This is a genomic window from Thermophagus xiamenensis (assembly GCF_900112795.1).
GTDB classification, from domain to species: Bacteria; Bacteroidota; Bacteroidia; order Bacteroidales; family Marinilabiliaceae; genus Thermophagus; species Thermophagus xiamenensis.
On the sequence record NZ_FONA01000011.1, the window covers coordinates 1 to 115,343 of the forward strand.

The 115,343-nt window shown below is 40.4% G+C and carries 91 protein-coding genes (1 of these 91 running past the window's edge); 46 read left to right on the top strand and 45 right to left on the bottom strand.

Annotation, left to right across the window (positions count from 1 at the left end; genetic code table 11):
* On the top strand, positions 1 to 213 hold a 213-nt coding region (locus BM130_RS15420; RefSeq protein ID WP_217645608.1), incomplete at its 5' end, for a hypothetical protein.
* A gap of 24 nt (positions 214 to 237) precedes the next feature.
* Here BM130_RS15420 and BM130_RS15280 read toward each other — a convergent pair.
* The 8 genes from BM130_RS15280 to BM130_RS07950 all read right to left on the bottom strand — a co-directional run bounded on the left by BM130_RS15280 (position 238) and on the right by BM130_RS07950 (position 10,955).
* Positions 238 to 435 (bottom strand): hypothetical protein, encoded by a 198-nt coding sequence (locus BM130_RS15280; protein ID WP_138956836.1) that lies wholly within the window; start codon positions 433 to 435, stop codon positions 238 to 240.
* Between the two features lie 554 nt (positions 436 to 989).
* Positions 990 to 1,391 (bottom strand): GFA family protein, encoded by a 402-nt coding sequence (locus tag BM130_RS07915; RefSeq protein WP_010526533.1) that lies wholly within the window; start codon positions 1,389 to 1,391, stop codon positions 990 to 992.
* A 222-nt stretch (positions 1,392 to 1,613) separates the two neighbouring features.
* Entirely contained in the window at positions 1,614 to 2,993 is a 1,380-nt protein-coding gene (locus tag BM130_RS07925) for an alpha-amylase family glycosyl hydrolase (protein ID WP_010526531.1), read from the bottom strand.
* A gap of 200 nt (positions 2,994 to 3,193) precedes the next feature.
* Positions 3,194 to 5,059, bottom strand: a complete 1,866-nt coding sequence (locus tag BM130_RS07930) for a glycoside hydrolase family 13 protein (RefSeq protein WP_010526530.1) — start codon at positions 5,057 to 5,059, stop codon at positions 3,194 to 3,196.
* Complete coding sequence (locus tag BM130_RS07935; protein WP_029626475.1) at positions 5,046 to 7,379, bottom strand: family 65 glycosyl hydrolase domain-containing protein; 2,334 nt, start codon at positions 7,377 to 7,379, stop codon at positions 5,046 to 5,048. The genes BM130_RS07930 and BM130_RS07935 overlap by 14 nt, the downstream gene beginning before the upstream one ends.
* A 58-nt stretch (positions 7,380 to 7,437) precedes the next feature.
* Positions 7,438 to 8,082, bottom strand: coding sequence for a beta-phosphoglucomutase (pgmB, locus tag BM130_RS07940; protein ID WP_010526528.1), 645 nt, complete (start codon positions 8,080 to 8,082; stop codon positions 7,438 to 7,440).
* Between the two features lie 3 nt (positions 8,083 to 8,085).
* Positions 8,086 to 9,423 (bottom strand): MFS transporter, encoded by a 1,338-nt coding sequence (locus BM130_RS07945; protein WP_010526527.1) that lies wholly within the window; start codon positions 9,421 to 9,423, stop codon positions 8,086 to 8,088.
* A gap of 515 nt (positions 9,424 to 9,938) precedes the next feature.
* Entirely contained in the window at positions 9,939 to 10,955 is a 1,017-nt protein-coding gene (locus BM130_RS07950) for a LacI family DNA-binding transcriptional regulator (RefSeq protein WP_010526526.1), read from the bottom strand.
* A gap of 769 nt (positions 10,956 to 11,724) precedes the next feature.
* On the opposite strand from BM130_RS07950, the gene BM130_RS07955 reads away from it, so the two are divergent.
* From BM130_RS07955 to gcvP, 7 genes are all read left to right on the top strand, one after another.
* Positions 11,725 to 14,724: a SusC/RagA family TonB-linked outer membrane protein gene (locus tag BM130_RS07955; protein WP_010526525.1), complete on the top strand. Its 3,000-nt coding sequence runs from the start codon at positions 11,725 to 11,727 to the stop codon at positions 14,722 to 14,724.
* Positions 14,725 to 14,736: 12 nt separating this feature from the next.
* The gene (locus BM130_RS07960) at positions 14,737 to 16,365 is read left to right on the top strand and encodes a RagB/SusD family nutrient uptake outer membrane protein (RefSeq protein ID WP_010526524.1); all 1,629 of its coding nucleotides are present in this window, start codon (positions 14,737 to 14,739) and stop codon (positions 16,363 to 16,365) included.
* 153 nt (positions 16,366 to 16,518) lie between these two features.
* The gene (locus BM130_RS07965; RefSeq protein WP_138956835.1) at positions 16,519 to 17,571 is read left to right on the top strand and encodes a SusF/SusE family carbohydrate-binding protein; all 1,053 of its coding nucleotides are present in this window, start codon (positions 16,519 to 16,521) and stop codon (positions 17,569 to 17,571) included.
* Between the two features lie 343 nt (positions 17,572 to 17,914).
* On the top strand, positions 17,915 to 20,710 hold the full coding sequence (locus BM130_RS07970) for an alpha-amylase family glycosyl hydrolase (RefSeq protein ID WP_010526522.1): 2,796 nt from the start codon (positions 17,915 to 17,917) through the stop codon (positions 20,708 to 20,710).
* 276 nt (positions 20,711 to 20,986) lie between these two features.
* Positions 20,987 to 21,637 (top strand): protein-L-isoaspartate(D-aspartate) O-methyltransferase, encoded by a 651-nt coding sequence (locus tag BM130_RS07975; RefSeq protein WP_010526521.1) that lies wholly within the window; start codon positions 20,987 to 20,989, stop codon positions 21,635 to 21,637.
* A 168-nt stretch (positions 21,638 to 21,805) separates the two neighbouring features.
* The gene (locus BM130_RS07980) at positions 21,806 to 22,447 is read left to right on the top strand and encodes an MBL fold metallo-hydrolase (RefSeq protein WP_010526520.1); all 642 of its coding nucleotides are present in this window, start codon (positions 21,806 to 21,808) and stop codon (positions 22,445 to 22,447) included.
* Between the two features lie 106 nt (positions 22,448 to 22,553).
* Entirely contained in the window at positions 22,554 to 25,412 is a 2,859-nt protein-coding gene (gcvP, locus tag BM130_RS07985) for an aminomethyl-transferring glycine dehydrogenase (RefSeq protein ID WP_029626474.1), read from the top strand.
* 123 nt (positions 25,413 to 25,535) lie between these two features.
* Here the strand turns inward: gcvP and BM130_RS07990 are convergent, their stop codons facing one another.
* Complete coding sequence (locus BM130_RS07990) at positions 25,536 to 26,138, bottom strand: ankyrin repeat domain-containing protein (protein ID WP_010526518.1); 603 nt, start codon at positions 26,136 to 26,138, stop codon at positions 25,536 to 25,538.
* A 376-nt stretch (positions 26,139 to 26,514) separates the two neighbouring features.
* On the bottom strand, positions 26,515 to 27,036 hold the full coding sequence (gene tpx / locus BM130_RS07995; RefSeq protein ID WP_010526517.1) for a thiol peroxidase: 522 nt from the start codon (positions 27,034 to 27,036) through the stop codon (positions 26,515 to 26,517).
* Positions 27,037 to 27,638: 602 nt separating this feature from the next.
* Between tpx and BM130_RS08000 the strand changes: the two genes are divergently transcribed.
* Entirely contained in the window at positions 27,639 to 28,247 is a 609-nt protein-coding gene (locus tag BM130_RS08000; RefSeq protein WP_010526516.1) for a T9SS type A sorting domain-containing protein, read from the top strand.
* Positions 28,248 to 28,398: 151 nt separating this feature from the next.
* Here BM130_RS08000 and BM130_RS08005 read toward each other — a convergent pair whose 3' ends face one another.
* The 7 genes from BM130_RS08005 to BM130_RS08040 all read right to left on the bottom strand — a co-directional run bounded on the left by BM130_RS08005 (position 28,399) and on the right by BM130_RS08040 (position 35,362).
* A complete protein-coding gene (locus BM130_RS08005; RefSeq protein ID WP_010526515.1) occupies positions 28,399 to 29,388 on the bottom strand; it encodes a D-alanine--D-alanine ligase in 990 nt (329 codons plus the stop codon).
* Positions 29,389 to 29,459: 71 nt separating this feature from the next.
* Positions 29,460 to 30,545, bottom strand: coding sequence for an RluA family pseudouridine synthase (locus BM130_RS08010; protein ID WP_010526514.1), 1,086 nt, complete (start codon positions 30,543 to 30,545; stop codon positions 29,460 to 29,462).
* Positions 30,546 to 30,717: 172 nt separating this feature from the next.
* On the bottom strand, positions 30,718 to 31,599 hold the full coding sequence (locus BM130_RS08015; RefSeq protein WP_010526513.1) for a PASTA domain-containing protein: 882 nt from the start codon (positions 31,597 to 31,599) through the stop codon (positions 30,718 to 30,720).
* 626 nt (positions 31,600 to 32,225) lie between these two features.
* Positions 32,226 to 32,384, bottom strand: coding sequence for a 50S ribosomal protein L34 (gene rpmH / locus BM130_RS08020; RefSeq protein WP_029626472.1), 159 nt, complete (start codon positions 32,382 to 32,384; stop codon positions 32,226 to 32,228).
* A 266-nt stretch (positions 32,385 to 32,650) separates the two neighbouring features.
* Positions 32,651 to 33,271, bottom strand: coding sequence for a 16S rRNA (guanine(527)-N(7))-methyltransferase RsmG (gene rsmG / locus BM130_RS08030; protein WP_010526510.1), 621 nt, complete (start codon positions 33,269 to 33,271; stop codon positions 32,651 to 32,653).
* A gap of 349 nt (positions 33,272 to 33,620) precedes the next feature.
* Positions 33,621 to 34,232 (bottom strand): RNA polymerase sigma factor, encoded by a 612-nt coding sequence (locus BM130_RS08035; protein WP_010526509.1) that lies wholly within the window; start codon positions 34,230 to 34,232, stop codon positions 33,621 to 33,623.
* Positions 34,223 to 35,362, bottom strand: coding sequence for a glycosyltransferase (locus BM130_RS08040; RefSeq protein WP_010526508.1), 1,140 nt, complete (start codon positions 35,360 to 35,362; stop codon positions 34,223 to 34,225). The genes BM130_RS08035 and BM130_RS08040 overlap by 10 nt, the downstream gene beginning before the upstream one ends.
* A 123-nt stretch (positions 35,363 to 35,485) precedes the next feature.
* Here BM130_RS08040 and tgt point away from each other — a divergent pair, with 123 nt between their 5' ends.
* The 5 genes from tgt to fdxA all read left to right on the top strand — a co-directional run bounded on the left by tgt (position 35,486) and on the right by fdxA (position 40,707).
* Positions 35,486 to 36,616, top strand: a complete 1,131-nt coding sequence (gene tgt, locus BM130_RS08045; protein ID WP_010526507.1) for a tRNA guanosine(34) transglycosylase Tgt — start codon at positions 35,486 to 35,488, stop codon at positions 36,614 to 36,616.
* Between the two features lie 120 nt (positions 36,617 to 36,736).
* Positions 36,737 to 37,822, top strand: coding sequence for an LptF/LptG family permease (locus BM130_RS08050; protein WP_010526506.1), 1,086 nt, complete (start codon positions 36,737 to 36,739; stop codon positions 37,820 to 37,822).
* 391 nt (positions 37,823 to 38,213) lie between these two features.
* On the top strand, positions 38,214 to 39,758 hold the full coding sequence (locus BM130_RS08055) for an acyl-CoA carboxylase subunit beta (protein WP_010526505.1): 1,545 nt from the start codon (positions 38,214 to 38,216) through the stop codon (positions 39,756 to 39,758).
* Positions 39,759 to 40,031: 273 nt separating this feature from the next.
* Positions 40,032 to 40,352 carry a biotin/lipoyl-containing protein gene (locus BM130_RS08060; protein ID WP_010526504.1) on the top strand — a complete coding sequence of 107 codons (321 nt, stop codon included), beginning with the start codon at positions 40,032 to 40,034 and terminating at the stop codon, positions 40,350 to 40,352.
* A 187-nt stretch (positions 40,353 to 40,539) separates the two neighbouring features.
* Positions 40,540 to 40,707 carry a 4Fe-4S ferredoxin gene (gene fdxA, locus BM130_RS08065; RefSeq protein WP_010526503.1) on the top strand — a complete coding sequence of 56 codons (168 nt, stop codon included), beginning with the start codon at positions 40,540 to 40,542 and terminating at the stop codon, positions 40,705 to 40,707.
* Between the two features lie 102 nt (positions 40,708 to 40,809).
* On the opposite strand, the gene BM130_RS08070 is transcribed toward fdxA, so the two are convergent.
* The 3 genes from BM130_RS08070 to BM130_RS08080 form a co-directional block, all read right to left on the bottom strand.
* On the bottom strand, positions 40,810 to 42,162 hold the full coding sequence (locus BM130_RS08070; protein WP_010526502.1) for a 5-formyltetrahydrofolate cyclo-ligase: 1,353 nt from the start codon (positions 42,160 to 42,162) through the stop codon (positions 40,810 to 40,812).
* Between the two features lie 106 nt (positions 42,163 to 42,268).
* On the bottom strand, positions 42,269 to 43,285 hold the full coding sequence (gldB, locus tag BM130_RS08075; protein ID WP_010526501.1) for a gliding motility lipoprotein GldB: 1,017 nt from the start codon (positions 43,283 to 43,285) through the stop codon (positions 42,269 to 42,271).
* A gap of 166 nt (positions 43,286 to 43,451) precedes the next feature.
* A complete protein-coding gene (locus tag BM130_RS08080; RefSeq protein WP_074964335.1) occupies positions 43,452 to 43,637 on the bottom strand; it encodes a hypothetical protein in 186 nt (61 codons plus the stop codon).
* A gap of 335 nt (positions 43,638 to 43,972) precedes the next feature.
* Here BM130_RS08080 and BM130_RS08085 point away from each other — a divergent pair, with 335 nt between their 5' ends.
* From BM130_RS08085 to BM130_RS15425, 4 genes are all read left to right on the top strand, one after another.
* Entirely contained in the window at positions 43,973 to 44,584 is a 612-nt protein-coding gene (locus BM130_RS08085; RefSeq protein WP_010526500.1) for a porin family protein, read from the top strand.
* A 63-nt stretch (positions 44,585 to 44,647) separates the two neighbouring features.
* Positions 44,648 to 46,306 (top strand): NAD+ synthase, encoded by a 1,659-nt coding sequence (locus BM130_RS08090; protein WP_010526499.1) that lies wholly within the window; start codon positions 44,648 to 44,650, stop codon positions 46,304 to 46,306.
* A gap of 33 nt (positions 46,307 to 46,339) precedes the next feature.
* A complete protein-coding gene (locus BM130_RS08095) occupies positions 46,340 to 46,732 on the top strand; it encodes a hypothetical protein (RefSeq protein ID WP_138956834.1) in 393 nt (130 codons plus the stop codon).
* Between the two features lie 339 nt (positions 46,733 to 47,071).
* Positions 47,072 to 47,224 (top strand): hypothetical protein, encoded by a 153-nt coding sequence (locus BM130_RS15425; RefSeq protein WP_175560423.1) that lies wholly within the window; start codon positions 47,072 to 47,074, stop codon positions 47,222 to 47,224.
* A gap of 43 nt (positions 47,225 to 47,267) precedes the next feature.
* Here BM130_RS15425 and lplA read toward each other — a convergent pair whose 3' ends face one another.
* The 3 genes from lplA to ispE form a co-directional block, all read right to left on the bottom strand.
* On the bottom strand, positions 47,268 to 48,248 hold the full coding sequence (gene lplA, locus BM130_RS08105) for a lipoate--protein ligase (RefSeq protein ID WP_010526496.1): 981 nt from the start codon (positions 48,246 to 48,248) through the stop codon (positions 47,268 to 47,270).
* 4 nt (positions 48,249 to 48,252) lie between these two features.
* Complete coding sequence (locus BM130_RS08110; RefSeq protein WP_010526495.1) at positions 48,253 to 48,582, bottom strand: cupin domain-containing protein; 330 nt, start codon at positions 48,580 to 48,582, stop codon at positions 48,253 to 48,255.
* A 150-nt stretch (positions 48,583 to 48,732) separates the two neighbouring features.
* The gene (gene ispE, locus BM130_RS08115; protein ID WP_010526494.1) at positions 48,733 to 49,548 is read right to left on the bottom strand and encodes a 4-(cytidine 5'-diphospho)-2-C-methyl-D-erythritol kinase; all 816 of its coding nucleotides are present in this window, start codon (positions 49,546 to 49,548) and stop codon (positions 48,733 to 48,735) included.
* A gap of 80 nt (positions 49,549 to 49,628) precedes the next feature.
* Between ispE and BM130_RS08120 the strand changes: the two genes are divergently transcribed.
* The 3 genes from BM130_RS08120 to BM130_RS08130 all read left to right on the top strand — a co-directional run bounded on the left by BM130_RS08120 (position 49,629) and on the right by BM130_RS08130 (position 53,447).
* A complete protein-coding gene (locus BM130_RS08120) occupies positions 49,629 to 51,239 on the top strand; it encodes a beta-N-acetylhexosaminidase (protein WP_010526493.1) in 1,611 nt (536 codons plus the stop codon).
* Positions 51,240 to 51,680: 441 nt separating this feature from the next.
* On the top strand, positions 51,681 to 52,202 hold the full coding sequence (locus tag BM130_RS08125) for a GNAT family N-acetyltransferase (protein ID WP_010526492.1): 522 nt from the start codon (positions 51,681 to 51,683) through the stop codon (positions 52,200 to 52,202).
* Between the two features lie 702 nt (positions 52,203 to 52,904).
* Positions 52,905 to 53,447 carry a hypothetical protein gene (locus BM130_RS08130; protein ID WP_010526491.1) on the top strand — a complete coding sequence of 181 codons (543 nt, stop codon included), beginning with the start codon at positions 52,905 to 52,907 and terminating at the stop codon, positions 53,445 to 53,447.
* Between the two features lie 68 nt (positions 53,448 to 53,515).
* On the opposite strand, the gene BM130_RS08135 is transcribed toward BM130_RS08130, so the two are convergent.
* On the bottom strand, positions 53,516 to 56,398 hold the full coding sequence (locus BM130_RS08135) for a triple tyrosine motif-containing protein (protein ID WP_010526490.1): 2,883 nt from the start codon (positions 56,396 to 56,398) through the stop codon (positions 53,516 to 53,518).
* 456 nt (positions 56,399 to 56,854) lie between these two features.
* On the opposite strand from BM130_RS08135, the gene BM130_RS08140 reads away from it, so the two are divergent.
* From BM130_RS08140 to BM130_RS08160, 5 genes are all read left to right on the top strand, one after another.
* The gene (locus BM130_RS08140; protein WP_010526489.1) at positions 56,855 to 59,890 is read left to right on the top strand and encodes a SusC/RagA family TonB-linked outer membrane protein; all 3,036 of its coding nucleotides are present in this window, start codon (positions 56,855 to 56,857) and stop codon (positions 59,888 to 59,890) included.
* 12 nt (positions 59,891 to 59,902) lie between these two features.
* The gene (locus BM130_RS08145; RefSeq protein WP_010526488.1) at positions 59,903 to 61,435 is read left to right on the top strand and encodes a RagB/SusD family nutrient uptake outer membrane protein; all 1,533 of its coding nucleotides are present in this window, start codon (positions 59,903 to 59,905) and stop codon (positions 61,433 to 61,435) included.
* An 11-nt stretch (positions 61,436 to 61,446) separates the two neighbouring features.
* Positions 61,447 to 63,201, top strand: a complete 1,755-nt coding sequence (locus tag BM130_RS08150) for a LamG domain-containing protein (protein WP_010526487.1) — start codon at positions 61,447 to 61,449, stop codon at positions 63,199 to 63,201.
* A gap of 270 nt (positions 63,202 to 63,471) precedes the next feature.
* A complete protein-coding gene (locus tag BM130_RS08155; RefSeq protein ID WP_010526486.1) occupies positions 63,472 to 65,442 on the top strand; it encodes a glucoamylase family protein in 1,971 nt (656 codons plus the stop codon).
* 9 nt (positions 65,443 to 65,451) lie between these two features.
* Entirely contained in the window at positions 65,452 to 66,885 is a 1,434-nt protein-coding gene (locus BM130_RS08160) for a glucoamylase family protein (RefSeq protein ID WP_010526485.1), read from the top strand.
* A gap of 12 nt (positions 66,886 to 66,897) precedes the next feature.
* Here the strand turns inward: BM130_RS08160 and BM130_RS15285 are convergent, their stop codons facing one another.
* The gene (locus BM130_RS15285) at positions 66,898 to 67,221 is read right to left on the bottom strand and encodes a hypothetical protein (protein WP_139217721.1); all 324 of its coding nucleotides are present in this window, start codon (positions 67,219 to 67,221) and stop codon (positions 66,898 to 66,900) included.
* A gap of 128 nt (positions 67,222 to 67,349) precedes the next feature.
* Between BM130_RS15285 and bglX the strand changes: the two genes are divergently transcribed.
* The 6 genes from bglX (at position 67,350) to dnaB (ending at position 77,149) form a co-directional block, all read left to right on the top strand.
* Entirely contained in the window at positions 67,350 to 69,674 is a 2,325-nt protein-coding gene (gene bglX / locus BM130_RS08170; protein ID WP_010526483.1) for a beta-glucosidase BglX, read from the top strand.
* A gap of 150 nt (positions 69,675 to 69,824) precedes the next feature.
* Positions 69,825 to 71,627, top strand: a complete 1,803-nt coding sequence (locus BM130_RS08175; protein ID WP_010526482.1) for a family 43 glycosylhydrolase — start codon at positions 69,825 to 69,827, stop codon at positions 71,625 to 71,627.
* A gap of 31 nt (positions 71,628 to 71,658) precedes the next feature.
* The gene (locus tag BM130_RS08180; RefSeq protein WP_010526481.1) at positions 71,659 to 73,302 is read left to right on the top strand and encodes a sulfatase family protein; all 1,644 of its coding nucleotides are present in this window, start codon (positions 71,659 to 71,661) and stop codon (positions 73,300 to 73,302) included.
* The gene (locus BM130_RS08185) at positions 73,299 to 74,069 is read left to right on the top strand and encodes a carboxylesterase family protein (protein ID WP_010526480.1); all 771 of its coding nucleotides are present in this window, start codon (positions 73,299 to 73,301) and stop codon (positions 74,067 to 74,069) included. The genes BM130_RS08180 and BM130_RS08185 overlap by 4 nt, the downstream gene beginning before the upstream one ends.
* A 283-nt stretch (positions 74,070 to 74,352) precedes the next feature.
* On the top strand, positions 74,353 to 75,354 hold the full coding sequence (locus tag BM130_RS08190; protein WP_010526479.1) for a glycoside hydrolase family 5 protein: 1,002 nt from the start codon (positions 74,353 to 74,355) through the stop codon (positions 75,352 to 75,354).
* A gap of 211 nt (positions 75,355 to 75,565) precedes the next feature.
* Positions 75,566 to 77,149, top strand: coding sequence for a replicative DNA helicase (gene dnaB, locus BM130_RS08195; RefSeq protein ID WP_010526478.1), 1,584 nt, complete (start codon positions 75,566 to 75,568; stop codon positions 77,147 to 77,149).
* 247 nt (positions 77,150 to 77,396) lie between these two features.
* Here dnaB and BM130_RS08200 read toward each other — a convergent pair whose 3' ends face one another.
* The 4 genes from BM130_RS08200 to BM130_RS08215 all read right to left on the bottom strand — a co-directional run bounded on the left by BM130_RS08200 (position 77,397) and on the right by BM130_RS08215 (position 81,986).
* The gene (locus tag BM130_RS08200; RefSeq protein ID WP_010526477.1) at positions 77,397 to 78,089 is read right to left on the bottom strand and encodes a YjjG family noncanonical pyrimidine nucleotidase; all 693 of its coding nucleotides are present in this window, start codon (positions 78,087 to 78,089) and stop codon (positions 77,397 to 77,399) included.
* A gap of 520 nt (positions 78,090 to 78,609) precedes the next feature.
* Complete coding sequence (locus BM130_RS08205) at positions 78,610 to 79,482, bottom strand: Cbp1 family collagen-binding glycoprotein adhesin (RefSeq protein WP_237706080.1); 873 nt, start codon at positions 79,480 to 79,482, stop codon at positions 78,610 to 78,612.
* Between the two features lie 623 nt (positions 79,483 to 80,105).
* Positions 80,106 to 80,831, bottom strand: a complete 726-nt coding sequence (gene rsmI / locus BM130_RS08210; RefSeq protein WP_010526475.1) for a 16S rRNA (cytidine(1402)-2'-O)-methyltransferase — start codon at positions 80,829 to 80,831, stop codon at positions 80,106 to 80,108.
* Positions 80,832 to 81,068: 237 nt separating this feature from the next.
* Entirely contained in the window at positions 81,069 to 81,986 is a 918-nt protein-coding gene (locus BM130_RS08215) for a DUF8457 domain-containing protein (protein ID WP_010526474.1), read from the bottom strand.
* Positions 81,987 to 82,060: 74 nt separating this feature from the next.
* On the opposite strand from BM130_RS08215, the gene BM130_RS08220 reads away from it, so the two are divergent.
* On the top strand, positions 82,061 to 82,642 hold the full coding sequence (locus tag BM130_RS08220) for a thymidine kinase (protein WP_010526473.1): 582 nt from the start codon (positions 82,061 to 82,063) through the stop codon (positions 82,640 to 82,642).
* Positions 82,639 to 85,104, top strand: a complete 2,466-nt coding sequence (locus BM130_RS08225; RefSeq protein WP_010526472.1) for a bifunctional UDP-N-acetylmuramoyl-tripeptide:D-alanyl-D-alanine ligase/alanine racemase — start codon at positions 82,639 to 82,641, stop codon at positions 85,102 to 85,104. Before BM130_RS08220 ends, BM130_RS08225 begins: the two co-directional genes overlap by 4 nt.
* Positions 85,105 to 85,151: 47 nt before the next feature.
* Here the strand turns inward: BM130_RS08225 and BM130_RS08230 are convergent, their stop codons facing one another.
* A complete protein-coding gene (locus tag BM130_RS08230; RefSeq protein ID WP_010526471.1) occupies positions 85,152 to 85,850 on the bottom strand; it encodes a Crp/Fnr family transcriptional regulator in 699 nt (232 codons plus the stop codon).
* Positions 85,851 to 86,019: 169 nt separating this feature from the next.
* Positions 86,020 to 87,234, bottom strand: coding sequence for a M20 metallopeptidase family protein (locus tag BM130_RS08235; protein WP_044138386.1), 1,215 nt, complete (start codon positions 87,232 to 87,234; stop codon positions 86,020 to 86,022).
* A 535-nt stretch (positions 87,235 to 87,769) separates the two neighbouring features.
* On the opposite strand from BM130_RS08235, the gene BM130_RS08240 reads away from it, so the two are divergent.
* From BM130_RS08240 to lpdA, 4 genes are all read left to right on the top strand, one after another.
* Positions 87,770 to 88,849 (top strand): DUF1573 domain-containing protein, encoded by a 1,080-nt coding sequence (locus BM130_RS08240; RefSeq protein WP_010526469.1) that lies wholly within the window; start codon positions 87,770 to 87,772, stop codon positions 88,847 to 88,849.
* A 130-nt stretch (positions 88,850 to 88,979) separates the two neighbouring features.
* Positions 88,980 to 90,092, top strand: coding sequence for a methylmalonyl Co-A mutase-associated GTPase MeaB (gene meaB / locus BM130_RS08245; RefSeq protein WP_010526468.1), 1,113 nt, complete (start codon positions 88,980 to 88,982; stop codon positions 90,090 to 90,092).
* Between the two features lie 12 nt (positions 90,093 to 90,104).
* Positions 90,105 to 91,202 carry a TlpA disulfide reductase family protein gene (locus tag BM130_RS08250; protein ID WP_010526467.1) on the top strand — a complete coding sequence of 366 codons (1,098 nt, stop codon included), beginning with the start codon at positions 90,105 to 90,107 and terminating at the stop codon, positions 91,200 to 91,202.
* 1,028 nt (positions 91,203 to 92,230) lie between these two features.
* A complete protein-coding gene (gene lpdA / locus BM130_RS08255; RefSeq protein ID WP_010526466.1) occupies positions 92,231 to 93,622 on the top strand; it encodes a dihydrolipoyl dehydrogenase in 1,392 nt (463 codons plus the stop codon).
* A 104-nt stretch (positions 93,623 to 93,726) separates the two neighbouring features.
* Here lpdA and BM130_RS08260 read toward each other — a convergent pair whose 3' ends face one another.
* Positions 93,727 to 94,071, bottom strand: a complete 345-nt coding sequence (locus tag BM130_RS08260) for a TM2 domain-containing protein (protein ID WP_010526465.1) — start codon at positions 94,069 to 94,071, stop codon at positions 93,727 to 93,729.
* A gap of 7 nt (positions 94,072 to 94,078) precedes the next feature.
* Positions 94,079 to 94,372, bottom strand: coding sequence for a DUF2752 domain-containing protein (locus tag BM130_RS08265; RefSeq protein ID WP_010526464.1), 294 nt, complete (start codon positions 94,370 to 94,372; stop codon positions 94,079 to 94,081).
* A gap of 323 nt (positions 94,373 to 94,695) precedes the next feature.
* Here BM130_RS08265 and BM130_RS08270 point away from each other — a divergent pair, with 323 nt between their 5' ends.
* Positions 94,696 to 95,262: a DUF7010 family protein gene (locus BM130_RS08270; protein WP_010526463.1), complete on the top strand. Its 567-nt coding sequence runs from the start codon at positions 94,696 to 94,698 to the stop codon at positions 95,260 to 95,262.
* Between the two features lie 582 nt (positions 95,263 to 95,844).
* Here BM130_RS08270 and BM130_RS08275 read toward each other — a convergent pair.
* Entirely contained in the window at positions 95,845 to 96,633 is a 789-nt protein-coding gene (locus BM130_RS08275) for a hypothetical protein (RefSeq protein WP_010526462.1), read from the bottom strand.
* Between the two features lie 24 nt (positions 96,634 to 96,657).
* Here BM130_RS08275 and BM130_RS08280 point away from each other — a divergent pair, with 24 nt between their 5' ends.
* The 5 genes from BM130_RS08280 to BM130_RS08300 all read left to right on the top strand — a co-directional run bounded on the left by BM130_RS08280 (position 96,658) and on the right by BM130_RS08300 (position 100,881).
* On the top strand, positions 96,658 to 98,403 hold the full coding sequence (locus BM130_RS08280) for a tetratricopeptide repeat protein (RefSeq protein ID WP_010526461.1): 1,746 nt from the start codon (positions 96,658 to 96,660) through the stop codon (positions 98,401 to 98,403).
* Positions 98,404 to 98,768: 365 nt separating this feature from the next.
* Positions 98,769 to 99,005, top strand: a complete 237-nt coding sequence (locus BM130_RS08285) for an SdiA-regulated/phytase-like domain-containing protein (protein WP_010526460.1) — start codon at positions 98,769 to 98,771, stop codon at positions 99,003 to 99,005.
* 334 nt (positions 99,006 to 99,339) lie between these two features.
* Positions 99,340 to 99,684, top strand: a complete 345-nt coding sequence (locus BM130_RS08290) for a hypothetical protein (RefSeq protein ID WP_217645609.1) — start codon at positions 99,340 to 99,342, stop codon at positions 99,682 to 99,684.
* On the top strand, positions 99,671 to 100,177 hold the full coding sequence (locus tag BM130_RS08295; RefSeq protein WP_010526458.1) for a hypothetical protein: 507 nt from the start codon (positions 99,671 to 99,673) through the stop codon (positions 100,175 to 100,177). Before BM130_RS08290 ends, BM130_RS08295 begins: the two co-directional genes overlap by 14 nt.
* A 92-nt stretch (positions 100,178 to 100,269) precedes the next feature.
* A complete protein-coding gene (locus tag BM130_RS08300) occupies positions 100,270 to 100,881 on the top strand; it encodes a hypothetical protein (RefSeq protein WP_010526457.1) in 612 nt (203 codons plus the stop codon).
* Positions 100,882 to 101,052: 171 nt separating this feature from the next.
* Here the strand turns inward: BM130_RS08300 and BM130_RS08305 are convergent, their stop codons facing one another.
* Positions 101,053 to 101,262 carry a hypothetical protein gene (locus BM130_RS08305; RefSeq protein ID WP_010526456.1) on the bottom strand — a complete coding sequence of 70 codons (210 nt, stop codon included), beginning with the start codon at positions 101,260 to 101,262 and terminating at the stop codon, positions 101,053 to 101,055.
* A gap of 443 nt (positions 101,263 to 101,705) precedes the next feature.
* Here BM130_RS08305 and BM130_RS08310 point away from each other — a divergent pair, with 443 nt between their 5' ends.
* Positions 101,706 to 102,200: an RNA polymerase sigma factor gene (locus tag BM130_RS08310; protein WP_010526455.1), complete on the top strand. Its 495-nt coding sequence runs from the start codon at positions 101,706 to 101,708 to the stop codon at positions 102,198 to 102,200.
* Positions 102,197 to 103,099 (top strand): zf-HC2 domain-containing protein, encoded by a 903-nt coding sequence (locus BM130_RS08315; RefSeq protein WP_010526454.1) that lies wholly within the window; start codon positions 102,197 to 102,199, stop codon positions 103,097 to 103,099. The genes BM130_RS08310 and BM130_RS08315 overlap by 4 nt, the downstream gene beginning before the upstream one ends.
* 919 nt (positions 103,100 to 104,018) lie before the next feature.
* Here BM130_RS08315 and BM130_RS08325 read toward each other — a convergent pair.
* The 10 genes from BM130_RS08325 to BM130_RS08370 all read right to left on the bottom strand — a co-directional run.
* Positions 104,019 to 104,339, bottom strand: a complete 321-nt coding sequence (locus BM130_RS08325; protein ID WP_010526452.1) for a hypothetical protein — start codon at positions 104,337 to 104,339, stop codon at positions 104,019 to 104,021.
* 36 nt (positions 104,340 to 104,375) lie between these two features.
* The gene (locus tag BM130_RS08330; protein ID WP_010526451.1) at positions 104,376 to 106,043 is read right to left on the bottom strand and encodes a nucleoside kinase; all 1,668 of its coding nucleotides are present in this window, start codon (positions 106,041 to 106,043) and stop codon (positions 104,376 to 104,378) included.
* 102 nt (positions 106,044 to 106,145) lie between these two features.
* On the bottom strand, positions 106,146 to 109,001 hold the full coding sequence (gene uvrA, locus BM130_RS08335; protein WP_010526450.1) for an excinuclease ABC subunit UvrA: 2,856 nt from the start codon (positions 108,999 to 109,001) through the stop codon (positions 106,146 to 106,148).
* 129 nt (positions 109,002 to 109,130) lie between these two features.
* On the bottom strand, positions 109,131 to 110,132 hold the full coding sequence (locus BM130_RS08340) for a lytic transglycosylase domain-containing protein (RefSeq protein WP_010526449.1): 1,002 nt from the start codon (positions 110,130 to 110,132) through the stop codon (positions 109,131 to 109,133).
* A 359-nt stretch (positions 110,133 to 110,491) separates the two neighbouring features.
* Complete coding sequence (locus tag BM130_RS08345) at positions 110,492 to 111,064, bottom strand: electron transport complex protein RnfA (protein ID WP_010526448.1); 573 nt, start codon at positions 111,062 to 111,064, stop codon at positions 110,492 to 110,494.
* A gap of 75 nt (positions 111,065 to 111,139) precedes the next feature.
* Entirely contained in the window at positions 111,140 to 111,727 is a 588-nt protein-coding gene (locus BM130_RS08350; RefSeq protein ID WP_010526447.1) for an RnfABCDGE type electron transport complex subunit E, read from the bottom strand.
* Entirely contained in the window at positions 111,724 to 112,437 is a 714-nt protein-coding gene (locus BM130_RS08355) for an RnfABCDGE type electron transport complex subunit G (protein WP_010526446.1), read from the bottom strand. Before BM130_RS08355 ends, BM130_RS08350 begins: the two co-directional genes overlap by 4 nt.
* Before the next feature lie 7 nt (positions 112,438 to 112,444).
* Complete coding sequence (locus tag BM130_RS08360; RefSeq protein ID WP_010526445.1) at positions 112,445 to 113,464, bottom strand: RnfABCDGE type electron transport complex subunit D; 1,020 nt, start codon at positions 113,462 to 113,464, stop codon at positions 112,445 to 112,447.
* Positions 113,465 to 113,651: 187 nt separating this feature from the next.
* Positions 113,652 to 114,980, bottom strand: a complete 1,329-nt coding sequence (rsxC, locus tag BM130_RS08365; protein ID WP_010526444.1) for an electron transport complex subunit RsxC — start codon at positions 114,978 to 114,980, stop codon at positions 113,652 to 113,654.
* A 34-nt stretch (positions 114,981 to 115,014) separates the two neighbouring features.
* Positions 115,015 to 115,343, bottom strand: partial view of a Fe-S cluster domain-containing protein gene (locus BM130_RS08370; protein WP_010526443.1) — the final stretch only. Its footprint extends 535 nt past the window's final position; the window shows 329 of its 864 coding nt (coding positions 536–864); its start codon lies off the right edge, out of view; its stop codon occupies positions 115,015 to 115,017.

Genomic DNA, 115,343 nt, shown 5'->3' on the forward strand with positions numbered 1-115,343 from the left:
GGCTTTTCCCTCTGTCTAATAGTGTTTTTACTGTATACCACATATCAATTACATACATTATGCCTTTTGTTTATGATTTTCAAAAGGCAAGTTAATAATAAGCTTTCCAGAGCTCTCATTTCTTCATTTCGCTTCGCTCATTCATCAATGAGAGCTCTGGAAAAGTGGTATACTTTTGATGAATATTGGTGGTATACTTTTGATGAATATTAACACCTGCGGCATTACGTTAAAACCTCAATCCGGATTATACCAAAATGTGGCTTCTGACGGAGCCCAATCCTGTTGTTGCAGGAACACGCTAAGGTCAGCCCTTTTTGATGTCGCAGGCAAATAATTATGGTAGTATGGATAAGTCGGATTCCAATCAATGCCGTAGGTATGACATTCGGTGATGCAACGAGCAGGTGGGATGTTTGTAGGACTTAATTTCATAATGTTTGTATGGGATTAAAAATTCCTATAAAAGGGCGTTGTGGATTCGGAAATGCACAATGGCAGGGTGGTGTTGTTATTCTTCAATATACCAAACAATTCCAATTGTCTTTTTTATTTCTAATTTTTGGGGGTTTAGATTTAATGCTTCTTTGCCTTCATACCTACTCCCAACACCAGCAACACGCAAAACATTAAGATTACGGATAAATTCAGTAGATGAACAATAAATTTACAGAATAATTTTGGGGCTTAAAGAGAAAAATAAGGAAGGCAGGATTTTTTGAGAAAAAGGGATTAATGATTGAGGAAAGTGAAATATTTAACCTTTAGTGTTATAATGCTCTGAAAGTTGTTTACTAAATGTAGCCTAATTTCACCGAATTGGGGGCCGGTAATTTTTTGATTGAAGAATTTAAAGAGGACATATGGTGAACACGTTTCATTACAATGAAATGAAGGGATGATGGGGGTTGATAGGGATTACAAATCCCTAAAAAAGAGCGTTGTGGATTGCAAATCCACAACGGCAGGCAGAATTCATTAACATATTTCTATTCGGGGAAGCGTTTAAAACTCTTTATATCGTCCAGAGCATCATCCCAGCAAGCTTTACTTGCGGTGAAGATATGAGCATCAGGACGTTTTTCTAATTTGGTATCTAAACAACCTGCCGGAACGACTATGAGTTTACCGTCCATTTGGACATTGGGAAGCGCTGAACCACAATTGGCACAGAAGGCTTTCACATGCTTACTTTCCGGTGGTTGAAATATTCTAATTTCAGTTTCGGTTTTTGTCCATTCTAATTTAGCAGTTGAGGAAAACAAATTGGCAGCATGAGCAGACCCAGTGTCTTTCCTGCAATAATTGCAATGACATAAATAGAAACTCTCAAAGTCACCTGTAACTTTAAATTTAATTCCCTGGCACAAACAAGAACCCAAGTATTCCATATTTTACTTTTTTATTCTCTTATGATGTTTAAAGTTAAAAAAAACAATCCGGCAGCAATGGTGAAAACGAATAAATCAAAAAAAATATGGATGGCCGGATTAATTGGGTGTAATTCGTTGAATGAGCCATTTTTACAAAAAAGGGAATCCGAAAAGTTAATCTTTTTGGATTCCCCGGTAACAATTTTATTTTTTTGTGTTCAGGCGAACTGAGCAATCCGGTTATTTCCGGATATATATTTTAAAATCCCAAGGTTGAAGAAGGATGCCTTTTGCCGGCCATTCCATCTGCCCGTTAGAAAATATTTCTGTGAATACCCCTTTCGGACCATTCTCGGCAAAGAGGCTAACCGATTTATCGGAAAGATTGAAGACGGCAATGACAAGGTTGTTTTCTTTTTCACGCACGAAAGCAAAAATGTTTTCGGGTGCATTGGTGGTGATGATCTGTAAATCGCCACCGGCGGTTCCGTTCCACAGTGCCGGATTCTCTTTTTTCAGTTTGATTAAGGTTTGGTAGAAAGGGGTCATATCCGATTCTTTCCACTCTATGGTATCTTTATCGAAGAATCGCAGACGTTTATCCATCCCCACTTCCTGTCCCGAATAGATAAGGGGCATTCCTTCAACGGTGAATGTGAGTGCCGCCATTGTTTTGAGGGCGTTGCCTAACCGTTCGGGGGCAGTGCCGTTCCAGCTGTTCTCGTCATGGTTTGAGGTAAACTGCATTGGCCAGCTTCCTTTGGGGTAAAGCGTGTCGGTTTTTTGGAAGTATGCGGCCACATCGAGGGCATTTTTATCGCCTTTGGCCACGTCATTCATGATGTGATGGAGCTCCCATCCATAATTTGCATTAAATGCATTGTCGAGCAGGCTTATTTCAGCTTCGTCTTCGGCCAGCATCCATACGGGTTTTATGGAATCAAGGGCAGCACGTGCCGACTCCCAGAAGTCGACGGGTACCATTCCGGCCACATCACAGCGGAAACCGTCGATGTCGGCCTCCCGTACCCAATAGGTCATGGCATCAATCATTGCCTCCCGCAGGTTGGGATTGCTGTAGTCGAGGTCTGCCACATCGGTCCAGTCCTCTACGGGTGGAATAATATCGCCTTCTTCATTTTTGGAATACCAATCAGGATGTTGGTTAATCCAGGGATGATCCCATGCGGTGTGGTTGGCTACCCAGTCAAGAATTATTTTCATATCCATCTCATGGGCTTTTTGTACGAGGGCTTTGAAATCTTCCAGGGTTCCATATTCCGGGTTGATGCCTTTGTAATCCTTTATGGAATAATAGGACCCCAACGAACCTTTACGGTTTTTTTCGCCTATGGGATATATGGGCATGAGCCACAGAATATCGACACCCAGCTCTTTGAGGCGCGGCAGATGTTGGGCAAAGGCATTAAAAGTACCTTCGGGGGTATATTGACGAATATTCACCTCGTATATTACGGCGTCTTTGCTCCATTCGGGGACCGGGGTGTTACTGACTTTAAGTTTTCGGGAAGCCTGCTCTTGAGATTGTTGTCGGCTCTGACACGCTGAAAAAAGTACTAAAATCGACGAAATTAGTACAAAAGGCTTAATCTGTTTCATGGTCGTTTTCAGTGGTTAAAATTGTTGGACATACAGACTTAGGTCCGTGCAATTTACTTAATTTCCCCTACACCCGAAGGTGAAGGGGAAAGAAATTATAAAGGGATTTTTTCAAACCCGGATTTAAAAATCACTGGTTTGGAAACTTGGGTTTCAAAGAGGCAGATTATGGCAAATGCTGCCTTATCGATGGATTTTGGTTAGTTTAGTTCAATTATTCTGGCCGATTTGGCTTCGATGTCGAAGCTGTCGAGTGTATCAAGTGTTTGACCGGATAATATGTCTTTCCCTTTAGAGTATCGGTTTAAAATTTCGGCAAACCGGTCTCCGGAAATAGTTCTTTTTTCGTCTTCAGAGTTGTTAAGAATCACCATAACGGCTTCGCCATCAAGATATCGGAAATAAACATAAACGTTGTTTTCGGGGATGAAATGAAGCGTTTTGCCGTGGTGAATGGGTTTACTGTATTTTCTGAAATTCAGGATTTTGGTGAGATAATTTACCATTTCGTTTTGTTGGTTCGTTCTGCCGGCAGGGGTGAAGGCGTTGGTCGAGTCGCCGGGCCATCCACCGGGGAAATCCTGCCGGATATTGGCATGGCCTTCATATCCGTTTCCGGACATTAAGATTTCGGTTCCATAGTACCATTGCGGTATTCCTCTGACGGTGGCGACGAAAGCTGTTGCCATCTTCAATTTACGAATATCGTTATTCAAAATGGTAAAAATACGGCCTACGTCGTGATTTTCAGGAAAAACCAGCATGTTGTTTACGTCGGGATAGAGATGGTCGTCGGCCAACACATTGTAGAGGCGCATTAATCCATCCATCCAACCACCACCTTTTTCGTTAAATGCTTTATGCATGGCATCCATAAGTGGGAAATCCATGATGGTTTTAAGGTGGGAATTAAAGCCATCGGCATTGGGAAAATCTTTCTGCCAATAACAAAGTTTAGAAGGGTCACCAATCCAGGCTTCACCAACGATGTTGAAGTTGGGATATTCCAGGTTGATGCGTTTGTTCCATTCTGCCATTGCGTATTTGTCGGGATATGGGTATGTATCCTGACGAATACCCTGTAATCCGGCATACTCAATCCACCAAATACTGTTTTGTATGAGGTAGTTTCGCAGAAGTTCGTTGCGTAGATTCAGGTCAGGCATGGAACTGTCGAACCATCCTTCAGTAGCCAGTTTTAGGTCGGCTTTGGATGCGTTGGGATCAGAGATTGTGGAAAGACGGTAATTGGAACGGATGAAATGGCCGTAATTGATCCAGTCGTCGGTGGGCAGGTCATTCATCCACCAATGGTTGCTGCCACAGTGATTGAATATCATGTCTTTAATCACTTTAAGCCCTTTTTTATTGGCGATTTCTACGAGCTTTTTATAATCCTCATTTGACCCGAAACGTGGATCTATTTTGTAGTAGTCGGTTGTGGCATAACCGTGGTAAGAAGATTCGGGCATGTTGTTTTCCAGCACGGGGTTAAGCCATATGGCGGTAAATCCCATATCAACAATGTAGTCGAGATGTTGGATGATGCCCTCCAGGTCTCCGCCGTGGCGGCCATAAGGGGCATCGCGGTCAGCCTTTTCGAGCATTCCCGGCACGTCATCGTTCGAGGGGTTACCGTTGGCAAAACGGTCGGGCATAATCAGATAAATGGCATCCGAACTGTTAAAGCCTTCACGGCAGGCTGAGCCTTCGCGCCGCTGCAGCAGTTCAAAAGACATGGTTTTCTTAGTCCTTTTTCCATCCTTAAACTCTATTTCCACAGTTCCCGGGGCGGCATTGTCATCTATCAGTACATCAATGAAAAGATAATTGGGATTTTTGACAGCGGTGATTTTTTGGATGGAAAGCCCCGGATGGTCGATTTCGGGACGCAGTAAACCAATATTTTCACTATACGCCATCAGCTGCACCACCGGATTCTTAAACCCGATCCACCAGGATGGGGGCTCCAAACGGTCTTTAATTTTTGAAGCAGCGTTGACAGTGTTAAGAGTTACTGTCAGCGCCAATAATATCCATAAAGAATTAACTTTAATTTTTAGCATAATAGTTGTTAATTAAGGGTTTACAAATAGATTTGCCAGCCGGAATATCGACTTCTTCATTGTATAGCAAAAGTGATGTGCTGCCGGTACCATGACAAGTGATTTCAACTTGTTCTTGATTGACTCTCACTTCCAAATCGTTCCCTCTGAAACGGATACGGAACGAATACTCATGCCATTGTTCGGGGATGCATGGTGCTAACCGTAATTTACGGTCGTCGTAAACGCGTTTGCCTCCAAAACCTTCCACTATCGACATCCAGGTTCCTGCCATGCTGGTGATGTGTAATCCTTCGTGTACCTCACGGTTGTAATCATCCAGGTCGAGACGACTGGTACGAAGATACAGTTCATAGGCTTTGTCAACGTTGCCGATACGTGCAGCCAGAATACTGTGAACACATGGCGAGAGTGATGATTCGTGAACCGTGCGTGGTTCGTAAAAAGCAAAATTCCGACGAATGGTTTCTGTGTCGTACTCTTCTTCGAAGAGGTAGATACCTTGTAAAGTATCCGCTTGTTTAATGAAACAGGACCGAAGGATGCGATCCCATGACCAGTGCTGATTCAGAGGTCGGATGGAAGGACTCAACTCATCGGTAGTGATTTGTTCTTTGTCCATATACCCATCTTGCTGAAGGAAAATACCTTCTTCCTCGTAATAAGGAAAATAAAGATTGTCGGCCACCGACTTCCACATATTTGTTTCCGTGTTTCTGTCGAGTTTGACCTTTTTGATGATTTCTTCCAATCTTTGAGGATTGTTTTTTTCAACGATGTCGATGGCCTCTCTGGCATAGTTGAGACACCATTGTGCTATTTTATTGGTATACCAGTTGTTGTTAACGTTGTTTTCATATTCGTTGGGGCCGGTAACGCCCAGGATAACAAATTTTTGTTTTTCCTGTGAGTATGTAGCCCGTTGACTCCAGAAACGAGCGATGCCAATGAGGACTTCCAACCCGTACTGTTCCAGATATGCATCATCGCCCGTGTGGCGTATGTAATTGTGAATGGCGAAAGCAATGGCACCGTTTCGGTGAATTTCTTCGAATGTTATTTCCCATTCGTTGTGACACTCTTCACCATTCATGGTTACCATAGGGTAAAGCGCAGCTCCATCGGTGAACCCCAGTTTTTGAGCGTTTTCGATGGCTTTTCCCAAATGTTTGTACCGGTAAATAAGCAAGTTTTTAACCACTTTTTGCGGTGCTGTCATCAGGAAGAAGGGGATACAGTATGCTTCGGTATCCCAGTAGGTACTGCCTCCGTATTTTTCACCGGTAAAACCTTTGGGACCGATGTTTAACCGTTCGTCTTTGCCGGTATATGTTTGGTTAAGTTGGAAAATATTGAATCGGATACCTTGCTGAGCCGCGACATCTCCCAAAATTTTAATGTCACTGTGTTTCCAAATGTTTTCCCAATGGGCTGCATGTTCAGTCAAAAGGTTGTCGAAACCGACCTCTGCTGCTTCAGACGCTTGTTTTTTTGCTTGAGATAGCAGTTGTTCCGCGGGGTGATATAAAGAACTGCACACGCCAACATATTTGTTGACGATGATTTTTTCGCCTTTTTTTGCCTTCAGGGAAATTTGATTACCGGCAAAAGTGGCGTTTTGTATGGGTTGAATATTCGAAGTTTCTCCGCCAGTAATTATGCTTTTAGCAGCAAATCCGACTCTGAAGTCGAGCTTTTTGGTTTGTGATAAGAGCGATGCTTCAAAAGCTGATGCTTCAGCAGAGAGTATATTCCAGAATTTTTCATCGTAATTGGCATCTTCGTTTTTGACGTCGCCATCGATAAAGGGGGTTATAATTAAATTGCAATCGTCATTTTCAGGTGTAACAGAGAATCGGATAGCGCCCACCTCGGGTCGTTCCATACTCAGGAACCGTTCGGTGGTGACCGATACCCTGATGCCATTGTTAAGGGTGGCGGTGAATTGACGCTGTAATACCCCTTTTTTCATGTCGAGGATGCGGACAAAATTTTCCACTTTCGACACTTTAAATAAATCGAGGGTTTCATCATTAATATTTACATCGATGCCAATCCAGTTGGGCGAGTTAATAACTTTAGCAAAGTATTCGGGGTAACCGTTTTTCCACCATCCCACACGGGTTTTATCAGGATAATAGACACCGGCAATGTAACTGCCTCTAAGTGTCGGACCACTCCAAGCCTCTTCGAAGTTGGCCCTTTGCCCCATTTGGCCGTTTCCCAGACTGAAAATGCTTTCCGAGGCTGTATGATGCTCAGGATTAAATCCTTCCTCAATAATTTTCCACTCGTCTTTCTTCAAATATTGTCTCATCATCTCATTAAAATATTAAAGGTGACCTGGCCACATTTAAACTCTTATGTTGCAATAACTTTTATAATTGTGATAGTTTGGTAATATTCATCTCATGCAGTCCTGAGACTACCAGATGAGCCTTACTCAATGTTTTGGGCGAACCTATGCCGACGCATTTCATACCTCCGCGCAGGGCTGCTTCAACGCCGGCTTCGGCATCTTCGAATACAACGCAATTTGCAGGGTTGGCATTTAATGCTTCAGCACCTTTTAAAAAGACTTCGGGGTCAGGTTTTGCCGCCGTTACTTTGGTGCCGTCGATGATGGCATCGAACCAGGGGGTAAGCTCCAGCCGGTCGAGAATGGTCATGGCATTTTTACTGGCCGACCCAAGGGCGATTAATATATCGTTGTTTTTTAGTTCACGGATGAATTTTAATGCCCCCGGAAGAATTTCTTCGGGTGTCATTTTCAGAATATAGGAACGATAGTTTTCGTTTTTCTTTTGAGCCAATTCTTCTTTTTTCTGTGGTGGAAGAGTTAACCCTCCAATTTCCAGCAGGATGTCGAGCGACCGCATTCGGCTGACACCTTTGAGGCGTTCATTGTCTTTTTCGGTAAATTCAATACCCAATTCATCGGCGAGTTCTTTCCAGGCAATGTAGTGGTAACGCGCCGTATCAACAATTACTCCGTCTAAATCAAAAATACACGCTTCTATCATCGGTTAATCTTCTTTATCTTCAACAAAATGGACTGAAACAGCGGCAATTATCAGGCTAACTCCGGCAATGACCAATGCATAAATGGCCTGCGAGTTAAACCATACTTTTATAATAGGTCCGCTAAATACACCGTTTACTATTTGTGGTATGGTGATGAAAAAATTAAATAACCCCATGTAAATGCCCATTTTAGCGGGTGGCAATGCTCCCGAAAGGATGGCATAAGGCATGGAAAGGATACTTGCCCAGGCTATCCCTACGCCAATCATTGGCAAGATGAGCATGACAGGGTCGTTGATGAAATAAATGGATATCAATCCTGCTGCACCAAAAAGCAGAGAAATGGCATGAGCCGTTTTTCTGCTGGTTTTTTTGGCAATGAAAGGAAGCAGCAAGGCGTAGAGTGCCGCCACTCCGTTGTAAACACCAAATAAAACACCAACCCAGTTGCCGGCATCGTTATAAGCGGCCGAACTGGTATCGGAAACCGGCAGATTGTATACATGTTGTGCAATGGCGGGGGTGGTATAAACCCACATTCCGAAGAGGGCGAGCCATGAAAAAAATTGCACCAGCCCCAGTTGCTTCATGGTCTTCGGCATGGCAATGAAATCTTTGAATATCTGTACAATACCAATCACCTTCTTTCCGGCAGGCTCAAGTTTTTCGGGACCATGAAAGGCTTCCATCTCTTTGGGTGAATACTCCTTGGTTGTAAAGACGGTCCATAAAATGGTAATGACCAAAACCGCAGCACCTATATAAAATGAGAAGATGACATTGTCGGGGACACTGCCTTCAGGTGCTACTTTTGAGACATTCAACCACTCTGCCAAAATGTAGGTTATCCACGAGCCTACCACCGCTCCTATGCCTATGAGTGTCGATTGAACTGCAAAGCCTGCGGTTCGTTGATCGAGCGGCAACTTGTCGGCCACCAGGGCACGAAACGGTTCCATGGATACGTTGAACGAAGCATCCATAATCATTAACATGCCTGCGCCTACAAACATGGGTGGAATAATGGCGGCCAGCATTTCGGCATTGGGCATAAAGACCAAAGCCAAAGCGGCGAAAATAGCCCCTGCCAGGAAATAAGGACGTCGGCGGCCCAGCCTGTTCCAGGTGCGGTCACTGTAGTGCCCGATAATCGGCTGGACAATCATTCCGGTAATAGGCGCTGCCAGCCAAAACCATCCAAGATGTTCGATGTTGGCACCAAATGTTTGAAGGATACGACTGGCATTTGCATTTTGAAGCGCAAAGCCAAATTGTATTCCTAAAAAACCAAGACTCATATTCCAAATCTGGGCCCTGGTTAGCCGTGGTAATTTGTTCATAGTTCTTCGATTTCCTTTAAATCAGAATTGTTGATGGTATTATTTACCATTGCATTTTATGGTCGGCTGAAATTCCATGTCCGGAAACGTTGTATCCCCTTAAATACTAAGAGTCAAACCTGCCGGATGATTCTTCTTTTTATATTAAGGAATATTTACCCGGCCTGCCGGGTATGGAAATCCCATGCCTTAATTTAATTATGTTATTAAAGTAAATTGTAAGGGAAGAAAGAAAGCGGGAAAATACCCACAATTTATTCGTTCCACCTCAAAAAGGTAGATGATCTTTTTAAAGAACATTCGGAATTGTAGAAAGAAGAAAAATACCGAACAATGCAAATGTAAGGATAAATGTTATTTATTGGTTAAAAATGAAAATTAAAAAGGTTTACAGTATGGGTTTTTATTCTGTAAGTCAGTATATTCAGTATGTCTGACAAGGTTGGGAAGATGATAAAAATTAAACAAAGTTATATTGCAAACGTTTTCGGGACTTTGTATTAGGAAATTATCTGTTAAGTTGATTGTCGTAATTTTAAAGTAGGGGTGAAAACTTTTGTGGAATAGTCGATTCCCAAATCCGGATTTTCGAGGCGATGCAACAACAGACGCATGGCTTCACGGCCGGTTTCATAACCTTTTTGTTCGACGGTGGTTAGAGGTGGATAGGCAATTTCTGCGTTAGGTCCGTCTCCAAAGCCAACTACTTTGATCTGACGCGGGATGTCATAGCCTGCCGCCTGAAGGACCTGCATGGCTGCAATAGCAGTGCTGTCGTTAACCGCAAAAATCCCGTCGATGTTCTGCTCTTTGATAAGTTTTAGAAGATGGTCTTTAAGACTGAATACATATTCACGTGTATCACATTTAATAAGGAACTCTTCTTTTACTGATAGGTTATTGTCTTTAAGCGCTTGTTTGTAACCTTCTGCACGCTGGCTTCCAATAATAAGGTGTTGGGGCGCCGCCAGATGTAATATATTACTACAGCCCCGTTCAATTAGGTGAGAGGTGGCAATATGTGCGCCCTTAAAGTCATCGGTGATAACCCGGTCGGTGGTTATATCTTCACATACACGATCAAAAAAAACCATTGGGATTCCGTTTTCATGAGCTCTTTTGAGATGGGTGAAATCTTTAGTGGTTTTGCTCACCGAAACCAGTATCCCGTCAACCCGATGGTCAACCAATGCCTGCGTGTCGATAACTTCGCGCTGGTAGTTTTCATTTGACTGACAGATCATGACATTGTAGCCCTCTCCATAAGCCAAATCTTCGATTCCACTAATAACTGATGAAAAAAAATGGTGGACAATCTCGGGAATGATCAATCCTATGGTGTTGGTTTTTTGTCTTCTCAGACTTAAAGCCAAAGCATTTGGGCGATAGTTAACCTTTTTGGCGAAGGTTTTTACCAATCGTTTGGTTTCTTCATTTATGTCGGGGTGATCTTTTAATGCCCTCGAAACCGTTGAGGGAGATAATTCCAGTATTCGGGCTATATCTTTGAGCGTTATGTGATTCGATTTCATGTGTGCAATGTTGTTGGCGTTTTGTTTCGCAGATTATAAATATATAACAATTTCAAGATATAAAAAAGAGGGAAAGGGGGTCGAAAATTTTTGAGGAACGGCAAATATTAGTGAGTTAAATAATTATGGCAAATTATGATTTGAAACGAAAAATTGTTAATTGCATACATAACATTATTTTTTTGCCCAATTAATTAAAATTATTTAACAAAATGGAAATTAACTAATTAATGGATTGCTTGATCCGCTAAAATATGTGTAACTTCCTATAATATATTGTTTTATATCCACTGTGTTATTCAAGGACTAAAAAATTATGTTGTATCCCAGGATTTTATGATGTTATTGGATGTTGTTTTGAATAGGAATAAGAAAACTTTTAGGATTAAAATTAAAAGTAGGTGAAAGGGAAATGTTAAATAGTTGATTTGTTTGTGTTATCGAAAACGATTGCAGAGAAAACAAAGAAATGTTTTAAAACAGAGTCTTTTCCCGCAAACGAAACCGCAAACGTTTGCGGTTTCGTTTGCGGGATTTTTTCTTAAAAAAATGGAATTTTAATGTTAACAAATGTTTATTAATGCATCGGATTGACCTAATTTTGTGAATGAAGAAAGAAAATTATAGCCGGTAAAAATGTAACGACATTAAAAAAATATTATCCGGCGGAGTTGTAGATAGTAGAAAAAATACCGAACAAAGAGTTCTTATAAATTGTAAGGACATTACCCAAGGATTTTTAATCAAGTTTATTTTAAATCAAAGTTTTATGAAAAAACAGTTTAATTTCTTTAAAATCCTGTTTCTTTTAATAGGTCTGGGCATCTATACCGGAGCCACTGCCCAAGAAAGAATGGTAACAGGAATTGTAACGGATGCAGATACCGGAGGTCCGTTACCGGGAGTAACTGTCGTAAAAAAAGGAACGTTTGAGGGGGTTATCACTCAGGTTGACGGAACCTATTCTATTGAAGTGACACCCAATGATGTTCTGGTCTTCTCGTTTGTAGGGTATAAATCCATTGAGGAACCTGTTGGTGACAGAGAAGTGATAAATGTTGCTCTTGCACCCGATGTGTTGGGTCTGGAAGAAGTGGTGGTTATAGGTTACGGGACTGTGAAGAAGGAAGATTTGACCGGTTCGGTAACAGCTGTTGATGCCTCTAAATTAAATAGGGGGTTAGCTACTTCACCATCAGATCTTATCTCGGGGAAAGTAGCCGGAGTAAGTGTGGTTAGTTCGGGTGGTGCACCTGGTGCCGGAGCCACGATTCGAATTAGGGGTGGTTCTTCCATGTCAGCAAGTAATGATCCCCTAATTGTAATTGACGGCGTTCCTGTGGATAATTCTACAGGTATAAATGGTATGGCAGATCCATTAAGCTCTATCCATCCTAATGATATTAAAACTTTCACGGTTTTAAAAGATGCATCAGCCACTGCTATTTATGGTTCAAGAGCTTCTAATGGTGTGATAATTATTACTACTAAAGAAGGTTCTAAAGGTAAAATGCGGGTATCCTACAATGGGAATTTTGCTGTAAGCACCAAGCGAGGTACTGTGGATGTTATGGGTGCAGATGAGTTCCGCCAATATGTTACTGACCTTTTTGGTGCAGGAAGTGAACAAGTGGCAGCTTTGGGAGATTATTCTACCGATTGGCAGGAAGAAATTTTCCAAACAGCTTTAAGCACCGATCATAATATAAGTTTCTCGGGAAGCTTAAAAGATATTCCCTATAGAGTTTCTGTTGGGTATACCAGTGAAGAGGGAATTCTGAAGACATCTAAGATGGAACGTACTACAGGTGCGTTAAATTTAAGTCCGAAGTTTCTGGATAACCGTTTAAGTGTAAAGTTAAATGTAAAAGGAGTGTATAATACCAACAGATTTGCGGATACCGGCGCTATTGGTTCGGCTACTCAGTTTGATCCTACTCAACCCATTTATGCGGATTCTCCCTATGGAAATGGTTATTATATGTCTTTAAAAGAGGATGGTACTCCTATCGATATAGGTTTGGCCAATCCGGTTGCCGTGTTAGAGCAAAAAGAAGACGAGTCGACTGTATATCGAAGCATTGGAAATGCACAAATCGATTATAAGTTTTTGTTTTTAGACGGGCTGAATGCAAATTTGAACGTAGGATACGATGTATCTAAAAGCGATGGCGATGTTATTTATGCCGACAATTCACCTATGAGTTATGTTTGGGGTAATAATAAAGCCGGATGGGGCGAAAACAGTAGTTATTCTCAGACAAAGGAAAATTACTTACTCGATTTTTACCTGAATTATAATCGAGATTTTGCTGCACATCATTTTGATGTTATGGGAGGATATTCCTGGCAGAAATTTTATAGAGACGAGGAGAATGAATATCCTTATTCTGCGGAAAAAGCGTTGGAAACAGACGAAGAATTTTATAAAGATGGTTATGATTATTCAACCGAGTCATATGTGATTTCCTTTTTTGGCCGGTTGAATTACAATTATGCTCAGAAGTATTTTGTAACCTTTTCATTGCGGAATGACGGATCATCACGTTTTAGCCCCGACAATCAGTGGGGATTATTCCCTTCCGCTGCTTTGGCCTGGAAAATATCTAATGAATCTTTCCTCGAAGGGTCTGATGTTGTTTCTGACCTTAAGTTAAGACTGAGTTACGGGGTTACCGGTCAGCAAAGTCTTGGACAAGGTGACTATCCCTGGATGGGACGTTATAGTTACAGTACGGCAGGCGCCAATTACTATTTTGGAGATACGATAGTTAGATTATTGCGTCCTTTGGCCTATGATGAAAATCTCAAATGGGAGGAAACAACCACTTACAATGTGGGCGTAGATTATGGTTTCTTAGGTAACAGAATTAGTGGTACGTTGGATTTCTATTACCGGGAAACCGAAGATTTGCTAAATACCGTGGCTATTCCTGCCGGAACTAATTTTAGTAACCAACTTTTGACCAATGTAGGGGAGTTAACCAATAAAGGTGTTGAATTCTCTATTACCGGTCGTCCCCTTGCTGAAAAAGACTTTAGTTGGATTTTAAGCTACAATATCGCCTATAATAAAAATGAGATTAAAAAACTGACTATCAATGATGACCCCGATTATGTTGGTGTTGAACATGGAGGCATTGATGGTGGTACCGGAAATAATATTTTGATTCACCAAGTGGGACAACCGGCAGGATCGTTCTACGTTTTTGAACAAGTTTACGATGAGTCGGGTAAACCTGTTGAAGGTGCTTATGTAGACCAAAATGGGGATGGGGAGATAACCGAGCAGGACCGTATCGCTTACAAAAAAGCTGATCCTGATTTCATTATGGGCCTTTCTTCTCAGTTAAATTATAAAAATTGGGATTTTAATTTCTCATTAAGGTCACATATTGGCAATTACGCTTACAATAATGTTCAATCTAATCGCGAAGCGCACAACACCATTTATGATCCTTCGGGATTCCTGAAAAACAGAGTTACCTCAGCCAAATATACCGATTTTGAAAACGTAAGATATCGTTCCAGCTATTATGTTCAAGAAGCTTCGTTTTTAAAGATGGACAACATTTCTTTGGGATATACCTTTGATAATTTGGGTCTATGGGGCAAGGAACAAATGGCCAGAGTTTCATTTACAGTAGAAAACCCGTTTGTTATCACCGATTATGATGGACTAGATCCCGAATTTGGAAATGACGGGATCGACAATAACATTTATCCCAACCCTAGGGTATTTATCATTGGCTTAAGTTTAAATTTCTAAAAAGAGGGAATCATGAAAGTAAAAAAATATAAACTTATTGTAGGATTTTTCTCACTCCTGTTGTTATTGGGTGTTGCTTGTACCGACGATCTGGATACCATACCATTGGATGAGGATGAATTGGTAGCGGAGATTGTTTATGGGAGTGAACTGGGACCCTATCAGGAAAGTATTGCAAAGATATATGCCGGATTAGCTATTAGTGGAAATAGTGCTGGAGACGGAGACCCAGATGTGGCAGGTGTAGACGGTGGAAGTCAGGCATCTTTTCTCAGAGGATTATGGAATCTTCAGGAATTGCCTACCGATGAGGCACATTGTGCTTGGGGGGATGCCGGTATTCCTGAATTAAATAATATGACTTGGGGCTCGGGTAATGTATTCATCAAAGGATTTTATTACAGATTGTATTATCAGATTAATCTGGCCAATGAGTTTTTGCGTCAGACTACCGATGATAAGTTGTCATCACGTGGGGTTGATGAGAGTACTAAGGCGGTTATTACTCAGTACCGTGCTGAAGCAAGATTTCATCGCGCATTAGCTTATTATTATTTGTTGGATATGTTCCGTAATGTGCCTTTTGTGACTGAAGAGAACGAAATGGGTAAAGATGCTCCTATCCAAAAAAGTGCTGATGAAGTATTTGACTATATTGAGAGTGAATTATTAGATTGTGAGGAGGATATGCTTGACCCCATTGTTGGTTATGATAATGCCAATTATGGCAGAGCGCATAAGGCTGCTAACTGGGCCCTGCTTTCAAGGTTGTATCTAAATGCCGAAGCTTATATTGGTGAACCCAAATATTCTGAGTCTATAACCTACAGTAAAAAGGTTTTGGATGCGCAATACGAGCTTGAAAGTGTTTATGGAAATGTATTTAAAGCTGACAACCATAATTCAAAGGAAATGATTTTCCCCATTAGATATGAGGGTGATGATACGCAAACCTGGGGGGGGATGACCTTTCTTTTAAGCAGTACCATCCCTTCTGATATGCAGACAGAAGTAAATGCCGTAGGTGCATGGCAAGGAAACCGGGCCAGATCTTCTCTTTTGGAAACTTTTGAACAAGAAAGTGACAAAGAATTGGATGCCCGATTCTCCATGTTGGAATTGGAATACACCGAAAATGTGGAAATTGAATCACCATCTTTGTTTAAAGACAATGGAATCCCGGTGGTCAAGTATTATAATGTCTATAGTGACGGAACATATCCTCCTTCCAATATTGCTTATACCGATTTTCCGTTGTTTAGACTTGGTGAAATTTATTTGAACTATGCCGAAGCAGTACTTCGGGGAGGTTCCGGTGGCGATGAAACCACAGCTCTTCAGCTTATTAATGACTTAAGGGCCAGAGCATATGGTGAAAATAGTTCACTGGCAACTATTACAAGCAGTGACCTGACTCTTGATTTCATCTTTGAAGAGCGCGGAAGAGAATTGTTCTATGAAGCACACCGTCGCTCTGATATGGTACGTTTCGGTAAGTTTACCGGCTCGTCCTATATTTGGCCCTGGAAAGGCGGCGTTCAAGAGGGGCGTAGTGTAGATTCTTATCGTGATGTATATCCAATCCCATCAGATGATATGGGGTCCAATCTAAATCTGGAACAAAACGAAGGATATAAATAATACTCATAGTCATTTAAATTGAGCTTATTTTACAGGTTTGAAACCGGATTGAGGTGCCGGTTTCAACCTTATAACCTTAGAAGCCTAAGTTTTTCGCAGAGAAATGAGGGGCTTGAATCGGAAGAATTATTAAAAACTGAAAAAGAAATAGCAATGAGAAATACAATATTATGGTCGTTGTTACTGGTTGCTTTTTTCATCGGATGTGACGATGAAGACCAAGTAATAATGAAATCGGATATTTCTGCTCCTGTTCTTCAGGAATTAAGTGGACAGGGGTATGTTGTGGATGAAAACATGAATGCTGATGATTCGGTTGCCCAGTGGCAATGGACAGCCGTTGATTATGGTTATTCTGCCGCTATTAATTATGCTGTTGAAGTTGACGTGTCTGAGTCATTTGAGAATGCGGTAGAAATAACTTCTGTAAATGGCGATACTACAGCGCTTATAACTGCGGGTATCATTAATGATGCGGCTGCAAACTTTGTCACAGAAACAAGCGAAATTACTTTTTATGTACGAATAAAAGCTTCTATTAATTCTATTTCGTTTGACAGTCCAGTCGAACCCCTATATTCAAACGTAAAGGAATTTACTTTTACCGCCTATGTTGTACCTCCCGAATATCCGGAAACTATGTATATGATAGGAACCGATTTTGGAGGATGGGATTGGAATTCAGAAGAAGTAGTGGAAATGACACCGGTTTATGGTGTTGAAGGAGCCTTTTGGTGTATACGTTATTTCAATGCGGCCAATGGATTTAAGTGGAGTCCGTCAAGAGCCTGGGGTGAAGATTTCTTCATGCTGGATGAAGCTATCGGCTACACTGAATCAGATGGAAATGCTTTTGTCCCGGAAGATGGAATCTATATGGTTTATATCGATATGGCAGCAGGAACTATCACCATTGAACCGGCTCAGGTTTATGGAATAGGCGACTGCTTCGGTAGTTGGGATACAGAAACTTATCCTTTTACTGTTTCGGGCGACAAAATGACTATTACTACCACTGCTACCGGAGAATTAAGGATGTATGCCGGTTCTTCTGCTGCAACAAGCGACTGGTGGACAAGGGAATTTATCATTTTGGATGGTGAAATTGTTTATCGAGGTACAGGACCTGATCAGGAACGAGTGACTGTAGAAGCCGGTAGCGTTATTACTCTTGATTTCAATGCCGGAACCGGAACTATTGAATAATATTTTATAAAAAAATGGGCATCTTCACGCGCTAAGATGCCCATTTTGCTTTTATTTGAATCAAGCTTTCTAAGGCTGTTGACCGATTAAAACCTGCATGACCTAAAATATAACTCTTTTCTTTTTGTTGTACATCATTGGGTTATGTTGTTTCATCATTAAAGAATATTTTCTACGGGAAGTATGTATTTATACTGCATAAGTTGTCGATTTTTTACTGCATGTAGCTTTCTTTTCATCAACCCAAATTGTCTTTATTGCTTTATATGATGATTGTTTGCTGTTTGGGATCTGAATCTTAAAATTAATGATAACGACCTTTTGGGGGCAAAAAACAGTTATTATGAAAAACTTTACCATTCTTATTTTTGTCTTAGGATTATTGTATTGCCAGGGATATAGCCAGGTCGTAACTACCGAACCAGCACTGCCAACAGAGGACGACCAGGTAATTGTTACCTTTTATGCTGATAGAGGAACTGCCGGATTGAAAGATTATGACGGCGATGTGTACGCACATACCGGGGTGATAACCAATGAAAGTACGAGTTCATCAGATTGGAAACATGTAGTTTCTGGCTGGGGAGAGAATATGTCCCAGACAAAGCTAGAGCGTATAGATGCCAACACCTATAAGTTGACCATATCGCCGGATATTCGGACTTATTATGATGTTCCTGAGAACGAAAAAGTCTTGAAGCTGGCCTTTGTTTTTCGCAGTGGCGAGCCGGTGAACGGGTCCTACCTGGAAGGAAAAGATACCGGCAGCAAAGATATTTTTGTGGATGTATATGAACCCAAGCTTACTGCTTTATTGTCTAAACCTGCCGACGGTTCTCTTTTTGAACCCGGTCAGACGATTGAGGTCGAAGGTTATGGACAGGAGGCTGCTGGACTCGAACTGCTTTATGATGGCACGTCCGTAGCTTCAACAGAATCGTCAGAATTGAGTTATTCTTTTGGTGCTCCCACCGACGGTAGTCATCAGCTAATCCTTATCGCCACAAATGATGAGGGGGAAACAGATGCCGACACTGTTGATTTTTATATCCGGGAGCCGGTGGTTGAAGAACCTGTTCCTTCAGGCATGCGAAAAGGAGTTAATATTTTAAATGATAATAGTGTAACATTGGTTCTGCAGGCACCTTTTAAATCATATGTATATGTGTTGGGTGATTTCAATGACTGGGAGCCCCGTCCGGATGCTCAGATGAAAAAAGATGGTGAGCTGTTTTGGTTAACGCTTACCGGCCTGGAACCGGATGTGGAATATGCTTATCAATATTATATTGATGGCGAGATAAAGGTGGCTGACCCTTATACCAATAAGGTTCTTGACCCATGGAACGATCAATATATTCCTGAACGAATTTATCCCAACCTGAAATCTTATCCCGAGGCCGATGGTGCCGATGGTATCGTTTCAGTTTTTACAACCACGCCTGAAGAGTATGAATGGCAAACAGATGATTTTACCCCACCCGAACCTGAAGATCTTATAATCTACGAATTACTCATACGTGATTTTACCGAAAACCAGGATATCAAAACCGTTACAGATACTCTTGATTATCTGCAAAGGCTGGGGGTTAATGCCATTGAGCTGATGCCCTTTAACGAATTTGAAGGTAATGACAGCTGGGGATATAATCCTTCATTCTATTTTGCTACCGATAAAGCCTATGGAACTTTTAATGACTTTAAAAAATTTGTAGATGAGTGCCATGCTCGGGGAATTGCCGTGATAATGGATATGGTTTTAAACCATAGTTACGGCCAGTCGCCTTTGGTGCAGATGTACCTTGAGGATGGTAAACCTGCTGAAAATAATCCATGGTATAACAGGGAACATAACATGCAAAACCCGGACGCACAATGGGGATATGATTTTAACCATGAGAGTCCCTACACTCAAGAGTTGGTTGATAGTATCACCTCTTTCTGGATGAGTGAGCTGAGAGTAGACGGATTTCGCTTCGATTTTACCAAAGGTTTTACCAATACCATTTATGGGCCTACTTCCTGGGCAAGCGATTACGATGCTTCCAGAATATCCATTTTGAAGCGTATGGCTGATGAGATATGGGAACGCAATCCGGATGCCTATGTGATTTTCGAACACCTTTCGGAAAATTCAGAAGAAAAAGTACTTTCCGATCATGGCATTTTACTGTGGGGAAATATGAATTATTCTTTTGGGGAAGCCGTTATGGGCTATCATGAAGACGGTAAATCCGATTTCACATGGGCTTCATATAAACAGAGGGGGTGGAACAATCCCAATGTTGTGGCCTATATGGAAAGTCATGATGAGGAACGTTTGATGTATAAAGCGCAAACTTATGGCAACACATCCGGCAGTTATGATGTAAAAACTTTGGAAAATGCTGCCGACAGGTTTGGAATGGCTGCTGTCTTTTTGATGTCTATCCCCGGTCCGAAGATGATTTGGCAGTTCGGTGAAATGGGGTATGATATAAGTATTGATGATGGGGGTCGCCTGTCTCAGAAACCACCTAAATGGGAATATCTTGATGACCCTGATCGGGAAGATTTGTGGCGAACTTTTGCTAAAATTATTGATTTAAAAAAGAGCTATGATGCATTTTCTACTTCCGATTTCGAATTGGATGTAGACGGAGAAGTTAAGCAAATTTTCCTTGACGGTAGTGATGTGGATATTTGTTTGGTAGGAAATTTTGGATTGGAGCCTGTACCTGTAACGCCTCAATTAAATCAAACAGGATGGTGGTATAATCATTTCAAGGGCGATAGTTTGTTGGTTGGTTCTGAAGGGGTTGAAATAACTCTGAATCCCGGCGATTTTGCTTTTTTAACTTCAACGAAACTTGAAGGATTTGAAAGTGTGACATCCTCAGGCTCAGAGGTAATAGCAGTCGATAATGACATTTATGTTTTCCCTAATCCATTTCTGGATAATTTGTATGTGTCGACAAAAAACGAGCATCGACTGCAGAGAATCGTTATTTATGATATTTCCGGTAGTAAGATAATTACCCGAAACAATCTAAATAAGGAATCTGTAATTAATCTTTCCGGTTTGGCGAATGGTTTATATATTGTTGAGATTGTGGATGATGCAGGAGGGGTTTATAGAGAGAAAATAGTTAAACAATAAAGTAAAATAGAAGAATTTGTATTTTAGCGGGGCTGTTTAAACTCAAAAAACAGTCCCGCTTTGTACTTTATGTAGGTATACGATTAAGATTTGAAAAGAAACTAAAAGAATATTGAGAGTTGGTATTTTGAGGGTGTAAAGTTTTTGGCAGAGAGGATTTTAATTTAGGTTGTTGTCCAAACCCGATAAAAGTAGTTATTTTATGAGTTTGTTATAGAGTCAATGGGTTAAAAAAATCTACATCAGATATTCAAGAATATATTTTTTAAGTTGATTATGGATTTTGAGGATTCGTTTCGGTATAAAGGTTTGCGGCAAAGGCTTGTAAACGAGATTAGGAAAAAAGGCATAACTGATGAGAGGGTATTAGAGGCAATAGGTAAGGTTCCTCGACATCTGTTTATGGATAAATCGTTTGTGAATTTGGCCTATAAAGATCAGGCATTCCCTATAGGCGAGGGGCAAACCATATCTCAGCCGTATACAGTTGCAGTTCAGTCTTCATTATTGAAAGTCAGACCTGGTGAGAAAGTTTTAGAAATAGGGACAGGTTCCGGTTATCAGGCGGCTGTATTGTCGGAAATGGGTGCCAGGGTTTTTTCTGTTGAACGTCAATCTTTGTTATACCAAAAAACAAGTCGATTGTTGAAATCTATTGGTTATCGAAATATTCGATTGTTTTTGGGGGATGGATATGAAGGCCTTCCAAACTTTGCTCCTTTTGATAAAATAATTGTAACCGCTGCAGTTAAAAACGTGCCTGCCGCATTATTGCTTCAACTTAAAACAGAGGGATTATTAGTTGTTCCGTTAGGAGAAGGCTCTCAAACAATGACGCGTATTAAACGTTTAACTGAAGATAACTTCGAACAGGAAACATTCGGTGAATTTGCTTTTGTGCCAATGCTGAAAGGAATTGCTAAATAAATCATAAAATAGCGACGGGAATCGTTTCTGTCTTAATTTAAATATTTCGTCATGTTTGATTAACACTTAAATGAGGAATCCACTTTGTGTTGTGGATGTGGATGCTGTGAAGCTTATATTGGACAATAATATATTATGTAAAAAAATGATAATTTAAATAATTGCAATATGCTGAAGATAGAGTGTCTGGTTTTTAATCCTTTTCAGGAGAATACCTACATAGTTTATACCGAAACGGGAGAAGGAGCGATTGTAGATCCGGGGATGTTATTTGATCATGAGCGGAGCCGATTGGAAGAAAAAATTACAGAGTTAAAAGTAAAACCCCGACTATTACTTCAAACTCATTTACACGTTGATCATGTGCTGGGCATAAGATTCGTATCAGAAAAATACGGACTACAGCCAATGGCGCATGAAGGTGATACTTTTCTTATTGATCAGACGCAAAGTATGGCAGCATCCTTCGGTATGGAAGTAGAAGAAAATCCACCTTTCCCGTCGGTTTTTCTTAAACATGGTGATGAGGTAGAATTGGGTAATGCAAAATTTGAAGTTATACATGTTCCGGGACATTCACCCGGAGGAATAGCTTTTTACTCTGCCGAAGATAAAGTCTTGCTTGCCGGAGATATCTTGTTTAAAGGCAGTGTCGGTCGTTCCGATTTACCGGGGGGCGATCATCAACAACTTATTGATGGCATTAAATCTCGTTTAATGATCTTACCCGATGAGGTAATTGTGTATCCCGGACATGGACCTAAAACAACTATTGGCGATGAAAAAAGGACCAATCCTTTTTTACAATAGAACCTATTTTGACAAAAATCATAGGTCAGAACGTAATAAAATCTTTCTTTTACAGGGAAAAGAAAGCATCTATTGTGGTTAGTTGGATGAACCTAAACGTTTAAAAATGAATCAATTTAAAGACCGGCATATAGGCCCGGATTCCGGGGATGTGGCTTTTATGCTTAAAAAAATCGGCGTTAGTTCTTTGGATGACCTGGTGAATGAGGTTGTTCCGGAAACTATTCGACTAAAGAAAACATTAAATCTTTCGCCGGCTATTTCCGAGCAGGAATATTTAGATCGAATTCGGAATATAGCCTCTAAAAATAAAGTGTTTAAGAGCTACATTGGAATGGGGTATTATAATACCTTTTCACCGCCGGTCATTATTCGCAATGTTTTGGAAAATCCTGTGTGGTATACATCCTATACCCCCTATCAGGCTGAGATTTCTCAAGGTCGTTTGGAAGCGCTTCTGAATTTTCAAACAATGGTATCGGAACTAACGGGTATGCCCCTGGCCAATGCATCGTTGTTGGATGAGGCGACTGCAGCAGCCGAGGCGATGATTATGATGTTTAATACCCGCAGCCGTTCCCAGGTAAAATCAAACGTGGATACCTGTTTGGTGGACCGTCGGATATGGCCCCAAACCAAAGCGGTGTTGGAAACCCGGTCTGCACCTCTGGGGATTAAACTTCAATATGCTTTAGTTGAGGAGGTAAAGTATGACCCTTCAAAGCATTTCGGAGCTATTGTACAGTATCCTGATGCCAATGGAGAATTAACCCAATTTGAAGATTTTGCCAAACAAGTACATCAAGGTGAAGGCAAGATAGCTGTTGCTACCGATTTGCTGGCCCTCACATTAATAACGCCACCCGGCGAATGGGATGCCGATATTGTTTTTGGCTCTTCACAACGTTTTGGAGTGCCTTTGTATTATGGCGGCCCTCATGCTGCCTTTTTTGCAACGAAGGAAGAATTTAAAAGGCATGTTCCGGGGCGAATTATCGGGGTTTCCAAGGATGCCACGGGGCGTCATGCATTAAGAATGGCGTTGCAGACACGAGAACAGCACATAAAACGGGAAAGAGCAACATCCAATATCTGTACAGCTCAGGCCTTACTGGCTATGATGGCCGGTTTTTATGCCGTTTGGCACGGCCCCGATGGGTTAAAGGAAATGGCCGGTAGGATTCACGCACTTGCTGTTAAATTGAACCAGGCCTTGTCAGGTAATGGCTATTTGTCTCTAAATAAGACTTTCTTCGATACAATCAGGGTTAAATTGCCGAAAGAAGTATCGATTAAAGAATTGCAGGAAAATCTTTTGTTAAATGCAATAAATATAAGGTATTTTGAGGATGAGCCTGCGATAGTGGGTATCAGTTTGGATGAGACCACCACCGAAAGTGATGTGCAGAAATTGGTGGATATTTTTGCAGGAATAGCCGGTGAAAATAGTGTTAATATTACCAATATAGAAGATAGCAGTGCCATTCCCTCGGAATTAGTCCGTAAGAGCGCTTTTATGCAGCAGCCGGTATTTGGTCGTTATCGTTCCGAAACTGAGATGATGCGATATATAAAGCGACTGGAAAGAAAAGATATATCGCTTGCTCATTCCATGATTTCCCTGGGATCATGTACAATGAAGTTGAATGCTGCTTCGGAAATGGCATCGCTTACATGGCCAGAGTTTGCGAATATCCATCCGTTTGTACCGAAGGATCAGGCTTTGGGATATCATGAAATGATGGATGAGTTAAAACGTGATTTGACAGAAATTACGGGCTTGTCGGATGTGAGTTTACAACCCAATTCTGGTGCAGCAGGAGAGTATGCCGGTTTAATGGTCATTCGTGCATATCATCAATCGCGCAACCAGGGGCATCGCAATGTAGCGTTAATTCCATCATCGGCTCATGGGACCAATCCTGCCAGTGCCGTTATGGCCGGAATGAAAGTGGTTGTAATAAAGTGTGATGAGAAAGGAAATATTGACGTTCAGGATTTAAAAGAAAAAGCTGAAAAATATAAGGATAATTTAGCCTGCATGATGGTTACTTATCCTTCCACTCATGGGGTTTTTGAAGCTTCTATACGGGAAATTTGTGATATTATTCATCAAAACGGGGGACAGGTATACATGGATGGAGCTAACCTGAATGCTCAGGTTGGACTTACCAGTCCCGGAGCCATTGGTGCCGATGTTTGTCATCTGAACCTTCATAAAACGTTTGCCATACCTCATGGCGGAGGTGGTCCGGGAGTAGGACCTATAGCTGTGGCTTCCCATTTGGTAGAGTTTTTACCCGGTCATAATGTGGTCGATAATGCTCGAAAAGGGATATCGGCTGTGGCAGCAGCACCGTGGGGTAGCCCCGGAATACTTCCGATTACTTATGGTTATATAAAAATGATGGGTCCCGAAGGATTGACACAAGCTTCTAAAATTGCCATACTGAATGCCAATTATCTGGCTTGTGAGTTGAAAGATGATTATGGTGTCTTGTACACCGGCGAGAAGGGTAGGGTAGGTCATGAGCTGATTCTTGAATGCCGGCCATTGAAAGCCAAAACAGGAGTTTCCGAAATTGATATTGCAAAAAGATTGATTGATTTTGGCTATCATGCACCAACGGTTTCATTTCCGGTACATGGAACATTGATGGTAGAGCCTACTGAGAGTGAGTCAAAAGAAGAACTGGACAGGTTTGTGGAAGCACTCAAAACAATTTATGCTGAAATAAAAGAAATAGAAGCAGGTTTGGCAGATCGTGAGGATAATGTTTTAAAAAATGCTCCTCATCCCGACTATGTTGTTGTAAAAGATGATTGGCCACATTCTTACAGTCGGGAAAAAGCGGCATTTCCACTTAAGTGGGTGCAGGAGAATAAATTTTGGCCATCAGTAGCACGTATAGATGATGCATGGGGTGACAGAAATTTAATTTGTACTTGCGATGGCTTCCTTTAAAAGAGTAAGTTCTTTTCTGAATAGTTAATTCCAAAATGAAATGAGCATACCAAAAATCAGATAAAATATCTGATTTTGATATGCTCGTTTTATTTTATTATATAAATCAGGTGAATAGATTCGTTATTGGGGTAGGTTGTTCAGATATTTCCCAATTTCCGGATGATTGTTTTGAATAGCAAAAGTGGCGGCATTGTCACCGTCTACATCTTTTAGGCTGGGATTTGCACCATACTTAATCAATACTTTTACAACTTCCATATTTCCTTCAGAGGCAGCATACATTAGAGGGGTAAAATTCTCTATTTTATCGGTTGCATTGATAGCTGCACCATTGTCTAGTAAATATTTAACCGTTTCAGGAAAAGGACCGGAAGCAGCAAAATGGAGCGTTGTAAGACCTTTATTATCGCTGCGATTAATGGTGGCGCCATTTTTTACCAGTAATTTTACCACTTCTGTATGACCATTAAAGGCAGCCAGCATAAGAGGTGTCTGACCATTTTCGTTGGCTGAGTCGGGATTTGTTTTAGCGATCAGGTGATCTTTTACAATGGATAAATTTCCGTTGAAAGCTGCTTCATGAATAGAAACAGAAGAGATATGAGACTGGGTAGTTGTTTCTTCGGATGTTGCCTTTTCTTGTGTTTTCCCTGTTTTTGTTTTGTTATTGCATCCAAATAAAATAAAACAGAACAATAAAATTGAAGAACAAATTAGTTTCATATAATGATTTTTAGGTAATAAAACAGAGAACAAAGATGGGTATTCCCGTAGAAATATAAAATTTATTTTCCGGCGCTATTTATTTAAAGAACCTGTCATGGATTATTAAAATTTAGTAGAAATAAACTTCTTCCATCGTTTATTCATATAAATATTATCTAAATTATTGGCCGGATGGAACTTAAAATTGGTTTTTAGTGATTTGTCATTAATGTTACCAGCACTGATAGTTATTCACAAATCACTGAAAACTTCTTCTGTCATCTGCCTGTGCACTTTTGCCTCTGCTTTTTTGTTCTTCTTGTGACGAGCTTTCTTGCTCATGTTTGCTCCATACGGCCAGTAACTTATATAAATAATCAACGGATGGTACAACTCAGAGCAAAGATTTGACAATGTTCAAAGCTTCATTATAGTTGGGTTCATGGGTTACTTCCGGAACATATTCTACATATTTAACCAAATTGTTTTGGTCGATAATGACTGTTCCGCGAGCCAAAAGCCTAAATTCTTCCATGACAAATCCATATTTTAGTCCAAAATCCAACTTTCTGTGATCGGATAAAGTTATTATATTGTTTAAGCCTTCGGCAGCACAAAATCTATTTTGAGCGAACGGAAGATCACAGGAAATGGATAATACTACTACATTATCTAATTTTTGGGCTTCCTGGTTGAATCTTCTGTTCTGCGCTGCACAAACACTTGTGTCGATGGATGGGTAAACCGCAATGATCTTCAATTTTCCTTTAAAATCGGAAAGATGTACCGGCTTCAGGTCATTACCTAAAACTTCAAAGTCTGGTGCTTGATCGCCGGGTTTGATAATTGTGCCTACAAGGGTTACCGGGTTTCCCGCAAAAGTGATTTGTGGCGTTGTGTTTTGTGACGTATTCATAGTATTTTCATTTATAGAATTAATAAAAAGTTTCAACACAATTTAGTGAAAAAATCATGAATTGTACATAACAACTCATCCTATGTGTTTATAGAGAATTTTTTATTGTGTTGGTAACGTGAAAGTTATGGTATTGTCTGTATTGGTGTTTTCTGGATGTTAAAACTGTTGCAGTGCAAGTATTATTGCAAAAAAATGAAATTAAAATTGATTATTGCTTTTTGTTCTATCTCTATGTTTTTCTGCGTTTTTCCCGATAAAAAGATTGGACATAAAGATTCGTATTCCGATTCTTTTTTAACAATAATAAAGTTCCCAGAGTTTTTTTGTTGGATGTTTTTATAATTTATTACAAAAAGGGGAGGAAAGCGGTTGTTTTGTCAAAAAGTATTGTTTCATACAAATAAGTCTGTCGAAAATTAAGTGATTGTAAAAAAAATAAAGAGTTTTGTTATAAAACCATCAAAAAAAAGGGGGTAAAGTTAAGCTTTTGTAAAATTAAAGAGTTTTAGGTCTCAAAATTTGGTGGCTGAATAAAACCAGATTATGTTTGCAATGTGATATTAAAAAAGTCACGATGTTTAACTTAAAAATTATCAGTTATGAAAGCAAAAAAGATTTTATCTGTGGTTGCCTTGGCCGTGACCTTGGCTGTAATGGCGACGCCGGTTTCGGCAAAAGGGAAAATTAAGGTGTATCCATACCTTAGAACCGATTTGGCATTGATTACTGCTCTTAATGAAGAGATGAATGATTTTGCCATTGAAATTAGAACTAGCAATGGAGATTTAGTTTATAACAGCGGAAAAGTATCTAACAGTGCTCGATTCAACAAATTGTTTGATTTTTCTGAGTTGAGTGACGGGAAGTATTTTGCTGTTTTGAAAAGTAAGGATAAAACTTTCCTGAAAGATGAATTTATTGTAGAAGATGGCAAAGTGGTTGTTAAGACTTTAGGCGAGGAAGCTGAAGCTCCTTTGGCTAAAGTTTGGACCAAAAGTGACTTTTTATTTGTTAGCTATTTAAATAAGTCATTCGATAGCTATACCCTTAAACTGAAAGACGAAAAAGGGAATGTTTTATTTGAAACCTCTTTGCCTAAAGATTTGACTTATTCAGGAAAATTTGATGTTTCAGCTCTTCCTAACGGTACTTATTATGTAAGTTTAGTCTCTGGAGAAAATGAAAGTAGCTATGCAATCAGAAAGTAAGCAACCAAGCAGCAATGACCACCAGCTGTTAAGCAGCTGTCACCCTTTTCCGGATGTATCTTTGAAGTTTTGAGATGCATCCGGTTTTTTGTTAATTAGCTATGATAAAAAATAGGCTTTAGAAAATCAATTACTTCTTCTCCGACAATATCTAGTCCTTTTTTTGCCGTTTAATAGCATCTTCAATTATTTCTGTTAAAACATCCTGCATTGATAAACCCAATGCCTTAACTTGTTGAGGAATAAAACTGGTAGGTGTCATTCCCGGAGTAGTATTAACCTCCAACAAATATATCTTTTCATCAGTGATGATGTAATCCATTCTGACAATCCCTTTACAATTGAGAATCTCATAAATAAGAGAAGTAATCTTCTGAATTTTACCGGTAAGTTCATCTGAAATACGAGCAGGAGTAATTTCTACCGCTTTTTGAGCATTGTATTTGGCATCAAAATCGAAAAATTCATTTTTGCTGATTACCTCTGTTAAGGGTAAAATCACTTCTCGATCAAGTGTTTTATATATACCACAGGTTACTTCTTTTCCTTCAATATAGGATTCAATTAAGGTTTCGTTTCCTTCTTCAAAAGCTTTGTTGATAGCAGGGGGTAATTGATCCGGCGATTTAACTTTAGAGGTTCCAAAGCTGGAACCTCCGGCATTGGGTTTTACAAAACACGGAAGGCCTATTTTTTCTATAATATCTTCCGGATTGTATTCACGACCTTTGCGGAGAAGCACAGAGTCGGCCACCGCTACCCCAAAACCTTTAAGGTAGGTATTACAAGTAAATTTGTTGAAAGTAATGGCGGCAGGTAAAAGTTCACAAGTGGTGTGAGGTATGCCCATCATTTGCAAATAGCCCTGTAGTAAACCATCTTCGCCAGGTGTTCCATGAATGGTGATATAAAGGCAATCGAAAGCAATTTTTTTACCGTTTTCGACAAAAGTGAAATCATTTCTGTCAATTGGTATTTCTTGGTGGTTGCTTTCCACAACCCATTTGTCTTGAGCAAGAAGAATCGAATAAACGTTGTATTTATTTTCGTCAATGAAAGAGCGAATGCCTTCTGCACTTTTTTTGCTGACAACATATTCTGAAGAATAACCTCCGTATATGATTCCGATATTTTTTTTCATGATTAATTAAATCGGTTTTTGATGTTGGTGGTTTTTATGGGGTAAATGGTTTAAAAAATATAATTAGCACACTAATCAGAATTTCTTCCCACAATATAATTTCTCCATTTTTCTAAAAGAGCTGTCATGTCATCGGGTAAAGGCGAATCAAATTCCATCATTTCCCCGGTTGTAGGATGTTGAAAGCCTAAAGTTTTAGCATGAAGCGCTTGACGAGGAAGTATCGAAAAGCAATTTTTTACAAATTGCCGATATTTAGTGAAGGTCGTTCCCTTTAAAATTTGATTGCCCCCGTAACGTTCATCGTTAAAAAGTGTATGTCCGATATGTTTTAAATGAACTCTAATCTGATGAGTTCTTCCGGTTTCTAACCGACATTCCAATAAAGTTACATAGCCCAGTCGTTCCAAAACTTTGTAATGGGTTACCGCTGGTTTCCCTTGGGTGTCGTCCGGGAAAACGGTCATTTGCTTTCTGTCTCGCGGGTTTCTTCCAATATTTCCCACGATAGTTCCTTCATCCTCTTTTACAATTCCCCATACCAAAGCCTGATAAGTTCGAGATGTGGTTTTATTAAAGAATTGTTGTGCCAAATGCGTTTTAGCATTTTCGGTTTTAGCAACTACCAATAAGCCTGAGGTATCTTTATCGATACGGTGTACCAATCCCGGTCGTGGATCTTTGCTCTGAAACCACGGGTGATCTTTAAGGTGCCATGCCAGGGCGTTTACCAGTGTGCCCGTGTAATTTCCATAACCGGGATGTACCACCATGCCAGGGGGTTTGTTGACTACAATTAACTCGTTATCTTCAAATACAATATCCAGAGGAATATTTTCCGGAACTATTTCAATTTCTCTGGGTGGCCATGACATTTCAATGGTGACTATGTCATCGGGCTTAATTTTGTAATTGGCTTTAACAGATTTTCCGTTAACCAAAACACTGCCGGAAGCGGCTGCTTCTTGTATTTTGTTTCGCGAGGCGTTTTCAATTCTATTAACCAGGAATTTGTCAATTCTTAAAGGTTTTTGGCCTTTGTCAACCACAAAACGGTAATGTTCATACCGTTCTTCGTTGGTCGATTCTTCCCCGTTTTCATCCAATATATCCTCAATGTCATCTGTTTCTTCAAATTCGAAAGGGTCGATATTCATTAGTATATATTTTACTTACTTCATTGATATGTTGTTTCTTAAAAGTAGTCATTAGTTAATCAAAACTAATTACTAATGACTGTTGACTAATGACTAATCACTTCTTCTGCCTTCTGCCTATTCTTTTGTGACAACCCTCTGTTGTCATTCTCGTTTCATAAGGCATAAGTTTTTAAAAGAATTTTTCTTCTTCAGAATCCGGCTTCTCTTCTTCTGAAACGTTGGGCTCAAATGGGTCAGTCTCCCGGAAAATGATTTGTGTTGAATCGGGTAAGATATATGATGAATCGGTCGACAGCCAAATGTCGATAGAGGCACCTAACCTTAAATGGTTGTCAGGCGTACTCTCGGGACGCTGTTTCCATATAAAGGCCAATAGTGAATCTTGTTGCGTAACAACGGTGGTATCATATATGACAGCACCTATGTTAAGTGAAAGATTGTGACAGGTTTCTTTGGCTTCTTCGAGGGAAAGTCCGGTAAGGTCTGGAACAAAAGTAGTTTGATTACTTAGTCCTTTTCCTACTAATAAATCGATGGTAGATCCTTTTTCCAAGGGTGTTCCCGGTTCAATGGGTTTTCCCTGATAGTGTTGTCCTAATACCAGATTAGTGTATTCCGACGGTACATAAATTAATTTCCCGGTTTTAAGTCCGAACGATTCAAGCAGCACACGAGCGTTTCTTACACTGTAGTCCATGAGGTTAGGCATTCGCACTTTTTCTGCTGTCCAGGCATTTATTGTAAAAAATATTTTCCGGTTCTTTTTTATCAAACTTCCTGGACCGGGGGTTTGTTCTATAACAATCCCGGGAGGCAGCGTGTTAATATAAACCGAATCTATGATGTTGTATCTAAGATCGTGCTTTTTTATTAAATGTTTGAATTGTTGTTCGGTTAAACCCGTAAAATCAGGGGTCTTAAAATGCTCCCCATGGCGCGTATAAATACTTAATCCCCAAAAGACAAGTCCAAAGAATAGAAAGCCCAGGATTATAACAATGGCAATATGCTTGGCGAACTTTTTGCTCAAAATAATTTTTACGATTGACATTTTTTTCCTTTTTGAATGCCTTCAAAAATAAAACAAAATCATCAAACAAACAGAACCATTGTAAAGAATCATTTCTAACTTGAAATGCTTTAACATTAAAATGCTCACCTGCTAATTTTTGAAGAGTTAAACCAATGAACTTTTTATTTTGCAAATGCTTCTTCGAGATTGGAATTATGAAATGAAACGAGCATGGCGGCTGTTGCCACAAAAGAACATGTATAAATTTTATTAAGCCATGCGAGTTCCATTAGACCAATGAATTAGATAAATTATATACTAATGAAACGAGCATGGCGGCTGTTGCCACAAAAGGACATGTATAAATTTTATTAAGCCATGCGAGTTCCATTCGGCCTATGAGTTAAATAAATTATATACGAATGAAATATGTAAATTTTATTCAATGAAACCAACATGGCATGAGGCCTTTCCAAAACAAGAAAACAATAACTAAGATAAATTTTTTACGAATGAATAGGATAAACGGAAAACAGGGCTGTTAACCATAGGATACAAAAAAACATGTTTGCGAATTACCACAAACATGCATCATATGAAATTTTAAATATTGTCGTCTGGTTTTCTGATCAATAAAAGTCAACTGATCAGAAGAGGGAGACCATTTAAGCTTTGTGTTTTCTTTCGCTACTTACAGTTAATTTTTTACGTCCTTTAGCACGGCGGGCAGCCAATACCCTGCGGCCGGTAGCAGTTTTCATGCGCGAACGAAAGCCATGCTTATTTCTTCTCTTGCGATTGGATGGTTGATATGTCCTTTTCATTCGTATAAATTTTATTTATGTTATTTGTCGAATAAAACTTGTATGACCTTCAATCTGTTTTCTTCCTTAACGGCTTGGGAGATTTATTGCCATACAGGTTGGTTCAAAGTTTTTTTAAAGACTGGATTGTTGTAAAAATTCTAAACAACCCGCCTGTTAAAAATGATTGGTTTTCTCAAAATTCGGTGTGCAAAAGTACAAGTTTTTTTGTTCTTTCAAAAAAAAAGCCATCAATTTTACAATTTGATAGCTAAAAGTTATTGGAACTACAAAGGTAAATGTACCAGTTTTTTAGTTTCGAAATAGGGTTCTTCAAACCAATCGCTAATTTCAACGACAAAAGCTTTACGGCGGAAGGGTGCTATTTCTGCCTCTAAATTTCCGCCTTTTAAATATAAGATCCCATTTGAGACAGCATTTCTGGGTTTTGATGATATTAAATGTTGGGTTTGTTTGGCAAAATCAGGAAGTTTCGATACGGCGCGGCTAACAATAAAATCAAATTTTCCTTTAAAATCCTCAGACCGGGCTTGAATGGGTTTCACATTAGTGAGTTCAATTTCCCGAATTATTTCATTGACCACCTTAATTTTTTTTCCTACCGAATCGAGTAGCGTGAATTGGACATTGGGAAACATTATGGCTAACGGGATGCCTGGAAAGCCGCCGCCGGTACCTACATCAATAATTTTTGAATGGTCAGTGAAACTCAGAAATTTTGCTATGGCTAGTGAATGTAGTATATGGTGCAAGTATAGGTTGTCGATATCCTTCCTGGAAATTACATTTATCTTGTTATTCCAGATTTTATATAATGGTCCCAAAGCTTCCAATTGCTTTTTTTGCAAAAGAGTTAAATTGGGGAAATATTTCAATATTACATCCATTTCTCGAAATAGTTAATTGTTTTTTCCTTTAATGAAACGAGCATCTCCAGCTTAAACTGGTTACTACAAGAACTTGTATAAATATATAACCATGCAAATTCCAGAGAACCAATGAGTTAGGCGGTTTTATGCTAATGATTGATTCTTAAAATTATTTAAGCTCTATATCAAGAGTTAATAAATAACTATAATATCATAAACAATGCGGAAAAAACTCTAAATTATCTAATTTGCAATAACATCAAAACTAATCCGGCAACCGTCTATAAATTAGCAATATTGTAGCGCCACAAAGATATAAAATCCCGGTTTAAAATTGGTTTAGTCAAAAATTGAATTACCAATTTCTTTAAAGCTTTTTGACTTCAGTATTTTTTAGAGTGTTGAAAAGCAATTCACGAGCTCTGAAAAGCTGTGCTTTAACTGTTCCAAGAGGCAATTCCAATTCGTCTGAAATTTCTTCGTAGGAATATTCTTTAAAATAGCGTAATTCGATAAGAGTGCGATAGCGTGGTTTTAGCTTTTTAACAACAGTTCGCATCAAGACAACCTTTTGGGCCCGGATTAAATTTTCTTCTGGGTCGGGTGTTTCATCCTTTAAATGAACTTGAGGTTCTGAGTCTTTTTCATCTGAAGTATGGTTACTATCGATGCTTATATGATTGTTTCGCTTTTTTCGAAGGTAGTCGATGCAGTTGTTTGAGGCTATCTTGAATAACCAGGTGCTAAAGGCATAGTTGGGTGAATACTGTTTGAGGTTTTTAAACGCTTTACCAAAGGCTTCGATGGTCAAATCTTCTGCATCCGTTTTGTTATTTATCATTTTTAGCAGCATGAAATAAATGGCATCTTTATATCTTGCCATAAGTTCGGCATAAGCCTTTTGGTCGTTGTTAATCGCCCTTTGTACCAATTCAAGGTCGTATTTAGCTTTCTCTGATAAGTTAGGATTTATTTCCATTTCCTTTTTTTTGACCCGGTCAAACTTCTTAAATGACCTAAACTCCAAAAAACGGGCTGGATGAAATCAAAAATAAAAATTGTCCAATAAATTTTCCCCATCCCTGTTTTTTGGCAAGCCATTTTCCACAAAATAAATTTTGTCAAAAGCAATAATAATAAAATTGGCAAAATTATAAACGCTAAATTAGAAAAAAATATATAATATGCTGCAAGTAACCATAAGATTTCTCGTGTTAACATTTTCATAAAAAGCGCTGATTTTATACTGCTTTTGTAACGATAAGAGGATGTTAAATGCCTCTCTTTTTGCTCAAACCATTTTTTAAAATTGGCAGGTGGGGCACTAATAGTATGTGCTAAAGGGTCTATGCAAACGGCGGTGTTTTTTGGGGTTGCTGCCTCTTGAACAAAGAGGTCGTCATCGCCGGATGCCAGATAAATATGACTTTTGAAGCCGTTATTTTTTTCAAATAAGGATTTTGTATATCCCAGATTTCGGCCTACTCCCATATATGGCTTGCCACTTAAAGCATAACCTATATATTGTATTGCAATAGTAAAGGTGTCGTAACGTACCCATAAATTGGTGAATCCTTTAGTTTTTTCATAATTTCCGATTCCTAAAACCAACTCTTTCTCCGGCAAAGAAAGAGATTGAGCCATCTTTTTCAGCCATTGATTAGAAGCCGGCCGGCAATCGGCATCCGTTAATATTAAATGCTCGTATTTTGCGGCTTTGATACCCAGTGATAAAGGTAATTTTTTGCCATGTTTGAATTTTCGGTCGGGTGCTATGGAGGTATAATACAGGTGTTTATACTTAGATTTAAATTTAGCCAGAATTAGTTCTGAATCATCTTCTGACCCGTCATTAACCACCACTACTTGAAATTCCGGATAATCCTGCTCGAGAACCGAGGGTAAAAAACGTTCCAGATTTTCAGCTTCATTGCGTGCACTTATAACTACTGAAATGGGCGGAAGTTTAGTCGATACATTATAGTTTGGGACTCTATATCGGGCAACCGGCAATATTCTTCTGAATAAATAAAAGCACTGCCAAAGCCAAGCAATAAGAGTCAGTACAATTATTATAATTTCATAGGGGCGAAGATCAATAATATTCATGACGTATCAGCTTCGAAAAGAGACATCAAAAGTGCAATTTTTTTTGATAGCTTACAACAAAGAAAGGAAAAACGATCAAGTCTTGTATCTTTGCAAATCTTTTAGTTGATAATAATCATTTCAATGCAATATCAGATAGAAAAGAGAGATCCGAAATCTTCGGCAAGGTCAGGGAAGATATTTACAGACCATGGAGAAATACCCACCCCGATATTTATGCCGGTAGGCACTGTTGGAACGGTGAAAGGTATTCACGTAAAGGATTTGGAAGAGGAAGTGAATGCTCCTATTATTTTGGGGAATACGTATCATTTATATCTACGTCCCGGTCTTGAAGTATTAAAAGAGGCCGGCGGATTACATCAGTTTATGGGATGGAATCGGTCTATACTCACCGATAGCGGCGGATTTCAAGTATTTTCTTTAAGCGAAAGAAGAAAATTAACCGAGAAAGGTGCCGAATTCAGGTCTCATCTGGATGGTTCAAAACATTTATTTACTCCTGAGAGTGTGGTAGATATTCAACGCACAATAGGCGCAGATATAATGATGGCTTTTGATGAATGTCCGTCGGGCGATGCTCCTTACTCATATGCAGTTCAATCAATGGAGCTTACCCATCGTTGGCTAAAAAGAGGTATTGAGCAGTTTAAAAAAAGTAATCCTTTATATGGATATGAGCAAACTTTTTTCCCTATAGTTCAAGGCGCAGGATATGCCGAACTTCGAAAGCGTTCGGCCGAATATGTGGCCTCTTTCGATATGGATGGTAATGCTATTGGTGGCCTGGCCGTGGGTGAGCCCGAAGAGGTAATGTACCAGATGATAGAGGTTGTTAACGCTATCTTACCACAAGATAAACCACGATATCTAATGGGTGTCGGTACCCCGGTGAATATTCTGGAAGCCATAAGTTTAGGTGTCGATATGTTTGATTGCGTCATGCCAACAAGAAATGGAAGAAACGGGATGATTTTTACCAGCCAGGGAATTATCAATATAAAAAACGAAAAGTGGAAGACCGATTTTTCACCAATAGACGAACAAGGACATTGTTTTTTTGATCTTCATTATTCAAAAGCCTATTTAAGGCATTTATTTGTTGCTCGGGAAATGTTAGGACCACAGATAGCCTCTATTCATAATCTTTCTTTTTACCTTTGGCTGGTGTCCGAAGCTCGCCGGCAAATTGAATCGGGTTGTTTTTCGACCTGGAAAGATCAAATGGTTAAACAACTGGCAAGACGTTTGTAATGAGACTATCATATAGTTAATTTTGGACTGTGGATGTACCTAAGTTAATATTATGGTATATCCCGATATTACTTTTTGCCCTTTCGGAGACAAATATAAACTAACGATCTGTTTTCAGCCATGATAATAAAAAAGCTCGATTTATATATTCTGAAGAAGTTTTTAGGAACCTTTTTCTTCGCTATTTTGCTGATATTGAGTATATCTATTGTATTTGATTTGGCTGAAAAAATAGATGATTTTTTAGAAACCAATGCACCTTTAAAAGCAATAATTTTCGATTATTATAAAAACTTCATTCCTTATTTTGCCAATTTATTCACCCCGTTATTCGTTTTTATCTCAGTTATTTTTTTCACCTCGAAGATGGCCTATCAAACGGAAATTATTGCCATTCTTTCAAGCGGAGTGAGTTTTAGGCGTTTAATGTTTCCCTATTTTCTGGGGGCAGCTATCCTAACATTATTTTCCTATGTGATGGGAGGCTACATTATACCGCCGGCCAATAAGGTGCGTATTGATTTTGAGAATACTTACATTAAAAAGATTCGCGAAACAGGAATGAGTAATATTCATATGCAAATTGAGCCCGGTTTATTTATTTATATGAGGCGTTTTTCATCGTTTCGTGAACGGGGAGATGACTTTAGTCTGGAAAAAATTGAAGGGAAAAAACTGAAATTTAAAATTACCGCCAGGACAGTTCAGTATGATAGCACCGAAAACAAGTGGATTTTTAAGGATTTTGTACGACGTGATTTCCCGGATTCGGGTGGAATGGTTTTAACCAAAGGAGAAGAAATGGATACGGTGGTAAATATGAAACCCGCTGATTTTATTGAGGAGAGAAAGTTTTTTGAAACCATGACCAACCCGGAATTGGACCGCTATATCCGGGAACAACAGCAACGAGGGGTGGGGAATATTGAACCCTATTTAATTGAAAAGCATCGACGCATTGCTTCTCCTTTTTCTGCTTTCATTCTTACTTTAATTGGTGTTTCTTTGGCTTCCAGAAAAACAAGAGGGGGTATGGGACTTCATATCGGCGTGGGAATTGCTCTGAGTTTTTCTTACATATTGTTCATGACCATTTCCACCACCTTTGCCATAAATGGTAATTTATCTCCGATGGTGGCTACCTGGATACCTAACTTTGTGTTTGCTGCAATTGGTGCTTATTTATACTTCAGGGCGCCTAAGTAGACATTTTTAATGCTGGAACACAAAACGGTGTGCTGGGTGCCTAATTTTTATTGCCATCAAGGTGTTGTGGCCCTTATTTCTTTCTGTTAAGAGTTTTTTATGGATTCTTTTATTCTAAATTATTATGGTGAGGTATTGGTAAGAAGTGGTTCAAAATAATTGAAGCACTCGGGTTGGAATAATTTGAAAAAAAGAAATGCAATTATAAAAACTTTTATGGAGTGGTCGATAATTGCGGTTTGTAAATCAATAGATTACCTTTAGTGATATTAAAATATTCAAATTTTCATGTTACTCTTTGGGTTAAAATTAGTAAATATGCACCCTGATTGAGTCAGCAATATTCAATATTGAATGCTGATTGACAGATGGTTAATCAAAATTTTTAAGTATGTCATTAAAGAAGTACATCCTTGACCTCCGCAAAAGGAGAGAAAAAGTACAGCAAGGAGGTGGCGAAAAAGCCATCAAGAAACAAGTAGCCATGGGAAAGATGACTGCCCGCGAACGTATTAAAGCCTTGCTGGATCAGGATTCTTTCACCGAGTATGATCTCTTTGTCGAGCATGAAGCTCGGGATTTCGGCATGGACAAAAAAGAGCTACATGGCGACGGTGTAATTATTGGCACCGGAACCATTTATGGCGCTCCTGTGTGTATTTTTGCGCAGGATTTTACCGTGGCTGGAGGGTCGTTGGGCCTAATGCATGCCAGAAAAATTACCAAAATAATGGATCATGCTCTTAAGATGAGAGTTCCTCTGATAGGGATTAATGATTCGGGTGGTGCCCGGATCCAGGAAGGGGTAAATTCTTTGGCCGGTTACGGCGAAATTTTTTACCGTAATACCATTGCTTCGGGCGTTATCCCTCAGATCTCTGTAATTCTGGGTCCTTGTGCCGGAGGTGCTGTATATTCGCCGGCGCTTACCGATTTTGTTTTTACTGTGGATAAGATCAGCAAAATGTTTATTACCGGCCCCAATGTTATTAAAACCGTCCTGGGGGAAGAAATTTCCATGGAAGATTTGGGCGGTGCCAGAGTTCACGCAGAAATCACCGGTAATGCACATTTCTTTGCCAACAGTGAGGCCGAGTGTTTTGAGCAGATTAAAAAGTTAATGACTTTTATCCCCTGGAATAACCAGGAAAAGGCTAAGGCTTTCCCGCCTAAACCACCTAAGTTTAAAACACCTGTCGAAGATATCATCCCGGCAGATCCTCGCGAACCTTACGATGTTCGTGACATTATTAAAGCCATTGTCGACGATTCTGACTTTTTTGAAATTCAGGAGTTATTCGCTGCTAATATCGTTATCGGTTTTGGGCGCATGAATGGTCAAACAGTTGGCTTTGTGGCCAACCAGCCTTTGGTCTTAGCAGGGGTGTTGGATTGTGATAGTTCTGACAAAGCGGCCCGTTTTATCCGTTTTTGTGATGCTTTTAATATTCCTATTATTACGCTTGAAGACATGCCCGGATACCTGCCCGGGATAGACCAGGAACATGCAGGCGTTATTCGTCATGGTGCTAAAGTGTTGTACGCCTATTCTGAAGCCACTGTTCCTAAAATTACAGTGATTTTGAGAAAGGCTTATGGAGGTGGTTATATTGCAATGAATTCCAGACACCTGCATGCCGACTTTGCTTTTGCCTGGCCTACAGCCGAAATCGCTGTTATGGGACCCGAAGGAGCGGCAAATATCATCTTTAAAAAAGAAATTGAAGAAGCGGATGATCCCGATGCTATGCGACAATTAAAGGTTAAAGAATATAAGGAGAAATTTGCTAATCCTTATGTGGCCGCAGCTAAAGGATATATCGATTCAGTGATCGAACCCAGTGAAACTCGTCAGATGTTATTACATGCCCTTGAAATTTCAGGCAGCAAAGTGGATCATCGTCCACAAAAGAAACATGGAATTCCGCCATTTTAATGGATTGGTAATAGGTTGCTTTTCAGGATTTTGATATCCATGTTCAATATTTGGGAGAAGGTGCCTAATAAGTCTGTTTTTTCTGTGGAACTCTGTTCCCACTTTGTGAAACAGTAAATAAATTTGATGCCCATTCGGTAATACAAAGCATTATCTTGTTTTTAGGCACCTCTGCCTTATTTTGAAGCTGGAGTTTCTTATTGCATTGAAATTGCTAAACTGATAATTTAAAATGGAAGGTGAATTGCGTTACAAATTATAATTCTTATTGTTATGAATGACGACAAGCAGGAACTGGTCGATTTTCAGATTTTGAGCTTGAAATACAAGACTAAATTGACCAGAAAATATAAAGAAAGGAAAAAATACAGACCTAAAAATCCTAAAGAAGTCCGATCTGTAATTCCCGGTACAATTACCGGAATTAATGTTAAGAATGGACAAAAGGTGAAAGGCGGGGAGGTTTTGCTTCAATTGGAAGCAATGAAAATGGTTAATAATATTCACATGCCTTTTGACGGGGTTATAAAAAATGTTTATGTGAAAGTGGGCCAGAAAATTCCTAAAGATTATTTAATGGTTGAATTGGAATAATTTAATGTTTTATTTTCTAAAGAAATGAAAGGAAGGCCGGATTAAGTTTTATTGCTCCGTAAAAGCAGGTTGGCAACTGCACCTTATTTATATTTTGTACAAATAACCTTATTTAGAAGGCATTCTTTTTTATTTCAGCGAAAAAGAAAATAATTTTGTTTCATCAAATCATTTAAAAGGAAAGAAAATGGCATACGTAATTAGTGATGATTGTATTGCTTGTGGTACATGTATAGATGAGTGCCCTGTTGAGGCTATTTCCGAAGGCGAAATCTACAAGATTGATCCTGAATTGTGTACCGATTGTGGTACTTGTGCTGATGTTTGTCCAACCGAGGCCATTCATCCTGCATAAGGTTTGAAAAGAATTTAAATCAACCACAAAACCTGCCACTTTATTGCGGCAGGTTTTTTTGCCATTAAGGATTATTTCTCTTAAATGGTAGTAAGCCAAATATTAAATGGTGATAACTTGATCCAGAAAGATATCATTTGCTTCGGTTGGTATTTCATCCACTAATTGAAATGGGTATGCTAATCCCAGCTTTGCTGCTTTAGGCAGTAAGGGTAGGGTTCGGTCATAAAAGCCTTTTCCACGTCCCAGCCGTGCACCATAAGTGGTAAAAGCCAGGCCCGGTACAATTGCTAAATCAATTAGTGTTAGGTCGTTTAATATTTCTCCTGTGGGTTCTCCTATGTGAAATGCGTTTTCGGTATTTAATTTATCCTCGCCCGTAAATTCTCTCAATTCTAATTGGTTCCCGTTGATTTTGGGAAGGATAAATTTCTTTTTTCCATTCCATCGTTTTATTAAGTCATGTGTATACACTTCATCGGGTAGAGACCAATAAATAAAAATCGTATTGGCTTTTTTAAAAAGAGAGTGTTGCTCTAATTTCTCAGCAATTTTTTTACTCATGCTTAACCGTTCTTGGGCAGAATAATTTTTAATGGTTTGGCGGATAGTTTTTCTGAGTCTTTTTTTGTCGTTTTGAACGGTTGGATAACTATTTTTTTCATTCAGGGAGTAAACATCGTTTCGGCGGTCGGCAAAAGCCTGGTTTAAAGGTGTCATTTGTTTATTGTTGGCTTCGCTCAGGTCTATGGAAGCAGTTAAAATCTCTTCCTTGTTTGTAGTGCCTTTTAGTAGATATTGACCAACCGGATTAACCAGTACCGACTGTCCGGTAAATGTAAGGTCTCTTTCTTTCCCTACACGGTTGGCCGATGCAATAAAAATTCGGTTGGTTAGGGCATATCCCGGGAGTGCCGTTTGGCAATATGGCAAGACCAGATTGGAAGGGTGACAAATGAGTTTGGCCCCTTTAAGAGAAAGGAGGCGCCATGTCTCCGGAAACATCCAATCAAAACAGATGAGAATGGCTAGTTTACCCCAAGGGGTGTTAAATACCGGAAGACCTTTATTCCCGGGTTCAAAAAACTCCTTTTCGCGGTTGAATAGATGTAGCTTTCGATAGTGCCCCGTAACGCCGTTAGGCCCCACCAATACGGCACTATTGTATAGTTTATTTTCCTCACGCTCATTAATGCCTGAAACAAAATACGAATTTAAAGTCTTAGCTTTCTCTGTTAAAAATTTAATAAAGCGGCTGTTATCAACTGGTTCAGCACATTTAAAGGCTTCTTCTTTTGAAGAGAAATTGTAACCCGAAGAGGCCAGTTCGGGGAGTATCCATAGGTCTGCATCGGAGATTTGCCCCAACATTCGGTCAATCTTACGAATGTTTAATTCAACGTCTCCCAATTCCGGTGCAAATTGTATTAAGCCTGTTTTTATTGTGGATTGCATGGGTTAATTAATTGTTTAAGATATTGATTCGTCGGAATTCACAAAATATTCTCTTTATCTTTTTGTTTGTGCCACCAATTGGTCAAAGTCGTCAATCTAGTTTTATTTAGGGACGGTATTTAGCTTCTCTTAATATTGAGTGAGGGTCGGTTAAATCCATCATGTCACGGAAAGTTTTTTCCGGATGTTCTTCTATCCATGACTCTAATATTTTATAGCCCAAATATCTTCCGGTTTGGCCGGGTGACTCCTGACCAAAAAATGAGGTAAAAGGTGCCGGTCCAACATATTTGCGGATAAGCATTTGGTCAGAAGAAAAAAGATGTTTGTGCTCAACAATTGAGGCCCACATTAAGGCTTCATTTTTTTTGCACCATTTCATTTGTTTTTCCGTAAAGCCAAAAAGAAGTGTGTCAGCAATGTCAGGAATAGTATGTTCCACAAAATGTAAAATCTTTCCGTGATATATCATTTGACTAATCAGGTCATTGGTAGAGTCGTTATATGCATATTCGGTCATGGCAATAGCCCGCATAACGTCGGGAACAACCCTTTCGGGTTCCATCTGATTACGCAGGTATTTGGGTGTGGCAAGCCATTCATAAAAAATACAGTCCCGGCCCAGATATTTTTCTACACTAACAGACACCCATCCAGAATCTACTACCATAGATTCATTGAATCCGGAAATGTGAAGGTAGACATCCGGAATTTCTCTTTCCGGATAGTAGTATCGATAAAATTTAAATGCTTGAAGTAAATCCTTATATAGAATTTCTTTTCTTTTTGGGGTGAAAACTGTTTTGCATGTGTCTAAAACTTCCAGGTTAGGCTTGTAGGTGAGAAATTTTAGTAAGTTTTCCGAAAAATGGGGACTTGTGGGGCTACCTATCCTAATAACACCCTCACAATAGGCATTAAAGTATTTTCCATATTCATTTTGAAGTTCATTAATATGGGTATCAACCTCTTCCGATGGGATGGAGAATAATTGCTCATAGAAAGACTTTAGTTCAAAATTGACCTTTACCTCAGATACGTCCGGTGTTTTTTTCCCCCATTGACATCCCTCTAAAATATATACTATTAATGTTGTTAAGAGTAAAATTTTACTTATTCTCATTCCTGTTAAAATTTATGGTTGAATGATACAGATATTCAATTATTCTCTGCAAATATGGCTTTTATTAGTATAAAATTCACTTATTTTATTGAACTATTGGTTCTTAAAATTAGTCATTAGTGGTTAGTCGATAGTCATTAGTTATTTAATACTAACCACTTGTTGACTAATGATAATGCCTTCTTCTGCCTTCTGCCTGTGCACTTCTGCCTTTTTCTTTAATGCCTTCTTCTGCCTTCTGCCTGTGCACTTCTGCCTTTTTCTTTAATGCCTTCTTCTGCCTTCTGCCTGTGCACTTCTGCCTTTTTTTATACATGTCCTTTTGTTGCAAAAGTCGCCATGCTCGTTTCATTCTGCATTTTGATTAAGCATTGATTGTTAATGCCTCTCTTTTCATGAATATATTTGCTTATTGGAAACGGGAAATAGCGTATATTTACATTTCAAATTTATAATCAAAAATTGTACAAATACAAAAACATTCAGGCCCGGGAATTTATCCCTGTTTAGTGCTGTTAAAATAAAATAAACCGTTCAAACCGGCGTTCAATGATTCAGCAGGGTGTTGTAGCTTTAACCAATACTCAGGTTCTTTTTTCAGATGCTAAGATATTAAATTTAACCTGATATTATTTAAGCATTAAGTGAACACCAAACCATAAAGAAAAATCTTGAAATACTAACTCTATGAAGAAACAGATTTTATTTGCTGCCGTTTTACTGTTATTTGTAATGACTGTGAAGGGTCAGGAAGCACGTACCATTCGATTGTCGTTTGTTGCCGAACCACAAATTTCATGGCTTAAGCCCGATAAAGACGGTGTGGAATCCCGCAGTGGCATGACCGGCTATAATTTTGGTGTTGTTTTGGACCGGTTTTTTGCAGATAATTATGCCATTTCAACGGGATTAACCATAAATCGTACAGGTGGTAAACTTACTTATAATGACACGGAAGAGGATGTAGATTACAAGTTACGATATCTGGAAATTCCCATTGGTTTGAAACTCCGTTCCAATGAATTTCGGCGCACCTGTTTTTACGGGCGGTTTGGGCTAACCCCTCAGATAAATATTGAAGCGCGGGATGGCGAAGACCACTCTGTTGGTGACGATGTTCGATTGTTTGACCTGGGGTATCATTTAGGTGCCGGGTTAGAATACTCCATTGGGGGCTCCAATGCCCTGATGTTTGGCATTGTTTATCACAATGGCTTTACCGATATTACCGACGTTGAAGGATATAGTGATAAAACTGTATTAAATCGTTTAGTCTTTGAAATTGGATTTATTTTTTGATTTCTATCATCTTATATCTAATATCTAAAAATCTTATATCTAATTATTAACATCTAAAAAAATATGAAGCTGGCGCTTGTACAGTTAAACTACCATATCGGTAATTTTGAAGAGAATAAGAAAAAAATTACAGACCAGATAAAGCAGGCCAAAGAGAGAGGCGTTGATTTGGTAGTCTTTTCCGAGTTGGCCATTTGTGGTTATCCACCATTAGACCTGCTGAACCGTCAGGAATTTGTAGAAGCATCTGTCGAAGCTATAGAAGGCATTGCCGAATATTGCAATGGCATTGCTGCTGTGATAGGTGGTCCCAGTCTGAATCCCCATTCACAAGGAAAACAACTTTATAATTCAGCGTGGTTCCTGGCCGATGGGAAAGTGAAAGAGGTTATTCATAAAACCTTACTTCCAAATTATGATATTTTCGACGAGTATCGATACTTTCAGCCCAATGAAGATTTTAAAGTGATTAACTTTAAAGGGGCGCGTATTGCCATAACCATTTGTGAGGATTTATGGGATGATCAGCCTGTTGAAGCGGATTTTGCCAGAAATAAGCTTTATACCTTATCGCCCATGCAAAAACTGGCCGCTTTGAAGCCCGATTTTATGATCAATATTGCGGCATCTCCATTTTCTTATCATCAGGAAAATGTACGGAAACAGGTGGTTTGTAACAAAGCTGCTGAATACCATTTGCCCGTTGCTTATGTCAATCAGGTGGGAGCCAATACAGAGTTGATTTTTGACGGTGGCTCCATGATGGTTAATAGCGAAGGTAATATCACCCATAAACTTCCCGCTTTCGAAGAAGCCTTTCTTGATTTGGAGGTTAACAGGGTTAATGTGGTTTCTTCGGGCCAGTTATCAGAGACCGATCCCATAAAGTTGATACATGACGGACTGATTTTAGGAATAAAGGATTACTTTCGAAAATCGGGACTGAAAAAAGCGGTGCTGGGGCTTTCCGGCGGGATTGATTCAGCTGTTACGGCTGCATTGGCGGTAGAAGCTTTAGGTGCCGAAAATGTGCATGGTTTGTTGTTGCCCTCACAATACAGCACCGGACACAGTATTACCGACGCACAACAGCTGGCCCGTAATTTGGGAATTAAAACTTATACCATTGCCATAAAGGATATCTACCGTAGTATAGAAGAGACTTTGAAACCTGTTTTTGAGGACAGGAAACCCGACGTAACAGAAGAAAATATTCAGGCACGCATCCGTGGCCTCTTGCTGATGGCTTATTCCAATAAATTTGGACATATTCTCCTCAATACCTCCAACAAGAGCGAAGCAGCCGTGGGATACGGCACTTTATATGGTGACATGAATGGCGGTTTAAGCGTGTTGGGCGATGTGTACAAAACCGATGTTTTTAAACTGGCACGTTATCTTAATAAAGACCGGGAGGTTATTCCTGAAAACACTATTATCAAACCGCCTTCGGCCGAGTTGAGACCCGACCAGAAAGATTCCGATTCTTTGCCCGATTATGAGATTCTTGACAAAGTGTTGTTCCGATATATAGAGCTAAACCGTTCGCCTAAAAGTATAATTGACGAAGGGTTTCCTGAAGAGGTGGTACGTAAAACCGTGCGTTTGGTTAATTTTAATGAATACAAGCGTTTTCAGACACCGCCCATTCTGCGTGTTTCCGGCAAAGCCTTTGGCGTTGGGCGTAGAATGCCGTTGGTGGCCAGATATGAAAGATTGTAAAATCCCTGATTTGCCAATTTTTGATTTAACCCCATGAATCGACAATCTGTACCCCCAATCTTTGCAACCATTACGATGGGCCTTGAGGAGGGTTATACCCGTAAAGCCATCGAAAAACAAGAGGTTATTTCCTGGCTCCAAAAATATCAAACCAATTTGTTAAAGGAGAAAAAGATTGGATTAAGCATTAGTTTATCTCATTGTGAAATCGTTTTTGGCGGGCAGGTTGAACCGCATTTGAGATTAAGACTGATTAATTATCCCAAATTTAAAATGGATGCTGCCCGTTTTAAAGAGGCTGTGGATAATCTTACGCAGCAATTGATGCAAGTTTTTAAACAAAACCGAATGGTGATAGAATATTGGGACGAGACTGTCATGTTTGAAAACAGTTCCGATATTGATCCTCTGATTTTGCAGGATTGAACCCGCGGTGTAGAGTATTCACCGGTGACTGTCCTCCGTCTTTAAATTCCCTTTGACCAAATGAGGCTTGGCCGGAACCATTCTTCAAAAAGATTAAGTGGGATTTATGGGGCTGGTACAATAGATTGCGTAGGATACAAAAACGTTTGTAGACAATAAATTTGAGATGGTATTTGACCCCCCAACCGGGTCTCATCCAAACGTATGATGAATATTAACAGTCTCCGACCTTTTATGCGCAACACCGAGATGTTTATGCGCATGTCCGAGACCTTAATGCGCAACACCGAGGAGCTTATGCGCATGTCCGAGACCTTTATGCGCAACGCCGAGGGGTTTATGCGCAGGTCTGAGACCTTTATGCGCAGCACCGAGGGGTTTATGCGCAGGTCTGAGACCTTTATGCGCAGCACCGAGATGTTTATGCGCAGCACCGAGACCTTTTTGCAGACTTCCAACTCCGAAATTATGGGTTGTCTCGCTCCCTCATGACCGGGGAGAAGAATGATAGTCCTTAACGTTCATTGATAAAGCGTTAGAAGAGCCCTTCCACGAAATTATCGAACTCCACATTTTCCAGATAATTTTCTAACTGTATGGATTTCAGTTTTTCTTTTAACTGTTGCGGCTCATGAGGTGTTCCGTTCAGAAGGTTTTCCAATTCACTGATGTCGCGTGAGCCAAAGAAATCGCCGAATATTTTGGTGTGTTGAATAATGCCTTTTTGCACATCCAGATTTATTTCAATAAAACCGCCTTTCGTTTTTATTCCTTTCTGGAAGTTATATTGAGGGGAGGTTCCAAAGTTCCAGTCCCAGGTGCCATATTTTTCATCCACCAGTTTGTTGATGGCCGAGATGTCGTTATCGGTCAGCTGGTATGTTTTCGAGTCGGGATATAAGCTTAGAATATGCTCAAAGATTCGGTTTTCGAAGGCTTCCAACGAGAGGGGTTGAGTCAGATGTTCCGAAATGTTGGTAACTCTGCTGCGTACCGATTTTACAGCCTTATCCTGAAATTTTAGCGGATTAACCTTTAATGCCTGGGATAAATCTGGTAGTTTGGAGCTGAAAAGCAGTGTTCCGTGCTGCAAAATTTTGCCGTTATAAATGCATTTGGCATTGCCTGAGAATTTTTTCCCCTTGATGGTTAAATCGTTTCGTCCCTCAAATCTGGCGTCAATACCAAGCGATTTTAACACGTCTAATATGGGACGGGTATATTTTTTAAAACCTTCGGTACTATTATTCTCTTTATTCATGATAAAAGAGAAGTTGAGATTTCCGGGGTCATGAAATACTGCACCACCTCCGGACAAGCGCCTTATCACATCAATGTTATTGGCTTTGACGTAATCTACATTAATCTCGGCCAATGTGTTTTGATGTTTTCCTACAATTATTGAAGGACCATTTATATATAGATAAAAACATTCATCGGTTTTGTTATTCAATAAAAACTCTTCGGTGGCCAGGTTAAAGGCCGGATTAAGCGTGTTTGAACGAATACACAACATATGGTTAAGCTTTAATCATTGTTAGCACCATTTTAAATTTTTCCTTTGCTTCCACAGCATGTGGAACATTTGCCGGCATGATTATCATTTGACCTACGTTTACGACATATTCCTTTTTGTTGATGATGATGGTCCCTGAACCATCAATAACCTGAACTATGGCATCAAAAGGTGCCGAATGTTCACTCAAATTTTGGCCCTTATCGAAGGCAAACAACGTGATATTGCCTTTATCGCTTCGGGTAATTATTTTACTTACGGTTGAACCTGATACGTATTCAACCATGTCTTTAAGGGTGTGAACCTCGCCGGCATTAAAGTTTCTTTCTGACATTTATTTATGTTTTTATGGTTCTGAATTTAATGATGAGTCGGGGAACAAAGTTGTTTTGGTAATTATTATCCAACATCCGGTACCGGATAAATGTTTGATTTGGCCGATTAATGCTTACAGATATTTATATGCTTCGGTTATAAATCCCTCTTATAATTTACCATGCCAAATGGTGTAATTTTCAGGCCAGGATATGTCGGTTTTTTGGGGAAAAATGCCATAAATGGCCGAACCACTGCCCGACATGGAAGCATATATTGCCCCATGATTATATAGGGTGGATTTAATTTGTCTGAGTTCCGGATATTGGGTAATAGCATTATCCTCAAAATCGTTGAAAAGATTTTTATGCCATGTGTCTACAGGCTCTTTTAGGATGTTTTCAATGTTTTTGTCAGGTTGTTTAGGCTTGATGTTTCGGTAAGCTTCCGGGGTGGAAAGACCAACAGGTGGGATAACAATCATTATCCATTTATCGGATAGCGACAGGTCAATTGATGAAAAGACATTTCCTTTGCCTCTGGCCACCAATGGATAGTTGCGGATGAAGAAGGCACAATCGGCACCTAACCGGGCCGCATTTTCTTCCAATTCCTCTTGTTGCAAATTTAGTCCGTATTGTTCGTTAAGCAATTTCAACATAAAAGCAGCATCGGCAGAACCACCTCCCAATCCTGCTCCGGCAGGAATATTTTTATGCAGATGAATTTTCAATGGCGGAATCGGGTGATTTTCCCTCAACAAACGTAGGGCTTTAATTACTAAATTGTCATCAGTACTATTCTCAACGTTGATGCCGGACGTGCTAAAGTGGTCGCTTTCATCTGTTTTATTGTCTATAACTTCCAGGACATCTCTGAATCCTTTTACCGGAACAAAAACAGTTTCAATGTTGTGGAAGCCGTCGGGCCTTTTCTCGGTTACAAACAATCCTAAATTAATCTTGGCATTGGGAAAAACCACCATAATCAATTATTTTTATCACAAAGAAAAGAGAGATTCTGCAAAGTTTGGTCTAATCGCTAAAAAAAAATAATATGAGTTCTATGAAGTCTTTTTACATTGCTTTGATTTTGAATGTATTGCTAATGTTGAATGTTTCTTGCGAAAAAAAGTATCCTCCTACTGATATGGCACGGCATGCTTTGATTCCAAAACCTGTTTCGGTGGAAGCAACACACGAAACCTTTGTTTTAAAAGATAAAGCTTCAGTATTTTATGATTCCGGGAATGAGGCGTTAAAAAAAGAAGCCGAATATCTTGCAGCACTTTTGGGTAAGGCAACAGGATTCGATATTAAAGTAAAGGCTTCATCTGCCTTACCTTCGAGGGGCAATATTTTTTTAACTACTTCGATGGATGACGATTCATTGGAACATGAGGATGGGTATAAGTTGGAAATAGACCGGCGCTATGTGAAGATTTCGGCACCTCAACCCAAAGGTGTTTTTTATGGTATCCAAACGCTTCGTCAACTGTTTCCTGCCGAATTTGAAAAAGAAAATAAAGATGTAAAAGAAGAATGGTTTCTGCCTGCCGGAACAATACACGACTGGCCTGAATATCCCTATCGGGGGGCCATGCTCGATGTGTCGCGTCACTTTTTCGGAGTTGAAACGGTGAAACGATTCATCGATTATCTTGCCATGTATAAGATGAATATTTTGCATCTGCACTTATCCGACGACCAGGGTTGGCGTATTGAGATTGAATCGTGGCCCAATCTTACCAAACATGGTGGAAGTACAGAGGTTGGAGGAGGCCCCGGAGGCTTTTTTACTAAAGATGAGTTTCGGGAAATTGTGGCTTATGCTTCAGAAAGGTATATCACCATTGTGCCGGAGATTGATATGCCGGGACATACCAATGCGGCATTGGCGTCTTATCCGGAGTTGAATTGCGATGGCAAAGCACCAGAATTGTATACCGGAACTAGAGTGGGGTTCAGTACTCTGTGTACCCATAAGGAAATCGTTTATCAATTTGTTGACGATGTCGTAAGTGAAATTTCGGAGTTAAGTCCGGGACCCTGGTTTCATATAGGCGGGGATGAATCGCATTCAACAAAACATGATGATTACGTTCGTTTTGTAAATAGGGTCCGCAAAATCGTTAAGTCTTATGGGAAAAAAATTATTGGCTGGGATGAAATAGCCCATGCCGATATCGACAGTGAAGATGTGGTTCAGTTTTGGGCCAGAGAAAAGAATGCTTTGCTCGGGGTAAAAAAAGGTGCCAAAGTAATTATGTCGCCATCCAAGCATGCCTACATGGATATGAAATATGATTCAACGACTGTGTTGGGACTTAAATGGGCCGGATATACAGAAGTGGATGATGGTTATAGCTGGGACCCGGCAACGTTGGTTGAAGGTATTGAACGTAGCCATATTTTAGGCATTGAAGCACCCTTGTGGTCTGAGACTATTGAAACTCTTGAAGATATTGAATATATGATTTTCCCTCGTCTGCCGGGTTATGCGGAAATTGGCTGGACATCATCAAAGCATCGCTCATGGGATGAGTATAAAATCCGCCTGGGTAAGCAAAAACAACGTTTCGAAGCCATGGGAATTAATTATTACCCATCTTCTTTAGTCCCCTGGCAAAATGAAGAGGATATTTTTATTGAGCCAATTGAAAAGGATAACAATTAATGACCATAATTCATTTAAGAATTAATATATATTCGTAGGAAAGTAATGTTATTTACCGTTTAACCATACGGGTATTAATTTTATTTTGGTGGGATGAAACGAGCATTTCAACAAGGTTTTTAGTCATTAGTCAACAGTCATTAGTGATTAGTATTGATTGACTAATGACTAACGACTAACCACTAACGACTAACCTTAAGTTGCATGTTAACAAATGATTAGATAAATTGTGTATTAATGAAACGAGCATGACAATGAGAGATTTTCACAAAAGAGAATGTATAAAACTCTTTGTCATGCGAGTTCCATCAGGCCAATGAATTAGATAAATTTTATACTGATGAAACGAGCATGGCGACTTTTGCCACAAAAGGACATGTATAAATTTAGTTAAGCCATGCGAGTTCCATTCGGCCAATGAGTTAAATAAATTATATACGAATGAAATTACAACATCAACAGGTCAGATTAAGACAATTAAAACAATCGGATGTCAGCCAATTGGCTCAACTCTTAAATAACCCCAAAATCCTGGATAATTTACGGGATTCAATACCTTTTCCTTATTTTGAATCAGATGCGCTGAAGTTTGTTGACCTTTGTAACAAAATGGACCCTTTAAGGAATTTTGCCATTGAGTATGACGGACAATTGGTGGGTACCATTGGTCTGGAACAGGAAACAGATGTTTATCGGTTAAGTGGACAACTGGGATACTGGATAGGTGAACCCTTTTGGGGTAAAGGCATTGCCACTACCGCGGTGAATTTAATGGTAGACTATGGCTTCAAAAGTCTGGAACTAATTAGAATTCATGCCTGCGTTTTTTCTTTCAATAAAGCCTCGCAACGAGTACTGGAAAAGAATGGTTTCAAATTGGAAGGTATTTTTGAAAAAGCTGTTATCAAAAACAATATGATTTTTGATGAGTACCATTTTGCAAAAGTTAATGGCAAATCCTGACGGATATATGTTGAAAATAGTTTCTTGATGGTGGGGTACATCAATTCAATCACCTCTATGCATGCGATTGAGTCGCATCGGGGCATGTGATTGAGTCGCATCGGAGCATGTGAATGAGTTGCTTTAAAAGATTATACTTTACTTCGTTGTATAAATTGGTATAATAATTAAAGCCAGGCTGGCAATTATTCTCTTAAAATTCTTCAATCCCATAATTGAATCGGCAAAAATAATGCACGAAGTAAGGAATCTTTTGTTTTTCCACAATCTGTAGGTTACTGATTTGTATGTAAAGTTATTTGCGCCTTTTCGAATTTGGTGGCGATATTTAAGATATTAATGTAACTTAAGCACAATTCATAGAAATCAGAGCAGAATAAATATCCGGGTTCATTTAATCTCTGAAAATGATATAAAGAACCGGGCAAGGAAATAAGTATTACCACGACAGAAATATCTATAGGAAATACCTTGCATTAAGTACTCAGGCAGAAGGCATGGATGGAATTTACCAATTTCATGATTGTGAACGGGGGATTTCCTCTTTAGTGAATTAAAGTGTGAGCGATGGATGTAATAGATTTTAAACTAATAATATAAGTAAGTTTTATGCTGATTTTAAGGGAATGTCATAAATTTATGAAATGCCTGAATATGTATAATTAGATGGCATAAAAATCTTAAATCTAAAAAACTGGTAAGATGAGGTATGGCTTTTTAATGATAGTGCTTATTTCTGTATTGGTCTCGTGCACACCGGTTCGCTTTGACCAACCGCAACCGGATGGGGTGAAGACTTTAGCCGTTTTTCCGGACGACCTGACCGGATTTTATGTGGATGAGGATGGGGATACGCTTCTGGTTAAGGCCAATGGTTTCGAATATGGGTATGGAAATTCGGATTCTGAATGTCTGAAGCGGTCTTTGAATTCCGGTAAAATGGTAGTTAAGAAATACAAAGGGAACTATGTGTTAAGCTTGCATGAAGAAGATGAGTGGGATGTTTTTCTGGTTGAGCCGGACGATGATGGTTTTAATTTACGGATGATAGATATCGGTAATAAGGACAGAGAGAAAATGGATGAACTCAGTGCCATCACAGATGTGGAAACCATAAAGAATGACCAGGGGGATGTGACATACTATTTGGTGCGCCCTTCCCGGTCGGAATTCAAACGTATTATGAAGCGTGGTTTTTTCGCTGAAAGAGAATATTTTAGGAAGGTGGAAAAACAGGTTGATTAACCTGAATGGTTGATTGCGTTTTATATGATATCTGCCATGTTGGGAGAAAAGCTTCTGCTTCGCCCCGGTTATTCCTTTTTTCCGTCCCGGAACGAGAGGATAAATTCAGTAAGATCGGTGTCAGGGGAGAGGCCTAATTTTTTTCTAAGCCGATATCTGTGATTTTCTACCCCTCGCACCGAGATGCCCAATAATGGCGCTATCTCTTTAGAGGTGAGGTTAATTCTAAGAAAGGCGCAGAGCCTAAGGTCGCCGGGCGTCAGCTGGGGGTATTTTTCTTTCAGGGTTTGAAGAAACGTTTCGTGCGCTTGATTAAAGTTGTGTTCGAAAATCTTCCATTCATCTTCCCCTGAAATGTGGTCGTCTATCTTTTTTATTATTTCAGAATAATATTTGTCCGGATATCTGGTGCCTAATAATTCTTTCTGATGTTTCAATTTTTCCTTGAGTGACATGAGAAATTCGTTCTTTTTTATCATTTCAAGAGTCGAATTGGCCAGCTGACGGCTTTTAAAAGAGAGTTCCGACTGCAGCTTTTCATTTCGAAGGCGAATTAACTCTCGCTCTTTTTCTTCCCTCTTTTGTTTTTCTTTGAGTTTTACTCTTTTTACGGTGATGTTTTTTCCTAAAAAGAAAAGGCCCGAAAACAACAGAGCATATATAAAGAATGCCGGTGTCGACTGATACCATGGTGGCTTAACTTCCAGCTTTATTTGGTGTGTTTTCGATGTTTTTTGCCATAGGTTAATTGCTCTAACGCTGATGGTATATTCACCCGTGGGGATTCTGTTAACGGTAAAGACAGGTTTATCTATTGGTTCTGACCATCCCGGAGTTAATCCTTCTATTTTATATTGGTATTTAATTGTTTCAGCAGTAAAAAGAGGAAACGAATATCTTAATGACAAATTGTTTCGGGAATAAGGAATAACTATTTTGGAAGTGAAAGGAGATAGTATTTTACGATTGCCTGAAGGTGAAAGAGCAACAATTTCCCGAATGGTTAGTTGCTCACGTGTAATTCGGTCGCCGCTATCTTCGGCTCTTGTGTCGAGCAGTGCATATCCGTTTTCGAGGCAAAGGATGGCACGGTGTGCATCTATAGGTACGATGTTTTCCTCTCTGGGTATTAAATTGTTCAGAAATAACGTGATGGGAAATTCCTTGATTAATTGAACGTTGTTATTTCGAATCAGGTATAAGGCAATTCCTCGATGGTTGATAAACCAATATCTGTTTTCAGGAGCCGGTACAATAAGAAAAGATGATGCATAATGTCCCAGGCTGTTGTTTAAAAAATCGTAGGGAACGATGTTATCATTCAGGTCATCATAGGTGTAGAGCATCTCATTATTAGTGAAGACAATACGGTTTTCTATTTTAAAGACCCGAATGCTATGACCCTGTCGCCATAGATTAGAGTTTTTCCCGTAATAAGTAATTTGTGTGGCTGAGTCAAGGTCTTCATTTAACCGTATCTTATACAAACCGTTATAGAGGTGAGCCGCCCATAAATTATTACGGTGGTCGAATTCTACAAAGCGTATCAAATCACTAAATCCTTTGAGGGTGTGCGAAAATGTCCATTTTTGGTTTAATTTTCTGTAAACCACAAGGTCGGAATAGGTGCTTTGCAATAGATAATCATTATGCCCGGGAATATTGGTGATAGAGTATCCCCCTGCGATATTGGAAATTTTTGTGGCCTTACCGTTTTCAACAACATAAGTTCCGGCATTGTGTCCCACAAATAGCGTACTGTCAATAATCTGACAATCCCACACCTGTCGTTGTGTCCCCGGCACAAGACGGAAGCGGGCGGCAGGAGCGTTCCACGGTTTAAAAAACAAACCTTGATTGGTGCCGGCATAAAAAATGCCATCCTGAATTGCTGCCGAATACATGGCACCCGGTGAATCATCTATGAACGGTGTGTATGAAGTTAATGACGAAAAGGTGATAAAATCCAGGCCTTTGTCAGAAGCAACCCAAATGTTCCCGGTACTGTCACACGCCAGCGAATGGACAGTATTGCTTTGAAGTCCCGATTGTTTTGTCAGGTGGTACAGTTCTTTTCCATCTTTCGAAAATATTTTTATGCCGTTAAGGATGGTTCCGATAACGATGGAGCTGTCCGGCCTTATTATTCCTTTGTTAATGTTATTTTGGACGAAAAATTTTGTTTGGCCCGACGGCCATTCCCGTGCTTGTTGATTTTGTGCTTCATATAAAAACATGCCATTGGTCTCGGTACCGATGAGGTAATGATGCCGGAATGATGATGGAGCAAAAAATGTCACATTTTTATCCACAAAAAAATCGGATTGTAGGAAAGGGGTAAGTCCGTGATTTTTTATTTTTAATAAACCACGGGATTTAATAGCAACTACCAATTCATTGTTTAAAACCGATGACCGGGAAATAAAACCATTGGCTCTGATAAACGCAAAATGTTGCTTGTCAAAAACATAAATTCCGGAAAACGATTGAAAATAAACTTTGTTGTTAACGATAAAAATATTCCAAAATTCTTCGTTACGGGCAAAATAGCCTTCAACGCTATCTGTTAATGAGGTATATTCCAGTTGCCCAAGATTATTTCTTTCCCAAAATCCTATTTCTCTGTATCCCCCGGTGTAAATGCGATTGAGACTGTCAATTGCAATGGCGCGAATAGGAAATCCGTTGGGTGAAGGATATAATTGCCATGAAACTCCATCGAACTCAATAAGACCTATGCTGTTACCAATATAGGTAAAACCTTGCCCGTCGAAGGCAATACTCCAGTTTTTGTTAGCACCATGGTAGTGTTGTTTATTAAAATTTATGATTTGTGGCTGAAGAGTTGGTGCACTCTTCCCGGTAATTGAAACCGTAATAAACAATGCAATGAAAACAAAGAGCTTAATAAACAGGGTCGGGATATCTCTGAGTTTTGTAATAGGCTTCATATTTTTTCCTTCAAAGTCATTGTTTTTATGCACCCAATAATCCCTTTCCCGCTCATTATGTGTTTGGAGTTTTAAATATGGTTCAATTATCCGGGAGAGGTGGCTGCAAAATTATCTGCTTTTTATGGGTTTTTAGCAATCCTTTGGTTAAAACCCTGCGAGGTTGGAACGTTAATTTTGTTTACAAATTAACCAAAGTATGATAAAAATGCCATGAAAAACTTCACTTTGGCGACAAATGAGAAAAATAATTGTGTTTCATATGTGAAAAATATAACAATCGTAAAACAAAGAAAATCAATAAATAAAAACATGTTATCAGGCTTTTGGTGTATTAAAAGTGAGGCTTAAAATTACAATTTTTAACAATGAGAGTTTATAGTGTGGTAAAAAGCTTTCCATTGGGACGAATAGAGCCTACTTTTACATTCAGAAATTAAAACAAAAATTAACGTTATGAGAAAATCTCTGCTAATTTTCATTTATTTTATCGGTATATCGGTATTGTCCTTTGCACAGGAAGAGATTACTGTTCAGGGGAAAGTGACCGATTCTGATAATTTAGGTATACCCGGTGTCTCAATCGTTATAGAAGGGACATCACAAGGGACCATTACTGATATGGATGGGAACTATACAATAAAGGTTCCGGAAGATGCCACGTTGGTATTTAGTTTCGTGGGCTTGGAAAGCCAAACCGTACCGGTGGATGGACGAAATATTATTAATGTACGGCTGAATGAATCGACCGTGGGTTTGGATGAAGTGGTGGTCGTAGGTTATGGTCAGATTAAGGTTAAAGACCTTACTTCTTCTATTACTACACTTAAAACAGAAGAGCTGGTTAAAACCCCGGCGGGACAAACCATGCAAGCCTTGCAGGGTAAGGTGGCAGGCGTTCAGGTAGTAAATGCGGGAGCACCCGGGAGTGAACCTACCGTTAGAATCAGAGGGATTGGTTCTTATCCTTCGAGCAGTAGTTCTACGCCTTTGTATGTTGTGGATGGTATGTATTTCGACAACATTGATTTTTTGAATCCCTCCGACATTGAAACCTTGTCGGTATTGAAAGATGCCTCAGCTTCGGCTATCTATGGGGTCAGGGCCGCCAATGGTGTGGTGTTGATTACCACCAAACAAGGGTCACTGAATTCTAAAACCACCATTACTTACGATGGTTATTTTGGTGTTCAGGTTCCGCAAAATGTCATGAAAATGGCAAATGCTGAACAGTTTGTGGATTATATCTACCAAACAGGAGATGCCACCGATATTAGCTTTATTGAAAATGCCATGCAGCGTTATGGTCGAAGTAGGGTAAATCCCAATGTGCCTGATGTGAATACCGACTGGTATGCTGAAATTATGGAATCTTACGCCATACAGCAAAATCATTCCCTTTCAATTTTTGGCGGTAATGATAAAACTACCTATTCGTTTGGTATGAGTTATTTTGACCAGGATGGCCTTCTGAAAGCCAAGAATTCTTATCAACGAATGAATATAAGGTCAAAAATTGACCACCAAGCCAAAGACTGGCTGAAAGCCGGAGTTAACTTTAATTTAAGTAATGGTATTAGGTACATTGCCAACGATGCGGCATGGTTTAATGCCTATCATGCCGTCCCTATTTTGCCGGTGTATGATGATGAAAATTATCAAGAATTGCTCGATGCCGGCGTTGCCAATCCCAGTCGCTATTCCAGCGCTCAGATTTTGGGATACCGCGGCTCGCAGAATCCTTTTCTCAGCCTGGCATTTAACAATAACCGACAAGATATTCGTAAAATTCTTTCCGGTGTTTATGCCGAAGTGGATTTAATACCTGCTAAGTTGACATTTAAAACCAATTATAACGTCTCTATGATGTTTCTCAAGGGTAGGAATGTTAACTTGCCTTATTACATTACCAATGATACTTATTCTGATTTGTCGAATATCACTTCTTCACGTACAACAGAAGTAGACCAATTTGTTGATAATACGCTGACTTATACCGATAGTTTTGGCCCCCATAACTTAACTGCAATGGTGGGAACTTCTTATCGCGATGAGTGGTACGATTATTTGAGTGGTTTCGCAGAAGATATTCCTTTAAATGAAAATTCATGGTACATAGGTCAGTCGGGTTCTGAAGCTTCCAAAACAGCCGATGACAATGCCGAAAGAATTTATGGCCTTTCCTATTTTGGAAGGGTATCCTACAATTTCAAAAATAAGTATTTGGCCTATTTTACACTGAGACGTGAAGGTACTTCTAAATACCAGGAAAAATGGGGAACCTTTCCCGCTTTTGGATTGGGTTGGGTCCTTTCCGAAGAAACCTTCTTTCAGGGAATTGACTTTATTGATTACCTGAAGCTGCGAGGTGGATGGGGTAAGCTGGGTAATGACCGTATTAGCCGGCAGGATGGTGCTAACACAACCAATCCGGTGTTTTTGGCCATTGATGATACCCAGGTAAACGGGACAACCACAACCAGTACTTTTGGTTATCTGGAATGGGAAACCGTTAAAGGGACCAATGTGGGTCTTACTGCAAACCTGTTGGGAAATAAACTGAATATTGAAGCTGATTATTACATCAGAGATACAGAAAATGCAGCTATCCCCGTGAGTCTTAAACTGCAGTCAGGTAGTGTGTTGCGAAATGTGGGAACCATTAGAAATTCGGGGCTGGAAATTTCATTGTCCTATAACGGTGAAATATCTGATGATTTAAAATATAGTATAGGCGGCAATCTTTCAACACTGAAGAACGAAGTTCGTGACTTGTATGGTCAAGCCTATATCAATGGTGGCAGTGCCGAGTTTAGACAACGTTCACAAGTGGGCGAACCGCTGTTGTCGTTTTACGGATATGAAGTGGCAGGGGTATATCAAAATCAGGAAGAAATAGATGCCGACCCCATTGCCGTGGACAATGGACTGGTGCCGGGTGATTTCAAATTCGTTGACCAGGATAATAATGGTGTAATCGACGATGATGATAAAGTATTTTTAGGTTCATATATTCCTACCTTCACTTATGGTGGTTTCATTAATATAAGTTATCGGAATTTCGATTTTTCGGTAAACATTATGGGTCAAGGGGGCAATAAAATCTTGAACCGGAAAAGAGGTGAAATTATCTGGACCAATGATACCAATATCGATGCTGAATTAGCTACTAATTTGTGGAACGGAGAAGGAACTTCAAATAAATATCCTTCAGCTTCCGGATTACGTCGTGGTTGGAACCAAAATTTCAGCGATTATCTTGTGGAAGATGGAAACTTCTTCAGAATACAGAATATCCAGTTAGGCTATAATATAAAGGGCTCGCAGTTACTTGGTAAGGGTATGCCCGATGCCCGGGTCTATTTTACCGCTGAAAAACCGTTGACACTTTTTCAATACAATGGTTTTACACCCGAAGTTCCCAACGGTATCGACCGTCAGTTCTATCCCGTTCCGGCTGTTTATACTATAGGGCTTAATCTTAAATTCTAAAATATGGCAACGATGAAAAGAGACATTATAGAAAAATATTTCGCACCCTTGTTTTTGAGCGGGTTATTGCTCATTTCGGCCATCGGTTGTACTGATAAACTCGATGAACCGTATGAAGATGAATCCTTCACCAGTGATGTGGACTATTCTATTGGTGATGACATGATTTTACCTCTACTGGGTGCTTACCAGGGATTATATACCAGGGCCTGGGAAGAACCTTTAACCCTGGGGGTGCGCGGCGATGATGTTAATGCTGCCGGAGACCAGGTGCCGTTGCAGGAGCAGGACGAATTCAAATACCTCGCCAGCCACTGGAATCTTAACTCTGTGTGGCAGTTACATTACAACGATATCATCAACACTTTTACGGCCATGGATGAGATAGAAAAATATCGTCCGGCTGCCAATAACGATGCCCTGGCCGACCAATATATCGCCGAATGTCGTGTTATACGTGCCTATTTGTATCTAAACCTAGCGCGTGCGTTCGGAGGATGCATCGTTATTGATGAACTCGATAATATTCAAAACACCCCTGTCAGCAATAAAGCCGAGGTGATGCAATACATCGTGGATGAGATGAATGAAGCCATTCCGGATTTGCCGGCCGTTCATCCCAATAAAAGAACGGATATTCCCGGTGGTATGACGCAATACACCGCATATGCTCTTCAGGCACTGGCCTATCAGGAAATGGAAGATTACCAGAGCGTGGCCGATGTCACAGCCAAAATTATTGATTCAGGGGAGTTTGCACTGGCATCCGACTTCTATCACCTGTTTAAAACAGCCGGAAAATTAAGTGATGAGAACATCTTAGAATTCCAATATTCTGACTTCAATCAGGGCGAAGGCGATAGCTTTAATTTCAACTGGAGTCCCTTTGGAATTCCGGGATGGACACCGGTGGCCACAGGCGTATCAGGTGGTTGGGGATTCTATGAGCCAACCCTGAAATATATCACCTTTATGCTCGACAGAGGTGAAACCGTCCGTCTGGAAACAAGCGTCTTGTTTACCCCTGATGGAATTTCTCAACTTGAAGAAGAGTATGGTTCTATTCCTGAATGGATTTCCAACACCAATCGTGAAGGAGATGTATTTAACAACAGTGCCCGTTTACTATATGCAAGTGGGAAACATATGATTCCTTCTACCGAAGTTATTGAAGGACGCACTGCCTATAGCAGTAACAAAAACTTTATTGTTATTCGCTATGCTGAAATTCTTTTGATGTACGCCGAAGCTCTAACCAGGGGGGCTACCAGTCCTATCTCTATGACTGCAGACGAGGCCGTTAATATGGTTCGCAACAGAGCCGGGTTAGGTGACCTGGATAATGTGACCACCCAGGATGTCCTGGACGAAAAATTTGCCGAACTTGCTATGGAGTGGGGTACCCGTTTTTATGATATGGTTAGAACCGAAAATGTTGCTGAACTAAGTCATGACGGAAAGACCTTCACAATGGATAAAGCATATTACCCGTTCCCGGCCGACCAGGTCGCAGAATTACCACAATTGGCTGATGGAATTCAATAAAACTGATGAACATGAAAACATTAAAATTAATATTCGCTTCTTTACTGGTATTGAGTTTTTTCAATGCCTGTGACCAACAATATATTGATGATATTTCGAAGGTGGAACCCGGCGAAGATGAATCAGCGCCTGAGATTACCGTCAATTTTCCACCCGAAGGATATGAGCTGCAAACCAATGATGCAGTGGCGTCTATCACTTTCGACTTTGAAGTGAGGGATGATATTGAGATTGCTTCTGTATCTCTGGAATTGGATGGTGTAGAAATAGCTTCTTTTACCGATTTCAAAGATTATCGGGTTTTCATGGAGGAGTACACCTATGATGAGGTAACCACCGGTTCGCATGTATTTACCGTAAAAGCAACAGATTTGGAAGGTAAGACTTCCGAGGTTAATATCAATTTCAAGAAATCACCACCCTATGTTTCCGAGTATGAGGGCGAAATATTCTATATGCCCTTTAATAACGAGTACCGTGAAATGAACAGTCTTTCTCTGGCAACGGTAGTTGGTAATCCGGGCTTTGCTGAGGGCATCCTGGGCGGAACAGCCTATCAGGGCGCAACCGATTCGTATCTTACCTTCCCGGCTTCTGTGCTGGAGGGCGCAACTGCTGTCAGTGCTTCTTTCTGGCTCAAGATTGATGCTTCGGCAGACCGTGCCGGAATACTGGTTGTTTCACCGCCTGCCGATAACAATAACGACCGGACCAAAGGATTCAGATTATTCCGTGAGTCCAGCAATGATGGTGCAACGCAGCGATTTAAGCTGAATGTGGGAACCGGCGATTCCGAATCATGGTTTGATGGCGGTACTGCTGCCGATGTGGAGGTAAACACAGGTGACTGGGTGCACTTAGCCTTTAGTATTTCTGAAACTTATGCAGCTCTGTATATCAACGGAGAAATTGTTGCTGACGGTGCTTTCGACGGTATCGACTGGACCGGTTGTGATGTGATATCCATCATGTCGGGGGCCCCCAACTGGACCGAATGGAATCACTTATCCGACGTAGGTCAGATGGATGAACTGCGTATCTTTAACAAAGCCTTGACGCAGGATGAGATAAAAACCATTATGCTTAAAGATGAGGCTTCGTTCTATATGGACTTTGACGGTGATTACCAGGACGCCATAAGTGGCATCGATGCAACGGTTGTTGGAAGCCCATCCTTTGAATATGGCGGCGGAATTAGTGGCGATGCCTACAAAGGTGCTGCCGATTCTTATCTAACCTTTTCGGCTGAAGACCTTAATATCCAATCAGATGAATTCAGTGCCAGCTTTTGGCTGAACATCAACGATGCTGCCGAGCGTGCCGGAATTCTGGTAATGGGGCCCGAAGACGCTGATAGTCCGGATGCTCAGAACGACCGGACCAGTGGTTTCAGGTTTTTCCGTGAAGCCACCAACGACGGCGCAACTCAACGCTTTAAACTCAATGTGGGGAATGGTACGGCCGATTCATGGTTCGATGGTGGCGAAGCTGCCGATGTAACCCCCAACACCGGCGAATGGGTTCACTTTGCTTTTGTCATCGGCAATAGCGAGGCCCGGGTTTTTATTAATGGTACAGAAGTATCCCGGGGCGTTTTTGATGGCATCGATTGGACCGGTTGTGACCTGTTGTCCATCATGTCGGGCTCACCACGGTTCAACGGATGGGGACATACCTCAGACCAAAGTCTGATGGATGAACTCTATTTGTTCCCCCAAGCCCTTACCGAGGATGAAGTGGCTCTGCTCATGAACGATGGCTTATAACAACAAACAGCACAACTGATAAAACCTTTTGTTTGATGTCTTAGGACTCAGTAAACCTCAGTATGTTTCTCCGTGACTCTTAGTGTAATAAATTATTATAGATGTCACGGAGAAACTGCCGGGTTACATTTTCCTCGTCAATTGAGTTTATGGTGGTGGCGAATGACCACAAGGTATCTTTCTCTTTTACAATATTAACCGGATTATCGGCTTTAGTCTATCTATACACTGGTAAAACTTTAGTACCCATACCATCACATCTATTGGTTTATGCGTGAAATTATTTTTTTGTTGTTAATGTGTTTGGTTGCAGCTTCGTGTGAGTCAAATGACCCTGAACCTGATGCAACACCGGAATCACTTTCGGTTTCGTATGTTTATATCGGCGATGAGGCACTTTATGTCGGCGTCCAGAATGAAAATATTGCCGTTGATGAACCAATAGAGATAAGATTCAATCAATCGGTTAATCTACAATCGGCACAGAAAAATATTACTCTTAGTAACAGCGACGGGGCAGAGCCGGAACTTACCTTTTCGTCCTTTAATAAAAATAAACTTCTAAAAATAGAACATCCCATTCTGGATGAAAACAGTACATATACCCTTTCGCTTAAGTCGGACCTGAAAGGGGAAAATAACGAAATTTTCGAAGGTCAGGATTATACCTTTACAACACTTTCCAGGCCTTTGGTTTTGGAATCCATAACCATTGATGATGAGCAATTAAACACTGCTCAGAAAATTACGGATGTGAGCTTAAAGCCTCTGATTGACCTCAATTTTAATCTATCCATTGAGGCAAATGACCTTTCTGATTATCTCTCATTGACCAACGGTGATGAGTCGGTGAATTTTTCTTTAACCCAGACCGATGATAACACTATAACTGTTGCTGTTACTCAGAATTTGGAGGACTATACAAAATATTTGCTTACCATTTCTTCCGACCTGGAAGAACGAACTGGACGGGCTTTCGACGGGCAGGAATTGACATTTTATACCGGCCCCGACTCAACACTAAAATTTCCGGAAATTAGCGATGAAGAGCTGTTAACCTTGATACAACGGCAAACCTTCCGGTATTTCTGGGATTTCGCTCACCCGGTGAGCAGCATGGCGCGTGAACGTAACACTTCAGACGAAACGGTAACCACCGGTGGCACCGGCTTCGGCATAATGGCCATTGTGGTGGGAATGGAACGGGGCTTCATAACCAGAGACGAAGGGGTGGAGCGATTGAATACCATCGTTGATTTCCTTGCCTCGGCCGACCGCTTTCATGGTGCCTGGCCCCATTGGATGAACGGAACCACGGGTGAAGCACTGCCGTTTAGTACTTATGATGACGGTGGAGACCTGGTTGAAACATCGTTTTTGGTGACCGGATTACTGGTTGCGCGCCAATATCTGGATGCTTCTGATACCTACGAAGATGCAATTATCGAAAAGATTAACGAATTGTGGAATGGTGTAGAGTGGGATTGGTACACCCGTGGCGGGCAAAATGTCCTTTACTGGCACTGGTCACCAAACTACGGTTGGGAAATGAATATGAAAATTCAGGGCTATAATGAAGCTTTAATTACTTATATTCTGGCTGCATCTTCATCTACCCATCCCGTCGATGAACAGGTGTATCATCAGGGCTGGGCTTTAAATGGTGATATTGTTAATGGCAATCAATATTATGGTTATACGCTTCCTTTAGGTCAGGAATACGGAGGACCTTTGTTTTTTGCGCACTATTCCTTCTTAGGCCTTGACCCCCGTAATTTGTCGGACCAATATGCCGGTTATTGGGAACAGAATGTGAATCATACTTTAATAAACCGTCAGCATTGTATAGAAAATCCTTATCATTTTGTGGGGTATAGTTCCGATTGCTGGGGACTTACTGCCAGTGACAATCAGGATGGCTACTCGGCCCATTCACCCACCAATGATTTGGGGGTTATCACACCAACGGCAGCCATCTCTTCCATTCCTTACACACCCGATGAGTCGATGGAAGCTATCCACTTTTTTTATTACCGGTTAGGCGACAGGTTGTGGGGCGAGTATGGTTTTTATGATGCATTTAATATTACCGAAGGATGGGTGGCCGATTCTTATCTGGCCATAGACCAGGGCCCCATCATTGTGATGATAGAGAATTACCGTTCCGCACTTATCTGGGAATTGCTTATGTCGTGTCCTGAGGTTCAGGAAGGTTTAACAAAATTAGGATTTAACTATTAGCGATATAATATGAACAGAGTATTTGTATTTGTAAAGGTTTTAGTGGTAATGGTTGTGGTGTTGCAGTCATCCTGCGGAAACGTTCAGAAAAATTCGAGTGAACAATCACAGAAAACAACCAAAGAGATTTCTGAAGATTCATTATTAACACTGGTTCAATATCGAACATTTCAATATTTCTGGGAGGGTGCCGAACCCAATTCGGGCCTGGCACGGGAGCGTATCCATATGGATGGCAATTATCCCAAAAACGATATGCATATTGTGACCACGGGAGGTAGCGGCTTTGGTCTGATGACCATACTGGTTGGCATCGAACGTGGTTTTATTACGCGTGAAGAAGGATTGCAGCGATTCATTAAAGCGGTGGATTTTCTGGAAAAGGCCGACCGTTTTCATGGTGCATGGCCTCATTGGCTCGATGGTGAAACCGGAAAAGTCAAACCTTTTTCCACTTATGATGATGGCGGTGACCTGGTAGAAACGGCATTCCTGGTACAGGGACTGTTAGCTGTCAAGAACTACTATAAAGACGGGAATGCTGAAGAGAGAGCTTTGGCTCAAAAAATTGACCGGTTGTGGCGTGAAGTAGAGTGGAACTGGTATACCCGCGGCGAGAATATCCTGTATTGGCACTGGTCGCCCAACCACGGCTGGAAGATGAATTTCGGGGTGAAGGGCTATAATGAATGTCTGATTATGTATGTGCTTGCGGCTTCGTCACCCACCTACGCTGTAGATGCTGCTGTTTATCATGAAGGCTGGGCACGCGGAGGTGATATTGCCAAATCTCAGACTACCTTTGGATATGAACTTCCCCTAAATCATCAGGTAGACCCTTATAAAGGAGGGCCTCTTTTCTGGGCTCACTATTCTTATCTGGGCCTCGACCCCAGAGGGTTGACCGACCGTTACGCCGATTACTGGAAACATAATGTTGCCCATACCATGATTAACCGGCAACATTGCATTAATAATCCCTTCGAATATAAAGGATACGGAGAAAATGCCTGGGGATTGACTTCCAGCTACAGCGTGCCCGGGGCAAAAGACTATTACAAAGGAAAAACTGAGGAAGTACCCCAAAAAGGAAATTCCGCCAATGCTGAATATGCCGCTCATTGCCCTTCTCTGGATCTTGGTGTGATAGCACCAACAGCAGCCCTCTCGTCTATTCCTTATGCTCCGGATGCAGTAATGCCCGTTTTGCGGCATTTCTATGAAGACCTTGGAGAAAAAATATGGGGTGTATATGGGTTCTACGATGCTTTCAGTGAAGAATATGAATGGTATCCTAAACGCTATCTGGCCATCGACCAGGGACCCATAACTGTCATGATTGAAAATTATCGTACTGCCTTGTTATGGAATCTTTTTATGCAGGATGTCGATGTGCAAAACGGGCTCAGAAAACTTGGTTTTTCAAGCCCTCACTTAGATTGAAACCCTTTGCTGTTATTTAAGAGCAAGCAACGCGTGGGCAACATAAAGCAACGCGTGGGCAACATGAAGCAACGCGTGGGCAACATGAAGCAAAGCATGAGCAACATGAAGCAAAGCATAGGCAACATAAAGCAACGCGTGGGCAACATGAAGCAACGTATGAGCAACATGAAGCAAAGCATGGGCAACATGAAGCAAAGCATGGGCAACATAAAGCAACGCGTGAGCAACAAGAAGCAAAGCATAGGCAACATGAAGCAAAGCATGAGTAACATGAAGCAATACCAATGTAGGTGCAAAGTAATTGCGACGTAAACAAACCAATACTATCAGCATACGCAAGTTCGCTTGCCACAGAAAGAATGATATAATCTTATAGCTCAATGCCTGACCAATCACTAATGAACTAATTACTATTTACCAAATACTATTCAACTCTATCGTTGAATTAAAAATATATGCTAATGAGAAGGATAGAATTTTTCAGTGTTTTAGGTTTTATTTTATTACTGGTATCATGTGGTTATGATTCTTCTGTTGAAATAACCAATGATTGGAAAAGTTATAGCGGTGACCCGGTAATAGAAAGAAAGGTTGATTCGGTTCTTAATTTAATGACTCTGGATGAGAAGATAGGGCAATTAAACCAGTATTCAGGCAATTTTGCTGTTACAGGTGAAGTAACCGATACCAAGTCCGGTGAATATCTGAAAAAAGGGATGATAGGCAGCACCTTTAATGTTTTTGGTGCCGACCATGTTAGGATGTTGCAGGAGCAAAATTTGAAATATTCGAGGCTCAAGATTCCCATGCTCTTTGCAGCCGATGTTATCCATGGTCTGGAAACCACTTTCCCCATACCGTTGGCGGAGGCCTGCTCATGGGACCTGCAACTCATGGAGAAAAGCGCACGCATCGCTGCCGAAGAAGCTACAGCTTCAGGTGTCGCCTGGAATTTTGCCCCCATGGTGGATATCTCTCGTGACCCACGCTGGGGACGAATCATGGAAGGTGCCGGTGAAGACCCATTTCTGGGTAGTCTCATCGCTCGCGCTCGCGTTCGTGGTTTCCAGGGTATCGACAGTTATAAGGATTTTTCCAAACCCAACACCATGATGGCTTGTGCCAAACATTTTGTAGGCTATGGTGCCGCTCAGGCAGGGCGCGACTATCATACCGTGGATATCTCGGAGCGCACCCTCTTCGAAACTTATTTGCCGCCATTTAAAGCCGCCGTTGACGAAGGCGTGGCTTCTTTCATGACCGCCTTTAACGAACTGAACGGTGTACCTTGTACCGGTAACAAATATATTTTTCAGGACATTTTGCGCCATCAGTGGAACTTTAATGGGATGGTAGTAACCGATTACACCGCTATTCAGGAAATGGTGGCACACGGTTTTGCCAAAGACCTGAAGCAGGCCTCTAAACTGGCTATTGATGCAGGCATTGACATGGATATGATTAGCGAAGGGTTTGTGACCTATCTGAAGGAACTGGTTGAGGAAGGCCAGGTTTCCGAAAAACAAATTGATGTGGCCGTTGCCCGTATCCTGGAAATGAAGTTTTTACTGGGCCTGTTTGATGACCCTTATAAGTATTGCGATGCGGAGCGGGAAAAAGAGGTCTTGATGAATCCCCAACACCTGCAGGCAGCCAGAGAAGTGGCCCAACGTTCCATTGTCCTGCTGAAAAATGAAAATAACGTATTACCCTTAAGAAAAGATATACCTAAACGCGTGGCTCTTATCGGTCCTTTTGTGAAAGAAAGGGAAAGCCTTAACGGTGAGTGGGCCATTAAAGGTGACCGAAGTAAATCTGTTACGTTATGGGAAGGCCTGCAGGAAAAATATGCTGATACGCCTGTTAGGTTTAATTACGCCAAAGGAACTTCTCTGCCATTAATTGATGGCGCTACCCGTCATGTTTCTTTGGAACAGGGATTCGATAAAAGCGGATTCGCTGAGGCATTAAGGGTGGCCAAAACCAGCGATTTGATTTTGGTAGCAATGGGCGAACACTATCATTGGTCGGGCGAGGCTGCCAGCCGTACCGACATCACTCTGCCCGGAAACCAACGCGAATTGTTGAAAGAACTCAAAAAAACAGGAAAACCCATTGTGCTGGTCTTGTTTAACGGCCGTCCGCTCGACCTGTCTTGGGAAGCCGAAAACGTAGATGCCATCGTTGAAGCCTGGTACCCGGGTATCATGGCAGGCCACGCCGTCGCCGATGTGCTGTCGGGCGATTACAACCCCTCTGCCAGGCTGGTGGTCACCTTCCCCCGTAACGTCGGACAAATACCCATTTTCTATAATATGAAAAACACAGGGCGTCCCTTCGATGAAAACCATCCGGCCGACTATAAATCTTCGTATATTGATTCACCTAATTCACCGCTCTTCCCTTTTGGTTTTGGGTTGAGCTATACCTCTTTTCAATATGACAATGCGACCATCAGCAGCCAAAAGCTTACCAAAGGAGGTTCTCTGATTGTGTCGGTAGATGTTACCAATACCGGAAATGTGGATGGCGAAGAGGTGGTGCAACTTTACATTCATGATAAAGTGGGGTCGGTAACTCGTCCGGTGAAAGAGTTGAAGGGTTTTAAAAAGATATTTCTTAAAAAAGGAGAAACTAAAACTGTAGAGTTTACCATCAACGAAGAGATGCTGAAAATGTATAACATTAATATGGATTGGGTTGCCGAACCGGGAGAATTTGATGTGTGGGTGGCCTGTAATTCGGCGGATGAATCAAACCATCTGGAGTTCGAGTTGATAGATTAGAGTGAATAGAAATGCGGAGACGCTAAGACGCAGAGTTTTTTATGAGATTAATGTGACCTGAAATTCAAAATGCCGTTGAGCATGACATTCTTGTTTATGCTATGGTTTTGTTCAATAGCATATTAATCATCATTGGAAAAAAATATTGTAATGAGGCTTTTATATATTTTTATTGCATTAATAGTAGCCGTTAACATCGGGTGGGCCCAGAACGAAGTGGTGCCGCAAACCTATTGTAACCCTCTGGATATCGACTATACCTATATGGTATATAATTCCAGCCGTAATATTTCGTATCGGTCAGGAGCCGACCCCGCAGTGGTGGAGTTTCGTGGTGAATACTATATGTTTGTTACCCGTTCGTTTGGCTACTGGCATTCACGGGACCTGATTCATTGGGACTTTATTAAACCCCTTCAATGGTATTTTGAAGGGTGTAATGCCCCTGCGGCCTTTAATTATAAAGATTCGGTAATCTATTTTGCCGGAGACCCCGCCGGATACGGAAGTATCATCTATACCGATGATCCCAAAAGCGGAAAATGGACACCGGTGGCATCCATAACCTCAAATATTCAGGATTCGGAATTGTTTATCGATGACGATGGAAAAACTTATCTTTATTGGGGTTCGTCAAATGTTTATCCCATAAGGGTAAAAATGCTCAACAAAGACGATAGGATGCTGGAAACTGGTATCGTTAAGGATTTGATTAATCTGGACGAAGAGAAGCACGGCTGGGAGCGTTTTGGCGAAAATAATTTTCATCCCCGTATTAAGGAAGGGTACATGGAAGGTGCTTCTATGATTAAACACAATGGGAAGTATTATTTGCAGTATGCAGCGCCCGGTACACAGTTTAATGTTTACGGAGATGGAGTGTATATTGGTGAAACCCCTTTAGGTCCCTTTGAATACATGAAAAGCAACCCCATGAGCTTTAAACCGGGCGGATTTACCAATGGCGCAGGCCATGGCATGACCATGCGACAAACCAACGGGCAGTACTGGCATTTTGCAACCATGGCCCTGGCTTCCAATTCTCAATGGGAACGCCGAATTTGTATGTTCCCTGTTTATTTTGATAAGGAAGGCTTAATGTATTCTAATACCGATTACGGTGATTACCCTCGTTTTGGGCCTGACCATCCATCTAAAGCCGGACAGCATTGTGGTTGGATGTTGTTATCGTATAAAGGAAAAACAACGGTTTCTTCATCCAAACTGCAAATTAAAAAGAGTACCACCAACGACGATGAAATTGAAATTACCGAATTACCTGCAACCACTGATGATTATGGCAATATATTGACTGAGGTGTTGACCGACGAGAACCCCAAATCCTTTTGGGTTGCCGAGGCCAATGATGACCAACAATGGGTGCAAATTGAGATGAAAAAAACCGGAAAGATTTATGCCATCCAACTCAATTTTCATGATTATGAAACTGGTATTTATACGCGTGTCGAAGGCTTGCGGCATCGTTTTACCATTGATGTTTCGGAAGATGGAGAAAACTGGACCACCGTGGTAGACAGAAGCAATAGTTTTAAAGATTCACCTAATGCTTATATACCATTAAACAAGCCCATCACAGCAAAGTATGTTCGGTATCACAATGTGCAGGTTCCGGGTAAAAATCTGGCACTTTCGGAAATCCGGGTGTTTGGAGTCGGATTTGGAAAGAAACCTAATAAAGTAAAGGAGTTCACGGTAGTACGCCAGGAGGACCGCAGAGATGCCGCTCTGACATGGAAACCCGTGAAAGGAGCGCAGGGATACAACATCCGTTGGGGTATTGCCCCCGATAAGCTCTATCTTTCGTGGCTCGTCTACGATGACAATGAGCTTTTTATGCGCTGTCTGGACAGGGATACACCATACTATTTTTCTATTGAGGCCTTTAATGAAAATGGTATTTCAGAGCGGACTAAAGTAATAAAGGTGGACTGAGATTTCCTTTTATTTGATAAAACAGTTAAAAATGAGCAAATACAACTTTCCCCGGTTGGGTAGTATGTTTCCCATCCTTCTTCTTTCCTTATTTGTATCCTGTTCCGGGCAACAAAAGGTGGAGAAGAAGAGGCCCAACATTGTCTTCATCATGAGTGACGACCACGCCTATCAGGCCATTAGTGCCTATAACAATAAGCTGATTGAAACACCCAATATCGACAGAATAGCGCAGGAAGGTATGCTTTTTACCAATGCGTCGGTCACCAATTCCATTTGTGCGCCATCAAGAGCCACCATATTAACCGGGAAACATGCGCATTTGCATGGTAAAGTGGATAATGTTTTTCCTTTTGATACGACCAATATTACTTTCCCTCAAATCATGCATGAGCAAGGTTATCAAACCGCCATGTTCGGAAAACTGCATTTCGGAAATAATCCCAAAGGTTTTGATGAGTTCATGATTCTTCCCGACCAGGGCGACTATTATAACCCGGAATTTATTTCGAAAAGAGGCGATACAACCATAACGGGATATGTGACGGATATCATAACCGATTTGACCCTTGACTGGCTGAAAAACAAGCGTCAAAAGGATAAACCTTTTCTGTTGTTCTATTTGCACAAAGCGCCACACAGGGAGTGGTATCCTGCGCCTCGACATTACCGTGAGTTCACAAAAAGAACATTTCCCGAGCCGGCAACCCTTTTTGATGATTATGCGGGTCGTGGAACAGCGGCCGGAGAAGCTGAAATGAGTTTGCTGCATCATATGACCATTTCAGCGGATAATAAAATCTATCCCGATGTTGCACATGAACTGGGCATTGAAGAACCATCCGACTGGGGATTTAGAATCTTTAAAAGCAAATATGGTCGGTTTACCGCGGAGCAAAAGAAACAGTGGGATGAGGTCTACGGCCCCATCAACGAAGAGTTCAAAAAATTATATCCCGGCATGAATGATTCTGATTTATTACGATGGAAATATCAGCGTTATATGCAGGATTACCTGGGTTGCATCGCTGCAGTGGATGAAAATGTGGGAAGAGTCCTCGATTATTTGGAACAGTCGGGTCTTAGCGACAACACCATTGTGGTATATACTTCCGATCAGGGATTTTACCTCGGTGAGCACGGATGGTTTGATAAACGATTTATTTATGATGAATCGTTTAAAACGCCTTTGTTGATGCGCTGGCCCGGCAAAATTAAACCGGGATCCGTATCCGATGAGATGGTGCAAAACCTCGATTTTGCCCCTACCTTTCTGGAGGCAGCAGGGGTCCATATTCCCGATGACATGCAAGGCGAAAGCCTGATGCCTTTGCTTGAAGGTACACCTGAAAAGTGGACCCGCGATGCCGTCTATTACCACTATTATGAATATCCCGGATTTCATGCCGTGAAGCGGCATTATGGAATCATGACAAAAGATTATAAATTAATTCATTTTTATTACGATATTGATGAATGGGAATTATACGACCGGAAAAATGATCCCAATGAAATGAATAATGTCTATGATGATCCGGCCTATAAAGATGTGGTAAAGGAATTGACTCAAAAGCTATACCACATCAGACAAAAATATGGGGATTCGGATAGTCTCGACCAGCAATTCATTCAAAAGTATAAGGAACGGGGAATAATAAAATTTAATAAGCCATGAGAAAACTATTATTGTTACTTTTTGTCCTGGGCAAGGTGCTTGTTCAGTCACAAAATATTGATGCTTTTCAGGCCAAAGTATTTGTTCGGAATGAAGACTCTCTGATTTATCGGATTCTATATCCGGAAAAGATGGAGAAAGGAAAAAAATATCCCTTGATTTTGTTTCTTCATGGTGCAGGGGAGAGAGGAACCGACAACAAAAAACAACTGACACATGGTTCCTCATTATTTGTGGATGAACAAGGCCTTCCCACGCAGGAGGCGATAGTCTTGTTTCCGCAATGTCCGCCCAATGTTATGTGGACGCATCGGGTGAAAGAGAAAAATAAAGAGGGGGTCTGGGAATTTCGGTTCCCTTTGGGAGAATCAGCCCCTCGTCCCGCTCAATTGGTTAATTTATTGGTTGAGGATTTAATGGCTTCCGGGCAGGTCGATACTAATCATATGTATGTGATGGGGTTATCCATGGGCGGCATAGGAACCCTGGAGTTTTTATATCGTTGGCCTGAGAAATATGCTGCAGCCATTTGTATCTGCGGTGGTCATGATCCTGCTTTGGCAGAGAAGTATTGCCACGTTCCGGTTTGGTTCTTCCATGGCGGAATGGATGATGTGGTGCCATCGGTTTATTCACGCCAGGTTTTTGAAGTGCTGAAAAAATGTAATGTAAATACCCGATATATGCTCTATTCGGAGTTAAACCATAATTCGTGGGATGCCGCATTCAGCGAACCGGGACTGCTGGAGTGGCTGCTGAGTTTTTGAGAGACTTGTTTTAAAAGTATTTGTAGGGCTGTCCATTTAGGGCAGCCTTTTTTATGCGGTCAATTTGAAAAAAGGTTGTGTGTTTGAATTTTTTCGGAGGACTTTTTTCACTGCCTTGTTTATTTATCGCAATAATTTGTTTATATTTGTTAAAGTGTTTTTTGTACACTTATTCGGATATAAACTAATGTCTCTTTTGTTGCGCGCTAGTAGTGAATATGATAAACAGTGTATTTCATTCCCGAACCATCGGGAACCTATGTTAAAATAAATTTTATTAAGTATGAAGACAAAGTTGTTTACTTTTCATCTGTTTTTCATGATGAGTTTGGTGTTTGTCGCCGCTCAGGAAACAAAACTGACCCGAATCTCTGTTGATGGAAACAAGTTTGTGAACGCTCAGAATGAAACTATTGTATTCAAAGGGATAAATATTGCCGATCCGGATCGGTTAGAGAAATTAGGTCAGTGGAAAAAAGTACTTTTTGAAGAACTGAATCGGTGGGGTGCCAACATCGTTCGGTTCCCTGTTCATCCCATAGCCTGGCGGGAACGGGGTGAAGAGGAATATCTTAAGCTTCTGGACCAGGGTATCCAATGGGCCAAAGAGTCGGGATTGTATGTGATCATCGACTGGCATTCTATCGGAAACCTGCGAACCGGATTGTTTCAGGCCCCAATGTATGATACTTCCATTCGGGAGACGCTGCGGTTCTGGTATACCGTTTCGCGTCGCTATGCCGATGAGCCGGCCGTGGCTTTGTATGAAATATTTAATGAGCCTACTACTTTCAATAATCAATTGGGAAGTCTGTCGTGGTCGCAGTGGACCGAAATTGTAACGGATATCATAACTGTTATTAAAGCCAATAATCCCCATGCTGTGATGTTGGTTGCCGGCTTTAACTGGGCCTATGACCTTACCCCGGTGATGCATTCACCTTTGCCATTCGACAACATAGCCTACGTCAGTCATCCTTATCCTCAGAAGCGGGAACAGCCCTGGGTACCCCAATGGGAACGTGACTTTGGTTTTGTGGCCGACAATTATCCGGTTATTGCCACTGAGATTGGTTATATGTATCCCGACCAAAAGGGAGCTCACATCCCCTGTCTGGGAGATGAGGAATATGGCCGTACCATCATGGATTATTTTGATTCCAAAGGCATATCCTGGGTCGCCTGGGTCTTTGATCCCGATTGGTCGCCTCAATTGATAAAAGACTGGAATTATACCCCTACTCGGGCTGGTACTTTTTTTAAAAATGAAATGCTGAAAAGGTAGTGTTAGGGTTGTGATGAGTTACTGGTTACCATCCAGAAGGTTAGGAATTATATTGTTTTTATGAAAAATTTTTAGTGGTTTCCTGCCCGAAAATTTTCTAACTTTGTTTTCCTTTGCTTTGCCAAAATATAATGCAAAAATAAACGACATTCCTCCCGGATAATCAATATTACACCCAGGAAAATCTTTTGGTGACCAGTGAATTATCGTTATGGCTCAGAGAAATTACGGAAATAACAATAGATCAAAAAGCAAGACCCCGGCTCAGATTGATGTTGAGATGGGAAAAGTTCCGCCCCAAGCTGTTGAAGTGGAAGAAGCTGTTTTAGGTGCCCTTCTTTTGGAAAAGGATGCATTTATCAATGTCTCGGAATTGTTAAAAGCCGAATGTTTTTACAAGGAGGCACATCAGCATATTTTCCAGGCTATTGCCAATTTGTTTTACCACGAACAACCCGTCGACATCCTTACTGTTACAGAGGAGTTAAAAAGGATGGGTAAAATAGAGGAAGTGGGGGGAGCTTTCTATGTCTCGCAACTCACCAGTCGTGTGGCATCTGCTGCCCATATTGAGTATCATGCCCGCATTATTTGGCAAAAGTATCTTCAGCGGGAAATGATTCGTATTGCCAGTGACTTGCAGACCCGTTCCTATGACGAATCGATCGATGTTAATGATTTGCTGGATGAAGCCGAAAATAGCTTCTATCTCCTTTCTCAGGGCTCCATGAAGAAAGAAGTTACTCAAATTGATCCGGTAATTCAGGAATCTATCGATCGTATTCGGGAAGCCGGTAAGCGTAAAGACGGTCTTAGTGGTGTTCCTTCAGGGTACACAGGCCTTGATCGCATAACCTCTGGTTGGCAAGCCTCAGATTTGGTGATTATTGCTGCCCGTCCTGCCATGGGTAAAACCGCATTTGTGTTGTCCATGGCACGCAACATGGCCGTAACCCATCAGGTCCCGGTGGCTATTTTTTCCCTCGAGATGTCTAATGTCCAGTTGGTTAATCGTTTAATCGTATCAGAAACCGAAATTCCCGGTGAGAAAATTAAAAATGGGAATCTCGCCCCTTTTGAATGGGAACAACTGGATTCGAAAATTCATTCCCTTATGGGAGCACCTATTTTCGTGGATGACACGCCCGGGCTGTCTATTTTTGAATTAAGAGCCAAATGTCGGCGGCTGAAAAAGCAGCACGACATTCAGGTGGTCATTATCGATTATCTGCAGTTAATGAACGCTTCGGGCATGAATCCCGGTAGCAGGGAACAGGAGGTAAGTATGATTTCCCGATCACTTAAAGGACTTGCCAAAGAGCTGGATATTCCCATCCTGGCGTTGTCTCAGTTGAACCGGGGCGTTGAAAACCGTTCGGGATTGGAAGGTAAGCGACCTCAATTGGCCGACCTGAGAGAGTCAGGGGCTATAGAACAGGATGCCGACATGGTGTTGTTTATTCACCGGCCGGAGTATTATGGAATGTTTCAGGATGCCGACGGATACTCGCTTGAAGGAATTGCTGAAATTATTATTGCTAAACACCGTAACGGGGCAACAGGAGATGTTCGCCTTCGCTTTCGCAAAGAATTGGCTCGCTTCGAAGATCCAGAATTGCAAGGTTTACCTTCACCCGGCGCAGGATTTGGTATGGCCAATACTACCGGTACCCCTATGACATTTAGTTCGAAGATGAATGAGGAAGAGGATGAAGTAGCTACCGGTAAAGGTAATGCTTCTGATGCTTTTGACGTTCCCCCTCCTTCCGGGATAGATCGTGAAGCACCTTTTTAAAAATGGGGAAGAAGGATCGACCCCGGATTTTCTAATCTTGTATCCGTATAAAATTTATCTAAGTTATTTGCCGGATGGTACGTAAAGTTAGTAATTAGTGGTTAGTCATTAGTTATTCAATACTAACCACTTGTTGACTAATGACTAATCACTTTTTCTTCCTTCACCCTGCGCACTTCTGACCTTTTTTGTGGCAAAAGTCGCCATGCTTGTTTCTTCTGTTATCGGTTTGTCAAAATAAATAGCTCTAAAGCCATTCCATTAATTCTTTTAATGAAGATATCTCTTTGAAAACATTTTCATTATGGGGCTTTTTTTCGGGATTAAAAAACACATGGTCTACCCCAAAGTCGCGTGCTCCTTTTATATCATTTTCGAGGCTGTCACCTATCACAAGACTTTCATTTTTTGAAGCATTGGCACCTTTTAGAGAATATTCAAAAAAGAGGGGACTGGGTTTGTGTACTCCTATATCTTCTGAGATAAAAGTTTTTTCAAAAAAGGGTGAAAGTCCACTTTTTTCCAATTTTGAAATTTGAGTTTCCCGGAATCCGTTAGTGATGATGTATAAATGGTAATCCTTTTGTTTTAAATAGTTGAGAAGGTCAAGGGCATGCGGAATAACATTGGTTTGGTAAGAGTTGAATACTACAAAGTCGTCAGCAAATTTTTCGGCCATAGAAATATCATCCAGTCCCACTGATAGAAATGTCTGATAAAATCGCCCTGTTTTCAACGTTTTTTGAGAAATTCGGCCATATTGATAATCTTTCCATAAACGATTATTAATAGGTTTGTACCGGCTAAAGAAATTGTCAAAAGTTCTAAAATATTTTTCAAGCTGATAATCCTTAAATAATTTTTTGAGTGTGAGTATTTGGTTTTTGTCAAAATCCCATATTGTATGATCAAGATCAAAAAATAGGTGCTTATATTTCATCCGTATAAATTTTACTTACTTCATTGATATATTGATTCTTAAAAGTAGTGATTAGTGGTTAGTCGTTAGTCATTAGTCACTAGTTATTTAACACTAACCACTTGTTGACTAATGACTAATCACTTCTTCTGCCTTCTGCCTGTGCACTTCTGCCTTTGTCGTTTATACATGTCCTTTTGTGGCAAAAGCCGCCATGCTCGTTTCATCCGTATAAAAATTACTTACTTCATTGATATATTGATTCTTAAAAGTAGTGATTAGTGGTTAGTCGTTAGTCATTAGTTAATCAAAACTAAACACTAATGACTGTTGACTAATGACTAAAAACTTCTTCTACCTTCTGCCTTTGTATTTTTTCTTGTTGTGGCAACCTTTGTTGGCCATGCTCGCCCCAATTTAAATGTTTCAGCCCGCGGAATAAATATTCCAAGGGCTGAAAATATGTTTTTATAATAAATTTATTATTTCCTGTTTTTCCCCCAAAGTGGCTTAAGTGGAAGGGAAATGTGAAAAACTTGATTTATCTGACCAAAATAACGAGATATCGGGAAATACTCCAAAAATCTTCCCTGTTATTTATTACTAAAACTTGATTGCCATCCTCCTGCGTTTGCAGACTATAAGAATCTTGTGGATGGGGGGTAAGAATTTTTACATTCCGCTGGAAAATTTCTATACTGTCGGTTTGACGGGTATCAATTTCTGCAAAATAAGCCTTGTCAAATTGCTCTTTAAGTACTTCTGTTTTTCCGAAAAATAGGAATCCTTTATAATCAATGATATTTCTCTCTTTTAGTTCACTTCTTGTTCCAATGGCATAATAGCCTGTGAACATATCATCTTTAGTAGCTTCGAGTTGTTCTTTTGCCTGGGCATTCGCTTCTTTTAGGGAATCAAGCGCTAATTCCATGTCTGCGAGGGCATAATTCATGTTATCGATTTCGGCATTTTTCTTTTGAAGCAATTCATTAAGCTCTCTTATTTCTTCATTTTTTTGTATAAGTTGTGCTTGAAGACTTTCAACCAGTTTTTTTAAACGGCTATTTTCTACTCCCGACCGTTTTAGTTGTTGTTCCAGCGATTGGATGCGCTGCTTATTTTGTAACATCAAATCATATATAAGTCGGATGTCTTCATTGATTTGCTGAGCATCATTCACTGATGTTTCACCTTCTTGTGCTTTCAGGGCAATAATCTTCTCTTTTTCTTTTATTACCCTAAGAGTAGCTTCAATATCTCCAATGGTATTAATCATTTGGTTCATTTGCGTATCTTTCATGGCAGCCATTCGTGCCAGTGAATCATTTTGGACCAGTAATTCCTTACGACTTGGCCCTTGCTGACAGTGCCAGAACATTGGCAGTATCACAAGCATTAATAAAATTTTCTTCATGGTTTTCATCTGATTATAGTTTATTAGGTTAATGGTTAAAATGAGCATGGTTTAATTGGTTGATTTTTATGGGTGTTATAGCTTTTTTAATTTCACCACGCTCCTATCTTCAGTTTAATGTCAAATCAACTTTTTGGTTTTTTTAGTCTTACTATTCTCAATTAGCTTTAACGTATTTAGAAAATATTTATTGACTAGGTTACCTATATTATTCCGGTCATGTGCAAAAACATAACGATTAGAAATATAACACTTTAATTGTTTAATTTCCACTATGAATAATGAAAATGTGCTTTTAAATTATTTCAAAGTCAATTTGGATTGTTTTAAAGATGATTGCTAAAATGACTTCCAGGTGAAGAAACAGAATGATTGAAGCTTATTATTTTATTTCACAAGGGGAAAATATTGAATTATTCCGGGATGGTTGTGAGATGGGCAAAATCGGTTTATTGACATACGAGAAGGCAGTGTAAATTCCTGTGAGATTTATTTCAGTGCGTATAGTTGGTTTGATTTTGGTTCAACCAAATGTAAAACTTAAACTAAAAAGGGTTGACCCTCTTAATGCTTCTTGTTTTTCCAAACTTATATTGATGAGATTATGAGGATTGAATAACTTTTTACTCGATATTGTTCCCTTTATAATTCTTTCCGCTAATGACAATAACAATTTCACCTTTAGGTGGATGAATGGAAAAATGATTTTCAAGCTCTTTTAGCGAGCCACGCATTATTTCTTCATGAATCTTGCTGATTTCTCTGCATATGGCAGCTTGTCTGTCCTGACCTAATACCTCTTTTAATTGCCCCAGCGTTTTTATTAGTCTGTGAGGTGATTCATATAATACGATAGTGCGCGTTTCGTTAACATATGACTCCAATCTGGTTTTGCGCCCTTTTTTAACCGGAAGAAATCCTTCAAAGCAGAACCTGTCGTTGGGTAATCCTGCGGTTACCAGGGCCGGAACAAATGCGGTGGGACCGGGAAGGCATTCTACCGGGATGCCGGCATCGATGCATTTTCTGACAGCCAGGAACCCCGGGTCCGAAATAGCCGGTGTGCCGGCATCGGAAATTAATGCTGCTTTTTCGCCCGACATCAATCGTTCTATATATTTATCGATTGTATTATGTTCGTTGAATTTGTGATGGGCATACATTCGGGTTTCTATGTTGTAATGATTTAGAAGCACTCCGGAAGTTCGTGTGTCTTCGGCCAGAATAAAATCTACTTCTTTAAGAACCCGAATAGCCCTGAAGGTTATGTCTTCAAGATTACCGATGGGGGTGGGAACAATAAAGAGTTTTCCGGCGGTTTGATTGGCAAGTTTATATTTTTCCTGCATAAAAAATCAATGATTTAAATTTTTATTCATATGATTTTAGCTTACTTCATTGATATATTGTTTCTTAAAAGTAGTCATTAGTGGTTAATAGTTAGTCATTAGTGGTTAGTAATTAGTTAATCAACGGTAATCACTAATGACTAATCACTTCTTCTGCCTTCGGCTGTGCACTTCTGCCCTTGTCGTTTATACATGCTCTTTTGTGGCAAAAGTCGCCATGCTCGTTTTATTATATGGCTAAGAAAAGCGACGTTCCACCAATTCGAGAAATCCGACTGTCGCTTCATCTTCAGGGTTCCAGTTGAAATTGGCCATTAAAAAGTTTCGTGCATCTTCGAGCCCCGACATTTGGTCTAACTGGTCGAGGGTTTGATTCATTAAATCAGCATTTCCGCCAAACAACTCGCGCTGGTAAAAGAAACGGTCGTTTATTCCCAGTGCCTTTTTTAAACTGGTGATGGGTGGCAATGTCAATGATCGTTTTTGCTTGCCTTCTATGGTGTTTTTGGCAATTTGTTCATTGAACGATGCTCTGTTGCTTCCCAGTTTTTCACCTAATATTTTATTGTTTTTGGACGATGAATTTCCTGGAATGACGTTAGGGTTATGCTTATTTTGTATGTTAACAACCGGTTTCTTTACCGGTGGTTCCGTTAAATTATTGTCGGCAGTCGTATCATCTCCGTTAGAGATATTGGGTTGTGGTGCATCCCTCTTTTTTTCGACTGGCTTTTTTTCGGCAGGATTAGGCGAACTGAGAGTTGGTTGTTTACTTTCTGTGTGACCAGAAGAATCATTTGTTTCAGCAGAAACAGTGCTGTTTTCAATTACGGCTATTTCTTCAGAAGATGGGTTGATGGGTTGACTTTCTTTATTATTATTTTGGTTTTGTTTGGCAACAGTTTTTTGCTCATCCTCGTTAATGGATGTCGCCGGCTTAACATTGGGCTTTGTTGTTGGTACCTCTTTTATTGTTGAAGGCGTGTTGGCAACTTCTTCCAGGGCGTCAATCTCATCCAAAATGCTGTTGAGTTTATTCCGTGCCAGCCGAAAGTAAATTTTAGATATTTCGCTTTTGCCTTTGCAGGAGAGGGTCAGTGTTTCAACCTCTTTTAAATCGCGCAAAATAATTTCAAGAAGAGCATCTTTTTCCATAATACCTTAAGCTCCATTTTTTCGTTACATTTGCAAATGTAGTGATTGCCATGCTAAAATAAATTATTCTTTTCATGTTTCTTGAAAACAAGGTTGATAAATCAGAAAAGAGAGGATGGATCGAAGTCATTACCGGGTCAATGTTTTCCGGGAAAACCGAGGAGTTGCTTCGTCGTCTTCGCCGGGCGCGTATAGCCCGTCAGCGCGTTGAAATTTTTAAACCGTTGGTTGATAACAGGTATAGTGAACAAGAGGTGGTGTCGCACGATGCCAACAGTATTCCTTCTACCCCTGTGGAAAGTTCAGGTAATATTCTTTTGTTGTGTAGCAATGTGGATGTGGTAGGTATTGATGAGGCTCAGTTTTTCGATAAAGGCCTCAATGATGTTTGTAATCAGTTGGCCAACCAGGGGATACGTGTCATTGTTGCCGGATTGGATATGGACTTTAAAGGGAAACCGTTTGGTCCTATGCCTGATTTGATGGCTAGTGCCGAATATGTTACCAAGGTTCATGCCATATGCGTCTATTGTGGTGATTTGGCTCATTTTTCGCTTCGGAAAACCGCCAGCGACCGCTTGGTTGAAGTAGGTGCTGATGAGGCTTATGAAGCTGTGTGCAGGCATTGTTATCAGAAAAAATTTATGAAGAAATGATTGCCTATTCTATAAGAGAAATCGCTAATGTTTGCGGGGGTAAGTTATTACTGAACAAAGAATCGAGTATTTCCCGTTTGCTATGGGATAGTCGGTCGGTTTATGATGCATCGGAAGGTTTGTTTTTTGCTTTAAAAGGAAATCGTCACGACGGACATCAGTTTCTCTATCAGCTTGTCGACAAAGGGGTTGGCAATTTTGTCGTAAAGGAAGGAAAAATACCGGATGGACTTAGAGATAAGGCCAATTGGATAGAGGTTCAGGATGTGTTATTAGCGCTACAAAAGGTAGCGGCGTTTCATCGTCAGCACTTTTCTGCACCGGTATTGGCCATTACCGGGAGCAATGGTAAGACAATTGTTAAGGAATGGATTACTCAAATGATTGGTAACGACAGGCTGGTTACCCGTTCCCCGCGGAGTTTTAACAGTCAGATTGGTGTCCCCCTCTCTGTCTGGCTCTTGAATGATAAAACCGATATTGCCATTTTTGAAGCAGGGATTTCTCAGCCTGGTGAAATGCAACGATTGGAAAAAATCATTCGCCCTGATATGGGGCTATTTACCACTTTGGGACAAGCCCACCAGGAAAATTTCACCTCTTTGGATGAAAAACTACATGAGAAATTGCATCTTTTTAAAGATGTAAAAACGCTCTTTTACAATGCCGACCAGTTATTGGTGAAGGATGCTGTCAGGCAATACTTCCCGGAAAAGAATCTGCTTTCGTGGGGACGTTCCAAGGGCGTTACTTTGCAATTATTGGAAGAACATGAGCTAGACGATAAAATGCGATTGGAGCTAAGTTATGGAGGTGATGTTTTTTATATAGAGATTCCTTTTTCCGATAAAGTGAGCGTGGCCAACATCCTTCCTGCAGTTTTGTTTCTTCTTTATTTGGGATACACACCGGAGAATATTGCGAAACGAACGGCATTGCTGGAACCTGTAGCCATGCGTTTGGAGTTGAAAGAAGGCACCAATCGCAATCTTTTAATTAATGATACCTACAACTCAGATGTGACTTCTCTCGAGATGGCCTTGGATTTTCTGGCTCAACAGAGTCGGAAAAAGGGGATGAGCCGAACGGTAATACTTTCTGATTTGCTGCAAACCGGTTTGTCGGATGAGGAACTATATCCTCAGGTGGCCAATATGATTAAAGAAAAAGAAATTGACCGATTCATTGGGGTAGGCGATGCATTAATGCGTCATGCATCATTGTTTGACAGCAATGCTCGTTTTTTTGAAACTACTGATGAGTTGTTACGGGAACTTCCATCGTTTCGGTTTAGCGAAGAAGCCATCTTAGTAAAAGGGTCACGCTCTTATAGCTTTGAGCGGATTGTGGGGCAAATGGAATTAAAGCGTCATGCGACGGTTATGGAAGTAAATCTGGATGCCCTGACGCATAACCTCAATCAGTATCGTCGGATATTAAAGCCCCAAACCAAAGTATTGGCCATGGTAAAAGCTTTTTCGTATGGTAGTGGTTCCTATGAGATAGCCGCAGCACTCCAATACCAAAATATCGACTATTTAGGCGTGGCATTTGCCGACGAAGGTGTGGAATTACGCCGTGCTGGTATTAGCGTTCCTATTATTGTGATGAATCCGGAAGAGAAGAGTTTTGGTCAGATAATTGAATATCATCTGGAGCCCGAGATATACAACTTTAGGGTGTTGGAAGCATTTAATAAAGCTGTGGCAGCCGAAAACCGTGAGGAGGTCCCAATACATATTAAATTGGATACCGGTATGCATCGAATGGGTTTTTCTGAAAAAGAGTTAGATGAATTGATTTTTAGTCTGAAACAGAAACCCCGCCTTAGGATTAAGTCGGTCTTTTCCCATTTGGCGGCGAGTGATAGTCAAGAACATGACGGCTTTACCAAAATGCAGATTGAGACTTTTGAAAAGATGTGCAGGAAACTGAAAAGGGGATTGAACACCAACTTTTGGATGCATATTCTTAACAGTGCGGGCATAGAACGCTTTCCGGAGGCACAATTTGATATGGTGCGTTTAGGGATAGGTCTTTATGGTTTTGGAGCCGGCAAAATTGACTCTCTGCGAAATGTGGTAACTTTAAAATCCTTTATTTCTCAAATTAAACCGGTATCAGCACACGAAACCATTGGTTACAATCGGGCCGGAACACTTAATCGTGATGGACGGATTGGCATTGTCCCTATCGGCTATGCCGACGGTTTGAATCGCCATTTAAGCAACGGGCATGGTAAAATGATAGTCAGGGGGCAACAAGTACCCATCGTGGGAAATATATGCATGGATATGTGTATGGTTGACCTCACTGATGTTAATGCCGAAGAGGGCGATGAGGTAGTTGTTTTTGGGGATGATTATCCTGTAACCATGTTGGCCAACCAACTGGATACCATCCCCTATGAAATACTTACCGGCATTTCTCGTCGGGTAGTGCGCGTATATTATCGTGAATAGGTTCGTTACTGTCGGATAATCCGGGGGGGTAATTGTATTTGTTGGTTTTAACCCAGTCTTGAAATACGCTCAAGTTTTTCTTCGTCCAGAATACGAATGATGCGGCCATCAACGGTCAGCAACTTTTCTTTGGCGAAGGCCGTGAGCGTGCGAATAGCATTCGATGCTGTCATATTCGAAAAATTGGCCAAATCTTCTCGCGACAGGTATATACTTAACGTACAATTATCATCTTCATAACCGTAAATATCGCGTAGCAGCAAAAGACTTTCGGCAAGTCGGCCCCGTATGTGCTTTTGCGTTAGCGTTACGGTCCTAAAACGAGCAAAACCCAACTCGGTGGCGAACGACTTAATAATGTTCATACACAAATCGTTGTTGGATTTCATGAGTTTCATGATCACATCCTTGGCGATGTGAAAAATTACGCATGGTTCAAAAACCACAGCCGAAGCTATGTGACGCTCGTTAGCAAAGAGAGCACGGTAGCCTATAAAGCCCGGTCCGCTTGCCATCCGAACAATCTGGTCGCGACCCAATATTCCCTCTTTGTATATTTTTACTTTTCCTTTACCGATGCATAATAAGCCGGTGGGCCATTCGCCTTCCTGATATATGATCTGATTTTTTTTGTATCGGATAGTGGTATGGTGTGCCTCAAGATATTGTTGTTCTTCAGGCGTTAAAACATCATATAACTGAGGAATGTCTTTGATTGTAGGTTCGTTAATTGTTTCTTGACCCATTGTAAGAGAAATGTTCTATAACAGTGTTTTAAAACATACAAAGGTATAAAAAAACAATGACTAATTTGCCTTAAAAATTAATAATGATTTTTTGAAGCCTCAGAAATTAGAAATATGAATATCAAAAGCATTATGTGTGGTAAATCTTCTTTCCGTGCATCGTTTATTCTTAATCTAAAGCGTGAAATTGGTCCTGGTCCGACTGCAGAAAATTAACAGCCAACCAGGCCAAAACACTTGTAGCCGTCTCAAGGGCTTTTTCATTCAGGTTGAAATGTGGGGTATGTAAAGCACACGTTGTTCCTTGTTCCTGGGCAACACCGAAGCGATAGAATACAGATGGAAATTGTTGCGTATAGTAACCAAAATCTTCGGCTGTCATGCGTACCCCCATTTCTTCAACACGATTTTCACCCAAAAAATTTTTTGCCCAGGCAATAGCTTTTTTTGTGGCATCAGGATTATTGTAAACCACCGGATAGCCGTCTTTAATATCTACATGGCAGTGAGCGCCCATGGCCGCTGCCGTCCCTTCGGCAATCTCTTTTATCCGTTTTTTGATTAGCCCTCGCCACTCTTCGTCGAGGGTTCGCAGAGTACCGGCTATTTCAACCTTTTCGGGAATGATATTGGTTGCCCCTAAGCCTTCGATACGTCCAAATGAGAGTACCGTAGGTATGGTTGTGGGCACCATACGCGATACTATTTGTTGCAGTGCTACAATGATATGCGATGCAATTAAAATGTTGTCGTTAAGCGTGTGGGGGAGAGCAGCATGTCCGCCCTTGCCCGAAACGGTGAGGTAGACTTCATCGCCTGAAGCCATATACATTCCGGGTTTAAAACCTACTTTGCCGGCGGCCATTTCCGGTAACACGTGTTGCCCTATAACAAGGTCAGGTTTAGGGTTATCTAATGCCCCTTCTTTCAGCAGTAAGCTTGCACCACCGGGAAATTTCTCTTCACCCGGCTGAAAAATAAATAATATGGTGCCGTTCCATTGGTCTCTAAGTTGATTTAAAATATTTGCCACACCTATTAATACAGCTGTATGGGCATCGTGACCACATGCGTGCATAATGCCTTTATTTACTGAAGCAAAAGGCAGGTTGGTTTCTTCCTGGATGGGTAAGGCATCCATGTCGGCACGCAGGGCGATAGTACGTCCCGGGTTTTTTCCTTGTAAAGTGGCAATAATTCCTGTTCCTGCCACACCGCGCCGAAAGGGTATCCCGGCCTGTTGCAGACGGGAGGCAACATAATCAGAGGTATTGTGTTCATTAAACGATAGTTCGGGATTTTGATGTATATGACGCCGGTCAGCGATAATGGAATCAAGTTGAACTTTTGTGAGCTTATTGATGAGTTGTTTTAAGGTTTCCATCATTAATGTTTTATAAATGCATAATTTTTTTTGATTTCATGATGTTTGTTGAGCCAAAGCTTAAGTGCATCATATCTATTGAGTACTGTGAAAACAAAGATAGTGGTTTATGCCGGGATGTAAAAAATGGGTGTTCTGCTATTCAATTTCGGCAAGGGTTTTGTAAAAATTGGTTTTGTTATAAAATTCTCAGGTGAAACTCTGAAGGTTATTCCTGTTTTTAATTTTGTTTAATTTATGATGCTATGAAGTTTATGAAAGACAGAGTATTTGTTTCCGTTGTTTATCAGAATCGGAAATATTATTAGATTTGTCAAAGTTTTGCCATACATCCGAATAAATTTATCTAAGATATTGGTCGGATGCAACTCGCATGACCATGCAATTACAGACCCGGAAGTGCTCAGACAAAGGAATGGCTGGTGGTTAGTCATTCGCCGGTAATTATTAGCGTTTATTATACTTAGGACTTCTGACTTGAAACTAACAACTAATTACTAACAACTAAAAACTAATTATATAAAAAAGGTAAACTATGAATAGGCTTTATTTATTCTTGTTTTTTTGTGTTATTGGTGTAACAGGATTGGCTCAGCAATCTAAACCCGTAGCAGAGTTTGAAGAAAAAATTTTCGATTTCGGTGAGATTAAGGAAGACGGGGGAAAGGTGACACATACCTTTACCTTTAAAAATACCGGAGGACAGCCATTGATTATCCATAATGTTCGTGCTTCTTGCGGTTGTACCAGTCCGGATTGGACGCGCCAGCCTGTGCAGCCCGGAAAGACAGGTTATGTGAAAGCAACGTTTGATCCCAGTAACCGACCCGGTAATTTCAATAAATCCATAATGGTTTATACCAACGGACAAGAGCCTACCATTGTGTTGCGAATCACAGGTAAAGTGTTACCACGCGAAAAAACTATTGAAGATATTTATCCTCGTGTGATGGGTCCTGTTCGCTTGAAATCAGCTCATCTGCCTTTTACGCGCATCGACCCTAAGGGTGTGAAAACCGAAGAAATGGAATTGATTAATACTTCCGACAAAGCTGTTAAAATTGAATTTGAAGGCGTGCCCAAGCACCTTGAAATAAAAATGGAACCTGAAACCGTTCAACCAGGGCAAAAAGGAAAAATTATCGCCACTTATGATGCTCAGCAAAAAAATGACTGGGGATTTGTGGTCGACCAGGTTTATCTTAAAATCAATGGCGCGTCCAATCGTTCAAACAGATTGAGCATTAGTGCTACTATCGAAGAGGATTATTCCAAATGGAGTGAAGAACAATTGGCTAATGCGCCGGTTATTGAAATAGATAACAGGGTTTTTGATTTTGGAGAAATTAAACAAGGAGAAAAAGTAACCCATGCTTTTGTTATTACCAATAAAGGAAAATCCAATCTAATTCTCAGAAAAGTAAGAGCCTCTTGTGGATGCACCGCAATACAGCCTGAAAAGAAGGTGATAGCTCCCGGCGAAAGCACACAAATTATCGCGGAATACAATTCAAGAGGGATGAGCGGCCGACAAAATAAATCCATTACGGTTTATTCCAACGACCCTAAGCGGAGTACTCTTTTGCTTAGGTTAACCGGTACAGTGGTGAAATAATTGCTCGTTCTGTTTAATTTAATAATCTAATTTTTAGTGCTTCAGGGATTTATTTGATATGCCTATGATAAAATACCTAATAGATTATTAACTTTGCCTTCCATTGTTGTATGAAAAAGGAGATTTGTGGATGAGTTTTAGTAACAAATACAATCATATAGAGAATGATCCTTCTTATAAAGGATTAAATGTTAATAAAGGAGTAGAAAGTTTACCGTCGGTAAATCCGGATGCCTCCCGGTTTTTGAAGCGTAAACGATCAAAGCTGACGGTGGAACAATACGTGGAAGGCATCCTAAAAGGGGATGTAACTATCCTGAGTCGTGCTGTTACAATGGTTGAGAGTAACAAAGCCGAGCATCAGGAAATTGCCCAAAAAATAATTGAGGCCTGTTTACCTCATGCCGGAAATTCCATACGTATAGGGATTACCGGTGTTCCGGGAGCAGGGAAAAGTACCTTTATTGAAGCTTTGGGACTTCACATTATTAACGGGGGGCGTAAATTGGCTGTTTTGGCCATCGACCCCAGCAGTGAGCGGTCGATGGGTAGCATTCTGGGAGATAAAACCCGTATGGAAAAGTTATCTGCCGAAAAAAATGCGTATATTCGTCCTTCCCCTTCGGCCGGATCATTAGGAGGTGTAGCCCGAAAGACTAGAGAAACCATCATCTTGTGTGAAGCCGCCGGTTTTGATACAATATTCATTGAAACTGTCGGGGTTGGACAATCAGAGACAGCAGTGCATTCGATGGTTGATTTTTTCTTGTTGCTCATGCTTGCAGGTGCCGGCGATGAGCTGCAGGGCATTAAACGGGGAATTATGGAAATGGCTGATGCCATTGCCATTAATAAGGCTGACGGGCAAAATATTGATAAGGCCAAAATGGCTCAAGCAGAATACAGAAATGCTTTGCATTTGTTCCCCCCTTCCCGGTCAGGTTGGAGCCCTAAGGTGGAAATTATTTCTTCGCTCTACAATAAAGGAGTGGCAGAAATATGGGATATGATTATGGAGTACATGGACCTGACAAAGGGAAACGGGTTCTTTGCCGCAAATCGCAGAGAGCAGGCCAAATACTGGATGTATGAAACCATTAATGAACATTTAAAGAATAACTTTTACCAACATCCCGGCATCAAAGAAGAGCTGGCAGCTTATGAGCAAAAAGTGCTTAATGACCAAATCAGTTCTTTTATGGCCGCTCGGGATCTTTTGAATAAATACTTTGATAAACTATAATGATTATTTTTTATGAGAAAAATTGCTTTTTTATTGGTCATTGGTGTTTTACTTGCTTCTTGCGGTAAGAACAATCAATACACTGTAACAGGAAACATCGAAGGGGCCGGTGACGGTACTGCTCTTCTGCAAAAAGTAGGAAAAACAGGCGCTGAAACCATCGACAGCGTTCAGGTTTCCGATGGGAAGTTTCAATTCACCGGAACGGTGGAAAATTCCGAATTGTATTTGATCACCATTAACGAGAACAGGATGCCTGTTGCTTTGTTTTTGGAACCCGGTAATATTAGTGTTACTGGTAATATTGACAGTTTGAAGGATGCCGTTGTGGAAGGTGGTGAATTGAATAAGATACTCAAAGCTTTCAACGAATCCATTCCTTCTATGGATAGAGCTCAAGCGCTTCAGCAAGAATTTATGGAAGCCCGTCAGGCCGGCGACCAGCAAAAAATGCAAGCCCTGGCAGCAGAATATCAATCTATCATGATGGCTCAGCAGGAGTATTATCACAATTTTGTTCGTGAAAATAATGATAATGAAGTAGGTGCCTTCCTGGCTCTGAATATGGCCAGATCGTTGGAATTGGATGAACTGGAAGAGCTGGTAACCTCTTTCGAAGAAAACATTCCCGGACATCCTTATGTGGAAGAATTGAAAGAGATGCTGGAGCCTATGAAGCAACAGAAAGCTGCCGAAGAAGCCATCCAGATTGGAAAAGTAGCTCCCGATTTTACCCTTACCGATAAAGATGGGAATGAAGTAAGTCTTAAAGACTTTAATGGAAAATATGTTCTTCTGGATTTCTGGGCTTCATGGTGCCGTCCTTGTCGTGATGAAATGCCCAATGTGGCTAAAGCCTATGAAAAATTTGGGGGAGAAGAGTTTGAAGTTGTTGGTGTCTCTTTGGATAAAACCAAAGAACCTTGGTTGAAAGCCGTTGAAGAAGACAATATCACATGGGTTCAGCTTCACGATCCTGAAGGTGAGGTGGCTGATATTTATGGTGTGCAAGCCATTCCTTTTACCTTGTTGCTTGACAAAGATGGTGTTATCATCGAAAAAAATCTTCGCGGTGACGCTTTGCAAGAAAAACTGGATGAAATTTTTTAATTAACAAGTCAAAACCTCTTCCTTAAGGCTGTCTGCAATTTTGTGGGCAGCCTTTTTGTATTTAATTAGTATAAGATTAGTCAATAGTGGTTAGTCGTTAGTAATTAGTGGTTAGTCGTTAGTAGTTAGTAATTAGTTAATCAACACTAGTCACTAATGACTGTTCACTAATGACTAAAAACTTCTTCTGCCTTCTGCCTGTGCACTTCTGCCTGTGTCGTTTATACATGTTCTTTTGTGGCAAAGGTTGCCATGCTCGTTTCATTCGTATATAATTTATTTAACTCATAGGCCGAATGGAACTCGCATGGCTTAATAAAATTTATACATATCCTTTTGTAGCAACAGCCGCCATGCTCGTTTCATCAGTATAAAATTTATCTAATTCATTGGCCTGATGGAACTCGCATGACAAAGAGTTTTATACATTCTCTTTTGTGAAAATCTCTCATTGTCATGCTCGTTTCATCCGTATAAATATTACTTAAGTCATTGGTTGGATGAAACTCGTCTGGCTTATTTATGCATGATTTTGTTATGACAGACTTTATTAGTCTTGCTCATTTCATTCTTTAAACTTTTATTTCAACAAAGAGAAGGGTTGATTGTTAATTAATCTGTGACTTATTTGGAATTTATTATATTTGAAAGAGTAAATATTAAACTGGAATGACAAAAAAAGCTTACCGGGACAAGAATATGGTTAAATTGTGAACCACCACCTGGTGGGTAAATGCGAAATTATTGAGTAGTATTTAGAGCTTTGTTTTGTGTAGTAAAACGACATAAGAGTTTGTAGATTTCTTTTAAAAATTGGTCGGATTCATTCTAATACTTCGTTACGTCATTGTGTGGAATGCAAAAAGCAGAAACGGAAATCATTGGTTGGAGTTCATACACTAAGCACTAAAAACTGGTCTTTTAAAAGTTTTAAGTACAGGGTACTATTATTCAGTTCCATGATATTAATGAATTAAATAAATCATAATTGAATAGATTCTTTAATTAAAATTAAACCATAGTATATCATGAATTACGATCTCGTAGTTATAGGAAGCGGTCCTGGTGGTTATGTAGCAGCTATTAGGGCTTCTCAATTAGGTATGAAAGTTGGCGTAGTAGAAAAAGCTGAGCTGGGAGGTGTATGCTTGAACTGGGGTTGTATCCCAACCAAATCATTACTTAAAAGCGCTCAGGTTTTCGAATATTTATCACACGCACAAGATTATGGCGTCAATATTGAAGGTAAGGCATCACCCGATTTTGGTGCCATGGTAAAACGAAGCCGTGACGTGGCTGCCGGTATGAGCAAAGGGATACAATTTCTCTTTAAGAAAAATAAAATTGAGGTTATCCAGGGTACCGGTAAACTTACAAAGGATAAAAAGGTAGAAGTAACCAAAAACGATGGCGAAAAAGTGACCGTCGAAGCCAAACATATTTTGTTGGCTACCGGAGCCCGAAGCCGGGAATTGCCTAACCTGCCGCAAGACGGTGAAAAAATTATCGGTTACCGTAAAGCCTTAACACTCGATAAACAACCCAAGTCGATGGTTGTGGTTGGTTCCGGTGCCATTGGAAGCGAATTCGCTTATTTCTATAATTCTATCGGAACTAAGGTTACCTTGATTGAATACATGGACAATATTGTTCCGTTAGAAGATGAAGAGGTTTCCAAACAACTGGAACGCTCCTTTAAGAAAGCCGGAATTAAGGTTATGACCAGTTCCGAAGTAACCAGTGTTGATACTTCGGGTAACACTGTAAAAGTTACTGTTAAAACCAAAAAAGGGGAAGAAAATATAGAAGCAGATATCGTTCTTTCGGCTGTCGGTATCTCACCCAATATTGAAAATATTGGTCTGGAAGAGGCAGGCGTACAAGTAGAAAAAGGACGAGTAAAAGTAGATGAATTTTATCGTACCTCTGTCGAAGGCGTTTATGCCATTGGCGACATTGTTCCCGGCCCGGCGTTGGCACACGTGGCTTCTGCAGAAGGAATCATCTGTGTGGAAAAAATTGCCGGAGTTGAGGTGGAACCCCTCAATTACGGAAATATTCCCGGATGTATCTATACTTCACCCGAGGTGGCCAGCGTCGGCATGACCGAAAAAGCAGCCAAAGAAGCCGGGTATGAACTGAAAATCGGTAAGTTCCCTTATTCTGCCAGTGGAAAAGCCAGTGCGGCAGGTCATAAAGAGGGATTTGTCAAACTCATCTTTGATGCCAAATACGGCGAACTGCTCGGTGCTCACATGATTGGTGCCAACGTTACCGAGATGATTGCCGAACTGGTAACTGCCCGTAAGTTAGAAACCACAGGACATGAAATTATCAAATCAGTGCATCCGCACCCAACCATGTCAGAAGCTGTCATGGAAGCCGCTGCTGCTGCTTATGATGAGGTGATACACATTTAATATATTGTCGACTTTATTTTTTCCCCGTACAAATGCAGGTTTTGCTGTCGTACGGGGTTTTTTATATCGTGAGTGCTGTTGCCGGTTTTTCCGACAACTTGCTTTTAGTGCATCATCGATTTCAGATTGTTGGCCATCTTCTGATTGTATTCCATGGTAAGGTTGCGATAGTTGACCAGGTCTACAATGGTTCCTATAAAACATAGGCCTGCCGTTAGCAGATATAATATCCCCATACCTATTTGGTTTAGCAAAAAGCGATGTACGCCCGCTACACCAAAAAATCCAATTAATGCTGTTAATAAGGTTATCTGAGGATCGCGTCGGCGGGCACGATATATCATCAGAAAATCTTTTACTTGCTGGTCGGATTTCTCTTTTAGGAGATTATCCAGGAAATAGGCTTCTTCCATTTCCGCTTCGGGCATCCAATTTAAAATTCTTTCCATTCGTTGTTTATTTAGGTGATGAAAACTTAAAATCATTTTTCAGAAGCATGATGCTTCGGGTTAGTAATATTATTACGGCAGGGATACCCAGGGGATGTGCGTTAAACGATGCAGCCCATTCGCCCCGGAACAGCCAGGAAATGGAATGTCCTAATCCGCAGCCGGGACAATACTGAAATCCGGCATTCTTTAACGGACACAGGGATAGATGCGATTCTGTGGGGTCGGTCAGTGCTAACGCTATGATGGCACCTATCCATATATAGGCTTCCAGATGTTTTCGTTGAAACTTATATCTCATCACGGCTTCTTTAGGCCAAATTTACAATATATTTGACGATACAACGGAAATATTGGTGGTTTTATTTATCGGTAACCAAAATTTTGTTATCCCAAATCTGCTATAATTTGATAAATGTCCGATGGATATGTCTGTTTCATATATTTTTTCCGCGGCCTAATGCCATGCAGGCGATAAGAATCATGTTTGTAGCTAATACGGCTTATCATTATATTTGGTTTTATTTTTCACCTTCAGGGGATTTTTAAGAGCCGACAGCTTATTTAACTCAAAGAACTTTGAAAATGGTTCGTGACTGACATCTAATATACAAAATAAACGTCATGAATGAAGTAAAAAACGATTTGAGACTTGAATTATCATTAAAAGCCAAAAACGGTCTGGAATTTATAATATCGGGAATGATACTCTGGATAATCATTACCATTGTCTGGACCATGAATTTATCAGGATATAAAAAAGGGATTCTGACATTTATGGTGAGCGGGTTGATGTTTCCGATGGCATTTGGTTTGTCCCGACTTTTAAAGACCCAGTGGAAGATTAAAGATAATCCCTTGCATCCCATAGGAGTAAGACTTAATATAGCGCAACTGTTCTATTTTCCCTTTTTAATCTTCGTCATGGTCAAAGTACCTGACTACTTTTTGATGACTTATGCCATTATTACGGGAGCACATCTCTTTCCTTACGGTTGGTTTTACAATGAAACAGGATATTCTTTAATGGCAGGGCTCATGTCTGTGGGTAGTTTGGTGTTGGGATTATATTTGCCCGGGAATCAAATGTATTTGATAGGCGTTTCAATGGGCCTCTCTTTCTTTGTCTTGGCGATATGGCTCTATCTTTCTTACCGGAAGAAAGCCAATAGTCAGAATCATGACGAATGATGTAAGCCAATTGATGATGCATTGAGAGTATCCGGTTATTTCGATTCTGTTTTACCCGTTTCCAATCATATTGGCCCTGTTGGTTTTTTATGTTAGCACCCTCTAATCACTCAGTTTGGTAAATTTTCCGAGTTGCTGCAGCGTGCAGGGCGTTGGCGACAAAGTTTCCGGGCCGCTGCAGTGTGCAGGAAGTTAGCGACAAAGTTTTTGAGGCGCTGCAATGTGCAGGACGTTGGCGACAAAGTTTCTGAGGCGCTGCAATGTGCAGGACGTTGGCGACAAATTTTCTGAGTTGCTGCAGCGTGCAGGACGATAAATAAAACGCAGAGGTGCAGAGCCACAGAGAGGGGCAGAGGACGGAGGTTGAAAGTCAGAAGTTTGATAACCATCGTGTTGCCTTTGAGTTGAATATTTATTTCAAAGGTGGTTTTGATTAATTGAAACGTTCCGACCTTGAAGGGGTAGAATATTAGTAACCAATGTCTAATGAAGAAAGGCAGCCCTGAAAAATCAGGACCGCCCCCTTCTAAAAATGCATGATTTGTTTTTGATTAAAACTCCTTAAATCATGAAAAAGAAGTACTATAGCCAAATACTTACGACGCTACTACTTTTCTTATTTCCGGTGGATGATACGGCTATCACCTGATAATACATCTTCACATTTTGGCCTCTGTCACAATCTTTCATAGAAGTAGTGCTGGTTTTTCCAACTTCTGAAGCATAAGACATACTGCTTGAAGATGCAACCTTTACAGTGTAAGATACTGCATCGTCAGCTGCATCCCACGAAATGGTAACACAGTTACCGTCTTTCTCCACTTTCACATTGCCGGGTTTACCGGGAATAATGGCATCGGGGTCGGAATTGGGCTCATCAAACAACACTGCCTGAACAGCGGTTTCTCCAATAATATCACCGTTTTCATTTTTAAGTATCGCTTTGAGATAGTAGGTGTTACCATCTACAAAATTCATATCCTTCTTAAAAGCAGTTATATTAATAACCGATGAATAGTTCCAACTGAGATATAAGTAATTCTCCTGATATGCCAGCTCGTATTCTCCATCTTCGGTATCGGAACAATACAATTCAAGCACCAAATCACCTGCTGCTTCCCACTCACTCTCATTGTCGAATAATTCGGAAACAGCCAGATAAACATCCAATGACAAACCGCCACCATTCCAACCGTTATATCCACTACCGTTAACCTTTAATTCGGCAATTTCACTTTCTGTGGTGAAATTCACCATAGCTACATCGGAAAAGGCCTTTACATCTGCTTCGGTATTGTAAGCATACAGGTAGAACGTATATTCCGTTTCCGGGGTTAACTCTTCAATGGTTACGAGTATTACTATGAACAATGTTTAAAACTGGATACTCTGCAATTGTCTGACCTTGCCCGGGCGCAGATTCTTCATATTAAAGGTCTGATATATGAAGAACGTCTTTTGCACGACAGCGCATCTTATGTTTATACAGCCGCCGTTGACCTGCTACCTGCCGATACCTTGCAGGCTATCCTGCTGATCCGTGCCGCCTGCAATGATGCGCGGGTTCCTGATTACGACAGATACCAAACTAATATGGCTTCAGCCGGGAAGCTGGTCAAAAAACTGAATGATCCCGTTCAGGATGCTGCTTTTCTGGGGGCTAAAGGTGATTACTATATCGAAATTGAAGACTACGAAAATGCTATTGAATCATATATGTCTGCCGACAGCATTCTGGAAGCTCATGGCATCATCAAGGGACGCCAATATTTTCACAACCGAACCAGCTATGCTTACCGAAGAAGTTCGAAATACCCGCCTGCCTTTGAGCACATGCTGAAAAGCATCGAATTTTCCGAACAACTCCAAAACAAATATCGACTGGTATCCAGCTATCTGAACATTAGCCGAATGTATCGTGATGTGCAGCGATACGATGAAGCCATGAATTGGGAAGAAAAACATTTGGCGCTGGCGCGTGAGGTTAATAGCATTAATAATATCAGAAAGGGACTGGAAAATATGGGAATTATCCATGCCGAAAAACAAGAGTGGGATACGGCTCAATCCTATTTTGAACAGGCCATGGAATTAGCTTTTGAGATCAATAATCCTGACGCCATCACTTTTGCACTAAGTAATATGGGCAACTTCTTTTTCCGGAAAGGCGACATAGACATGGCTCTTTCTTATTATGAAAAAAGTTATGAGTACCGAAAAAAGAATTTTCCCAGAAATAATGGAATGGTGAACATTCTTTTCCATCTGGGGTCTGCACATCTGGCAAAAAAGAATTATGAATTAAGTGAGAAATATCTTTTAGAGGCACAGGCTTTTGCCGACTCTTCACAAAATAAAGGATGGGCACTCTCGGTGGGAGAACAATTAAACCGTCTGTATAAAACAACCAAAGATTACAAAAAATATGCGCTCAGCCTGCAGTATTACCTCGATGCCAATGAAAAATGGGACTCCGATAAGGAAAATACACGATTTAATAAACTTACGCTTCAATACGAAAAAAAACAAAAAGATGCCACCATCGCATTAATGGCCCAAAAATTAAAAACCCGACGTCAGCTATTAATCTTTCTTGGTATTATATTGTTGCTGATTATTGCCATCATTACCATCGCTTTGGTTAATAAAAAAGCCAAAGAGCAGGCTATCAAAACTTTATATCGTCAATCTGTCTTAGCCCATGATCAGCAAAAAGTGATTAAGACCCTGCTGGAAAAATCAACCCCGGAACACCAGGAAAATCCGGAAAATAAAATGTTGACATCGCTTCTTCATTTGCTGGATGTTGAGCATATCTATCAAAATTCCGATTTATCGCTGGATTCGCTTGCCCAGGAGCTGGGAACCAATACGACCTATGTTTCGCGGTTGATCAATAGCGAATTCAATTGTAATTTCAAAACCTTTATAAATCGCTACCGCATCAATTATTCCAAGGTGGAAATCCGGGAAAATCCGGATAACCTGGGTATGAAAAACATTGGCATGAAAGCCGGGTTTAAATCGCAGTCGAGCTTCTACGCTGCCTTTAAACAGGAAGTGGGTATGACCCCCCTCCAGTTTGCCAAGGTCTCCCGGATGGGAAACAAAGAGGAAGAAAAAGGCAAAAAGTCGGCGTAAAGGTATTCTTATTGTATTGCCTCATATTTTTTTGAGTCGCAGCAGCGTGCCGTAAAAAGACTAAATGCAGAGGTGCAAAGATGCAGAGAGGGGAAAGCCGGAAGCCAAAGTATAAGTTCGGAAATACAAATCCTTTAATAATGCGTTGTGGATTACAAATCCACACCGACAAGGATGCAGAGAGGGGAAAGCCGGAAGCCAGAGGCCCGACGTCAGATATTAGAATATTAGAGGCTGTAGGGTGGGGGTAGAAGGCTTACGCTTCTAACCATAATTGCTTTTGCATTGATTTTTTACTACAGATGCGGTTTATATAAATCTGAACATTCGGACCACAAAGGGGTTACAGATTTATAGACTCTGCCGTGGCGGTGCATCCGGTAACCGGTGAAGTTTTTGTTCTATCTGCCGATAATCGGCTGTTAACGATTTACGGGAACAAAAAACTGAAATCGGTTTATCCGCTGGCAGAGGAACTGTTTTACAAGCCTGAAGGACTTGGTTTTGCCGATAATGGCGACTTGTATATATCCTCCGAAGGCATTAAAAATGGTTTCCTTAAGGGACAGATTCATTATTTTAAATGGCATCCCAATGAGTAGTGAGGGATAAACTGTTCTGTGGCAAAAGAAGTTTAGTTAACAGTCTTTAGTATTGGTTGCACTAATGACTATTAACTATCCACTAAAAACTAATTTTAAGTTTCATACAAACAATATCCTAAGAGTTATTAAAACTGATGAAACGAGAATGGCAAGAAGGTTTTACACAATAAGAATATGTATAAACTTAAACCATGCCAGTTCCTTCTGACCAATAAATTAAGGAATGTTTTTGCAACCTCAGGCAAAATTTTTGGTAAAGATTGAGTGGTTTATTTTTTTTATATCTTTGAAAAAGATACTTCATAAACATATAAATAGTGAGATGGGAACTATGACTAAAACAACAAAAAATCCATTGATTTATCAAAGTCAGAAGCAAAAAATCCTGGATAAAGCCAAGGATATGTTTATGAAATATTTGGAGCAATTTGCAGAAAGCAAGAACCTACCTGAGAAAGACTTATCTCTAATCAAGAAATCTTTTGAAGAAGTATATCTGGAGAAAAAGGCATCTTACATTTTCGAAGATAAACTAAAAGATTTAAATGGTTATTTAAATCAGGCGCTTATTCATGCCATTTCCGGAACTTATAAGAATCAGACTAAAACTGAAAATTTCACTAATGTTTTTTATTATAGAAACAAAAAAAGTGAAATAGCTTATGAGCGCTATTGAAGATGCAGAAGGCTTCCCTGAAAATGGCGGTGATAACAAGGGACATTCCTCGTCCGATATTCCTAAATCTAAGATTAAAGGGGTGCTGGAGGAGTTTGAAATGTACGCGCTCCAGCATGGGAATCAAAATTTGTTAGATATAGCCAAATTTAGTGACGCCCAGAAAGATAAGTTGCTTGAAATTTTGAGTGTTAACGAAAAAAATGCTTTTGAATATCACTCAAAAAGAATAGAGGCAATTAGGGATATTGAGGTTAAGAAAATTGATGCTTCTATTGTCAATCAAAAAACCTTAAGGATTTTGATTGTATCAGCCGTTGTCCTCCTTCCATTAATAACCCTTATTATTTTATTTTTTAAAGAATCTTATTTTATTCCGTGGCTTACTTTTTTAACCGGATTAATGGGTGGAGTAGGGATAAGTAGGATGATATCGCGGTTCTATCAACAACTTTCTGATAAAAATCCTATTGAGAATAATTCGGATAATTAAAATTGGATGAATTAGGGTATTAATTATTATGCATATATAAGTTTAAATTGGTACGTTACCGTTGGACCTGGTATATCAATAATTATTCAGTAATGTATTCATCTGCAATAAAAAAGATTTTGGTTTCGCGGATTCTTTCCATGGAGGAGGTGGAATCCTGGTTGGCAGAGCATCGTTCCTTATATCGGATGGCCTGCCAAGAGCTGAAAAAAAGTGATAAAGATTTGGTGACTTTGCCCAGTGGTATCAAAGTAAAACGATTATTTTTCCTGGATGAGGAGCCGGATTGGTTTAAGTTATATCATATCTATAATGAGCTTGAAGAAATTGCCGGTTTTCACCGGTATGAATCCTATTTTAAAGAAGAAATGGAGCGTTATCAGGCCATCAAAGCATCCAGGAAATTACAACAGGAGTGGTTACGAAAAAATTTAAAACTGGGAACTGATAAATTTTCAATTTTTGAACCCCTCTATTTTGACTATGAAGGGTGTGAAGATTTTGGGGAAGACAAATGGCCTTTAGGATTATATATTTCCGGTAAAACAGATTTGAGATTATTTATCGACCGAAATGATTTTAAATATACCCTTGAGTTTATTCATCTCTTTCATGAACTTTTTTATGATAAAAATTTATTACCCAATTGTTTGGAACGAATACAGGCCGACTTTATAGATTTCAAAAAGTTTAGGTTGAATTGAATGTTTGGCTGAGGGAAACGCAGAGGGGCAGAAAGAGCGGGTGAGAATAGATTATTAAAATTTGGAGTGTTACGGAGTTTTTTTCCCTTTGAGTAGGGATAGTTTTTTAATTTAAAAACAAATGTTATTAGGCGCAATCATAAGTTATTTTTTATTTCAACTCTTCTATCTTCATTTTAGCCATAAGAAAACAGCGTCCTCGCTTGAAGACACTTCAAGCGATTTTTTTTCGTTTTCAGAAGTACAATCGATTAATATAATATATTCACTTCCATTTTTCATAACAGTTAGCGTGCCATCATTTATTTCTTCAATAATGGCAGTTTCACTCTCCGAATAGAAATTAATTAAATATTCAAAAAAATAAGTAGTATTATTCATTCGTATATAATTTATTTAACTCATTGGCCGAATGGAACTCGCATGGCTTAAAAAATTTATACATGTCCTTTTGTGGCAAAAAGTCGCCATGCTCGTTTCATCCGTATAAAATTTACTTATTTCATTGATATATTGATTTTAATATTAGTAATTAGTGGTTAGTCATTAGTCACTAGTCAATTAACACTAATGACTATTGACTTATGACTAATCACTAACGACTATTGACTTCTTCTGCCTTTGTCGTTTATACATGTTCTCTTTGTGACAAATCTTTTTAGTCATGCTCGTTTCATTCAATGTACTTTACTAATAAAAAGAATAGTTCTGAAATCTTAAGAACAAAAAATAAAGTAGTGTTTGGGAATGGTAGAATAATTGATTTATAAAAAAATTTGTAAGATAATTTGTTTTTGGGAGTCTAATATCCAGGAGGTGAAAAAGTGACTAAATCCGAATTTGAAAAAATATATAAATTATATTTTAGCCCGGTTTATAAATATTTGCTTAAACTTTGTAGAAACCAGCATATTGCAGAAGAAATAACCAGTCAAACATTTTTTAAAGCAATAAATAATATTGATAAGTTTGAAGGCAAATGCAATATTAATAGTTGGTTATGCCAAATTGGTAAAAATACTTATTATACCTATTTAAAAAAGAATAAAAGATTCGTAGAATTTGATTCTTTGACAAAAATAGAAGATATGAGTACAGATATTGAAGAACAGCTTGCCACTTCTGAAATTTCTATGGAAATATTTAAAGCATTACACTTGATTGAAGAACCTTATAAAGAAGTGTTTAATCTGCGAGTCCTTGGTGGGTTAAGTTTTAAACAAATTGCAGAAATTTATTCTAAAACTGAAAACTGGGCTTGTGTCACTTATCACCGTGCCAAAAACAAAATACAAATTATAATGGAGGGAAAGAAATGAAAATTTCATGTAGCGTTGTTCAAGATTTATTACCACTTTATGTTGAAAGGATGACTAGCGAAGAATCTAATTTGTTGATAGAAGACCACCTTACTGATTGTAATAAGTGTAGAAATATACTAAATTCACTTAAGACGAATATAATAAAAAGTAAACCAGATGCAGAGGCAAGTGTTCCGCTAAAATTTATTCAAAAAAATATCAAAAATCGACAAACCAAAGCTGTTGTCTTTGCTTCATTGATTGTATTTTTAGCAATGTTCGTGATATTTTCATATCTGACAAAACCAGATTATATTTCCTATAATGATAGCGGTATCACAATATCAAAAATAGAAAGTCAAGAAGTATATGCGAATTTTTCAGAAAATGTAACTTCTTATAGTACTATAAAATACAATACCTCAGATAATCTGGTTGTAATGGAAATTAAGGCATGGACATCTGTTTGGGATAAATTGCTTAACAAATCAACCCCATCCGTTTTAATTTCGACTCCGGACTCAAAGGTTGATAGAGTTTATTATTGTGACTATTCAACGAAAGATGACAATATGATTGTTGTATATGGAATAGACCCGAATACAAATGGGGGTATAACATCCTTGCCAAGAATCGTACTTGGGTACTATTTTATGATTGCGCTCATTGCTTCAATTATTGTTGGGGTTGTTTGGTTCTTGTTAAGAAAGAACCATAAAGCAGGTAATATTTGCAAGTATCTATTTTTTGTTCCGACGTCTTATTTGATTAGCCATATGTTACTTACCACAAGTTTTATTTCATTTTCGGCAACCAGAGATTTTGTTATGAATCTTATTGCTTCAATAGCAATTTATGGGATTAGTATTCTTGGAATATCATTGTTTAAGCAGTATAAGTTAGACAGAACAAAATGAGCATAGGGTGAAAAAGAAAATCCTGTTTAATCAAAAGCCGGAAGTTTGAAATTTAATAACCACAGTGTTGCCTTCGAATTGAATCTTCGCTTAAACCCCAATTTTTATCAATCCAAACGATACGCCCATGTCTACGTGATTTATAATCCACGCAGAAGAAAATCTAATTCCGACACACACCAACCAAAAGTTTTTACTCATAGCTTAGCCGCAAAAATTTTTCATAAGGCAGCCGGAATTTTTTTTTATAACCTACGCAAAATTTTTCATAAGCTATCAAAAAAAATTTGGTAGCCTTAACGAAACTTTTCGGTAGCCTTAAGGAAATTTTTCCGTTAGGTTAACGAAACTTTTTGGCAGCCTTAACCAAAATTTTTCCCTAAGCCTTACGGAAATTTTTTCCGGTAGACTACAGGATTTTTTTTGCGTAAGGCAGAGAAAAAAATTTCCTTAAGGTTAGCCGGAATTTTTCCCCGTAACCTATCGGGAAAAATTTTTCATAACCTATCAGAAATTTTTCCACCTAACCTACGCAGAATTTTTTCTCATAGCCTATGAAAAATTTACGTCTGCGTGGATTTGTAATCCACGCAGAAGAAAAGGTGTGGATTTGCAATCCACATTGAAAAATTGGCCAATCCAACGCGGACATTATCGAAAGGTTTAAATGAAAATTAAGCTTAATCGAGTATAAGGTCGGGATTACAAATCCACAACGACAAGGGAAACCCTTGTGGCTGTTGTCGTAAAAGAATTTGGCGGTAATCCGGAATTGATAAACAAAGCTTACTTCAGATAATTTTCAATTCCTTGATTTGGACATAGCAAAATATCGTAACCATTGGTATCTTTCTACCACCCCTAATTAAAAATCCACAACGATGGGGTTAGAAAATTTACATTGACGTGAAATATCTTCTCACCAACGGTAGGACATTAAATCTCTTTCAAGCTCAATTATTAATTTTGCAATCTCATCACATTCTTTTTCTGATAATTTTTTTAAAGTATTTTCCACTCGGCCCTTTATGACATCATTATTTGAATTTAATGTTGGTTCTTCTGAATTAAGTCGGTTAAATAATTCATTCCACTTTGGTTTTAAATCATCAGGAAAATCATTTTCATTTAGCGGATTAAGTATAATAAAAGCCTCCCAAATTTTTTGTTTAATATTTCTTTTCCCTTTTAACTTTCGTACGGCAGAATTAAATTTTTCTTTAGCGTAAGTTCCTTTCATATTTTTAACTTTTTGCTTTTAAATTATTAAGTAATCCTAATAACTAAAACTACTCCCACCCAGGAATTCGCGCAGGATGGATGTGGGCGGAATTTCTCTTTGCTGAATGGGTTTAAAGTACCGGAAAAACTTTAGCAACCGGTTGGCTTCGGAATATTCGGGTTGGTTGGGTTGAACCTCGAGCAGGATGGGTTCGGCATAAGGCTTAAGGACGGCCAGTTCGTAGAGGAGGGCCGAGTTAAACATGACATCGGCCTCTTCCTGAAAGGGGAATATGTGTTTGTCTTCGCCGCGGCGTACACTGTCCCATCGCGAAATGGTTTCCTGTGCCGAATAGCTACGGTAACGATAATCGCGTATTATGCGTCGAATTAGTCGGTTGTCGGTAGTTGGGATTCTTGTTTGGTCGTCAATATTAATGTTGGTGAGGGCCGACACATAAATTTTAAATTTGGCACTATTTTCAATAGAGTGAGTGAGTTTAGGGTTCAAAGCATGGATGCCTTCCACAATGAGGATGTTATCCTTTTGCATTTTAAGGGTTTCACCGGTAAAGATTCGTTTTCCGGTTTCAAAAAGGAATTTGGGTAGTTCCACTTCTTGTCCGTTGAGGAGTTGTTGCAGATGTTGGTTAAAGAGTTCCAGGTCGAGGGCTTCCAGGGCTTCGAAGTCGTATTCGCCGTTTTCATCGCGAGGTGTTTTTTCACGATCCACAAAATAGTTGTCGAGTGACAGGTTGAGAGGAGTAATGCCATTGACCAGCAGTTGTATGGCCAGTCGTTTACTGAAGGTGGTCTTACCGCTGGAAGAGGGGCCACTGATGAGAACGAGGCGCACCTTATCTTTACGTGCGGTGATAGCATCGGCAATTTGAGCAATTTTTTTCTCATGGAGGGCTTCGCTTACTTTAATGAGTCGTTCGGCCTTTCCTTGTGTGGTGGCATTATTGAGGTCGCTGATGTTAGTAACGTTCAGAATTTGGTTCCATTGACTGAATTCCCGGAATATTTCAAACATCTTTTTTTGCTCTACCAGCTCTTGCACAGCATTGGGATTGTCCTTTCCGGGAATTTGAAGTAGCATCCCATTGTAATATTTGTTTAAATCAAAAACTTTAAGGTAGCCGGTGGATGGGGGTAGAGTACCGTAAAACTTGCCAACATGCCCTTTCAGTGTGTAATAAGTGGTGTAATATTTTCCGCGGTGTCGCAGAAGGTCTACTTTATCATGTAATCGGTGTTGTTTAAAAAGTTCGATGACATCATCGGTTTCGTCTCTGTGTCTAACTATGGGAATATCTTCCTCAACCAGTTGTTGCATTTTTTTGCGAAGGGCAATGACATCTTCACAGGATATAGGTCCCGGGATATCATGTAATTCACAATAGAAGCCTTTACTAACCGAATGGTCGACTCTGAGTCGTGCACCGGGGAAAAGCTCACGGGCAGCGGCATAAAGTAAAAAGAATAGCCCGCGGGTATATATTCTCATTCCATCTTTATGGGTGATATCAATAAATTCAATGGTTTTGGGATTATATATTTCGAAAGAGAGTTCCCGCACCTGATTATTTACCATTGCCCCTAAAATGGGATAAGGCAACCGGATATTCTTTTGTTCGGCTATTTCCTGTAAGGTAGAACCTCTTTCAACGCAGTAAGCCTGGCGGGTATTAATGCATTTTATCCGTACTTCTTTCTTCATTCCTTTAACAATTAACGGGATTACTCAATATTTAAACAGTTTGGCATAATTCATGCCAAACCGGGAAAAATGTACGGATTAAGATAGCCAAAAAAAAGGGAATTACAAGCCTTCCATTTTGAGAAATCGGCCGGTATAGCTTTGCGGGCAGTCAGCCACTTCTTCCGGTGTTCCGCAGCAAACGAGCTGTCCACCCTGCGAGCCACCTTCCGGGCCAATGTCGATAATATAGTCGGCAGTTTTGATGACATCCAGGTTATGCTCAATCATAATGACTGTATTGCCTTTTGAAATGAGCTTATTTAGTACATCCAGAAGGACTCTGATATCTTCAAAGTGAAGGCCTGTGGTGGGTTCGTCCAGCAGATAAACGGTTTTCCCGGTATCTTTTTTAGACAATTCGGAAGCCAGTTTTACCCGTTGCGATTCTCCGCCCGAAAGGGTAGTGGAAGGTTGTCCCAGCTTAATATAGCCGAGCCCTACTTCCTGCAATATTTTTAATCGGTGGACCAGCGAAGGGATATGCTCAAAAAATTCCACCGCCTGATTGATGGTCATGTTTAAGACGTCGCTGATGGATTTGCCTTTATACCTTACTTCCAGGGTTTCGCGGTTGTAGCGTTTGCCATGGCACTCGGGACACTCGACCATGACGTCGGGTAAGAAATTCATCTCAATCACCTGTACACCGGCACCTTTACAAGTTTCACACCGTCCACCTTTGACGTTGAAAGAGAACCGTCCCGGCTTGTAAGCCCGTATTTTGGCTTCGGGCAATTCGGCAAAGAGTTTCCGGATATCATCAAATAATTTGGTATAGGTAGCCGGATTGGAGCGAGGTGTTCGTCCCAGGGGCGATTGGTCAACGTTAACTACCTTGTCGATGTATTCGAGTCCTTTAACGGATTTATAGGGTAGAGGATCTTTAACGGATTTATAAATGTACTGGTTGAGAATGGGATACAGTGTTTCGTTTATCAAGGTGGATTTGCCGCTTCCCGACACACCGGTAACACATATGAAGGTGCCGAGTGGGAATTCGACATCGATATTTTTGAGGTTATTACCCTGAGCACCTTTAATTATTAATTTGTGTCCGTTACCTTTTCTACGTTCAGTCGGTACGGGAATTTTTTTCTTACCCTTGAGGTAACTGGCCGTAAGTGTTTTTGATTTAAGGATTTCTTCGGGTGAACCCTGGGCCACCACTTCACCGCCGTGTCGTCCGGCATAGGGGCCCATATCGATAATATGGTCAGCGGCCAGCATCATATCGCGATCGTGCTCAACAACCAGTACCGAGTTGCCGGTATCGCGCAGTTGTTTCAGAGAGTTAATAAGCCGGTGATTATCGCGTTGATGAAGCCCGATGCTGGGTTCATCGAGGATATAGAGTACATTGACCAGCTGAGAGCCAATCTGGGTAGCCAGTCGAATGCGCTGGCTTTCTCCACCCGACAGAGACATGGTGCTTCTGTTTAGGGTAAGATAGTCCAGTCCTACGTCTAGCATAAATCCCAGTCTGGCTCTGATCTCTTTTAAAATCTCTTTGGCAATGGTTCTTTGTTTGGGCGATAACCGGTCTTCCAGTCCTTCGCACCATTGATAAAGCTCTTTCAGATCCATATTGCTAACCTGAGCAATGTTTTTGCCGTCGATAAGGAAATGAAGAGCTTCTTTATTTAGTCTCTGTCCGTTACATTCGGGGCAAGTGGTCTTTCGGATAAACTGGTTGGCCCACTTTCTGGCTTTTTGAGAGGTGTCGTTATGTTGCTGGTTCTGGATATAGCTGATAATTCCATCAAAACTAAGGGTGTAATTGGATGATGTTCCTAAAGGAGTGTCTTTCAGCCGTAAAGGTTCAGTTGTTCCGTGCAGTATTTCGTCCAGTCCTTCTTCCGGAATGTTTTTGATGGGGGTTTTAAGCTTAAAGCCATGTTTGTGTGCGATGGCTTCCAGTTGCCAAAAAATGAGGTTGTTTTTGTATCGTCCCAAAGGAACAATACCGCCCGAATAAATCGATTTAGATTTGTCGGGAATGATTTTTTCGATATCGGTTTCTTCGATATATCCCAATCCTTTACATTTTGAGCAAGCCCCTTGTGGCGAGTTGAATGAAAAATTATGGGGCGCCGGTTCATTATAGGAAATACCGGTTGTGGGACACATTAACTGTCGGCTGAAGTAGCGGGGAGTGTCAGCATCTTTTTCTAGTACCATCATTACATTTTTCCCCTGCTTCATGGCCAAGGCGACAGAGTCTTCCAACCGTTTCCGGTCCTTTGAGGTAATTTTTAGTTTATCAATGACTACTTCAATGAAGTGGTTTTTATAACGGTCAACCTTCATGCCGGGGCGTACTTCTCTCATTTCTCCGTCTACCCGAACATTAAGAAATCCCTTTTTTCGGATTTGCTCAAACAACTCTTTGTAATGGCCTTTACGCCCTTTCACCAGTGGTGCCAGGATGTAGACATTTTTCCGGTCAAATTGAGAGAAAATAAGGTCTATAATTTCACGGTCGGTATATTTCACCATTTTTTCACCCGTTTTGTAGGAGATAGCCTCACCGGCACGGGCATAGAGAAGTCGAAAAAAGTCGTATACTTCGGTGGTGGTACCTACCGTGGACCTGGGATTTTTGCCGGTGGTTTTTTGTTCGATGGAAATCACAGGACTTAACCCAGTGATTTTATCGACATCCGGTCGTTCCAATCCACCCAGAAATTGTCTGGCATAGGCCGAGAAGGTTTCTATATAGCGTCGTTGTCCTTCGGCATATATGGTGTCAAAGGCGAGAGATGATTTTCCGCTACCACTGAGTCCGGTGACAACAACCAGTTGGTTGCGCGGAATGGCAATGTCAATGTTTTGCAAGTTATGCACCCGTGCTCCTAATACCTCTATCTTATCAAAGTCTTTTTCTACGGGTGTGGCTACGTTATTTAATGTCTTCACTGATTTTATTTTTGAAACCTTCAAAATTAGTAAAAGAAATCTTGCCACAAAAGAATCCTTTCTTTCGGTCGTGCAGGAAAATGCTTCAGGACCAAAAGAATCAGGCTTAAGAGGTATTAAATAAATTTGTTATTCGACGCGTGGTGGCGCCTGAGTTGGTGAAGATTTTTCAATAATTGCAAAAGTAGGGTCTTTGGGAATTTTAATGTGATAAGTTTTTCTGCGGGAATTGGTTAGTTTGATGTCCCTCAGCCACGGATTTAAATCTTTTAGCTCTTTATAGGAAATGCCATATGATTTGGCGAAGTCGGCAAAATTGCTAATTGAAGAGTCGACTTCAACAATAAAGGTTTCCGGCATGTGATAAAGGTCTTCTGCTCGAACGTGAAAGCCATATTTTTGAGGGTTTTCAAGAATTTCTTTAATGGCAATAATCCTGAAAACATACCTTCCGGTTTCTTCGTTGAGGAGCAAGTCGTAATAGTTATCTGCCTTTTGCCGATTCATTTGTTTCAGAACGTGGGATCTTCCGGCATTGTAGGCAGCTGCGGCAAGTGTCCATGAGCCAAACTTTTCATAGCTTTTTTTCAAGTATTTGCAAGCTGCTACTGTGGCTTTTTCCAGATGGTAACGTTCGTCCACTTCGTTGTTTACCTCTAACCCAAAATCGGTAGCAGCACTACGCACAAATTGCCAGGGGCCTACCGCACCCGAAGGTGATGTGGCGCGCATGATAAGGCCGCTCTCGGCAAGCGCCAGATATTTGAAATCGTCGGGAACGCCTTCTTCTTTTAAAATAGGTTCTATGATAGGAAAATATTTGGCAGCCCTTTTAATAAAGAGCAAAGTTTGCGATTGCCAATAGGTATTGACCAACAGTTCACGATCCAGGCTTTCTCGAACGTATGACCGCTCTATGGGAACAGGTTCACCTGCAAAAGTGGGATGCTCAGGTACCGGAAGTGAAAAAATATTGTATTCTTTTTGAAAAAGTTCAATATGAGATGGTTCTGTTTCAACTTCCTCCGGGCTGGAAGAATAAGTTAACAAGCTCCACAATACGGCACTAATGCCAAAAAAAAGTATTCCCGAAAAAAATTTTAATAGCCTTGATTGTTGTCTGGTTGTCATGGTTTCTCCCCTTCGAATCGTTGCTGACTGATCAGTAGTTCTACAAATTTATATATTCTTTAACGGAAAACAATGTATTAGCGTACGCAGATAAGAAGAAAAAGTTTTAAGAGACCTGCAGGAAACCGGAATTGTGAGGAATGATAATGGGATATATGGTTGATGTAAATGTAAATATCTGGTTTAGTCAGATGAATGTTAGGTGTGAGTTTGAAGAATTGAAGGGTAGAAAATAAGATTGATTCAGAGAGCTTTCGGTGGGTCTTCCCATTACGAGGAAACAAAAAAGCCGATGCTGTTTTGAAGCACCGGCCTATAAGAGATATGTGAAGGAGATTTTCTATCGCCAGAAAAAAGGATCAAACCATACCGGCAAATCCCATGAAAGCCATTGCCAGAATGCCGGCAACGAGCAATGCGATGGGGGCACCCTGCATCCCTTTTGGTATTTCTACCAATTCAAGCTGTTCACGAATGCCGGCAAAGGTAACCAATGCCAGTCCAAATCCTATGGCCGATGAGGCGGAAAAAACAACCGCTTCGAGCAGGTTAAAATCGCGGTTAACAGTCATAATGGCCACCCCCAGAATAGCACAGTTGGTGGTGATAAGTGGCAAAAACACGCCCAAAGCCTGATAAAGTGGGGGACTCACTTTTTTCAGAACAATCTCAACAAGTTGTACCAATGCTGCAATGACTAATATGAAGGAGATGGTTTGCAGAAAGGTGATACCAAATGGTACAAGAATTAATTTTTGAATAAAGTAGGTGACGATGGTGGCAATTACCATGACAAAGGTAACTGCTCCGGTCATTCCAAGGCCTGTAGAAATCTTTTTAGAAACGCCCAGAAAAGGACAAATTCCTAAAAACTGGCTCAACACAATGTTGTTGACAAATATGGCCGATATGATGATAATAAAATAGGTCATGGTATCTTAATTTAATCACTTAATTATTCGTGTCAATGGTCGTTGAAACATCTTCTTTGATTCCAAAAGAAAATCTTATCCGGCACGACGTATCTTATTGATAAGCGCAATCAGGTATCCCAAGGCGATAAAGGCTCCGGGCGCAAGAACAAAAACAAGCATTCCGTAGCTTTCCGAAAAAATCGGTAATCCAAAAGCTTTCCCACTTCCCAATAATTCTCGTGTAGTTCCCAAGATAGTTAGTGCCAAGGAAAAACCCAGTCCCATTCCCAGACCGTCGATGATAGAGGACCCTACTGAGTTTTTGGAAGCAAAGGCTTCGGCACGCCCCAAAACAATACAGTTCACAACGATAAGGGGTATGAACAATCCCAGCGCTTCGAACAAGGCTGGCAGCCAGGCTTGCATCACCATCTCTACAATGGTTACAAAAGAGGCAATGATGACGATAAATGATGGGATGCGTACCTTTTCAGGAATGAAATCTTTAACCAAGGCAACAACAATATTGGACATCACCAGAACGAAGGTGGTAGCCAAGCCCATACCTAACCCGTTAATGGCCGATGAGGTGACACCAAGGGTGGGACACATCCCCAAAAGCATAACAAAAACGGGGTTTTCTTTAAAGAATCCTTTTGTGAAATTACTCCATTGATTCATTGCATTCCTCCTTCCTGACTATTTTTTTCTTTAGTGGTGGCCGAACTGTGTGTATCAACAATTTCGGTATAGGCATACCATGCTTTTCGAACTGCTTCCAAAAAGGCGCGTGAGCTAATGGTGGCTGCCGTAATGGCGTCTATATCACCGCCGTCGGCCGATACCTCCAATTTTGTTTTGGTGGGATCCACACCAACAATGCTGGTGTTGCCACCCCCTGAATTGTTGGAAATGCCAAATAACCAGTTGAAAAAAGCATTTCCTGAAGCTTTGGAAACGTTATCCTCTTCAGAGGGCTTAAACCAGGTGGTCATTTTGGTGCCCAGGCCGGGGGTTTCTTTATGTTCCAAAACCTGATAGTTGTAGATGGTTCCGTCGGGCAATATGCCTACCATGATTTTGACATCCCCGCCAAAACCATTATGGCTGATGGATTCGATGGCACAACCAACCTTTTTACCCTCTTTTTTTGCCGGGAATACTTTGAGCGAATCCCCATCCGATGTAGGAATTAGATACATCTCTTGAGCAGGATTATTGTCAAATTCCGGAACAACCAACCGGATAGCTTCCTGTTGTTTTTTTTCTTTAGCAATAGCTACCGGTTTTTCGGTAAGCTTATAAACATATCCCAATGCGGCACCCGTCAGCAATGTAATGGTGATGAGGGTGAGTGCCATATTAGATAATGATGATTCTGTTTTACCCATTGAAATACTATTTTGAGGTTTGCACTCTGGCGGTTTTAATGGTTTCTCCAAAGCGCTTTGGCTTCATATATCTGTTGATAAGCGGTGTGAATCCGTTCATAATTAAGATGGCGAAGGACACACCTTCGGGATAAGACCCGAAACAACGAATCAAGACGGTAATAATGCCAATTCCTGCACCATAAAGCAACATCCCTTTATTCGACATGGGTGAAGTGGCATAATCGGTAGCCATAAAGAAAGCTCCCAGCATTATTCCACCGGTTAGGATATGGAACAGGGGGTCTGCAAAGGTTGATGGATTGGCCAAATGTAAAATTCCGGTAAAGATTACTACTGACCCAATGACGCTAACCGGAATGTGCCAGGTAATAATTCTTTTCCAAAGCAGGTAAACACCTCCGATGAGAAGTGCCAAGGCAGCCATTTCGCCGGCACTACCTCCTGTTTTTCCCAGAAAAAGGTCCAGGTAGGAGGGTATGCGTTCCATTAGTTCGGGAATGGTTTGTCCATTGCTGAGGCCTTCTTTAATGACGGAAAGCGGTGTGGCCCCTGTTTGCGCATCAATATATTGCAACCGAGATGCGAAAGGTGTGGGCCAGGTAGTCATCTGAACGGGATAGGAGATGAGCAAAAAGACTCTTCCTACCAACGCCGGATTGAAAGGATTGTTGCCGAGTCCTCCGAAGGACATTTTGCCAATTCCTATGGCTACTGCCGCACCAATAATGATTAATCCTATAGGAATATTGGTCGGAAGGTTAAATGCCAGCAACAAACCTGTAACGATTGCCGAACCGTCGGTGATGCTTGGCGTTACTTTTAATAAATATTTTTGGATGATCCATTCGAAAAAAACACAGGCCGCCACTGAAGTAAAAGTAACAATGAGTGCGCCGACACCGAATAACCACACCGAGGTGGCCAGGGCCGGCAGAAGTGCGATAATCACTCCATACATGTTGGCGGGAATAGAATCACCGCTGTGAATATGTGGTGATGGAGAAATGACTAACTTTTGGTTCATCAGTATAAAATTAATTTAAGTTATTGGTCTGATGGAACTCGCATGACCATCAGATTATTCATGTTCTTGTTGAGATAACCCCGGTTGGTCATGCTCGTTTCATGATAAATAATTTATTTTACTTATTGGCCTAATGGCATTCGTGAGGTTTGTGTATCGCTGCAATCCTTTAGGCGTCATCCAACAATTATTGTCTGCTACGAATAATTTGTCCAACTTTTCCTTTACCCAGGCGGATGTAATCGAGGAGTGGGCGATGAGCCGGACAGGTAAAGCTGCACGAACCACATTCGATACAATCCATAATTCTGTCTTCTTCTGCTCTGTCCCACATTTCTTTTTCTGCTTCAATCATCAGTAAATAGGGCTCCAATCCCATGGGACAAGCAGAAACACATTTGGAACAGCGTATGCAGTTTTTAACCGGCTGACGGTGTGCTGCTTCGTCAGGTAATACTAATAAACCGGAACTGCCTTTGGTAATAGGCACCTCTAGTGAGGTTAAGGCTTTTCCCATCATAGGACCGCCACCAATCACTTTTCCGGTGTCTTGGGGCAAGCCACCGGCTGCTTCTATGAGTTGTTCTATAGGTGTTCCGATTCTGGCGAGGAAGTTGGAGGGTTGGGCTATGGCGGGGCCTGTTACGGTAACCACCCGTTCGATGAGCGGTTTGTTTTTTTGTACGGCTTCGTATACGGCAACGGTGGTTCCTACATTTTGCACCACCGCACCAACTTCTATAGGTAATTTGCCGGAAGGGACCTGTCGTCCTGTGATGGCATCGATGAGTTGTTTTTCACCGCCCTGTGGATATTTCACTTTTAACGGCTGAACATCAATACCCTCTTCTTTAGAAGTTAACTCTGTTAACTTTTTGATAGCATCGGGCTTATTATTTTCGATACCGATAACAGCTTTGTTAACATTCAATGCTTTCATCAAAATGCGAATACCAACGATAAGTTCTTCACTCTTTTCAAGCATGAGGCGATGGTCGCTGGTGAGATAAGGCTCGCATTCCACGCCGTTGATTATCAGTATTTCACATTTTTTTCCGGGAGGTGGTGATAACTTAACATGCGACGGGAAGGTGGCACCACCCATTCCGACAATACCCATTTCCCCAATTTTTTTGATGATTTCTTCGCCAGAGAGAGTAATCTCTTTTACGAGTTTGTCGGAACGATCGATGTCATCGAGCCATTCATCGCCGTCAACATCAATGATGATGGCCGGTTTTCGGTAGCCTGAAGCATCTACCGTTTGGTCTACTTTAAATACTTTCCCCGAAACAGGCGAATGGATATTGGCTGAAACAAATCCACCGGAAGCAGCAATCATCTGTCCGGTTTTTACGATATCTCCCTTTTTTACCAGTGGCTTAGCCGGTGCACCAATATGTTGAGTTACGGGTACCGATACTCTTTTCGGGAGCGGGAGCACCTCTATCTGTTTTTCAGCAGACAGTTTCCATTCGTGGGGATGAACACCTCCTATTTTGAATGTTTTCAGCACGGTTATCTTATTAATTGATGGTTCAATGATATAATTATTTCTCTTCCGTTGCGGTTTCTTTAACAGCGGTCTTGTTTTTCCGCACCGGAAAATTCAATTCATGAATAGCATTGGTTGGACACTCTGCAACACATTTCCTGCAAAGCCTGCATTTTTCATCATCGATATAAGCCAGATTATTTTTGATGGTGATGGCATCAAACGGACAAACTTTGGCACATTTGCCACAACCGATGCAAGCCACGGAGCAGGCTTTTCTGGCAACAGCTCCTTTTTCTTCATTGACACAGCTGACGAATATTCGTCGGTTTTTGGGCCCTTTTTTCCGAAGTTCAATAATATTTTTGGGGCAGGCGTCTACAC

Excerpts from the sequence above, each read along its gene's own strand:
- BM130_RS08055 (WP_010526505.1), top strand. The coding sequence starts at position 38,214 with ATGTCATTAAAGAAGTACATCCTTGACCTCCGCAAAAGGAGAGAAAAA.
- BM130_RS08080 (WP_074964335.1), bottom strand. The coding sequence starts at position 43,637 with ATGAAACGAGCATGGCGACTTTTGCAACAAAAGGACATGTATAAAAAA.
- BM130_RS08345 (WP_010526448.1), bottom strand. The coding sequence starts at position 111,064 with ATGACCTATTTTATTATCATCATATCGGCCATATTTGTCAACAACATT.
- BM130_RS08340 (WP_010526449.1), bottom strand. The coding sequence starts at position 110,132 with ATGACAACCAGACAACAATCAAGGCTATTAAAATTTTTTTCGGGAATA.
- BM130_RS08260 (WP_010526465.1), bottom strand. The coding sequence starts at position 94,071 with ATGGAAAGAATTTTAAATTGGATGCCCGAAGCGGAAATGGAAGAAGCC.
- BM130_RS08040 (WP_010526508.1), bottom strand. The coding sequence starts at position 35,362 with ATGAATATTATTGATCTTCGCCCCTATGAAATTATAATAATTGTACTG.
- BM130_RS08325 (WP_010526452.1), bottom strand. The coding sequence starts at position 104,339 with ATGAAAGGAACTTACGCTAAAGAAAAATTTAATTCTGCCGTACGAAAG.
- BM130_RS08110 (WP_010526495.1), bottom strand. The coding sequence starts at position 48,582 with ATGTCAGAAAGAAACTTTAATGCCGGCGAGGTTCACACCCTTAAAGAC.
- BM130_RS07955 (WP_010526525.1), top strand. The coding sequence starts at position 11,725 with ATGAAAAAACAGTTTAATTTCTTTAAAATCCTGTTTCTTTTAATAGGT.
- BM130_RS08005 (WP_010526515.1), bottom strand. The coding sequence starts at position 29,388 with ATGAAAAAAAATATCGGAATCATATACGGAGGTTATTCTTCAGAATAT.
- BM130_RS08300 (WP_010526457.1), top strand. The coding sequence starts at position 100,270 with ATGTATTCATCTGCAATAAAAAAGATTTTGGTTTCGCGGATTCTTTCC.
- BM130_RS07970 (WP_010526522.1), top strand. The coding sequence starts at position 17,915 with ATGAAAAACTTTACCATTCTTATTTTTGTCTTAGGATTATTGTATTGC.
- BM130_RS07960 (WP_010526524.1), top strand. The coding sequence starts at position 14,737 with ATGAAAGTAAAAAAATATAAACTTATTGTAGGATTTTTCTCACTCCTG.
- BM130_RS08295 (WP_010526458.1), top strand. The coding sequence starts at position 99,671 with ATGAGCGCTATTGAAGATGCAGAAGGCTTCCCTGAAAATGGCGGTGAT.
- BM130_RS08050 (WP_010526506.1), top strand. The coding sequence starts at position 36,737 with ATGATAATAAAAAAGCTCGATTTATATATTCTGAAGAAGTTTTTAGGA.
- BM130_RS08155 (WP_010526486.1), top strand. The coding sequence starts at position 63,472 with ATGCGTGAAATTATTTTTTTGTTGTTAATGTGTTTGGTTGCAGCTTCG.
- BM130_RS08140 (WP_010526489.1), top strand. The coding sequence starts at position 56,855 with ATGAGAAAATCTCTGCTAATTTTCATTTATTTTATCGGTATATCGGTA.
- gcvP (WP_029626474.1), top strand. The coding sequence starts at position 22,554 with ATGAATCAATTTAAAGACCGGCATATAGGCCCGGATTCCGGGGATGTG.
- pgmB (WP_010526528.1), bottom strand. The coding sequence starts at position 8,082 with ATGATAGAAGCGTGTATTTTTGATTTAGACGGAGTAATTGTTGATACG.
- BM130_RS07980 (WP_010526520.1), top strand. The coding sequence starts at position 21,806 with ATGCTGAAGATAGAGTGTCTGGTTTTTAATCCTTTTCAGGAGAATACC.
- BM130_RS07930 (WP_010526530.1), bottom strand. The coding sequence starts at position 5,059 with ATGCTAAAAATTAAAGTTAATTCTTTATGGATATTATTGGCGCTGACA.
- BM130_RS08035 (WP_010526509.1), bottom strand. The coding sequence starts at position 34,232 with ATGGAAATAAATCCTAACTTATCAGAGAAAGCTAAATACGACCTTGAA.
- BM130_RS08010 (WP_010526514.1), bottom strand. The coding sequence starts at position 30,545 with ATGAATATCGACCCTTTCGAATTTGAAGAAACAGATGACATTGAGGAT.
- dnaB (WP_010526478.1), top strand. The coding sequence starts at position 75,566 with ATGGCTCAGAGAAATTACGGAAATAACAATAGATCAAAAAGCAAGACC.
- BM130_RS08270 (WP_010526463.1), top strand. The coding sequence starts at position 94,696 with ATGAATGAAGTAAAAAACGATTTGAGACTTGAATTATCATTAAAAGCC.
- BM130_RS08160 (WP_010526485.1), top strand. The coding sequence starts at position 65,452 with ATGAACAGAGTATTTGTATTTGTAAAGGTTTTAGTGGTAATGGTTGTG.
- BM130_RS07950 (WP_010526526.1), bottom strand. The coding sequence starts at position 10,955 with ATGAAATCGAATCACATAACGCTCAAAGATATAGCCCGAATACTGGAA.
- BM130_RS07935 (WP_029626475.1), bottom strand. The coding sequence starts at position 7,379 with ATGATGAGACAATATTTGAAGAAAGACGAGTGGAAAATTATTGAGGAA.
- BM130_RS08305 (WP_010526456.1), bottom strand. The coding sequence starts at position 101,262 with ATGAATAATACTACTTATTTTTTTGAATATTTAATTAATTTCTATTCG.
- BM130_RS08225 (WP_010526472.1), top strand. The coding sequence starts at position 82,639 with ATGATTGCCTATTCTATAAGAGAAATCGCTAATGTTTGCGGGGGTAAG.
- BM130_RS08215 (WP_010526474.1), bottom strand. The coding sequence starts at position 81,986 with ATGGAAAAAGATGCTCTTCTTGAAATTATTTTGCGCGATTTAAAAGAG.
- BM130_RS08205 (WP_237706080.1), bottom strand. The coding sequence starts at position 79,482 with ATGAAGAAAATTTTATTAATGCTTGTGATACTGCCAATGTTCTGGCAC.
- BM130_RS08175 (WP_010526482.1), top strand. The coding sequence starts at position 69,825 with ATGAGGCTTTTATATATTTTTATTGCATTAATAGTAGCCGTTAACATC.
- BM130_RS08200 (WP_010526477.1), bottom strand. The coding sequence starts at position 78,089 with ATGAAATATAAGCACCTATTTTTTGATCTTGATCATACAATATGGGAT.
- rpmH (WP_029626472.1), bottom strand. The coding sequence starts at position 32,384 with ATGAAAAGGACATATCAACCATCCAATCGCAAGAGAAGAAATAAGCAT.
- BM130_RS08235 (WP_044138386.1), bottom strand. The coding sequence starts at position 87,234 with ATGGAAACCTTAAAACAACTCATCAATAAGCTCACAAAAGTTCAACTT.
- BM130_RS08135 (WP_010526490.1), bottom strand. The coding sequence starts at position 56,398 with ATGAAGCCTATTACAAAACTCAGAGATATCCCGACCCTGTTTATTAAG.
- BM130_RS08060 (WP_010526504.1), top strand. The coding sequence starts at position 40,032 with ATGAATGACGACAAGCAGGAACTGGTCGATTTTCAGATTTTGAGCTTG.
- BM130_RS08150 (WP_010526487.1), top strand. The coding sequence starts at position 61,447 with ATGAAAACATTAAAATTAATATTCGCTTCTTTACTGGTATTGAGTTTT.
- BM130_RS07915 (WP_010526533.1), bottom strand. The coding sequence starts at position 1,391 with ATGGAATACTTGGGTTCTTGTTTGTGCCAGGGAATTAAATTTAAAGTT.
- gldB (WP_010526501.1), bottom strand. The coding sequence starts at position 43,285 with ATGAGAATAAGTAAAATTTTACTCTTAACAACATTAATAGTATATATT.
- BM130_RS08125 (WP_010526492.1), top strand. The coding sequence starts at position 51,681 with ATGAAATTACAACATCAACAGGTCAGATTAAGACAATTAAAACAATCG.
- BM130_RS08240 (WP_010526469.1), top strand. The coding sequence starts at position 87,770 with ATGAATAGGCTTTATTTATTCTTGTTTTTTTGTGTTATTGGTGTAACA.
- BM130_RS08350 (WP_010526447.1), bottom strand. The coding sequence starts at position 111,727 with ATGAATCAATGGAGTAATTTCACAAAAGGATTCTTTAAAGAAAACCCC.
- BM130_RS08230 (WP_010526471.1), bottom strand. The coding sequence starts at position 85,850 with ATGGGTCAAGAAACAATTAACGAACCTACAATCAAAGACATTCCTCAG.
- BM130_RS07965 (WP_138956835.1), top strand. The coding sequence starts at position 16,519 with ATGAGAAATACAATATTATGGTCGTTGTTACTGGTTGCTTTTTTCATC.
- BM130_RS15285 (WP_139217721.1), bottom strand. The coding sequence starts at position 67,221 with ATGCTGATAGTATTGGTTTGTTTACGTCGCAATTACTTTGCACCTACA.
- bglX (WP_010526483.1), top strand. The coding sequence starts at position 67,350 with ATGAGAAGGATAGAATTTTTCAGTGTTTTAGGTTTTATTTTATTACTG.
- BM130_RS08250 (WP_010526467.1), top strand. The coding sequence starts at position 90,105 with ATGAGAAAAATTGCTTTTTTATTGGTCATTGGTGTTTTACTTGCTTCT.
- lplA (WP_010526496.1), bottom strand. The coding sequence starts at position 48,248 with ATGTTGTGTATTCGTTCAAACACGCTTAATCCGGCCTTTAACCTGGCC.
- BM130_RS08185 (WP_010526480.1), top strand. The coding sequence starts at position 73,299 with ATGAGAAAACTATTATTGTTACTTTTTGTCCTGGGCAAGGTGCTTGTT.
- BM130_RS08000 (WP_010526516.1), top strand. The coding sequence starts at position 27,639 with ATGAAAGCAAAAAAGATTTTATCTGTGGTTGCCTTGGCCGTGACCTTG.
- BM130_RS08130 (WP_010526491.1), top strand. The coding sequence starts at position 52,905 with ATGAGGTATGGCTTTTTAATGATAGTGCTTATTTCTGTATTGGTCTCG.
- fdxA (WP_010526503.1), top strand. The coding sequence starts at position 40,540 with ATGGCATACGTAATTAGTGATGATTGTATTGCTTGTGGTACATGTATA.
- BM130_RS07990 (WP_010526518.1), bottom strand. The coding sequence starts at position 26,138 with ATGAAACTAATTTGTTCTTCAATTTTATTGTTCTGTTTTATTTTATTT.
- BM130_RS08120 (WP_010526493.1), top strand. The coding sequence starts at position 49,629 with ATGAAGTCTTTTTACATTGCTTTGATTTTGAATGTATTGCTAATGTTG.
- BM130_RS08070 (WP_010526502.1), bottom strand. The coding sequence starts at position 42,162 with ATGCAATCCACAATAAAAACAGGCTTAATACAATTTGCACCGGAATTG.
- BM130_RS08315 (WP_010526454.1), top strand. The coding sequence starts at position 102,197 with ATGAAAATTTCATGTAGCGTTGTTCAAGATTTATTACCACTTTATGTT.
- BM130_RS07975 (WP_010526521.1), top strand. The coding sequence starts at position 20,987 with ATGGATTTTGAGGATTCGTTTCGGTATAAAGGTTTGCGGCAAAGGCTT.
- BM130_RS08265 (WP_010526464.1), bottom strand. The coding sequence starts at position 94,372 with ATGAGATATAAGTTTCAACGAAAACATCTGGAAGCCTATATATGGATA.
- BM130_RS07925 (WP_010526531.1), bottom strand. The coding sequence starts at position 2,993 with ATGAAACAGATTAAGCCTTTTGTACTAATTTCGTCGATTTTAGTACTT.
- BM130_RS08290 (WP_217645609.1), top strand. The coding sequence starts at position 99,340 with ATGACTAAAACAACAAAAAATCCATTGATTTATCAAAGTCAGAAGCAA.
- BM130_RS07945 (WP_010526527.1), bottom strand. The coding sequence starts at position 9,423 with ATGAACAAATTACCACGGCTAACCAGGGCCCAGATTTGGAATATGAGT.
- rsmI (WP_010526475.1), bottom strand. The coding sequence starts at position 80,831 with ATGCAGGAAAAATATAAACTTGCCAATCAAACCGCCGGAAAACTCTTT.
- BM130_RS08220 (WP_010526473.1), top strand. The coding sequence starts at position 82,061 with ATGTTTCTTGAAAACAAGGTTGATAAATCAGAAAAGAGAGGATGGATC.
- BM130_RS15280 (WP_138956836.1), bottom strand. The coding sequence starts at position 435 with ATGAAATTAAGTCCTACAAACATCCCACCTGCTCGTTGCATCACCGAA.
- BM130_RS08015 (WP_010526513.1), bottom strand. The coding sequence starts at position 31,599 with ATGTCAATCGTAAAAATTATTTTGAGCAAAAAGTTCGCCAAGCATATT.
- BM130_RS08180 (WP_010526481.1), top strand. The coding sequence starts at position 71,659 with ATGAGCAAATACAACTTTCCCCGGTTGGGTAGTATGTTTCCCATCCTT.
- BM130_RS08090 (WP_010526499.1), top strand. The coding sequence starts at position 44,648 with ATGAAGCTGGCGCTTGTACAGTTAAACTACCATATCGGTAATTTTGAA.
- tgt (WP_010526507.1), top strand. The coding sequence starts at position 35,486 with ATGCAATATCAGATAGAAAAGAGAGATCCGAAATCTTCGGCAAGGTCA.
- lpdA (WP_010526466.1), top strand. The coding sequence starts at position 92,231 with ATGAATTACGATCTCGTAGTTATAGGAAGCGGTCCTGGTGGTTATGTA.
- BM130_RS15425 (WP_175560423.1), top strand. The coding sequence starts at position 47,072 with ATGCGCAGGTCTGAGACCTTTATGCGCAGCACCGAGGGGTTTATGCGC.
- BM130_RS08095 (WP_138956834.1), top strand. The coding sequence starts at position 46,340 with ATGAATCGACAATCTGTACCCCCAATCTTTGCAACCATTACGATGGGC.
- BM130_RS08145 (WP_010526488.1), top strand. The coding sequence starts at position 59,903 with ATGAAAAGAGACATTATAGAAAAATATTTCGCACCCTTGTTTTTGAGC.
- rsmG (WP_010526510.1), bottom strand. The coding sequence starts at position 33,271 with ATGGATGTAATATTGAAATATTTCCCCAATTTAACTCTTTTGCAAAAA.
- BM130_RS08355 (WP_010526446.1), bottom strand. The coding sequence starts at position 112,437 with ATGGGTAAAACAGAATCATCATTATCTAATATGGCACTCACCCTCATC.
- BM130_RS08360 (WP_010526445.1), bottom strand. The coding sequence starts at position 113,464 with ATGAACCAAAAGTTAGTCATTTCTCCATCACCACATATTCACAGCGGT.
- BM130_RS08190 (WP_010526479.1), top strand. The coding sequence starts at position 74,353 with ATGAAGACAAAGTTGTTTACTTTTCATCTGTTTTTCATGATGAGTTTG.
- tpx (WP_010526517.1), bottom strand. The coding sequence starts at position 27,036 with ATGAATACGTCACAAAACACAACGCCACAAATCACTTTTGCGGGAAAC.
- ispE (WP_010526494.1), bottom strand. The coding sequence starts at position 49,548 with ATGGTGGTTTTTCCCAATGCCAAGATTAATTTAGGATTGTTTGTAACC.
- meaB (WP_010526468.1), top strand. The coding sequence starts at position 88,980 with ATGAGTTTTAGTAACAAATACAATCATATAGAGAATGATCCTTCTTAT.
- BM130_RS08085 (WP_010526500.1), top strand. The coding sequence starts at position 43,973 with ATGAAGAAACAGATTTTATTTGCTGCCGTTTTACTGTTATTTGTAATG.
- BM130_RS08330 (WP_010526451.1), bottom strand. The coding sequence starts at position 106,043 with ATGAAGAAAGAAGTACGGATAAAATGCATTAATACCCGCCAGGCTTAC.